Source organism: Methylobacterium sp. AC433 (genome assembly GCF_979253015.1).
This window is the reverse complement of the sequence record NZ_CEEDBN010000004.1, coordinates 115,344-228,308: the sequence shown is the minus strand read 5'-3', so window position 1 is coordinate 228,308 and position 112,965 is coordinate 115,344. Positions and strand designations below refer to the sequence as shown.

Here is a 112,965-nt window from a genome sequence, read left to right as displayed (position 1 = left end):
CGTGCTGTTCGCAGCCGATGCCCTGCTCCCGATCCGAGGCGTTCCGCACAGAATCGTGCATCGGGAGCGACGCAGCGGTATCACCCGGCTCGAGGTCCTGGCGGACGAGCCCGTTCTGTCGGTCGCCTGCGACGCACCGCACATCGCCCGACGGGTGACAGAGTTCCTTCAGCGCGAGGCGCGACGCGATCTGACCGAGGCGGTAGCCCGCTACACTGAGAAGATGGGCCAGGGGCCGACCCGCATCACTTTACGCGACACCCGGAGTCGCTGGGGCTCCTGCACGGTTCGTGGCGAGCTGAACTTCTCCTGGCGGCTGATCCTCGCCCCATCCCCGGTGCTCGACTACCTCGTCGCCCACGAGATGGGCCATCTTCGCGAGATGAACCACTCGTCACGGTTCTGGTCCCTCGTCGGCTCGCTCTGCCCGCACGTGGACGAGGCCGAGCGGTGGCTGAAACGCAACGGCGCCAGCCTACACCGGTACGGCTGACGGTTCCTTAGCCGCGGACGCGAAGAGCCCGGCTGCGCTCGACCTGCTCCGCCGGCCAAGTCGGACGCGGGTCGACGTCGCCTGGGTTCAGGGTGCGCGGCGCGACACTGTCACAGATCTCGCGCTGGCGCAGGATCACAGGTTGGCCGAACTCGTCGCGGCGGCGAATGATGCCGCCGTCGCGGCAGAAGCCTGCGAGTTCGGCGGAGCTTCCGCCACGGCGGCCGCCGGGTGCGCGCGCTATGGGTCGATGCTCGACAACGAGGGAACCGTCCCGGTTAAGGGAGCGCTCGATGTAGGTCGTCTCGCCCACCGGCAGGGGTTCGGCGACAACCGGTCCCGTGATGACGAGGGTGGCGATGAGGAGTGGGGCGCGCAGTCGCATGGATCGGTCCGTTGGCGGGCAAGCGTGGCGGTCAGCACTAGAGGCTGTACGCGCGGCGCGATAGTCGGTTCCCGAAGGCCGGCCTTCGCTTGACATTCGATGGCCCAGCATGGTCGGAACACCCGAGTTTTCCGTTAACGGTTCGCGGGGCGGCGAGCCATGCGAAAGGGTCGTCGCGTGGGGTTTCGAGGAATGGTGCAGCGTGCACGCGGCCTGGTCGCCCGGGGTGTCGCGGCGAGCCTGCTCGGTGGAGCGATCCTGGTCGCCGGCCTGGGTCCCGACGATGCAGCGGCTCAGGGCATGGTTCGCAACACCTTTGGCGACTGGCAGCTCCGCTGCGAGACCCCGGCGGGTGCCAAGGCCGAGCAGTGCGCCCTGGTGCAGTACCTCGCGGCCGAGGACCGGCCGAACCTCACCCTGGTCGTCATCGTGCTGAAGACGGCCGACAACCGCGGCTTTCTCCTGCGCGTGGTCGCGCCCCTCGGCGTCCTGCTGCCCTCGGGCCTCGGCCTGAAGATCGACAAGACCGATGTCGGCCGGGCTGGCTTCGTCCGCTGCCTCACGACGGGCTGCGTCGCCGAGGTCGTGATGGATGAGGGGCTCATCAAGCAGTTCAGCGGCGGAGCGCAAGCGACCTTCATCGTCTTCCAGACACCGGAGGAAGGCGTCGGCATTCCGCTGTCGATGAAGGGATTCGGACAGGGATTCGACAGCCTGAAGTGATGGGCGCCGCAGGATGCGGATGGGACCGATGATGCGAAGAGAGCGGGATCTCGGCATGAATCTGGGCAGGGTGAAGGGGCGGCGGCGGTTCGGATTGGTGCTGGCGACGGCCCTCGCGGCGAGCGCTCTCAGGACCGGCGGCACCTCTGCGGAAGAGGGCAACTTCTTCACGAACATGCTGAAATACGGCGGCACCACTGTGCCGCCCTCGCAGGCCGCCGACACCGATCCGCCCTATTGCCCGACCGTGGCGGTGCCCGAAGGCGGCGCGGCGATCCAGTCCTATGCGGGCCGGGCCGGCGACAGTACCAGCCTCCGCCATCAGGTCACCATCGGGCGCCTCGCCAGGGAATGCGTCAAGGTTCAGGACGGCTCCGTGTCGGTGAAGGTCGGCGTCGAAGGACAGGTTCTGCTCGGGCCGGCCGGCAAGCCTGGCCGCTTCGATGCGCCGGTCACGATCAGCATCAAGGCGGGAGACAAGGTCGTGGTGTCGCGCGTTCACCGGGTGTCGGTCGCGGTGACGCCGGGAGCGGCCCAGGGTCTGTTCTCCTTCGTCGAGGACAATCTCCTCGTCCCGGCGGCAATGACCCGAGACTACGACATCGAGGTCCGGCTCGGGGGGGCGCCACAGAAGGCCGCGCCGCGCAAGAAGAAGCCCGCACTGGCCAACACCTCGGAGGACCGCGTCGCGGCACCGGCCACGGATGCGGCCGAGTGAACGTTGAGCCTGCGCGGGTGACGTCCTGACCGCATCCGGACGCGCCGTCGCCTTCTCCCTCGAAGCGACCGACGATCCTCTGTTCGACCGGCGGCTGCGGCTGGTCGAGACCGCACGGGGATGCTGGATTGTCCTGATCTACCAAGGAGATCCGGTGACTAATCCGCTGCGGCCGCTGCTGCGGCTGGCCCGCGACGACGGCCGGCGCGAGGTCTTCGTCCTGCCGGGGGCGGGGCAGGGGACGGCGACCTGGCTCGGCTACCTGCCGCCCGATACCGCCGCGATCGATCTCGCCGTCGCGGAACGCGGCGGATTCGTGCTGGAGCGGGTCGGCGTTCGGTCGGAGGCGAGCGTCTTCGCGGAGTGTCTGCGCAAGCGGCCCCTTCGCGCGATCTCCGCGGGATATCAGAGGCTTAGGGGCAACGAACGGCGGATGCGCGACATCCTCCGGGGGACCTGCGCCGTGACGCCGATGGCGAAGGCCGAGGCCTGGATGGCCGCGCGCGCCCGCCGCGATCGCGCTCCGATACCGTCGGGGCCGTCAGTCCGGCTGGTGATGCCGGCGCGGGTGGAGGCGGCGGAGCGGGTCGCGGCGACGATCCGCGGCCTGGAGGCGCAGAGCTTTACGGCCTGGAGCCTCGTCGTCGGCTGGTCGGAACCGGGATGCGCCGTCGCCTCGGACGATGCGCGGATCGTACAGACCACTTGGCAGGCCTTCGGTTGCGTCGGCGATTTCCTGAACGGCGACAACGCTTTGGCGCTGCTCACACCGGGTGACGGCCTCGATCCGGATGCCCTGGCGATCCTGGTGCGGACGTTGGCGGAGCCGGGCCGGCCGCAGATGGTCTACGGGGATGCCTGGGTGGAGGGCGCCGGAGCGAAGGCGGCCCTGAAGCCGGACTGGAGCCCCGATCTGGCGCTCGTCACGGCCTATCCCGGCACGCCGACCCTCTATGCCGGAGGCCTGCTCGAGCGCCTCCGGACTACGCCGCTCGGGGAGCCGGATACGCTCGCGACCCGCCTCGCGCTCGCGTCGGTATACCATGTGGGTCGCGACGAGGTCGCGCATGTGCCCCGCCTTCTCGCCCGCACGGCGCCCCCGTCGCCGGATTCGGCCGAGCGTCACGCCGCGATTCTCCAGGCTCACCTCGCCGAGACCCGCATCCCGGCCCGGGTCGAGGCGCACCCGTCCGGCTCCGACCTGCTCTGGGACCTGCCGGAGCCACCGCCCCTGGTCAGCGTCGTCATCCCGTCCCGGGATCGCCTGGAGCTCATCCAGGTGGCCGCCGACGGGGTCCTCAACGGAACGGCCTATGCGGCGATCGAACTCGTCATCGTCGACAACGGCTCGACCGATCCGGCGGTGCTGGCCCATTACGAGGGTCTGCGGCGGGATCCACGGGTCCGCATCCTGTCCTATCCGGGGCCGTTCAACTTCTCGGCGATGATCAATGCGGGGGTCGCCGGCTCCCGGGGCGACGTGGTGGTCCTCCTGAACAACGACGTCGCGGTGCTGCGCGAGGATTGGCTGGAGGCGCTGGTGCGCCAGGCCTGCCGGCCGGAGATCGGAGCGGTCGGGGCGAAGCTCCTCTACGCCGACGGGACCCTGCAGCATGCCGGCGTGGTGGTCGGGCTCGGGGGACGGGCGGGCCACATCCTGCGCCGGCGACCGGCCGACACGCCCGGGATGCTCGGCCGGATGCGGGTCGCCCACGAGGTGTCGGCCGTCACTGCGGCGTGCCTCGCCGTCGGGCGGGCCAAGTTCGATTCGGTCGGGGGGCTCGACGCGGAGACCTTCGCCGTCGACTTCAACGACGTCGACTTCTGCCTACGGCTCTCGGCGGCCGGCTACCGGACGATCTGGACGCCGCGGGCGGTGATGGCCCATCTCGAATCGACCAGCCGCGGGCCGGCGGTCGGCGCGGCGCGGCAGCGCTTCGAGCAGGAGGCCGACCACTTCGTGGAACGCTGGCGCGACACCATCCGGCACGATCCCTACTACCATCCGGCCCTGACCCTGACGACGTTCGGGGAAGACCTTGAATAGGAAGGGCGACCCGGCGCTCGTCTTCGCGGGCGCGGCGGGAAGCCCGGCCCGGACGCGCTGGCGGCGGGCCGCCGTGCTCCTGCTCCGCTATCCGGGGGAGGGGATGGCGATCTTGCGGGCGCGGCTGGCGGGCAAGCGCGTCCGGGCCGCCCAGGCCGGCGCCGCCCTGTTCGGCCTCGACCATGCGGGTCTCCTTTGCGGCCCGGCGGCGCGAGGCCGGCTCCTGCGGGCGACCGCCGTCGCGGGCGAGGCGGGTCCGGGCGAGAGCGTCCTGGTCCCGTCGATCGCGGAGCTGGCGGCGAATCGGACGGGCGGCGCCGACCTCCTCGTCCTCACGGCGCCGGGGCATGCCGTGGTGCCGGGCGCGACCGCGCGCCTCGCCGAGGCCTTCGCGCGGAACCCGGCGCACCAGCTCGTCTACGGCGACGCGCTGCTGGAGCTTGAGAGCGGGATGGCGATGCCCCTGCTGCGCCCGGCCTTCGATCCGGACTATGCGCGGGCGGTGGATTACATCGGCCCGGTGCTGGCGGTCCGGACCTCGGCCCTTGCCGCGATCACCGCGACGGAGGGGCCGGTCACCGATGCCCTCGACCTGACCCTGCGGGTCGCCGGGCATTTCGGGCGCGGGGCGATCGGGCACCTGCCGCGCGTCCTGTCGCGCAGCGCGGCGGCCTCGCCGGACACGCCGGAGCGACGCGCCGCCACCCTGCGCCGGAGTCTCGACCGCAGCGGCGACGGCGCCGTCGCGATCCGGGTCGAGCCGGACGGCGTACTGAATCTGGCGCATCCGCTCCCCGACGGACGCCCCCGCGTCAGCCTCATCGTGCCGACCCGGGACCGGGTCGATCTCCTGCGGACCTGCATCGCCAGCCTCGTCGAGCGGACGGACTGGCCGGATCGCGAGATCCTGATCTGCGACAACGACAGTCGCGAACCCGAGACCCTGGCGTATTTTCGGGACCTGGCGGCACGCGGCCTCGCGCGGATCGTGCCCTGTCCCGGCCCCTTCGACTTTGCCGGCATGAACAACCGGGCCGCCGCGGAGGCGCAGGGGCAGGTCCTGGCCTTCGTCAACAACGACGTCGCGGCCCTGCATCCGGACTGGCTGGAGCGCCTGGTGCGCGAGGCCCTGCGGCCGGACGTGGGAGCGGTCGGGGCCAAGCTCCTCGACGGGCGCGGCCGCATCCAGCACGGCGGCGTGCTGCTCGGGCCGGGCGGGCTCGTCACCCATGCGCACCGATTCTTTCCCGGGGACGCACCGGGCTACCTCGCCGGCCTGCGGGCGACCCGCGAGGTCGCGGCGGTCACGGCGGCCTGCCTCGTGGTGGAGGCGCGCAAGTTCGCGGCGGTGGCGGGCTTCGATGCGGGGGCCTTCGCGGTCGACTTCAACGACGTCGACCTGTGCCTGCGCCTCGGGGCGGCGGGATACCGCACCCTGTTCGTTCCGGGGGCGGTGCTGCGCCACGACGAGGCCGCGAGCCGGCGCTGGACGCCCGCCGCGCGGGAGCGCCACGGGCGCGAGGTCGCGGCCTTCAAAGAGCGATGGGGGCCGCTGCTGGCGCAGGACTCCCATTATCACCCGGGGTTCGACCCCCATCTCGGCACCTATGCGCGGCTGCGTCCCGGCTGGCCCGAGGAAGGCCCGGTCGAGCTGCGCTGAGCCACGCCGTCCCGCCTCACCGCGACCGAGCTTGGCCCGCGACCACCCTCACCCGGAATCAGGAAGTCGGTCAGAGTGCCGAGATCCCGCGAGCCGCGCAGCGGAGCTCGGGATCAAGACACGCAGGTGGTGCAGGACTTTACGGCGTCGTCGGCTCTGTATTGCCCGCCGCCGGCGCGCCCCTTCGGGTCCGGGCTCGCCTGCGGCGTCCCGGAATGACGGTGCGGTGACACAGGCAAGCCGCCGCCCCTTCGAGTGCCGGCACGCGCAATCCGGGCTTCATCGAAACATCTTTGCGAGGTCATTCGCACGGCAGGTCGAGCCGGACCGGCCCGCCCCCTCAGCCCGCCATCGCCCGCTCGAACAGCGCCCGGATCTCGGTGCGCGTCTCGTCCAGCTGGGCGATGAGGCGGTTCGAATCCGGGGCGCCCATGGCGACGGCGAGGCGGGACAGGGCCACCGGCGAGGCCTCGGCCGGATCGCCCTCCACCATCAGGCGCTGCCAGTGCAGCACGTCGTCGAACTGGCGATAGGCTTCGACCAGGCGCTCCGCGTCAGGCCGGGCGAGGTCGCCGTGCTCGGCGGCCTCGGCGAACACCGCGCAGGCGCCGAGGCCGACGAGGCCGGGCCGGCGATGGGCCTGACCGAGCACCAGGGCCTGGGCCAGGAAGTCGAGGTCGAGGAGGCCGCCGGGGGCGAGCTTGAGGTCGAGGGGGCCGCGATGGCCCTTCTCCCGCTCCACGAGGCTGCGCATCTCCCGCACCGCGCGCCGGACCTCGGCGGGCGGGCGCGCGCGACCCACCACTGCGCGGATCTCGGCCGCGAGCTCGGCGCCGAGGCCGGGATCGCCGGCGATCACCCGGGCGCGGGTCAGGGCCATGTGCTCCCAGAGCTCGGCCTCCTCCGCGTGGTAGCTGCGGAAGCTGCGCCACTGCACGGCCACCGGTCCCTGGCCGCCGCCGGGGCGCAGGCGCAGGTCGACCTCGTAGAGGTGCCCGCGCCGGGTCGGCACCGTCAGGGCGGCGACGATGCGCTGGGCGAGCCGGTTGTAGGCCACCGCCGCGTCGAGGGTTTTCGGGCCGGCGCTGGTGCGGTCCTCCGGGTCGAAATCGTAGACCAGCACGAGGTCGAGGTCGGAATCCGCGGTGAGCTGGCGCGAGCCGAGCCGGCCGAGGCCGAGCACCGCGAGGCGCCCCTTCGGCACCGCCCCGTGCTCGGCGAAGAAGCTCTCCGAGACCCGCTCGACGGTGACCGCGATCACCGCGTCGGCGATGCCCGCGAAGGCGCGGCCGGCCTCCTCGGGCGAGAGGATGCCGGAGAGGAGGCGGGCGCCCATGAGGAAGCGTAGCTGGCGGGCGGCGTCGCGCGCGCGGTCGAGGAAGTCCTCGTGGTCGTTCGCCTGGCCGAGGCGGGCACGGAACTGCTGCGCCAGGGTCTCGGCGTCGGTGCTGGGATCGGCGAAATCCCGGTCGATCACCGCGTCGAGGACGTGCGGGCTGAAGGCGACCGTCTCGGCGAGCCGCGGCGCGGTGCCCAGGAGGTCGGCGAAGAGCAGGCGCAGGCGCTCGTTCGAGCGCAGGATCGTCAGGAGTTCCAGGGCCGCCGGCATCCGGGCGAAGGCCCGGTCCAGGGTGTCGAGGGCGGCGTCCGGGTGGGCGGTACCGCCCAGCGCCTGCATCAGTACCGGCACCAGCTCGGTCAGGACCTCGCGGGCGCGGGGCGTCCGCACCGCGGGGCGCCGGCCGAAATGCCAGCCGCGCACGGTCTCCACCGCCCGCTCGGGCTCGCGGAAGCCGAGCTTGGCCAGGGTCGCCAGGGTGCCCGGGTCGTCGCCGGTGCCGCTGAACACGAGGTCGCCGACATCCGACGACAGGTCCGGCTCGGCCTCGAACAGCAGGGCGTAGTGGCCCTGCACCCGGCGGGCGTGGTGGAACAGGGCCGCCTCGAAGGCCGCCAGCGTCGGAAAGCCCGCGAAGCGCGCGAAGCGGTCGAGCTCTTCGGCCTCGCTCGGCAGGCGCTGGGTCTGCTCGTCGCGCAGCATCTGGAGGCGGTGCTCGATGGTGCGCAGGAAGCCGTAGGCCGCCGTGAGGTCGTCGCGGGCCGTCGCGTCGATCCAGCCGTCGCGGGTCAGGCCGTCGAGCATCGGCACGGTGCCGCGCCCGCGCAGCTCCGGCCGGCGCCCGCCGAAGACGAGCTGCTGGGTCTGGACGAAGAACTCGATCTCGCGGATGCCGCCGCGCCCGAGCTTGATGTCGTGGCCCGCCACCGCGATCGTGTCGTGGCCGCGCACGGCGTGGATCTGACGCTTCATCGCGTGCACGTCGGCGATGGAGGCGAAGTCGAAGTATTTCCGCCAGACGAAGGGGCGCAGATTCGCCAGGAAGGCCTCCCCGGCCGGGATGTCGCCGGCGATCGCCCGCGCCTTGATGTAGGCCGCCCGCTCCCAGTTCTGGCCCAGGTTCTCGTAGTAGAGGTAGGCCGCGTTCAGCGAGAGCGCCGCCGGGGTCGAGCCCGGGTCCGGGCGCAGGCGGTAATCGACCCGGTGGACGTAGCCGTCGGCGGTGCGCTCCTGCAGCAGCTTGGCCATGCCCTGCGCCAGCTTGGTGAAGAACGGCGTCGCCGGCAGGTCGGGCTTCAGGGGCGCGGTCTCGGGATCGAAGAAGACCACCAGGTCGATGTCGCTGGAATAGTTCAGCTCGCCGGCCCCGTGCTTGCCCAGCGCCAGCACGATCAGGCCCGAGCCGGCCTGCGGCGCGTTCGCGTCGCGGGGCAGGAAGCGCCCCGCCGCGGCGGCCTGCAGCAGCATGGCGTCGGCGGCCGCCCGCACCGAGGCGTCGGCGAAGTCGGAGAGCGCCCGGGTCACCGTGGCGAGCGGCCAGAGCCCGCCGATATCGGCCAGGGCCACCAGGAGCGCGTGCTCCGCCCGGTTCTGCCGGAGGTGCCGCGCCGCGGCGTCGAGATCGGGCTCGCGCCCCGCCGCGAGCTGCCGGGCGATCAGCGCCGCCAGCGCCGCTTCCGGCTCGGCCTCGGCGAGGGCGACGAGGCGCTCGGGCGCCCGCGCGACCAGCTGCCAAAGGAACGGCGAATGGTCGGCGAGGCCGAGGAGCAGCGCCCGCAGGGGTTCGTCGAGGAAGCCGGAGGGCAGCGCGGGCTCGATCTCGGCGAGGCGCGCCGCGGCGGCCGCGGGATCGGACAGGACGGGCGCGGCGGACAGGCGCGCGCGAAGGCTGCGGCGCGGCGCGTCGTCGGCGGCCTGGTTCATGCCCTACCCTCCCGTCGGATCTCCGGCCGGCAGGGTTATCACGACGGCGAGCCCGGGGGCATGGTCTTCCAGTGCCAGCGTACCCTGGTGCAGGCGCACCACCGCGTTGACGAGGCTGAGGCCGAGGCCGAAGCCGGGCCGCGAGCGCGCCTCCTCCAGTCGGACGAAGCGGTCGAGCACGCGGCCCCGCGCCTCGCTGGGGATGCCGGGGCCGGAATCGGCGACGCAGAGGCGCAGGGCCTCGCCCACCCGCGCGGCGCTGAGCCGGATCTCGCCGCTCGGCCCGCCGTACTTCACCGCGTTGTCCACGAGGTTCGCCAGCGCCTGCCCGATCAGCTCGCGGCTGCCGCGCAGGGTCAGCGGCGCGCCCTCCGTCTGGACGTGCAGCGCCAGGCCCTGCTCGGAGGCCAGGGGTTCGTAGAGCTCGGCCACGGCCTGGACCACGGCGGCGACGTCGAAGGTCTGGAAGTCCTCGCGGGCGTTCACGCCCTCCAGCCGGGCGATCATCAGGAGCGCGTTGAAGATCCGGATCAGCCCGTCGCTCTCCTCGATCACCCCCTCCATGGCCGTGCGCAGGGCGTCCGGCGTCTCGGCGGTACGCAGGGCCTCCTCGGCCCGGTTGCGCAGGCGGGTCAGGGGCGTCTTGAGGTCGTGGGCGATGTTGTCGGAGACGTCGCGCAGGCCGCGCATCAGCTCGCCGATCCGCTCCAGCATGGCGTTCAGGTTGCGCGCCAGCCGGTCGAGCTCGTCGCCGGTCCCCGCCACCGCGAGGCGTCCGTCGAGGTCGCCGGCCATGATCCGGCGGGTGGTCTCGGTCATGGCGTCGACGCGCTTGAGCACCCGGCTGGCGATGAACCAGGCGCCGAACACGCCGAGGAGCACCACGAGCCCCACCGACGAGCCGAAGGTCCGCACGATCACCGCGCGCAGCCGGTCGCGCTCGGCCACGTCCCGCCCGACGAGGAGCCGGAAGCCCCCGGGCAGGACGAAGATCTGCATGATCGCCCGGTGCTCGAGGTTCTGGGTCCCGCCGATGCGGGCGTAGTTCGCCTCGGTCTGGCCCGGGTCGACGATGAGGCCGGTGGGCAGGGCGTCGATGTTGCCGACGATGCGCTCCCCGGCCGCGTTGGTGACGAGGTAGAGCGAGGCCCCCGGCTCGCCGGCGCGCCGCTCCACCGCCGAGATCAGCCGCCGCAGGCCGCCGAGCTTGTACTGCTCGGACAGGCCGTTGATCTCGGCCTCGATGGTGGAGACCATCTGGTCGTCGAGCGCCCGGCTGGCGTTCCAGGCGACGTAGCCCAGCGCCAGCAGCGCGAAGGTCGCGAACACCACCAGATAGGCGAAGGACAGCTTGAAGGCCGTCGTGCGGAACAGGTTGCCGAGGCGCCCGGCCGGGGCGTCGTCGAGGGACGTCACGAGGCCGTGCCGGGGCCGCGCGCCTCGTCGACCCGCAGCACGTAGCCGGTGCCGCGCACGGTGTGGATGATCGGGTGCTCGAAATCCTTGTCCACCTTGGCTCGCAGGCGCGAGACGTGGACGTCGATGACGTTGGTCTGCGGATCGAAATGGTAGTCCCAGACATGCTCCAGCAGCATCGTCCGGGTCACGACTTGGCCGGCGTGGCGCATCAGGTACTCGAGCAGGCGGAATTCGCGCGGCTGCAGCACGATCTCGTGGCCGGCGCGGGTGACGCGGTGGGACAGGCGGTCGAGTTCGAGGTCGCCGACCCGGTAGGCCGTGGCCTCCACGGCAGCCCCCGGCCCGGCCCGGCGGCGGGCCAGCACCTCGGCCCGGGCCAGCAGCTCGGAGAAGGCGTAGGGTTTGGGCAGGTAGTCGTCGCCCCCGGCCCGCAGGCCCTTCACCCGGTCGTCCACCTGGCCCAGCGCCGAGAGGATGAGCACCGGCGTGGTCACGCCCTGCTCGCGCAGCGAGCGGATCAGCGACAGCCCGTCGAGCTTGGGCAGCATGCGGTCGACGATGAGCACGTCGTAATCGCCCTCCTGCGCCAGGGCGTAGCCGTCGAGGCCGTCCGAGGCCTGGTCCGGCACGTGACCGGCCTCGCGGAAGGCCTTGACCAGATACGCGACCGCCTCGCGGTCGTCCTCGATGATGAGCAGACGCATGGGACGGAGTGATAGGGTCTCGCCCGTCCGCGGGAAACCGCCTTGTCCGGCAACGCCCATGCCGCATCCCTCCGCGCTGGATCGATGGCCGGAAGAGTGGGGCGCCGCGCCTTGCACGACGCTGGCGGAAACATGACGCTTTGGTCATGTCTCGGGTCGCCGGAGGCAGGTCCGGAGAAGCAAGTCCGGAGAGGCAGGCCTAGTCCGGGCGCGGCCCCGCGCCGCCGGCCCGGGCGGAGAGCCGGGTGCGGGCCCAGTCGCGCAGCAGGGCCTCCTCGTAGCCGAAGCTCCCGCTGGCGGCCGCGGCGCGGGCGCCGAACAGGAAGTTGATGTCGGTCAGGCGGTCCTCGCCCGCGGCGAGGCGGCGGCCCCCGCGCCGCAGATCGTAGCGCAGGCGGATCGCCGGCGGGGTGGCGTCGCCGACGATGCGCAGGCCCGAGGGGATGTTCAGGTCCGGGCGCACGAAGCCGGCCCGGTCGATGTCGAGGACGTCCACCGAGAGGGTCTCGTCCGGTCCCATCACGCGCAGGGCGGAGGCCTCGATGATCCGCCGGATCTCGGCCAGCGTTCCGCGCAGGCCGGGACCCGCGCCGAATCGGTCGTCGGCATCGGTGTAGCGCTCGGGTGCCACGAAGCGGACGGTGACCCGTGCGGGTGCCGCCGCGCCGTCCCGCGCCGAAGCGGCATTCCCCAGCCCCGCGCCGATCAGCAGCGCGAGCCCCGCGCGGCGGAGCCGGCTCACCTCAATAGCCCTTCTTCACCTGGGCCAGGGCGCGGGTGAGGCCGTCGGCGATGACCTCGCGCTCGGGCGGCGAGGCGTCGCGGGCGACCACCACGAATTGCCGCCGGGATTCGAGGGTCAGCGTCTGCATGCCGTACTCGTCGTCCTCGACCCGGGTGAGCTTGGTCCAGAGCGGGTTGAAGCGCCATTCCCGGCGCTCGCCGCGATGGGTCACCCGGGCGAGCATCACCTCGATCGGGGTGATCACCACCTCCTCGAAGGAGCGCCCGCGCCGAAAGCTCGCCTTCAGGGCGACGTAGAGGGCGATCATGTCGAGGCCGAAGAAACCCGCCACCGGCCAGAACCCGGCCCGGACGCAGGCGACCGAGGTGACGAGGGAGACGACGCAGCACCCGATCATCACGTTGCGGAAGCCGTCGGGGCTCAGGGATTGGTGCGGCCGGATGGTGGCCTGGAACACAGGCCGGTCCATGCTGTCGGGATCCAGGCCGTCCGGATGCCGGCCGATCGGAGGGACGTGGTCATTGCCGCTCGCCATGCGAGGAATATAACGCAGGGATGCCCAGCCGACAGCCGACCAGACCACGGAAATCGCCGATCTCCGCGCGGCTCGCCGCGCCGATCGTCGCAGCGGCGCCCGCCACGCCCGAGCCCGTCGGCCCGGAGGCCGTGGCGGAGATCTTCGCGCGGCTCAGCGCGGCCAACCCGGAGCCGCGCGCCGAGCTCGAATTCCAGAACCCCTTCACCCTGCTGGTGGCGGTGGTTCTGTCGGCCCAGGCCACGGACCGCAGCGTCAACCTCGCCACGGCCCCGCTCTTCGCCATCGCGGACACGCCGGCGGCGATGCTGGCCCTCGGGGAGGAGCGGGTGCGCGACTTCATCCGCACCATCGGGCTGTTCAACACCAAGGCGAAGAACGTCGTCGCCCTGTCGCGGATCCTGGTCGAGCAGCACGGCGGCGAGGTGCCCCGCGCCCGCGAGGCCCTGGAGGTGCTGCCCGGCGTCGGCACCAAGACCGCGAGCGTGGTCCGCAACGTCGCCTTCGGCGAGGAGACCATCGCGGTCGACACCCACATCTTCCGGGTCTCCAACCGGATTCCCCTCGTGGTCGCCCCCACCACCGACAAGGTCCAGGCCGGGCTCGAGGCCATCGTGCCCGCCCCCTACCGGCTCAACGCCCATCACTGGCTGATCCTGTTCGGCCGCTACATCTGCAAGGCCCGCAAGCCCGAATGCTACCGCTGCCCGATCGCCGACCTGTGCCGCTTCCCGGCCAAGACTTCTGCCCCATGAGCGAGACTCCTGCTCCGTGACGTCGGCGCCTGCTCCGTGAGCGAGACGCCGGCCCCATGAGGACGACCCGTCCTTCGTGAGCGCGTCACGCGCCCGCCGAGCCGGACGGCGCGGCCTGAACCGGCCCCGTCGCCCTTGCGTCCGGAGCCGGCTCCGAATTATCACCCGGCTTCCCTCAGGGCGGCATGGGTCCCATCCGGCCAGCGCGTTGTGCTGCCAGCCGCCTTCGGGTAGTTTGCGCCAGGGTCGGGGAGGCTTTCGACGTACGACGTGTCTCTCGGCCCGGCCCCAAAGATGGGCCGCCACGCCGCGGATTCCGCATCGTTCGCTCGCAAGGAGTCACGGCCCATGGACTTCCTCAAACCACGGTACACGCCTATGAACCGCCGCCGTCGCATCTACGAGGGCAAGGCGAAGGTCCTCTACGAGGGTCCGGAGCCGGGAACGCTCATCCAGCACTTCAAGGATGATGCCACCGCCTTCAACGCGCAGAAGCATGATGTCATCGACGGCAAGGGCGTGCTGAACAACCGGATCTCCGAGTTCGTTTTCCAGCACCTCAACGACATCGGCGTGCCCACGCACTTCATCCGCCGCCTCAACATGCGCGAGCAGCTGATCCGCGAAGTCGAGATCATTCCGCTCGAAGTGGTGGTGCGCAACGTCGCCGCCGGCTCGCTCGCCACCCGCCTCGGTCTCGAGGAAGGCACGCAGCTGCCGCGCTCGATCATCGAGTTCTACTACAAGAACGACGCGCTCAACGACCCGATGGTGTCGGAAGAGCACATCACCGCCTTCGGCTGGGCGACGCCGCAGGAGATCGACGACATCATGGCCCTGGCCATCCGGGTCAACGACTTCCTGTCCGGGCTCTTCCTCGGCGTCGGCATCCGCCTCGTCGACTTCAAGATCGAGACCGGCCGCCTCTGGGAAGGCGACATGATGCGCATCGTCGTCGCCGACGAGATCTCCCCGGATTCCTGCCGCCTGTGGGACATCAAGTCGTCGGACAAGCTCGACAAGGACCGCTTCCGCAAGGATCTCGGCGGCCTGATCGAGGCCTATACCGAGGTCGCCAAGCGCCTCGGCATCATGTCCGAGAACGAGAAGGTCCAGACGGGCGGTCCGCGCCTCGTCCAGTAAGGGGCCGGCCGGTCCCGCGGGTTTCGATCGCGCGGGCCGGCTGACCTTTCGAGATCCTGCAGGCCAGCCCGGACCCGAAGGGATGCCGCCGGCGGCGCGCGATCCAGAGCCGCCGACAGTTTCAAGTCCGCCACCCCCTGCGCGTGAGGATCCCGGGTTCCGCTGCGCGGCTCCGCGATGACGTGGTGCTGCGTGGGGATTTTCGGCGCGCAGAGCGGCATCTGCCCTCGCCCGACTGAGGGAGTGGGGCAGGGCGGTGGGGTCACCTCTCAGGATATGACGCCCGCTGCAACCGACCCTGTTCTTTCGGCAGTTCCGTCCCGCCCCTCGATCTCAGACCGTCTCCGCCACCGCCTCCGGCGGGCGCGGCGTGGCGCCGGCGGCGTCGCGGAGGGAGGCGACGGTCTCCTGGGCGGCGTCGGGCACCAGGTTGCGGCGGTTCTCCGCGGTCGGGATCGGCAGGCGCACCATCACGATGGTGCCGAGGCCCTCCTGGGAGCGGATCCGCAGGCCCCCGCCGTGGAGCTCGGCCATCGAGCGCGCGATGGCGAGGCCGAGGCCGGAGCCCTTGTGGCTGCGGGTGAGGTTGGTCTCGACCTGCTGGAAGGGGGCGCCGAGGCGGCGCAGGGCCGATTTCGGGATGCCGATGCCGGTATCCTCGACGAAGATGTGGACGTGGTCGCCGGCCGGGCGCGCCTTGATGATGATCCGGCCATCGCCGGGCGGCGTGAACTTCACCGAGTTCTGGACGAGGTTGGTCAGGATCTGGTGCAGGGCGCGCTCGTCGGCCAGCACCGTCAGCGCCTCGACGACGTCCACGTTGACGGTGAGGGACTTCGCGCGCGCCGATTCGCCGACGAGCTTCAGGGTGCCCTCGATGGCGGCGGCGACCGCGAGTTCGCGCGGCGCCAGCTTCACCGTCTGGGCCTCGATGCGCGACATGTTGAGGATGTCGTCGATGACCGAGAGCAGGTAGTCGCCGCTGGAGCGGATGTCCCGGCAATAATCCGTGTAGCGGGGCGAGCCGAGGGTGCCGTAGACCTCGCTCTCCATCAGTTCCGCGAAGCCCATGATCGCGTTGAGCGGCGTGCGCAGCTCGTGGCTCATGTTGGCGAGGAACTCGGACTTGGCCTGGTTGGCGCCCTCGGCCTGCGCCTTCTGGTCGAGGTAGCGCTCGGCCAGGTCGGCGAGCTGCTGGGTCTGGAGCTCCAGGGTGCGGCGGGAGCGCTTGAGGTCGCGCACCGTCTCGATCAGCTCGCGCTCGGACTGGACCAGCTGCTCCTGGTGGCGCTTCAGGCTGGTGATGTCGGTGCCCACCGAGACGTAGCCGCCGTCCTTGGTGCGCCGCTCGCTGATCTGGAGCCAGCGCCCATCGGTGAGCTCGGCCTCGAAGGTGCGGGCGGTGGCCCCGCTCGGCTCGATGTCGCGCAGCTCGCGCCGGACCGGCGGCAGCACGCCCCGGCCCATGATCTCGGCGTAGCGCCGGCCCGGGATCGCGTCCTCGGGGCTGAGGGCGTGGAGGTGACGGAACTTCGAGTTGCACAGGACCAGGCGGTTGCCGGTGTCCCAGAGGACGAAGGCCTCGGAGATGGCCTCGACCGCGTCGCGCAGGCGCATGTCGGCGGTGGCGTTGAGCTCGGCCAGATTGCGTTGCTCGGTGACGTCGAGGGCGATGCCGACGAGGTGGCGCCCGCCGTCGATCGTGTCGGGCACGATCTCGGCGCGCATGCGCATCCAGACCCAGTTGCCGGTGGCGCCCCGCACCCGGAACTCGTGGTCGACGGTGGACTGGCTGGCGGCGAGGTGGCGGGCCAGGCTGTAGAGGTCGCCGTCGTCGGGATGCACGAGGGCGTTGACGTCGCCGAAGGACAGGAACTCGCGCTCGCGGTGATAGCCGAGGAGCGCGTACATCGAATCCGACCAGTAGATCCGGCCGCGCGGGATGTCCCAGTCCCAGAGGCCGCAGCGCCCGCGGCCGAGGGCGGTGTCGAGGCGCTGCTTGATCTCCTCGCAGACGCGGTCGACCGCGTAGGCCCGGCGGGTCTGGAGGGCATAGGCGATGCCGGTGCCGATGATCACGAGGGCGGCGGCCCCGAGGAGGATGGCCTGGTTGCGCATCCGCGTGGTCCAGGCGGCGGTGATGTCGACGAGCGGCTGGAGCACCGCGACCTGGCCCCGCCCGCCGGGCAGGTTCCGCAGGGCCGCGATCACCACGGAGCCGTCCGCCAGGGTCACGGTCATCACGCCCGCGCTCTCGCCGAGGGTGGAGAGCGCCTGCATCTCCCCGAGATGCTGGGTCAGGGTACGGCGGGGACCGGGGAGCGGCGGATTGGCCGCCACGATGACGTCGTTGGGTGAGATCAGCAGGATCTGCCGTCCGGCATGGAGCAGGCCCGGCGGCAGCAGGGCGCCGAGATTGCGGTGGGCGGCCTCGCCCCTGGCCTCGCCGTCGATGTCGATCCCGGTGAAGGCGGCCGCGGCGAGGCGGGTGACGGCCTCCACGTCGGTGGTCGCCGCCCGGATCACCTCCTCGCGCTGGGCCTGCAGCAGCATCGCCGCCACGGCCCCGAGGCAGATCAGGAACGTCGCGAACAGCGCCGGCAGGGCGAAGCGCAACCAGGTCTCGGCGCGCACGAAACGGACATGAGCGGCGTGTTGGGGCCGGTGGATGCCAAGAATCGTATCCGCGCGCGCGGAGAGGGAAGCGGAATCCGCCTCCAGCATGGACTTACTCCGCCGTTGGGATTTTGGCACCGGGAACGCGGGCCGATCCGCGTTTCGAATCGTATACGATTCAACATTTCCGCCGGGGTTTTGTCCACGCGTTTTTTCCGGCCACGCTTGACTCCCGGCGCGAATCTGAGGCCCGGATTCGACGCCTCGGGCCGGTGAAAAGCCGATTCTCTTCAGGGACTTGCTAGCCGGCAAGTGTCCGGTCGAGGATGTCGCCGACGTCCCGTGACAGTCCGGCAACAGCGCGAATTTTCAGCAATGTGGACTCGGCCGCGCCGCGGCGCACCGGCTCCATCATCCGCCACGATCCGAAGGCCGTGAGCAGGCGTGCGGCCACCTGCGGGTTGGTCCTGTCGAGGGCCAGAACCGCCTCCGCCACAAGGGCATAGCCGGCACCGTCCGGCCGGTTGAACTGGGTCGGATTGCCCAGGCTGAAGCTACCGATCAGCGCCCGGACCCGGTTGGGATTGGTCATCGAGAAGGCGGGGTGATTCTGGAGGGCGCGGATGCGGTCCGGCGTTCCGGCCTCGGGAATCCCGGCCTGGATCGCCAGCCACTTGTCGAGGACGAGGGGTTCGGCCCGGTAGGCCTCGGCGAATCGCGCGAGCGCCGATTCGCGCTCGGCGCCGGGCACCTGGGACAGGACCGCGAGGGCGGCGAGCCGGTCGGTCATCGTCGTCGCCGTCTCCATCTGGTGGAGGGCGAGCCGCGTCGCGGCGGCCGGATCGGCCGCCGCCACGAGGTCGAGGGCCGCGTTGCGGAAGGCGCGCCGGCCGGCGGCGGCGGCATCGGGGCTGAACGGCGTGCCCGGGGCCTCCGCGAGGGCGTCGCGCAGGCCGAGGAGCTGCGGCTCCAGGTGGGTGCCGAGGGTGCTGCGCAGGGCGTGCCGGGCGCGGTGGATCGCGTCCGGGTCGATCCCGGTGGCGATCTCGTTGGCCGCGTCGGCCTCGCTCGGCAGGGCGAGGATCAGGGCGGCGAAGGCCGGGTCGGCGAGGGCCTCGGCCTCCAGGAACCCGGCGAGCGCCCGGCCGAAGCCGGAGGCGCCGGTCTCCGGCAGGGTGCCGGAGCGCGTCCCCTGCACGAGCAGGCGCATGGCGACGCTCTGGGCCGCCTGCCAGCGGTTGAACGGGTCGGTGTCGTGGCGCAGCAGCGTCAGCGTGTCGGCATCCGTCATCTCGATCTCGACCCGCACCGGGGCGGAGAAGCCGCGGAACAGCGAGGGCACGGGCCGGACGGGGACGTCGGTGAATGTGAGGCCGTCGCTCGCCCGGTCGAGCACGAACACGCCGTCCCGGACCCGGTCGTTCGCCGGCGTATCGAGGGGGCCGTCCGGACCGACGAGGCCGAGGCGGACGGGGATCACCAGGGGCGGGGCGTCGGGGGCGCCGGGCAGGCTCTGGCGGAGGGCGAGGCGGTAGGTCCGCGCCTCCGGATCGTAGCTGCCCTGCACCGCGACCCGCGGCGTGCCCGGGCGCTCGTACCAGCGCGCGAAGGCGGCGAGGTCGCGGCCCGAACTGGCCGCGAAGGCGGCGAGGAAATCCTCCACCGTGGCGGCGCGGCCGTCATTGTCGGCGAAGTATCGGTCCATCCCGGCCCGGAAGGCCTCCGCGCCGAGGAGTGTGCGCAGCATCCGCACGATCTCGGCGCCCTTCTCGTAGACGGTGGCCGTGTAGAAGTTGTTGATCTCGGTGTATTGGCGCGGCCGCACCGGGTGGGCCAGCGGCCCGGCATCCTCGGGGAATTGCCGCGCCCGCAGGGTGCGGACCTCGCCGATGCGGTGTACGGCGCGCGAGCGCATGTCCGAAGAGAATTCCTGGTCGCGAAAGACCGTCAGGCCTTCCTTGAGGCAGAGCTGGAACCAGTCGCGGCAGGTGATGCGGTTGCCGGTCCAGTTGTGGAAGTACTCGTGCGCGACGATCGCCTCGATGGCGGCGTAGTCCGCGTCGGTCGCGGTCTCGGGCGAGGCGAGGACGTAGCGGTCGTTGAAGATGTTGAGGCCCTTGTTCTCCATCGCGCCCATGTTGAAGTCGGAGACCGCGACCACGTTGAAGACGTCGAGGTCGTAGGCGCGGCCGAAGGCGGTCTCGTCCCAGGCCATCGAGCGCGCCACCGCGTCGAGGGCGTAGTCGGCCCGCGCGGCCTTGCCCGGCTCGACGTAGACGGCGAGCTCCACCGTGCGGCCCTCGCTGGTGGTGAAGGGGCGCCGGACGGAATCGAGGCGCCCGCCCACCAGGGCGAAGAGGTAGGCGGGCTTCGGGTGGGGGTCGTGCCAGATCGCGTAGTGGCGCCCGGGGCCGGCCTCGCCGGATTCCACGAGGTTGCCGTTGCCGAGCAGCACCGGCGCCGCGTCGCGATCGGCCTCGATCCGCGTGGTGTAGACCGCCATCACGTCCGGCCGGTCGAGGAAATAGGTGATCCGCCGGAAGCCGTCGGCCTCGCACTGGGTGCAGTAGACCCCGTTCGAGCGGTAGAGCCCCATCAGCTTGGTGTTGGCGCTGGGGTCGATCCGGGTCTCGATCTCCAGGCTGAAGGGTCCCGCCGGCGGCCGGTGCAGGGTCAGGCCGGACGGGGAAAGGCCGTAGGCCTCCGCCGCGAGGACGGCGCCGTCGAGGCTGAGGCGCTCCAGCACGAGGTCCTCGCCGTCGAGGACGAGGGGCGCGCCTGGGCGCCCGGCCGGATTCGGCGCCAGGCTCAGGGTGGCCCGAACCCGGGTGGCGGTGGGATGGAGCGCGACGTCGAGGGCCACCGTGCCGATCCGGTAGTCGCTGGGGCGGTAATCCTCCAGGCGGATCGCGATCGGGGTTTCGGTGCGCATGCGGGCTCCTCGAGGTCAGGGCGTCACTGTGCGGGGTGCGCGGCGGCGGCGCAACGCGCGCGACGCCAGGCTCGTTGACGCGTGGCCGCGCCGGACCAAATAGGCGCTGATCCCTCGGAGAGCCCCAACCCATGCGCTTCCTTCACACCATGGTCCGCGTCGCGGATCTCGACCGTGCCCTCGACTTCTACGTGAACACCTTCGGCCTGCAGGAGGTGCGCCGCACCGACAACGAGAAGGGCCGCTTCACCCTGGTGTTCCTGGCCGCCCCCGACGATGCCGGCACCGCCCGGGAGACCCAGGCCCCGGTGATCGAGCTGACCCACAACTGGGACCCGGAGACCTATTCGGGCGGGCGCAACTTCGGCCATCTCGCCTACGAGGTCGACGACATCTACGCCTTCTGCGCGAAGCTCCAGGCGGCCGGAATCACGATCAACCGCCCGCCGCGCGACGGCAACATGGCCTTCGTGAAGTCCCCCGACGGCATCTCGATCGAGCTGCTGCAGAAGGGTCCGGCCAAGCCGCCGCAGGAGCCCTGGTCCTCGATGGAGAACACCGGCTCCTGGTAGGCGAACCGACGGGCCGCCCCGGGGCGGCCCGTCCCGTCCTCAGGCGGCGGTTTCGGGCGCGGGCGTGATGCCGAGCTGGCTCAGCTTGGCCGTCACGATCTCGATCGGCCGGCGCAGCTTGAGGCTCATGACCGAGACCGGGATGCCCTCGCGGGCCATCTCGGTGAGTTGCTGGACGGATTCGAGCGTCCAGGCCGTGTCGTTCGTCGCCATCGCGTCCTCCTGATCCTTCGCAGACGGTGACGCCGGGCTCGCCCGGCGCCAGCCTGGAAGACGTGGCGCGAGGCGTGACGCCCGCAAGGCGCGAGGCCAAAATCTCGCCATGCCGCTCCGGAGGGCACGCCGCGCGGCGAATGGGCCTTGACCCCCGGCCCGCGCGCGGCGCACATCCGCGCCGGATCAGTCGGCCGGGCGGCCGCTCCGGGCGTCATGCCCGGGGAGGAAAGTCCGGGCTCCATGGAGAGACGGTGCCGGATAACGTCCGGCGGGGGCGACCCCAGGGACAGTGCCACAGAGAGCAGACCGCCACGGACCGGCTTCGGCCGCTCCGCGGTAAGGGTGAAAGGGTGCGGTAAGAGCGCACCGCGGACGCGGCAACGCGGACGGCACGGCAAACCCCACCGGGAGCAAAACCGAATAGGGGCGACACGGCGGGCCTTCGGTCCGTCAGGCCCTCTCTCCAGGCCCGTCGCCCGGGTTGGTTGCTCGAGGCGGTCGGCAACGATCGTCCCAGAGGAATGGCCGCCACGTCAGGGGGCCGCAAGGTCCCCGGGCCCTACAGAACCCGGCTTACAGGCCGACTGATCCTCCACGGCTCCACCGCGGGCGCCGCGTCCCCGACCGGGCCGCCCGCCCCCGCGGCGGCGGCGCATCGCAGGCGCCGGAGCGCCTCCGCGGACCCGTCGGTTTCGGAGAGTATTGGGGCGCCGTCGCGCATCGGGAAACCGCTTTGAGAGCGAAAACTTACGCTCGGTTAACCTTGCTGAGGTCTGATCTTCGGGAGCCGCTCCCCCTCGGCCAGGTTCGTTGACGGCGCTCAGAGGCCCATGGTACCCCGATTCATCCCGTCAACGGCGATTTTCGGATCGACGGACGCAGCCTGTCCCAGGCAGGCCGTTGTCCGCATGCGCGGTCGCGTCACGCGTCGACCCGGAGACGCCCCGTCTCTCCGAGCCGCGCTCGCGTGCTCCAGCCCCGTGGAAGGGACGCATGCGCCGCTTCGATCCGGTCGAGCCCTCGCTCATTCCCGCCGCTCCCTCGGCCGCGCGACCGCCGCGCGCCGGGATCGCCCGATGACGCGCGTCCCCCGCGAGGCGCGGGTGAGCCGATCCGTCGACGGGGCACCGCACGTTCCCGTCCTCCTCGCGGAGGTCCTCGACGCCCTCGACCTGCCGGGCCGGGCGCTCGCCGTCGACGGTACCTTCGGGGCCGGCGGCTACACCCGGGCGATGCTCGGCGCCGACCCGGCCGTTCACGTTCTGGCGATCGACCGCGACCCCGGCGCCATCGCGGGCGGCGCGCCCCTGGTGGCCGAGGCCGGCGGCCGTCTGACCCTGGTGCCGGGTCGGTTCGGCGGCCTCGACGCCTGCGTCCGCGCGGCGGGTCACGCTTCGGCCGACGCGGTCGTGCTCGATATCGGCGTCTCGTCGATGCAGATCGACCAGCCCGAGCGCGGCTTCTCCTTCCGCAACGACGGCCCCCTCGACATGCGCATGGAGCGCGCCGGGCCGAGTGCCGCCGACCTCGTCAACGACTCCGAGGAAGCCGACCTCGCCGACATCATCTTCCACTACGGCGAGGAGCGCCGCTCCCGCGCCGTCGCCCGGGCGATCATCGAGGCGCGCCGGAAAGGCCGCATCGAGACCACCGCGGCCCTCGCCGAGATCGTCGCCGGCGTGGTCTGGGCCGATCCGGCCAGCGGCATCCATCCGGCGACCCGGACCTTCCAGGGCCTTCGCATCGCGGTGAACGACGAACTCGGCGAGCTCGTGCAGGCGCTCCACGCCGCCGAGCACATCCTCAAGCCCGGCGGCCGCCTCGCGGTGGTCACCTTCCACTCGCTGGAGGACCGGATCGTGAAGCAGTTCTTCTCGGCCCGCAGCGGCCGGGCGGCCCAGGCCTCCCGCCACCTGCCGAGCCTGGAAGCGCCGGCGCCGCGCAGCTTCGCGGCCGTGACCAAGGGTCCGGTGCTGCCGACCGAGGCCGAGACCGCCGCCAATCCCCGCGCCCGCTCGGCCAAGCTGCGCGCGGTGGAACGCACGGACGCCCCCGTGCCCGCCCCCCTGGCCGCCATCGAGACCCTGGCCGCGCTGCCGGCGCGGACAGGTCGGAGCGGAGGAGCGCGCCGGTGATCCGTTTGCTCAACCTGATCGCAGTGCTCGGCCTGATCGGCTCGGCGATCTACGCCTACTCGATCAAGTACGACACGCTCTACCAGGCCGGGCAGGTCTCGAAGGCCCAGACCCAGCTCAAGAAGGAGCGCCAGGCCATCGCGGTGCTGCGCGCCGAGTGGCAGCTCCTGACCCGGCCGGACCGGCTCCAGGCGGCGGTGGAGCGCTACCTCGCCCTGGAGCCCATCGGCACCGCCCATCTCGGGCGCCTCGCCGACCTGCCGGCGCGCCCGGACCGCGGCGACGAGATCGGCCGGCTCCTGGCCGCCACCGCGACGCCGAAGGAGAAGCCGACGGCGGGCCGCGGCGGCGACGAGCCGCGCACCACCGGCAGCGTCACGCCGCGCACCACCACGACCAGAACCCCGACCACGACTTCGAGGTAGTGCCCGTGTCCGAAGTCCCGCCGCCCGGCCAGGGCTCGATCCAGTCCGCCGATTCCCATCCTCCGGCCGAGCCGGCCCACGCCGCCGACCCGGCCGCCGAGGCCGGCGCGCCGCACGAGGCCGTGTCCGCAGAGGCCGCGACGCCCGAGGCGATCCGGGTCGAGCGGACGAGGCTGGAGCCGTCGGTCGAGGGCCTCGCGCCGCCGCCGCCGTCGAAGCGCCAGTGGATCGTCCGCAACGTCCGGGCGATGTTCCACCTCGCCATCGAGCGCTCCTATACCCGCGTCGGCCTCGTGGGCCTCGCCTTCACGCTGGTCTTCGCCACCATTGGCGGGCGCCTGATCCTGGGCGCCGCCTTTCCGGAGGCGGATAACGGCGACCGCCGGATCGCGGCCGCCGCCACCACGGCGATCCGCCCGGACATCGTCGATCGCAACGGCGAGATCCTGGCCACCGACATCCGCACGGTCTCGATCTTCGCCGAGCCGCGCAACATCTACGACAAGGACGAGGCGGTCGAACTCCTCACCGCCGTGCTGCCGCAGATCAATGCCACCGAACTGCGCGCCAAGCTCTCCACCAAGAAGGGCTTCGTCTGGGTCAAGCGCGAGATCACCCCGAAGCAGCAGGCCGAGGTCCATCGCCTCGGCATCCCGGGCGTCGGCTTCCTGCCCGACCACAAGCGCGTCTACCCGAACGGGGTCGCGGCCGCGCACATCCTCGGCGTGACCAACCTCGACAACATCGGCATCGCCGGCATCGAGAAGTACATCGACAACCAGGGCAACAAGGCGCTCAACGATTTCGGCCTCGTGGCCAAGCAGACCGACCTGAAGCCGATCCAGCTCTCCATCGACCTGCGGGCGCAGTTCGCCGTGCGGGACGAGCTCGCCTGGGGCCTCGACCACTTCAAGGCCAAGGCCGCCGCCGGCATGATCCTCGACGTCCAGACCGGCGAGGTGATCGCGCTCGCCTCGCTGCCGGACTTCGACCCGAACGATCCGGCCGACGCGCTCAACCCCGACCGCATCAACCGCATGAACGTCGGCGTCTACGAGATGGGCTCGACCTTCAAGGCGATGACCCTCGCGATGGCCCTCGATTCCGGCAAGTTCAACGTCAACTCGACCTTCGACACCCGCGGCGGCGTGCTGAACTGGGGCCGGCAGAAGATCCACGAGTACCACGGCACCAACCGCGTCATCACCATGCCGGAGGTGTTCACCCACTCGTCGAACATCGGCTCGGCCAAGATGGCCCTCGGCATCGGCGTGCCGGGCCACAAGGCCTTCCTCAAGAAGATGGGCCTGACCGACCGGATGCGCACGGAGCTTCCCGAGAGCGCCGAGCCCATCGTCCCGGCGCGCTGGACCGAGATCAACACCATCACCATCGCGTTCGGCCACGGCCTCGCGGTGGCGCCGATCCAGGCGACGGCGGCGGTGGCGGCCATCGCCAATGGCGGCTTCCTGATGACGCCCACCTTCCTCAAGACCACCGCCGAGGAGGCGATGGCCAAGGCCACCCGCGTGCTCAAGACCGAGACCAGCGAGGCGATGCGCTTCATCATGCGCCTCAACGCCGTCGAGGGTTCGGCCAAGAAGGCCGCGATCCCGTACTACTACGTCGGCGGCAAGACCGGCACCGCCGAGAAGGTGATCCACGGGCGCTACGTGAAGAACCGCCTGTTCACGACCTTCATGGCCGCGGCCCCCATGAACAACCCGAAATACCTCTTCGTCACCATCATGGACGAGCCCCAGGGCCTGCCGGAATCCGGCGGCTACGCCACCGCGGCCTGGAATTCCGGCGTCGTCACCGGCCGGGTGATCGAGCGCGTCGCCCCCGTCCTCGGCCTGCCGCCGCAATTCGATCCGCCGGTGAAGCCCTTCCCCCTGATGGTGAAGCTCGGCGCCTACCACGCCACGCAGGTGGACGGGCGATGAGCGGGCCGACCCTCGGCGGACTCTTCCCCGAGGCGGAGGCCGGGAGCGCCGGCCTGCCGGTCTCGGGCCTCACGGCGGATTCGCGAACCGTCGCTCCGGGCTTCGTCTTCGTCGCCGTGCCGGGCACCGCCGCCGACGGCCGCCGCTTCGCCGGCAAGGCCGCGGCGGCCGGCGCCGTCGCGGTGGTGAGCGAGGGCGAGCGGCCGGCGGGGCTCGACGCGACCGTGCCCTACATCGCCGTGGCGGATGTGCGCCGCAGCCTCGCCCTCGCGGCGCGGGCCTTCTCGGGCCGGCAGCCGGCCGAGGTCGTGGCGGTGACGGGGACGAGCGGGAAGAGCTCCGTCACGGATTTCGTGCGCCAGATCCTGGCGCGCCTCGGCGCCGAGGCGGCGAGCCTCGGCACGGTGGGCATCGTCACCAACCGGGGCGCCAGCTACGGCTCCCTGACCACTCCCGACCCCGTGACCCTGCACGCCACCCTGGCGCGGCTCGCCGAGGACGGCATCGACTACCTGGCGATGGAGGCCTCCTCCCACGGGATCGAGCAGCGCCGCCTCGACGGGGTGGCCCTCGCCGCGGTGGGCTACACCAATCTCGGGCGCGACCATCTCGACTACCACGCCACCATGGACGACTACCTGGCGGCCAAGCTGCGGCTGTTCACGACCCTGGCGCAGCCCGGCATCCCGGCGGTGGTCAACCTCGACGGCGCCTATGCCGACATCGTCGTGGCGGCGGCCTCGGCCCGCGGCCTCGACGTCCACACCACGGGGTCGAAGGGCGACACGGTTCGGCTGATCTCGGCGCGGACCGAGAGCTTCCACCAGCACCTCGCGCTCCAGGCGCCCGGTCCATCGGGCCGGCTGCAGGACTACACCGTGCGCCTGCCGCTGGTCGGCGGCTTCCAGGTCGAGAACGCGCTGCTGGCCGCCGGCCTCGTGCTGGCGACGCCCGCCGGCCGGGCCGACCGCTCGGGCGTGATCGCCGCCCTCGAACACCTCACCGGGGTTCCGGGCCGGATGGAGCGCATCGGCGAGGCCAATGGCGGCCTCTGCCTCGTCGACTACGCCCACAAGCCGGAGGCCCTCGACGGCGTGCTGACGGCCCTGCGCCCCTTCGCGACGGGCCGCCTGCGCCTCGTCTTCGGCTGCGGCGGCGACCGCGACACGGGCAAGCGCCCAATCATGGGCGCCATCGCGGCCGGGAAGGCCGACGCCGTCATCGTCACCGACGACAATCCCCGCAGCGAGGATCCCGCCGCGATCCGGGCCGCGATCCTGGCCGCCGCGCCGGGCGCCGTGGAGATCGGCGACCGGGCCGAGGCGATCCGCACCGCCGTGCGGGCCCTGGAACCCGGCGACGTGCTGGTGGTGGCCGGCAAGGGCCATGAAACCGGCCAGATCGTGGGGTCACAGGTCCTGCCCTTCTCGGACCACGACGTCCTCCGGGCTGCGATCGCGGAACGCTCAGCATGACCGACAACACCCCGCCCGGCACGACCCCGCTCTGGACGCCCGACGCCCTGGAGGCCGCCACCGGCGGCAGGCTGCTGGGCGCGGCCAGGCCGATCGCCGGCGCCTCGATCGACACGCGCACGCTGGAGCCGGGCGACCTGTTCTTCGCCATTCGCGGCGAGGCCCGGGACGGGCACGACTTCGTCGCCGCCGCCCTGGAGCGCGGGGCCGGCGCGGCCGTCGTCGCGGCCGACCGGGCACGGGACTTCGCGGGCGCCGGGCCGGTCCTGGCCGTCTCGGGTGCGGGCGAGGATCCGGTCCTCGACGCCATGCGGGCGCTCGGCGCCGCGGCCCGGGCGCGCACGGAGGCCGGCATCGTCGCGGTGACGGGCTCGGTCGGCAAGACCGGGACCAAGGAGGCCCTGCGCCACGTGCTCTCGGCGCAGGGGGCGACCCACGCCTCCATCGCCTCCTACAACAACCATTGGGGCGTGCCCCTGACCCTGGCGCGCATGCCGGCCGGGACGCAGTTCGGCGTGTTCGAGATCGGCATGAACCACCCGCGCGAGATCGTGCCGCTCACCGCGATGGTGCGGCCCGACATCGCCCTGATCACCACCGTCGAGCCCGTGCACATCGAGCACTTCGCCTCGCTCTCGGCCATCGCCGACGCCAAGGGCGAGATCTTCGCGGGGGTGAAGGTGGGCGGAACCGCGATCATCAACCGCGACAACCCGAACTACGCGCGCCTCCTCGCCCACGCCCAGGCCTCGCGCGCCGGCCGGGTCGTCACCTTCGGCGAGCATCCGGAGGCGGATGTCCGCGCCCAGCGCATCGTGCTGCGCCCCGACCTCTCGGTGGTCGATTCCGTGGTGATGGGCATTCCGGTGACCTACCAGCTCGGCACGCCGGGCCGGCACACGGCCATGAACTCGCTCGGCGTGATGGCGGTGGTGCATGCCCTCGGGGCGGACCTCGCCCGCGCGGCCCTGTCGCTGGCGGCCCTGCGGCCTCCGGTCGGCCGCGGCGAGCGCACGGCCCTGGCGGTCGGGGAGGGCGAGGCCTTCCTCGTCGACGAGAGCTACAACGCCAACCCGGCCTCGATCCGCGCCGCCCTGGCGACCCTGGCCGGCATCGAGACCGGCCCGCGCGGGCGCCGCATCGCGGTGCTGGGCGACATGCTGGAGCTCGGACCCGAGGGCGAGGCCCACCACCGCGACCTCGCCGGGCCGGTGGAGGCCGCCAAGGTCGACCTCGTCTTCACGGCCGGCCCGCTGATGCGCAACCTCTTCGAGGCCCTTCCGGTGAGCCGGCGCGGCGCCTCGGCGGCGACCTCCGCCGATCTGCTCGAACCCGTGCTCTCGGTCCTGCGTCCCGGGGACGCCGTGATGGTGAAGGGTTCGAACAGCATCCGCATGGGCCGGATTGTCGAAGCGCTGAAAGCCCGTTACGCGAACGCCCAAGCCGAACCGCCGCACGCCGCCGCGCGCTGAGGCGACCTTCATCACGGCCGGGGAGGGGCGACGCGCGCCCCTGAGCCTCCGGCCGAGTTCCGAACTGAACCACGGCCGGGTGCTGGATGCTGTATCTCCTGTCGGACTTGAGCGGCACCGTCTCCGCCCTCAACGTCTTCCGCTACATCACCTTCCGCACCGGCGGCGCGCTGTTCACGGCGGGCCTGTTCGTGTTCTGGTTCGGGCCGCTGATCATCTCCCTGCTGCGCCTGCGCCAGGGCAAGGGCCAGCCGATCCGCGAGGACGGCCCGCAATCGCACCTGCTGACGAAGCGCGGCACCCCGACCATGGGCGGCCTGATGATCCTCGCCGGCTGCGTGGTGGCGATCCTGCTCTGGGCCAACCCGCGCAACCACTACGTCTGGGTGACGCTCGCGGTGACGCTCGGCTTCGGCGCGATCGGCTTCTACGACGACTACCTCAAGGTGACGAAGCAGTCGCACAAGGGCTTCTCGGGCAAGTTCCGCCTGGTGCTCGAGGCCTGCATCGCCATCGCGGCCTGCGTGCTGATCTCGGTCTACTCGGCGCCCACCCTGCAGAACCAGCTCGCCTTCCCGATCTTCAAGGACGCGCTCCTGAACCTCGGCTGGTTCTACGTGCTGTTCGCCGCCTTCGTGATCGTCGGCGCCGGCAACTCGGTGAACATGACCGACGGCCTCGACGGCCTCGCCATCGTGCCGGTGATGATCGCCTGCGGCACCTTCGGCGTCATCGCCTACCTCGTCGGCAACGTCTTCACGGCGGGCTACCTGCAGGTGAACTACGTCCGCGACACGGGCGAGCTCGCGGTGGTCTGCGGCGCGGTGATCGGGGCGGGGCTCGGCTTCCTCTGGTTCAACGCGCCGCCCGCCCAGGTCTTCATGGGCGATACCGGGTCCCTCGCGCTCGGCGGCCTCCTCGGCACCATCGCGGTGGCGACCAAGCACGAGATCGTTCTCGCGATCGTGGGCGGCCTGTTCGTGCTGGAGATGATGTCGGTGATCATTCAGGTCGCCTCGTTCAAGCTGACGGGCAAGCGGGTCTTCCGCATGGCGCCGATCCACCACCATTTCGAGCAGAAGGGCTGGAAGGAGCCGCAGGTCGTGATCCGGTTCTGGATCATCGCCGTGATCCTGGCGCTGGCCGGCCTCGCCACCCTGAAGCTGCGCTGAGCCCGTCCCCATGACGCCCGTCACCAGCTTCGCCGGCCAGAAGGTCGCCCTGTTCGGCCTCGGCGGCTCCGGCCTCGCCACCGTCCGCGCCCTGATCGCCGGCGGCGCCGACGTGCTCGCCTGGGACGACAGCCCGGAGAGCACCGGCCGTGCCCGCGATCAGGGCATCACCGTCTTCGACCTGCGCGAGGCCGACTGGACCGGGTTCTCGGCCCTCGTCCTCGCCCCCGGCGTGCCCCTGACGCACCCCGCTCCGCACTGGACCGTGGAGAAGGCCGGAGAGGCCGGCATCCCGGTCATCGGCGATATCGAACTGTTCTGCCGGGAACGCCGCGCGCTGGCGCCGGGCGCGCCCTTCGTCGCCATCACGGGCACCAACGGCAAGTCGACCACCACGGCCCTGATCGCCCACATCCTGGCCTCGGCGGGCCGCGACGTGCAGATGGGCGGCAACATCGGCACCGCGATCCTGTCCCTGGCGCCGCCCGCGCCGGACCGGATCCACGTGATCGAGATGTCCTCGTTCCAGATCGACCTGACGCCGAGCCTCGACCCCAGCCTCGGCATCCTCCTCAACATCACGCCGGACCATCTCGATCGCCACGGCACCCTGGCCGACTACGCCGCCATCAAGCAGCGGCTGGTGGCGGGCGCGGACCGCGCCATCGTCGGCGTCGACGACGCGCTCAGCCGGACCATCGCCGATGCGCGGACGGGGCCGACCGTGCGCATTCATGTCGGGACGCCGGAGACGGGCTTCGACGGCCTGTCGGCCCGCGACGGAACGGTGTTCGACGTCGACGGCACGCCGATCGTGGATCTGACCGGGATCGGCTCCCTGCGGGGCGCGCATAACTGGCAGAACGCGGCCGTGGCCGCCGCCTGCGTCCGGGCCTTGGGGATCGGCGACGCCGAACTCGTCGCCGGCCTGCGCAGCTTCCCCGGCCTGCCCCACCGCATGGAGGAGGTCGGCCGGCGCGGGCGCGTGCTCTTCGTCAACGACTCGAAGGCCACCAACGCGGATTCCACCGAGAAGGCGCTGACCGCCTTCCACGACATCCACTGGATCCTCGGCGGCAAGGCCAAGGAGGGCGGCATCGCGCCCCTGGCGCCGCTCTTCGGTCGGGTCGCCCATGCCTACCTCATCGGTGCGGCGAGCGAGGCCTTCGCCGCCACCCTCGAGGGCCGGGTGCCCTACACGGCCTGCGGGACGCTCGCGCTCGCCACCGCGAAGGCCGCCGCGGCGGCCGCCGCGTCGGGGGCGCAGGAGCCCGTGGTCCTGCTCTCGCCGGCCTGCGCCTCCTACGACCAGTTCCGGAGCTTCGAGGATCGTGGGGATCAATTCCGGAATCTGGTGCGCGCGCTGCCCTGAAGCCCTGCGCCACGCGAATCGCGATCCAAATTCTCAATCATTCTCGCCTCCCATCGATCGCGTGTAGCGCGGTCCCGCCCTGTCGGCGGCGCGGTGATGGGTTGAGTGCATGGCGTTCACGATGGCACCCGGCGCCGCGCGCTGGCAGGCGGGAGCCTGGGCCCAGATCCCCGTCCTGCACGTGCTCCGGCGCCTCGCGACGCTGCTCCTCGTCGCCTTCATCTTCTTCGCCTGCTTCGCCTTCTCGGACACCTCGCCCTACGACGTGGTGGCGATCCCCACCATCGTGCTCTGGCTCTGTCTCGGCCTGCGCCTGCACCGGGGCATGGTGCCGCTGCTCTGGCTGCTGATCCTCTACGTCGGTGCGATCACGGTGGCACTGCTGCCCTATGTCGACCAGCCGCTGCCGGTGACCTGGACGATCCAGCTCGCCTACCTCGCGATCACCGGCGTGTTCTTCGCGATGCTGTTCTCCGACGAGACGCAGGCGCGGATGGAGCTCGCCCTCAAGACCTTCGTGGCGAGCTGTCTCCTGTCGAGCGCCTTCGGCATCGTCGGCTATTTCGGCTACATCCCGACGGAGGACCTGTTCTACAAGTACGGCCGCGCCTCGGGCACCTTCCAGGACCCGAACGTCTTCGGCTCGTTCCTGACGCTGGGCGCCCTCTACCTCATGCACGGCCTGCTCCTCGGCACGAGCCGGCGGCCGATTCTCGCCTCGGCGATCCTGATGGTGATCGTGGCAGGCATCTTCCTCTCGTTCTCGCGCGGCTCCTGGGCGGGCACGCTGATCGCCGTCGCCGTGATGGTCGGCAGCGTCTACGCCACGACGCCCTCGGCGCGCCTGCGCCGGCGCATCGTCACCCTGACGGTGCTGGCGGTCGTCGCCACCGCGGTCGCCATCGTCGGCCTGCTGTCGATCGGCGACACCGCGGAGATGTTCTCCAAGCGCGCCGCGGTCACGCAGGACTACGACACCGGCGAGACCGGCCGGTTCGGCAACCAGATGCGCGGCCTCGGCATGCTGGTCGACGAGCCCCTCGGGATGGGCCCCCTGCGCTGGCGCCTGATCTTCGCCCTGGAGCCGCACAACACCTTCATCGGCAGCTTCGCCAATGGCGGCTGGCTGGCCGGCGTCACCTTCATCGGCCTCGTCCTGATGACGAGCGTCGTCGGCTTCCGCCTGATGCGCCGCGACACGCCCTATCGCCGGCACGCCCAGATCGTCTTTCCGGCCCTGCTGATGTTCTTCCTGCAGGCCTTCCAGATCGACATCGAGAAGTGGCGCCACGTCTACATGATGCTGGGCATGATCTGGGGCCTGGAGGCGGCACGGCTGCGCTGGCTGACGGCCGGGCGAGGGTCGCACGGACATTCGTATCCTTGAGGCGTGCCCCTCCGGTGCGCGGGTCTCCCGGCCCGCCTGGGGGGAGGGGCGCCGCACGCACCGGGCGATGCCTGATCCGGGGCGATGCCTAATCCGGCATTGGTTCGGCCGCGGCCGCCTCCTCCGGCTCCGGATCGGCCGTCCAGGTCGTGGCGAAGGCGGCCAGGTGGCGGGCATCCGCGAAGGCCAGGACGGTGACGGCCCGGTCCGCCGGCATTCCGCCGGGATAGGGCGACAGCAGGACCTTCTCCTCGGACAGTTTCGCCCCCGGCGCGTGCTCGGCGAGCCAGGCCTCCGCCTCGGCCGTGAGGCGGCTCGGATCGGCCGCGTCGCGCGCCCGGGAGTCGCCGCGCAGGACGAGGACGTAGGAGCCGAGCGCCGGATTGCGCTGCTGCACCGCTTTTACGATGTCGAGAAACATGCCGAACGGTTCCCAGCTGTGCTCAGTGCAGCTTCACGCGTGACTCGGTGCGCCGGGTCAGCGCCCGGGCGACCGCGTCGAGGGTGGTCTTCACCGTGCCGTGCAGGGCCTGCTCGTGCATCTTGTAGAGCGAACGGTACATCATCCGGGCGAACAGCCCGGCGATGAACATGTTCTTGCCCTTGATGAATCCCATCAGGCTGCCGACGGTGGAGTATTCGCCCAGCGAGACCAGCGAGCCGAAGTCGCGGTACTTGAAGGCCTTCAGGGGCCTGCCGGCCATCTTGTCGGGGATGATCTTGATGAGGTGCGAGGCCTGCTGGTGCGCGGCCTGGGCGCGGGGCGGGATCGGCGTGTCGGAGCCCTTCTCGACCAGGTAGGCGCAGTCGCCCATCGCGAAGATGTCCGGGTCGCGGGTGGTCTGCAGGGTCGGCGTCACAACGAGCTGGTTGTTGCGCGTGGTCTCGAGGCCGCCGATCTCGTGCAGGAACTGCGGCGCCTTCACGCCGGCCGCCCAGACCACCAGCTCGGAAGGGATGAAGCCGCCATCGGCGAGCTGGACGCCGTCGGGCCGGACTTCCGTGACCCGCGCCCCGGTGCGGACCTCGACGCCGATCTTGTCGAGCAGCACCATGACGTCCCGGGACATCCGCTCCGGCACCGCCGGCAGGATGCGGCTCGCCGCCTCGACCAGGGTGATCTTCAGATCCTTGGCCGGGTCGATGCGGTCGAGGCCGGTGGCGGCCACGTCGCGGGTGGTGCGGTGGAGCTCGGCGGCGAGCTCGGTGCCGGTCGCGCCGGCGCCGATCACCGTGACGTGGAGCTGGCCCGGCCGCACCGGACCCGGCTGGGTGTGGGCGCGCAGCATGCCGTTGATCAGGCGCTGGTGGAAGCGCACCGCCTGGCCCTGGGTGTCGAGGGCGATGGCGTTCTGCTGCACGCCGGGCGTGCCGAAGTCGTTGGTGGTGGAGCCCACCGCCATCACCAGCGTGTCGTAGGGGATCTCGCGCACGGGCGTGACCTCGCGCCCCTCGGTGTCGTGGCTGGCCGCGAGGTGGATCACGCGCTTGGCGCGGTCGAGGCCGGTCATCTCGCCGATGCGGTAGCGGAAATGGTGCCGGTGGGCATGGTGCAGGTAGTCGACCGCGTGGTGTCCGACATCGAGGCTGCCGGCGGCGACCTCGTGCAGCAGCGGCTTCCAGATGTGGGTCCGCGCCCGGTCGACCAGGGTGACGTGGGCCTTCTGCGTGCGACCGAGCTTGTCTCCCAGCTTCGTGGCGAGCTGCAGGCCCGCCGCGCCGCCGCCAACGACCACGATGCGGTGTAATGTGTCCTCGGTTTCGCCCGGTACCATGTCTCTGAGGTCCTCGTGTGCCGCGGATACGTGCCCCCACGACGGGCGACGCATGTTCATCCCGCGTTGGAGCTTAGAAGGATTACAAAGCGACCGCTATTCCCGTCACGCCGGTGCGCCCGGCTGGCGCAGGGGATGCGCCCGGGCGAAAGCGTCCTGGGCGAGGCAATCCTCGGCGATCCGGCGCACGGTCGGGAACGGCGCGGTGTCGACGCCGAAGATGCCGGTGCCGACCCAGAGGCTGACCAGGCAGAGATCGGCGTGGCTGACGGCGTCCCCTTGCGCGTAGCGCCCGGTGCCGGGCTCGCCGGTGAGGCGGGTCTCCAGGGTCTTCAGACCGCTCGCCATCCAGTGGCGCACGAAGCCGAGCATGCGCTCGCGCGGCAGGTCGTAGGTCTCCATCAGGAAGTTGCGCACCCGCGGCACGTAGAGCGGATGGGTGTCGCAGGCCACGACCTGGGCCAGGGAGCGCGCGCGGGCGCGTTCGCGGGGCTGGCTCGGCAGGAGCGGCGTGGCCGGATGGATGTCCTCGAGATAGTCGAGGATCGCCAGCGACTGGATCAGCGGCGGACCGTCGCCATCGAAGAAGGCCGGCACCGCGCCCTGCGGGTTGATCGCGAGGAAGTCCGGGTTGAACTGCTCGCCGGCGTCGAGGTCGAGGAAGACTTCCTCGTAGGCGATGCCCTTGAGATTGAGCGCGACCCGGACCCGGAAGGCCGCGGCCGAGCGCCAATTGCCGTACATCTTCATGCGCGCAACGTTTCCTCTTCGCGGAATCTTATCCGTCTCTTATCGTCCGGCGACCACACCCGACATCGCGCCGGCCCGCAAGCCCGTTCTGCCGGCGAATGCCGGCGGATTGCACGATTTGGCAGCGCCGTGATCATCGCGCATAGGAGGAGGCGAGGGGTCCATCCTCGGCCGATGAGTGACGCGATGCAGATCGAGACGCCCTACCTGATGTTCCTCGGCGACGTGCCCGATCGCCTCGCCGCCAAGACGGCCTACGGCATCAAGGACTGGCGTCCCGAATGGTGCGTCGGCCAGCTGCGCCTGCCGGGCTGCGCCGCCGATCTCGGGATCCCGGACCTCACCCTGGCCGAGGCCGTCGCGAAGGGCTGCCGCACGATGGTGATCGGCGTCGCCAATGCCGGCGGCGTCCTGCCGGAGCACTGGATCGCCGAGGTCGTCTCGGCCCTGGAGGCGGGACTCGACATCGCCAGCGGGCTGCATGCGCGCCTCGGGGCGGTGCCGGCGATCGCCGAGGCCGCCGAGCGCAACGGCCGCCGGCTGCACGACGTGCGCCACACCTCCGAGACCTTCGCCACCGGCAAGGGCAGCCGGCGGCCCGGCCGCCGCCTGCTCAGCGTCGGCACCGACTGCTCGGTGGGCAAGAAGTACACCGTGCTCGCCCTGGAGCGCGGCATGCGCGAGCGCGGGCTCGACGCGGATTTCCGCGCCACCGGCCAGACCGGCGTCTTCATCTCGGGGCGCGGCGTCGCCATCGACGCGGTGGTGGCCGACTTCATCTCCGGCGCCGTCGAGTGGATCGCGCCCGCGGCCGCCCCGGAGCACTGGGACCTCCTCGAGGGCCAGGGTTCGCTCTTCCACCCCTCCTTCGCCGGCGTCAGCCTCGGGCTGCTGCACGGGGCGCAGGCCGATGCCTTCGTGGTCTGCCACGAGCCGACCCGGACGACCATGCGCGGCGTCCAGCACCCGCTGCCCACCATCCGGCAGGTGGTCGACCTCACGGTCCAGCTCGGACGCCTGACCAACCCGGACATCCGTCCGGTGGGCATCGCCGTCAACACCCAGGACCTGGAGGAGGGAGCGGCCCGGACGCTCCTCGCCGACCTCGCCCGCGCGCACGACCTGCCGGCCACCGACCCGGTCCGCTTCGGCGTGGAGGAGATCGTCGACCGGATCGTCGCCGAATTCCCGCCCGCGACCACGGGGGCGAGCGCGTGACCCGGCGCCTCGACGTCGCGGTCGAGCGCTTCCCGATCGCGGGCGCCTTCACCATCGCGCGGGGCAGCCGCACCGAGGCGGTGGTGGTCGTCGCCACCGTCACCGACGCGGAGGGCCGGGCCGGGCGCGGCGAGTGCGTGCCCTATGCCCGCTACGGCGAGACCGTGGAGAGCGTCGTCGCACTGATCAAGGATCATGCCGAGGCCATCGCCATGGGGGCGACCCGGGCCGACCTGCAGGTCGGGATGAAGGCCGGGGCCGCGCGCAACGCCCTCGACTGCGCCCTGTTCGACCTGGAGGCCAAGCAGCTCGGGCGCCCCGCCTTCGCCATCGCCGGCCTGTCCGCGCCGCAGGTGGCCACCACCGCCTACACCCTCAGCCTCGGCGATCCCGAGAGCATGGAGGAGGCCGCGCGCAAGGCCGCCCACCGGCCGCTGCTCAAGGTGAAGCTCGGTGGCGCCGGCGACCCCGAGCGGATCGCCGCCGTGCGGCGCGGCGCGCCCGAGTCCCGTCTCATCGTGGATGCCAACGAGGCCTGGCGCCCGGACACGATCGAGGCCAACCTCGCGGCCTGCGTCGCCGCCGATGTCCGGCTGATCGAGCAGCCCCTGCCCGCCGGGGAGGACGCGCTCCTCGCCGAGATCGGCCGGCCGATCCCGATCTGCGCCGACGAGAGCCTGCACGACCGCGCCGGCCTCGACGCCCTCAGCCGGCGCTACGACGCCATCAACATCAAGCTCGACAAGGCCGGCGGCCTGACCGAGGCGGTGATGCTGGCCCACGAGGCGCGGGCGCGCGGCTTCTCCCTGATGATCGGATGCATGGTCGGCACGTCCCTCGCCATGGCGCCCGCCATGCTGCTCGCCCACCACGCGGAGTACGTCGACCTCGACGGCCCGCTCCTGCTGGCCCGCGACCGGGAGCCGGCCCTGCGCTTCGAGGGCAGCCTGATCCACCCGCCCGAGCCCGAATTGTGGGGGTGAGCCCACAGGCCTCACCCCATTCCGCGCCTCCCGGGATGGCGCGTCCGGGCGGCGACCTCACGGGGAACCGGGGAGCCGGTCACCCCTTCACGACGGCGCGCAGGAAGTAGACCAGCGCCGTGAAGGTCACGAGGCTGGCGGCATAGAACGCGACGAACCAGAGCAGCCGGCGGCCCTTGGCGGCGGACGAGCGCCCGCTCAATGCCCGTAGCCCCCGGATTCGATGTCCTCCGCCACCTTACCCCGGAAGACCCAGTAGGCGTAGCCGGTATAGGCGAGGGTCAGGGGCATCACCACGGCGTAGCCGACGAGGGCGAATTGCAGGGCGCTGACCGCGTTGGCCGCCTGCCAGATCGTGTAGTGCGGCGGCACGATGTAGGGGAACAGGCTGATGGCGAGGCCGAGGAAGCCCAGCAGGAACAGCGCGATGGTGAGGAGGAACGGCGCCACGTGGCGACCGTCGCGGATGCCCTGGTAGATGCCCCAGGCGACGAGGGCCGTCACCACCGGCACGGGCGCCACGTAGAGGATGTTCGGCCAGGAGATCCAGCGCCACTGGATGTCGAGGCCGAGGAACGGCACCCAGGCGCTCACCACCGCCATCGACACGATGGTGGCGGCCAGGAACTGCAGGCTCTTGCGCCGGGCCCAGATCTCGAGCTCGCCCGAGGTCTTCATCACGCACCAGGTCGCGCCGAGGAGGCCGTAGCCGCAGACGAGGCCGATTCCGGTCAGCACGCTGAAGGGGGTGAGCCAGTCCATGGTGCCGCCGGAGAAGCCGCGACCCTCGACCTTGAAGCCCTGGACGAAGGCCCCGAGCACCATGCCCTGCGCGAAGGTCGCCACCAGGGAGCCGTAATGGAAGGCGTAGTCCCAGATGAACTGCGAGCGGTCGGCCTTGAATCGGAACTCGAAGGCGACGCCGCGGAAGATCAGGGCGATCAGCATCAGGATGATCGGGATGTAGAGGGCCGGCAGCAGGATGGCGTAGGCGACGGTGAACACCGCGAACAGCCCGCCGCCGCCGAGGACCAGCCAGGTCTCGTTGCCGTCCCAGATCGGGGCGACCGAGAGCATCATGCGGTCGCGCCAGTTGCCCTTCCGCGCCGCCGTGAACAGGATTCCGACCCCGAGGTCGAACCCGTCGATGACGACGTACATCGCCACCGCGACCGCGAGCAGAGCGGCCCAGACGAGTGGCAGCCAGAAGGCCGCGCCCTCGTATTCCATTCCGAAGCCGAACATCCGCTACGTCCCTCGTCCGCGTTGCGAATCGCCTACCGCATCACGGGGCCGTGCGGTCCCCGCGCTCCGCATGCCTAGCGCGATCAGCGGAGGTTTGCGCGCCCCGCCAGGGAACTTTCCTGTCACTCTCCGACAAGGTGTCACGGGAAATCGCGGACGCGGCGAGCGTCTGGCCGGCCCGCCGCCCGATCTCGGCGGCGCCCTCGCGCAGAGCCGCGTCGCGCATTTCGGCCGGCAGAGCGTCCCAGGCCGCCGCGGCCGCGCCGGCGGCGGCCGGACCCGAGGGCAGAGTCTCGCCCTGGCGCTGGAGTGCCAGCCAGGACAGGGCGCCGATCACCAGGCCGGCACGGATGAGGAATGACATGGGTCTGGCCCGGACGCGCCCCTGCGGGAGGCGCGCCGACCGTCGCGGGCGACCGGTAAAGACCGCCTGACCCGCCGCCCGCAAAGCGCCGGAATGGTGAACACAAGCTTAGCGCGATGCATTTCGAGGCTTTTTCGTGTCATGCCCCGAAAAGGTCTGTCTCGGCGACCGGTCACGGTTACGTCCCGGAAAGCATGCGGAGACAATCGGACTGTCTAGCGCAAGACTCGCTTAAGTCGGCTCTGCGACGTTCGCCTCAGTCGAGTGTTCGTCGAGCCAAGGGGCGTCGGGGTGGCCGTCGGGTCATCGTCCGCGCTGTGCGTGTCGGTATTGCGTATCTACGGTGCCCTGGCTTCCCTCATCGATGTCCGCCTCGCCGGGCTCGTCCATGAGTCGGTGAAAGAGGATGGCGGCGTGCGCTTCCGGCACGAGCGCTTCCTCGTCTCCCGCCTCGCCACCGGCCTGATGATGATGCTGGGGCTGCCGCCCTACCTCGTGCTGCGCGGGGTGCCGACCGGCGTCGAGGCCCTGGCGATCGCCAGCCTGATGCTGCCGGTCTTCGCCGCCGTCCTCCTCTCCCGCACCGGCATCCTCTGGCTCGCCCACGCCATCTCCTCGGCCGGCCTCACCGGCGTCGTGGTCTGCCTCGCGATGATGACCGGAGGCGCCAATTCCGCCGCCGCGATCTGGCTGGTGGCGATTCCCCTGGAGGCCGTGGTCTCGGGCTCGCGGCGCGCCACCCTGGCGGCCGCCATCGTCGCGGCCCTGGGCGCGCTGGCCGTGGCCGTGCTGCCGCCCCTCACCGAGGGCACGCCCCTGCCCGAATGGTCGCGGGCCCTGGCCATGCCGGTCTTCGCGATCACGGCGATCGGGCACATCGCGGCCCAGGCCCTCGAACATTTCCGGCACGAGGGCCGCTGGCTCGCCCGCCTGCGCGACAACGAGCGCCGCGACCGCATGCTGCTCTCGGCGATCGACGACCTCGTGACGTGGCACGACCACAACGGCCGCGTCCTCGACGCCAGCGCCTCGGCCAGCCGCTTCCTCGGCGCCGAGCCGACGGCCCTGCACGGCCACGGCCTGCTCGAACGGGTCCATGTCGGTGACCGTCCCCTCCTGCTGCAGGCGCTGAGCGACGTCGCCGCCCACGGCCGTCCGGCGCGGGTGCAGTTCCGCCTGCACCTCGACTTCGCGGCCGCCCGCGCCGAAGGCGCGTCGCGGGTGATCTTCGCCGAGATGCGCATCCACCGGATCGACGAGCAGGCGGCGGAGACGGCCGTGCCCGGCCGCCTGCAGTCGAGCGTCGTCGCGGTGACGCGCGACGTGACCGAGCATCGCCGCCACGCGGAGGAGTTGGAGCAGGCCCGCGCCGAGGCCGAGCGCGCCGACGAGGTGAAGAGCCGCTTCCTCGCCAATGTCAGCCACGAGCTGCGCACGCCGCTGAACGCCATCATCGGGTTCTCCGAGGTGCTGTCGGGGGAGGGCGGCATCGCCACCGACCCCGAGCGCACCCGCGAATATGCCGGCATCATCCGCAATTCCGGCCAGCACCTGCTGGAAGTGGTGAACACCCTCCTCGACATGTCGCGCATCCAGAGCGGCCACTTCGACTACGCCCCGGAGCCCTTCGACCTCTCGGCCCTGGTCCAGACCTGCTGCAACCTCATGCAGCTCAAGTTCGACCAGGCCGGCATCACCCTGGTGCGCGACGCCAGCGCCGCCCCGGTGGAGATCACCGCCGACATGCGCGCCTGCCGGCAGATGTTCATCAACCTCCTGTCGAACGCGCTGAAGTTCACCCCGCGCGGCGGGCGGGTGGAGGTCGGCCTGCGCGGCTCGGGCAAGCACCTCGACCTCATCGTCGCCGATACGGGCATCGGCATCAGCGAGGCCGACCTGCCCCGCGTCGGAAGCCCCTTCTATCAATGTGCCGGCGGCTACGAGCGCACCCACGAGGGGACCGGCCTCGGTCTCTCCGTGGTGCAGGGCCTCGTCGGCCTGCATGGCGGCGCCATCCTCATCGAGAGCACCCGCGGCGAGGGCACCACGATCACCGTCACCCTCCCGCGCGAGTGCCGGGCCACCACCGGTGCCATCCCGGCGGCGGCCATCCGCACCCGCCTGCGCTCGCCGATCGCCGACGGCAGCCTCGTCGCCGCCGCCAAGGACGGTCCCGTGCCGATGCGCCGGCCGATGGGCCTGTTCGAATCGAGCCCCGAGCCGGTGCGCGAGAGCTACGTTCCCCTGCGGCGCGCCGGATGAGCGCGCCGGAATCCTGCCAGCACCGGGCGGCCCGGGCCTCGCATCGCGCGAGGCCCGAACGCCGTTGCGACCAGCCCTGAGGAGATCCGATGCGCGAGCCGCACGCACGCCGCGACCAGCGAGAGATCGTGGTTCCGACCCGCACCCGCGAGGCGCGGCCCGTGGCCCGGCGCCGCGCGGCCCCCGGCCGCCTGGCGGGACTGAGCGCGCTGGCCGGAGGCGCCGGCCGTGCCGTCCTGCGCCATCCGGGCGAGGTGCTCGGGGTCGCCGCCGTCCTCGGCGCCGTATCGATGATCTGCCTGAACGCGCTGGGCTATCAGATGGGCCGCCACCCCGCGCCGATCTTCCCGAAGCTTCCTCCGAAGGCGACGGTCTCCCGCGCGGCCGAAGGGCCGAAGGCGTCGGCTTCCGCCGGCGCCAAGGGGGAGGTGGCCAAGGCGGAGGCGACCAAGTCCGAAGTGGCCAGGTCCGAGGCGAGGGACGAGCCTGCCAAACCCGAGGTCGCGGCCAAGGCGCCGCGCGACGGCATCGGCGAGCTCATCAGGTCCGGCGAGTCGGCGGGCGCGGAGACCACGGCCTCGGTCACGAGCCTCGGCGGATTGTCGATCGCCCAGGCGCAGCGCGCCCTGGTCAAGCTCGGCTACGGGCCGCTCAAGGCCGACGGCCTGATGGGGGCGAGCACCCGGGCGGCGATCGAGAAGTTCGAGCGGGACCGCAAGCTGCCGGTGAAGGGCGAGCCCTCGCAGCGGACCTTCCGCGAGCTGGCCACCCGGGCGGGGGTGACGCGGGGCTGATCCGGCGGGGCGGCGTGCTATAGACCCGCGCATGGCACGCCTGCGCTCGGATTTCTGGGTCTCCGCCCATCTTCGCCGCCTCGACATCGAGGGCATCGCCGCGGTCCAGCGCCGGCGCGGCTCCCCCGAGGCGGGGGCGATCTTCGTGAAGGTGGATCGCCTCGACGGCCGCGCCGATCTCTACGGGCCGGCCCCGCAATCGCTGGTCGATTCCGAAGGCGACGGCGACCGCCGCTTCGTGGCCCTCCTCAGCGAGGCCTCGCCCGCCGACGTGGAGATCCGGCTCGGCAAGGAGCTGCGCTTCGACGACGATCTCTGGATCGTCGAGATCGACGACCGCGCCGGGCGCCACCGCCTCGACCTCGCCGAATAGGCCGTCCCGGCCGGATGCCGGCCGGCGCCGCCTTCAGCTGGTCTGGCGCTGCCGGCTCGGCAGGGGCGTCCGCAGGGGCGGGCGCTCGGTCGCCGAAGCCTGGACGCGCGGACGCGGCGCGTCGGGGGCGTGATAAGGCTGGTGGGCCGTGGCGGCGGCGCGATCTTGCGGGGTCCAGTCGAGGATCGCCGCCAGTAGGTCGCGCGCGGCGGCCCGCGGCAGGGTCCGGAACAGCTTGACCAGGTCGAAGACCCGGTCGACCGAGCGGGCGACGGCCTCGTTCAGGGTCAGATAGATGTAGACCGCCTCCTCCTCGTGCAGGCCGGCGGCGCGCAGGGCGACGGTGAGCAGTTCGTAGCGCAGGGACGGATCGGGCGTCGCGGCGAGGAATCCCTTGGGCAGGCCGAGCATCTCGGTCAGCGCGGCCACGAAGCCGGCGACATCGCCCCGGGCCGAGAACCCGGTGAGAACCGCCCCGGCCTCGCGCGGCGCGGGCGGGCTCGGTCTCAGGGCCGCCGTCGCCATCATCGCATGGCCGATGGCCTCGCGGCGGGTCTCGTCGGCCAGGAGGAAGAGCGGCGCCACGTCGGAATGGGCGAGGTCTTGGCGGGCGAGGAGCGTGCGGGCGAGATCGGGCGTCCTTCGGGCGCGGGCGACGAGGCGCGCCAGCATCTCGCCCTGGAGGTTGACGGCGGGATTGGCGGCGAGGGACCGGTCGATGGTGGCGTCCTCGCGCGCGATCAGGTCCGCGAGGGTGGAGCGGCTGAGATCGTGCCGGCTGGCGATGGCGGGGCCGAGCTCGGAATCCTCCGTCAGCGCGGCCTGGATCATCGACGGGGTGAGGATCGGCGCCTGCGCGATCACGGCGTCCCGGGCGCCGCCGCCACGCTCCACCAGGGCGGCCAGCAGGGCGGGCGGCGTGTCGGGAAAGGGCGCGAGCTTGCGGGCGACGATCTCGGCGGTCTCGTCGTCGACGATCGGGATCAGTCCGCCGGCCAGGGAGGCGAAGGCCGACACGGTCTTGCGGTCCCGGACCGTGGCCGAGAGGAAGAGATCCGTCTGCACCCGGAGGATGACGGGTTTCAGGTCGAGATTGTCGAGACGCGACAATTCGATCAGGCCGGAGAGGTCCGGCGCATCGTCGAATGATGGGGACATGGCACTTCGGTTACGCAGAACTCGCTGATCGCAGGGATTAGCGGAATTGCGTGAACCGACCTTTAAGGACGGTCCGACCGGACCGTCCCTGCTTGCGCCATGCCGGTCATGATCGTCGGCCCGACGACTTCAGATCAGGACGGCGATCTCCCTTCAGCCCGCGCGGCGCGGCTTGGCGTCCTCGCCGGATTTCGGCGGGGGGAAGACCACCGGGGTGGGGGCGTTGGCGGCCATGGGGCCGGGCGCCGCGGCCGGTCCCGAGACCGGAGCCGGGGCGGGGTTCGCCGCGGCCGCGGCCATGCCGGCGGCCACCGGAGCCGTGCCGGCGTGCGCCAGATTCTTGGTCGCCCGATCCTCGGTCACGGCGTCCTTGGATCCTGTGCCGTTGCCGCCGGAGGGAAACAGCACCGTGGTGGCCTTGGTCTCGGTCGGCGCGTTCCCCTTCGGCGCGGCGGCGGGGGCCGGCGCGGATTGCGGCATCGGGGCCGGGAGCACGCCCTCGGGCGCCGTCTCGTCCTCGGCATGCGCCTCCTCGGGACCGGCGATGAGCTCGGTCGGGGTCTTCCAGACGAAGGCGTCGAGGCGGCCGCTCACCGGTGAAACCGGCGCCCAGTGCTCGGAGGCGATGCCGTCGGCCACCCACAGCGGGTCGCGCGGCGCGTGGGCGGCCCGCGACAGCCACTCGCGGGTGCGGCCCGAGCCGGAACCGTGCTCGGCCTCCTCGATGCGGGCCATGGTCAGGCAGGCGCGCACGGTGGGACGGTCGGCGAGGAGCGGTGCCAGGGCCTCGCGGGCCTGGCCGAACTCGCGCGCCTCGTAGGCCGCCTGCGCCATGGCGAGGCGTGCCTCGGGATGCCAGGACGAGATCTTGGCCAGGGTCTCGGCCCGGGTCATGCGGTCGCGCACGGAATCGCCGGTGCGCAGGTTGAGGTAGGTCTTGGCGAGATCGGGATGCGGCCCGGCGCGCCAGGCGGCCTCGATGATCTTGGCGCCCTTCCGCAGGTCGCCCCGGCGCACCATCAGGCGCGCGCCGAGCACCGCCGCCGGAACGAGGTCGGGGGCGAGCTTGACGGCCTTGAGGACGCGCTCGGTGGCGGCCTCCGGCTCGCCGGCCTCGCGCTCCTGCGCGGCGGCGGTGAGCAGGACGGCGCGCTGGCGCCGGGCCGAGGACTTGTCGATGAGGCCGAGGGAGGCGCGGCGCTCCACGGTCTCGTTGGCGCCGCTCCAGTCGCCGTCGGCGCATTGCGCCTCGAGCACGGCCTCGTTGGCCCAGGTGACGCTGGGCGCCAGACGGGCGGCCTCGGCGGCGTAGGCGCGGGCGGAGGCATCGTCCTCGCGTCGGCGGGCCTCGACGAACAGGCCGCGCAGGCCGAGCACGCGGGTCTCGGGGTCGTTGACCATGCGCTGGAAGGCCTGCTCGGCGGCCTCGCGGTCACCGGAGATCTGCGCGGCCTGGGCCTTGAGCAGCAGCGTCAGCGGCTCGGCGCCGAGCAGGCGCTCGGCATCGTTGGCGTGGCGGCGGGCGGCGAGCGGATCGCCCGACCCGACCGCGACCATGCCGCGGGACAGGGCGGAGAAGCCCTTGGCCCGGCGCCGGTCGCGCGAGCCGCGCACCAGGGTCTCCGGCAGGGTGATGAAGCCCCGCACGATGGCCCAGATGAAGCCGACCAGGATGGCGGCGATCAGGACGCCGATCAGCCCGATGGCGAGGCTGGTGGCCACCTCGTAGCCGTTCCACACGATGGTGACGGTGCCGGGATGGTCGGCGACCCAGGTCGCGCCGTAGGCGGCGACCGCGAGAAGGGCCAGGAAGGCGAGGGCGCGCCACATGAGATCAGAAACTCCTGGGAGTGGCGTCGGCCGGTCCGGCGACACCGAGAGTCGGGGGCGGAAGCACTCGGTGCTCCCGCGCGAAATCCGGGGCGCCGCGCATCCCGTCCGAGGCTAGGGTACGCGGCCGCGCGCTCAACGGGAGGCGCCGGTGGCGGGCAGGCCCTTGAACGCGTCCGCGAGCAGGCCCTGGGCCGCGTCGCCGGCGGCGGCGCGGGAGGCCAGCTTGGTGCCGAACTCGCCCGCCTCGGCCCGTGCCGCCTCGGGCAAGGCCGCGAAAGCCTCGGCCGCCTCCTTGATCGCACCGCGGTCGAGGGCATCCTGCACCTTCGGCGCCGTATCGGGGGCCGGTGCGCTGGCGCCGCCCCCACCGGCCGGGGCCTCGACGCGGCGGACCTGGACGATCGACTCGGCCATGCTCATCAGCTTGGTGCCGATGTCGCCGGTCTCGGCCACGGCCTTGCTCTGGGCGGACCGGCGCTTGGCCGCGATCTTCTCGGCGATGGGCCGGAACTCGGCCGCGAGGGACCGGGCCGTCGGCGCGCCCTTGTCGGCGAAGGCCGCGACTGCGCTGAGGCGTGCCGGGTCGCCCGGCTCCAGCCCGCGAAGGGCCGAGAGGGCGTCGGCGTAGGGCGCCCCGGTGTTGAGGGCGGTGACGATCCGGTCGGCCGAGACGACGCGCAGGGCCGCCTGCAGCGTCGAGGTCTCGGCGCGCTCCGACACGGCCTTGTCGAGGCCGGCGATCTTGTCGGCCTGGGCCTGGAGCTGGCGCTCCACGGCCTTCGCCGCCTCGGCCGCCTGAACCTTGCTCGCGTCGGCGACCTTCTCGCTCGCCTGCGTCGCGCTCTGGACCGCCTCGGTGGCGGCCTGGACGCGCGCCTCCAGCGATTGCTGGAGGGCGGCCACCTTCTGGCTCAGCGCCTGGGCCGCCTCGGCATTCGCCTTGGTCCTGGCCTCGACGTCACCCTGGAGGGCGGCGATCTTCGGGGCGAGGTCGGGCTGCGCGGCGGGCTTCGGTGCGGAATCGACCCTGCCCTCGATCGCCTTCAGGCGCCGATCGAACTCGGTGAGCTGCGGCGCGGGAGCCTGCGACACCGCCATGCGGGCATCGCCGCCCTGGTCACGCCCGGGCTCCTCCTGCAGGGCCGAGACGCGCTGGTCGAGGGCGTCGAGGCGCGCGACAAGATCCGCCGGTACGGCGGGCGCCGCCGCGGCGGCCGGTGCGCCCTCGGCGGGGGCCGGAGCACCGCCCTGGGCCGCATTCGCCTTCTCGAGGGCCTGACGCGCGGTCGAGACCGCCTCGGGCACGGCCTTGAGGGCTGCCTCGTTGGCGGCGACCCGCTTGTCGAGGCCCGCCAGCGCATCCTTGGGGGCGAGCGCCGCGATCCGCTGGTCGAGGGCCGTGATGCGCGCATTCTCGCCCGGCGCCATCAGGCCGCTGCGGGCGACGCCGAACAGCAACCCGGCGCCGACCACGCCGCCGAGGAGGCCGGCCGTGACGAGAGAGCCGAAGCCGGCCCCGGACGAAGCGGCGGGGGCCGTCGCGGCAGCCGGGGTGATGCGCGGCGTCGTCGGACCACCGGCCTTGGGCGGCTCCGAGGCACCCTTCGGATCGGAGGGCTTGCTGTCCGGACTCTTGCCGTCCGGAATCTTGCCGTCGGGCGTCTTGCCGTCCACCGGCTTGCCCGACATCCCCGCGGCAGCACCGGCAGCACCGGCAGCACCGGCCGGCTTCGCCGGTGGCACCGGGTCCGGCATGCGCTTGGCCTTGAGGTCGATGATCGGACCATCGGTCACGGACTGAGCCGGACGAGCGCCGGGCTGCGTGCCACTGAAACCGCCGGAGCGGGGCGGCTCGGATTTCGCGGCATCCGCCTTGTACGGCTCGGCCTTCGGTGCGTCTGTCTTCAGCGGATCGGGCTTGAGGCCATCCGGCTTCGGCGCGTCGGCCTTGATCGCATCGGTCTTCGCCGACCCGACGGCCAGCGGATCGGGCTTGGTCAGGTCCGGCTTGGAGGCATCCGGCTTCACGGCGTCGGAGTTGATGGTGTCGGCTTTGGCGGCATCGGGCGTGAGGATCGCGGCCTTTGCGGCTTCCGTCTTCACGGCGTCCGTCCTCGTGCCTTCCTTGACCGGCTCAGCGGTGCCCGGCGTGCCGCCGGGCTGACCCGGCTTGGCCGATGCCTCGACCTTCGGCGGAACGGAGCCGCCCTGCGGGGCGGGCTTGCCGGGCTCGGGCGGCCGGCCACCCGTGGGAGAGCCCGGGCGGTTGGCGTCGCTGTTGGGTGGTTTCACGGTTCAAGGCTCCCTTCCCGTCTCCCGCAGCCCGGCCCGTTCGGCGCATCCGGCGCCCGGTGGGTCGAGGCTGGCGGCGCAGCTTCTTGCGCTCGTCCTAGCACCAGGGCCGCCGCCGGAGCGAGGCCCTTATCGCAATCCTGTTGGCCCGGGGGCCGGCAATCCCGCGAGGAGCGCGTCCTCCCCGGGGCGTTCGGCCACGAAATGGACCGCGACCCCGGCGGCGACCAGGGGCACGGCGACATCGGCCGACAAGCAGTAATGCATCAGTGCCGCGAAGGCTCCGCCGAGCCCTTCCGCGCTGGCGAGATCGTGTGCGACCTGAGCGCTGCGCCGCGAGTAGTGCAGCACCGCGTCGAGGCCGCCATCCCCGAGACCTTCGGCCACGGCGCCGGGCAGGCGCGCCGCAGCCCGTGCGGCGTAGACGTCCTCCACCGTGAGCCGGAATCCGGCCGCGACCAGGGAGGCGGCCGGCTCCGCCTTGCGCTCGGCCCCGGCGGCGTGGAGGAGGCGGGCGCCCCGGGGCAGCGAGGTCGCGACCAGCCGCGCCAGGGACGTCGCCTCGCCCGCCGCTTCGCGGACATCCGCGAAGCCGGCCGCCCGCGCCAGGGCGGCCGTGCGGCTCCCGACCGCGAAGGTCGGAACATTGCGCAAGCGCGCGCGGTCTTCCGGTTCCAGGGCCGTCACCGCGTTGGCGCTGGTGACGATCAGCCCCGCGAAGGCATCCCCCGGCAGGCGCGCGCCGGTGGGCCGCACGGTCAGGACGGGTGCGACGAGGGGGCGGTGCCCGAGGGTGGCCAGGCGCGCGCCCGTGCGCGTCGCTCCCGGTTCCGGCCGTGCGACCCAGATCCGCATTCCGTCCCGCACTCCCCGACCCCGACCCCTATCCATGCCCGTCCCGCCGCCGGTGGCAACCCGTCGTTGCCGCCGGGGGAGGCGGACGATAGGGTGCCGCGCATCCCACGGGCCACCCCGCACGCCTCCGCGGAGGCCCCCTTCGAGATGATCCGCCGTCCATGAACGTCCTCGGCATCGAAACGACCTGCGACGAGACCGCCGCCTCCGTGGTCGCGCCCGGCGAGAACGGGCGCGGGCGAATCCTCTCCAACGAGGTGCTGAGCCAGATCGCCGAGCACGCGGCCTATGGCGGCGTCGTCCCCGAGATCGCGGCCCGCGCCCATGTCGAGGTGCTCGACCGGCTGATCGATCGGGCGCTGAGCGGCGCCGGACTGACCCTGGCCCAGGTCGACGGAATCGCGGTGGCGGCGGGGCCGGGCCTGATCGGCGGCGTTCTCATCGGCCTCGTCACCGCCAAGACCCTGGCGCTGGTCGCGCGCAAGCCCCTGATCGCGGTCAACCACCTGGAGGCGCACGCGCTGACGGCGCGGCTCACCGACGGCATCGGCTTCCCCTACCTCCTCCTCCTCGCCTCCGGCGGGCATACCCAGCTCGTGGCGGTGAAGGGGGTGGGCGACTACGTCCGCCTCGGCACCACCATCGACGACGCCATCGGCGAGGCCTTCGACAAGGTCGCCAAGCTCCTCGGCCTCGGCTACCCGGGCGGCCCCGAGGTCGAGCGCATGGCCGAGACCGGCGATCCGGAGCGCTTCGCCCTGCCGCGGCCGATGCTCGGCCGGCGCGAGGCCAACTTCTCCCTGTCCGGCCTGAAGACCGCCCTGCGGATCGAGGCCGAGAAGCTGGCGCCGCTCTCCTCCGTCGACGTCGCCGATCTCTGCGCCAGCTTCCAGGCGGCGGTGGTCGACGTGGTGGTCGACCGCCTGCGGGTGGCGATGCGCGACTTCGCGGCCGTCGCCGGCCATCCCACCGCCCTGGTGGCGGCGGGCGGGGTCGCGGCCAACGGCGCGATCCGGCGGGCGCTGACCACCCAGGCCGGCGAGGCGGGCCTCGCCTTCGTGGCACCGCCCCTGTCCCTGTGCGGCGACAACGGTGCGATGATCGCCTGGGCCGGGATCGAGCGCCTGCGCCTCGGCCTCGTCGACGACCTCACCGCGCCGGCCCGCGCCCGCTGGCCCTTCGCGGAGCCGAAGGCGGTTGCCTGAGGCCGCGCGGCTGCGCTGGCGCGCCCTGGTGGAGCGCCGCCTGCCCGAGGCCGCCCGCCCGGACTGGCCCGTGCAGCGCGACCATTGCTTCGCGCGCATCCTCCTCGACAACACCTGCGGCGGACCCTGGCGCGAGAGCGTGCCGGTCCCCGCCTGGGCGAACCTGCCCCTCGACCAGCTCGCGGCGGCCACCGAACTCGGCGAGGCCGTCCTGACCGGCCGCGCCGACCTCTTCGCGCTGAACCGGCGCTCCCTGGCCCTGCGCGGCAAGCTGCGGAACGTGGAGGCCGCGACCTCGCCGGAAAGCCTTCGCGACGGTGACGTCGTGCTGCGCGCCTGGCGGGCGGAGGACGAGGCGCCCTTCGCGGCCCTCAATGCCGATCCCGAGGTCATGCGCCACTTCCCCGCTCCGAAGGACGCGGCCGCCAGCCGGACCGAGGCACGGACCTGCACGCGGCGCTTCGCGGTGGACGGCTTCGGTCCCTGGGCCGTCGAAATGGAGGGACGGGGGTTCGTCGGGATGATCGGCGGCGCGCGCCTCCTGCGCCCGATGCCCTTTCCCGGCGGCGACCGCCCCGGTCTGATCGTCGAGATCGGCTGGCGCCTCGCGCGGAGCGCCTGGGGGCTCGGCATCGCCACGCGGGGCGCCCGCCTCGCCCTCTCCGACCTGTTCGGGCGCTGCGGCCTCCACGAGATCGTCGCCTTCACCGCCGAGGCGAACACGCCCTCGCGCCGGGTGATGGAGCGCTTGGGCATGCGTCCGGCAGGGGGCTTTCCCCATCCGGCCCTGCCGTCGGGGCATCCTCTGCGCCCACATCTCCTGTATCGTCTGCAGGCAGGCGCCTTCGAAGCTCGGGCTCCATTCCAGATGCAGGAGACGCGCGCATGAGACGGATCGGAGTCGTCGGCGGCGGCGCCTGGGGCACGGCCCTGGCCAACGCGGCCGCTGCGGCGGGGCACGACGTCACCCTGTGGCTGCGCGATCCGGAGGCGGCCGCACGGCTGGAGGACACCCGCGAGAACGCCCGCTACCTGCCGGGCGTGCCCCTCCATGCGCGCATCGCGGTCACGGCCGGAGCGTCGGCGCTGGCCACGGCCGGGACCGTCCTGATGGTGACGCCGGCCCAGACCCTGCGCGGGGTGCTGGCCGACCTGGCGCCCGCCTTCGCGCCGGAGGCCGCCATCGTGCTCTGCGCCAAGGGGATCGAGCGCGGCACCGACGCCTTCATGAGCGAGGTGGCGGCCGGGCAGCTGGGCGCTTCGGCCCAAGTGGCGGTCCTGTCCGGCCCGAGTTTCGCCGCGGACGTCGCCCGCAACCTGCCCACCGCGGTCACGCTCGCGGCGGCGGACGCGGCTCTCGCCGCCCGCCTCGCCGGCACGCTCTCGGGGCCGGCGCTCCGGGTCTACCACACCGACGACGTGCGCGGCGTCGAGATCGGCGGCGCCGGCAAGAACGTCCTCGCCATCGCGTCGGGCATCGTCGCCGGGCGCGGCCTCGGCGAGAGCGCCCGGGCGGCCCTGATCGCCCGGGCCTTCGCCGAGCTCATGCGCTTCGCCCGCGCCTATGGCGGCCGGCCCGAGACCCTGATGGGCCTCTCCGGCCTCGGCGACCTCGTGCTCACCGCCTCCTCGCCGCAATCGCGCAACTTCGCCTTCGGCGAGCGCCTCGGCGCCGGGGCCTCGCCGGAGGCGGCCGCCGGCGGCAAGCTCGCGGAAGGCGCCTTCACGGCCGCGGCCCTCGTCGACCTCGCGCGCAAGCGGGGCATCGAGATGCCGGTGGCCGAGGCGGTCGCCGCCATCGTCTCGGGCGGGGCCAGCGTCGACGGCGTCATCGCCGCCCTGCTGGCGCGGCCGCTGCGAGGAGAAGCCGAGTGAGCCAGCATCCCGTCCGCGACTTCCTGGCCGGCAGCGGCCGCGACGGGGCCGGCCGGCGCCTCGCGGACGTCCTCGCCTTCGACGATGCCCATATCGAGGGCGTCCACGACTACATCCAGTGGTGCTTTCCCCTGCACGAGGCCAGCCTCGCGGTGCCGGGCGCGCCGGTGCTGAGCCGGGCCGAGGCCGAGGCGATCCGCAACGATCCGGCCGCTCTTTCGGGCCTGCGCTCCGCCCTCGGCCGGATGACCCGGTTCTATGCCGAGACCGAGGGCTGGCTGCGCTCGCACGACCACAATCACCTGCGCATCACCCGCATCCTCTCGGCGGTCTCGGATCTCCTCGGCTCCGAAGCGGCGGCCGAGTTCCACGCCTTCGTGACCGCCCGCAACGGAAAGGCCGGCGCGCCGGTCAACGCCACGAGCCTCCGCTACTGGGACTCCGCGCTCCGAGGGGCCTGACGGCCACGCTTGGCCGGTGCTATGGAGCCGGCGTCTCTGGAGAAGCGCATGGCCTACTGGCTCTACAAGTCCGAGCCCTCGACCTGGTCCTGGGAGCAGCAGGTCGCCGCGGGCGCCGCCGGCACCCACTGGAACGGCGTGCGCAACCACGTCGCCAAGAAGCACCTCATGGCCATGGAGGTGGGCGAGCGCGGGTTCTTCTACCACTCCAACGAGGGCAAGGCGGTGGTGGGGATCGTCGCGGTGATCCGGCCCTACTACCCGGATGATTCCGACGAGACCGGCCGCTTCGGCATGGTCGACCTGCGCGCCGTGGAGCCGCTGCCGCGCCCCGTCACCCTGGAAGCCGTCAAGGCCGAGCCGCGGCTCGCCGCCATGGTGCTCGCCAACAATTCGCGCCTCTCGGTCCAGCCGGTCACCGAGGCGGAGTGGGCGGTGGTGCGCGAGATGGGCGGACTCGGCTGACTCCCGGCGGGGCTCAGCCCTGGCGCTGCGCCTGCGTCACCGCGACGTGGATCAGCTCCGCCAGGGTGCGCAGGCCGAGCTTCTGGCGCATCATCGAGCAGGCATTGGTGATGGTCTTGTAGCTGACCGAGAGGTCGCTCGCGATGGCGCCGTAGGACTTGCCCTGCGCCAGGCGCTGCAGGATCTGCAACTCGCGCGGCGTCAGCTGGGTCTCTGGCGTGCGCCTCGGATCGCTGCGCAGCATCGCGACCTCGGTGGCCAGCCGCGGATCGAGGTAGGGCCGGCCGGACCGGACCCGATCGAAGGCCTCGAACAGCTCGCCCGAGGCGTGATCCTTGAGCACGTAACCGAGGGCGCCGGCCTCCAGCGCCCGCGAGACGATGACCGGATCGTTGTGCATGCTGAAGACGAGGATGCGGACCGCCGGGCTGGCCCTGCGCATCCGCCGGATCAGCTCGAGGCCGGCCAGCCCGCTGCCCTGGAAGGTGAGGTCGCAGATCACCGTGGCGGGCCGCCGGCGCAGGAAGCGGCGATAGCCCGCGACCACGCTGGTGGCCTCGAGGATCCGCTCGATCCCCGCATCCTCGAGCACCCGCCGGCACCCCTGGAGCACGATCGGATGATCGTCGATGACGAGGGTCTGGGCCTCGGTGGCGGTGGCGATCGCGGTCATGCGCTGGGAATCGGACTCGTGTCTGCGTCGCGCTCATCATCGAGCGGAATCATGATCCGGACAACCGCGCCGGGCTGTGCATTGTCAAGCCGGAACGTGCCGCCGAGGGCCTCCACGCGCTCGCGCATCCCCGACAGGCCGAGCCCGAGGCCGTGCTCGGGCGCGATGCCGCTGCCGTCGTCGCGGATGGTGAGGTGGAGCGCCCGGCCGCCCGGACCGCCCGGCGGCGCCGCGTCGAGGGCCTGTACGGTGACGTTCGAGGCGCGGCCATGGCGCACCGCGTTGGTCATGCTCTCCTGAATGCAGCGGAAGACCGTGAGATCGGTGACGTCGCCGTAGCCGCGGGCGAGCCCGTCGAAGCTGCCGGCGAAGCGCGTGCCGGCGTGGCGCCGGCGGAAGTCCCGCAGCAGCAGGTCGAGGCATTCCGGAAGCGGCACCTGCCCGAGGGCGTGCGGGCGCAGGCGGTTGAGGAGGTCGCGGTTCTGGGTCTGGACCTGCCCGACGATGCTGGCGATGTCCTGCGCGCGCTGCTTCAGGCGGGCCCGGTCGGGGGGCGCGTCGGCCTCGGCCATGCGGACGACCGAGGCGGCGGTCGCCTCCAGGGCGAAGAGGCAGGGACCGAACTCGTCGTGAAGCTCCAGGGCCGTGCGCCGGCGCTCGTCGTCCTGGGCCGAGAGCAGCTGGCGATTCAGGCGCCCGTTGGCCGCGCGGGTGTCCGACAGGGCCTCCGCCACGCGGTTGAAGCGGGTGGCGATGGCGGCGAGCTCCCGCGAGGCCGGCGGTTCGAGGCGCACGGTGTAGTCCTGCTGCTCTAGCTGGATCAGGCCGTCGGAGAGTTGCGTCAGGGGCGCCAGCACCCGGCCGAAGGCCACTGTCAGCGCGGCGAGGAGGCCGAGGCTGAGGCAGAGGCTCGCGAGGGACAGCGACAGGGCATAGCCCCAGACCTCGTCGATCTCGTCGTTGGGCTGGGTGGTGATGCGGGCGGTGCCGATGCGCAGGCCCTGGGCCACGATGGGCAGGTCGTGCTCCCGGATCGGCGGGGCGATCAGCGCCGCGAACCAGGCCGGCGCCGCGTGCTGGTCGCGCCGGACCCGGCCGAGGCCTCCGGTGACGACCTTGCCGTCGGAATCGAGCACGGTGACGCGGACGTGGCGCAGGTCGTGGATGCGCAGGTTCAGGGTCTGGAGAATGCCGGCGGGCGGGCCGGCCTGGGCGAGGTCGATGGTGTCGGAGACCAGAAGCTCGACATTCGTCATCGCCGCCTGCATCTCGACCTCGACGGCGGAGCGGGCGTTCAGCACGATGACGGCGCAGGAGACCAGGGCGGCCAGGAGGTCGATGGCGAGGACCAGGACGATCATCCGGGTGCGCGTCGACCACGAGGCCCAGTGCGGCCAGCGGCCGACCCGCCCGGACGGCGCCGGGTGGACTCCCGTCCGGGCAGGCAGGTCCGACCGGAGGCGGGAAGCGGAGGCGGCGTCGTGAGTCATGGCGATTGGGGAGAGGCCCGTCGAGGACATCGTGAACGGTCGTCGCCCCGTGTGTAGCGGACCCGGGGCCGGATGGCAGCCTTCCGATCCGGGGACAGGGTTGATCGCCACGGCGCTGGCCGACCCGGAGACCGCCTGGACGATGGGCGGGTTCGGGGCACTCGCGAGTTTTCGCCGAGATCCCGACGCGGGGGCGGGCGCTCCGGCGGGCGGGCGCCTCGGGCTGGTCACCCCGCGCGGCGGGATCGCCCTCGATCCGGCCGACGCGATTCCCGTCGCCTACGAGACGGCCTTCGCCGGGGGCTGGAGCCACGCCGTCGCCCTGTGCCTGCCGGCGGCGCGCTGCCCCCGAATCGGACCCGGATCGATCCGCGCGGCGGGCCGCGACGCAGCGGCGCTTCACCCGCGAAATCTTGGGGACAAGTGGTTCGACCTCGGCCTGGCCCTGCCGCAGGGCCGGATGTTCCTGCGTTCGGCCGATCCGGACACGCTGGCGCGCCTCGCGAAGCTGGCCGGACACGCCTGGACCGACGATCCGGTCGGCATCCTCGACCTTCTCGCCGTCGCGGACGTCGTGGTGACCACGCCGCTCGGCCGCATCGAGGTCCTTGCGGGGACCGGAACCGAGCCGGGCAGCCCGCGCGCCTTCCTCGATCCGAAGATCCTCGCCCTCGGCCGCACCCATCCGGCCACCGCTCCGATCCCGCGCGGGCTCGTCCCCGTGGCGCAGTTCGCGCCGCCCCATCCCTGCCGGGATCGCGAGGGCCGCGCCCGCCCCTTCGATCCCGCGGCGCATGCCGCCTTCCAGACCGTGCTCGCCCGCTGGGGCGATCCCGCCCTCGTCCGCCTCAAGGCGCAGCACGTCGCAGGGGCGCCGCCTTCGGCAAAGGGGGCGACCCGGTTCACGCGCGGGATCGGCCGAGTCGTCCAGCTCCAGGCCGAGGCGCGGGCGAATCAGGACAGTCCGAAGTCGTCTCCAGACACCCCTCGTTAAACCTGTCGGGCTTATTCAGATTCGCGCTGCGTCTGATCCGAGCCTGTTCAAGGCTTGGGTCGAGGACATCTTCATGCCCCATTGCGGCGCCTCTGTCGTTACACGCAGGTGGCGCCGCTCCGGCGTCGCCGCGCCGGTCGTGCCCCGCCGGCGCCGCGTGATCGACCGGCAACGGTCAATCCGAACCTCCAGAAGCGTGCGAGATGTCTGAGACCATGATGTCCGTGACGATCGATCCCTCCGAGACCCGGCGCCCGGCGGTGCCGGCTCCGCGCCCGTCCCGGGTGAACCTCCGGGTCGTGCTGCTCTCCGGCCTCGGCGTGCTGGGGCTCGCCGGCTTTGCCGCCATCGCCTCCACGACCCTCGGCAGCCTCGCGGGTCCGCAGTTCACCCGGCCGACCCTGGCCAAGGCGACGGCCGCCAGCCCCGGGCTCGGGAACAGCGCCTCCGACTGGCCGGACCTGCGGGACGGTGTCCCGGCCCTGGCACCCGCGGCTCCGAAGCCCGTCGCGGCTCCGAAGACCGTCGCGGCGGCGCCCGAGGGGGCGGCGGTGCCGGTTGCCGCCGCGAAGGCGGAGCTGCTGCCGGCCGCGATTGCCCCGCCGGTGGTCCAGGTGGCCCAAGGGGTCGCCGCCAAGCCGACCGACGTGAAGGTGCCCGAGGCGAAGCCCGCCGAGACACTCGCCGAGACACCGGCCCAGAAACCCGCCGTTCTGGCGGCTGCGCCGAAGCCGCCCCGCCTGCCGCAGATCGAGAACGCTTCCGTGCTGCCGCCCGCCCGTCCGGCCTCGCTGGTTCCGGCGACCCGGACCGCGGCGCTGATCGCCCCTCTGCCCAACGAGACCACCCGATCTCGGGCCACCGGCGGCACCTTCACCGCCCTGACGCCGGAGCGCGAGCCCGAGAAGCGCAAGCCCGTGGTGTCCGCGGCCCATGCCAAGCCCGCTTTGGCCAAGCCCACTTTGGCCAAACCGGCTGCCAAGCCCCCGGGGGCGGCGGCGCAGGTCGCGCAGGCCGAGCCCGAGCCGGAGCAGACCGAGTTCCTCGGTGTGAAGGTGCCGTCCTTCGCACCTGCCGGGCGCAAGATCGCGGAGAGCGTCGAGGCGCTCGGCAACGCGGTGAAGAGCCTGCCCGACCACTTCTGAGAGAGGAGCGCCCGCTCAGGGCGCCCCCTCGGTTCAGCGCGCCCTGCTGGCGCGCGGCTTCTTGGCGATCTCGCGCTCGTGCCGGGCGCCGCGCGGGCTCTTCAGGGCCTTCGGGCCCTTCTCCTCGCGCGCCGGCTCCCCGTCCAGGAGCGGCTCGACCTGAATCTCGGGCGAGCCGTTCTTGGCGAAGGTCTGGGCAAAGCGCGAAGCCGCGCCGCCGCGGACCTCGAACTTGGTCTCACGATCGAAGATGCGGATCGCGCCGATCTCCTGGCGGCCGATATTGCCGCGCCGGGTCAGCATCGGCAGCAGGCGACGCGGGTCGGCGTTGTCGCGCCGGCCGAGATTGAGCCGGAACCACACGGCCGGACCCTGGGCGTCGATCCGATCCATGTCGGCGGGATCGTAGACCGGGCGCGTCTTCCGCTCGGGACCGGCGCCCGGATCGGTGACGTCCTCCGGCGCGGGCAGGCGGGAGCGGTAGATCCGGGCCAGGGCCGCGGCGAGTTCCTGGGGCGTCCGCTGCGCCATCAGGGTCTCGGCCATGGCCACGTCTTCCTCGGCCGGCTCCTCGGTGAAGATCGGGTCCTGCCACATGCGCTCGCCGTCGAGGCGGCGGATCTCGTCGGCGGTGGGCGGGCCGGCCCATTCGAAGGAGACCTTGGCGATCATCAGCATCTGCTCGGCCCGGCGCCGCTTCGAGGCCGGGATCAGTAGGAGGCTGGTGCCCTTGCGCCCGGCGCGGCCGGTGCGGCCGGAGCGGTGCTGCAGCACCTCGGCATCGTGCGGCAGGTCGGCATGGATGACGAGGCTGACCGTGGGCAGGTCGATGCCGCGGGCGGCGACGTCGGTGGCCACGCAGACCTTGGCCCGGCCGTCGCGGAGCGCCTGGAGGGCGGCGTTGCGCTCGCCCTGGCCGAGCTCGCCCGAGAGCGCCACGGCCGAGAAGCCGCGCTCGGTGAGCACCGCCTGGAGGTGGCGCACCGCGTTGCGGGTGTTGCAGAAGATGATCGCCGTCGGCGCATCCATGAAGCGCAGGGTGTTGACCACCACGTGCTCCAGCTCGCGCGGCACCACGCGGATGGCTTTGTAGGTGATGTCGGCGTGGCCGCGCTCCTGGCCCTTCACGGCGATGCGCAGGGCGTCATTCTGGTAGCGCTCGGCCAGCGTCGCGATGGCCTTCGGCAGGGTCGCGGAGAACAGGAGCGTGCGCCGCTCCTTCGGGGTCACCGACAGGATGAATTCGAGGTCGTCCCGGAAGCCGAGATCGAGCATCTCGTCGGCCTCGTCGAGGACGACGGCGCGCAGGTCCTGGGTGGCGAGGTTGCGCCGCTCCAGGTGATCGCGCAGGCGGCCCGGGGTCCCGACGACGATGTGGGCGCCGTCGTTGAGCTGGCGGCTCTCGCGGCGCGGGTCCATGCCGCCGACGCAGGAGATCACGCGGGCGCCGGTCTCCGCGTAGAGCCAGGTCAGTTCGCGCTCGACCTGCAGCGCGAGCTCGCGCGTCGGGGCGATGACGAGGGCCAGCGGCGCGCCGGCGGGGCCGAAGCGCTCGGCGTCGCCGAGCAGGGTCTCGGCGAAGGCGAGGCCGTAGGCCACGGTCTTGCCCGAGCCGGTCTGGGCCGAGACGAGCAGGTCGCGGCCCTGGGCGGCCGCCTCGATGACGGCGCTCTGGACGGGCGTCGGGTCTTCGTAGTCGCGCGCGGTCAGAGCTCGGGCGAGCGGGGCCGGCAGGGTGGGGAAGGGCACTGTGACGGAAGCCTTAGCGGGCAAGCAGGCGGAAGACCCGCCGGGGAGGGTGTCGCGCGGGACGCGACGAACTCCAAACCGACGTGATTCCGGCCTCGAACGGTTACGGATGGTGTCTCTTGTAGCCGGAACTGCGGCGCAGCGCCATGACTGCAGATGCATGCCCGTCCACCGATGGGCGCCCGACCCCGATCTCGCCGGCTCCCACAGCTAAGTTCCGCTCCTGGACTGTGCGGGCGAACGGGCTGTGCCACTTAGGAGCGAAGGTGGCCGAGGCTGTGACCCTCGGGCCGGAACCAGGGTGACCGATGGCGGCGATCTTACGTCTTGTGGTAGCCTGGGCGAGCGTCGCCGCCTTCGCCGTCTACGGTCCGTCCTGGCTCGGAAGTCTCGATTCGCCGCTCTGGGCCACCGCGCTGTTCCTGTGGCTGTTCTCCGTCATCCTGTGGGCGGCCTTCGGCGTGGTCCACGAGGCGGAGGAACTGGCGCACATGCTCGGCGAGCCGCTGGGCACGCTGGTGCTGACCCTGTCGATCGTGCTCATCGAGGTCGCCCTGGTCTCGGCCGTGATGCTCTCGCCGAAATCGGTGCCGACCCTCGGGCGCGACACGATGTTCGCCGTCCTGATGATCGTCCTCAACGGGATCGTGGGCCTCGGCCTGCTGATCGGCGGGCTGCGGCACCACCAGCAATCCTACAACCTGCAGGGCACCTCGGCCTTCCTGTCGGTGATCATCCCCCTGGCCACCATCGCGCTGATCATCCCGAACTTCACCACCTCGACCACCGGAGGCACGCTGACCACCCTCCAGGCCGTGGCGTTCTCGGTGTTCACGGTGGCGCTCTACGGGATCTTCCTGATGATCCAGACGGGCCGGCACAGCAGCTTCTTCATCCACGACGGTGGCCAGATGGTGCGGTCGAATGCCGACGTGCCCGCCGGACCCGAGGCCGGGGGAGCGGGCGGCGTGCGCGGCCTCACGGTGCTCAAGCACATCGGCCTCCTCATCGCCAATATCCTGCCGATCGTGCTCCTGTCGAAGAGCCTCGCGTCGATCCTCGATCACGGCATCGAGGCGCTGGGGGCGCCGAGCGCGCTGGGCGGCGTCCTGATCGCCGCCATCGTGTTCACCCCCGAGGGCATCAGCGCCCTGAAGGCCATCGCCCGCAACGAGCTGCAGCGGGCCATCAACCTCTGCCTCGGCGCGGCGACCTCGACCATCGGCCTCACGGTGCCGGCCGTGCTCGCCGTCGGGCTGATCTCGGGGCAGACCGTCGTGCTCGGCCTCGCTCCGACCGAGATGACGCTCCTGGTCGTCACGCTGATCCTCAGCACCCTGACCTTCTCGGGCCTGCGGACGACCGTGCTGGAGGGGGCCGTCCACCTGGTTGTCTTCTTAGTCTATCTCGTGCTGATCTTCAGTCCGTGATGGACATCCTCGTCGTCGGTGCCGGAATCGTCGGTCTCGCGGTGGCCCGGTCGCTCGCGCGCCGTGGCCACGCGGTCGTCGTGGCCGAGGCCGAGGACGCCATCGGCACGGGAATCTCGGCGCGCAATTCCGAGGTGATCCACGGCGGGATGTACTATCCCGCCGGCTCCCTGCGTGCCCGGCACTGCGTCGCGGGGGCTGCGATGCTCGCCGCGTTTTGCGACAGCCACGGCGTCGCCTATCGCCGCTGCGGCAAGCTCATCGTCGCCACCGACGAAACCGAGCGCGAGGCCATCGCGGCGCTCAAGGCGCGCGGCGACGCCAACGGCGTTCCGGGCCTGATGCTCCTCGAGGGAGCCGAAGCCCACGCCCTCGAGCCCCATCTCGCCTGCGTCGCGGCCCTGCACGCGCCCGGCACCGGCATCGTCGACAGCCATGCCCTGATGCTGGCCCTCCAGGGCGACCTGGAGGATGCCGGCGGCGCCGTCGCCTTCGACAGCCGGATCACGGACATCGCGCGGACCGGGGAGGGCTGGAGCGTCACGGTGAACGGCGAGGCCCTGCCCTTCGACGGCATCGTCAACGCCGCCGGCCTCGGAGCCCAGGCCATCGCCGCTGCCGTGGAGGGCTATCCCGCCGCGCGCATTCCGCGCCAGGTCCTGGCCAAGGGCAGCTATTTCGGCTGCACCGGCCGGCCGGCCTTCTCGCGCCTGATCTATCCGGCGCCGGTCGAGGGCGGACTCGGTATCCACCTCACCCTCGATCTCGCCGGCCGGATGCGCTTCGGGCCGGACGTCGAATGGGTCGATACCCTGGACTATCGGGTCGATCCCGCCCGCGCCGATCATTTCGCCCGCGCGATCCGGCGCTACTGGCCGGGCCTGCCCGACGGGGTGCTGACGCCGGATTATGCCGGCATCCGTCCGAAGCTGACGGGGCCGGGCGAGCTCGCCGCCGACTTCCGGATCGACGGCCCGGCCGAGCACGGGCTTTCCGGCCTGATCCATCTCTTCGGGATCGAGAGCCCGGGCCTGACCTCCAGCCTGTCCCTCGCCGAGGATGTCGCCGACCGCCTGGTCGGGGCCTGAGGAATGCGGCCGCCCCTAGCCTTCGGCGACGAAGCGCAGGGTACCGGCGAGCCGGCTCGATCCGCCCGTATCGTTCGGGTGGTTGACGCCGTCGACCACCGGGACCTCGGCGAAATCGAACGGGCTGAGGCCGTCGAGGCAGGCGATGTTGACGCCGTACTGGTTCGGGTTCGAGCGGCGCGTGTGGTGGGTGTAGATCCCGCAGCGCGAGCAGAAGAAGTGCTGCGCCACGCCGGTATTGAAGCGATAGCTGGTCAACAGGTCCGCGCCCTGCAGGATCTCGACGCCGCCGGTCACGGCCGAGACGACGACGGCGCCGCGCATCCGGCAATAGGAGCAGGTGCAGCGGCGCGCCGTGTCGAGGCCGTCGACCAGCGTCGCCCGGAAGCGGACGCCGCCGCAATGGCATTGCCCGGAATGCTGGTTGGACTTCGCTTCCATCGCTCTCGACCTCCGCTGGCGCGGGCCATCTAGGCCCGACGGCGATGCCGGGACAAGGACGGGACGGCTCAGCCGCCGAAGCGCTCCGTGTGGATGCGGGCGGGATCGAGCCCGGCATCGACGAGCAGGTCCGCCACCGCGCCGACGAAGGGGTTGCCGCCGCACAGATAGGCATTGCGGGGCGGCCCGAGGCGCTCCAGCGCCTCCGCGACCATCGCCGCATCGACCCGGCGACCGCCGGCGCGGGTGAAGTTCAGCATCAGCTGAAAGTTCGGCTCGTCGCGGGCGCGCACGGCCAGCTCCTCGGCGGCGATGGTCTCGCCGGGATCGCGCACCGAGTAGAGCAGGAGGGCCGGCACCCCGGGCGCTGCCGCCGCGCGGTGACGCAGCATCGCCAGGAGGGGCACTACGCCCGAGCCGCCGCCGGCCAGGAGCAGGGGACCGCCATCCTCAGGACGCCAGACGAAGGCGCCCCCGATCGGCCCACGCAGTTCGATCGTGTCGCCGACCTCCGCCACCGCGTCGAAGAAGCCCGAGACCTCCCCGTCCGGCAGGCCCTCGATCATCAGCTCGATGGTGCCGTCGCCGTCCGGCGCCGAGGCGATGGAGTAGCTGCGCTGGGCCTGATACCCGTCGGGAGCCGTGAGCCGGACGTCGACGTGCTGCCCGGCCAGGACCGGGCGGTCGAAGCCGACCCGAAAGCGGTAGCTCTTGACCCGCTTCGTCACCGGCCGGATCGCCGTGAGGGTGGCCGTCTGCCAGGGGAGGGGCCGTGTGGCCGGATCAATCACCGGTGAAGCGCTGCTCGCGCCAGGGGTCGCCGTACATATGATAGCCGCGCAGTTCCCAGAACCCGCCCTCGTCGCGCCGGGTGAAGCGCAGACCCTTCACCCACTTGGCGCTCTTCCAGAAATACAGGTGCGGTACGAGGAGACGGGCCGGGCCGCCATGGTCCGGCGGGATCGGCTCGCCGTCGTAATGGGTCGCGACCATGCCCTTGCCGCCGGCGAGGTCGGCGACCGGCACGTTGGTGGTGTAGTCGTCGTAGCCCTCGGCGAGGAGGAACGCGGTCGGCGCCGCGAGGCCGGCATCGGCGAGCAGGTCGTCGAAGCTGACGCCCTCCCAGGCCGTGTCGAACTTCGACCACTTCGTCACGCAGTGGATGTCCCCGCCCCAGCGGGTACGGGGCAGCGCGCTGAAGGCGTCCCAGGTCCAGCTCTTCAGGGGGCGCGAGCCCTCCCGCAGGGTGAAGGACCACGTCGCGAGGTCGACCCGCGGGTTCGGGCCGATCTGGAGGACGGGAAAGTCCTCGGTGAGGTACTGGCCCGGGGGCAGGCGCTCGCGGGTCGCCTCGGGAGGCTTGCGCCCCGTGAAACCTCGTGTGCTCATCGTGGCCTCGCGCCCGTCCGTCCGCTCGCGGCGATCATGGAATGAACGATCGACCCGCGCGGCAGGCTATCATCCCCTCAGCGATCGCGCAGCACCAGCCAGAGGGCATGGATGGTGCCCGGGAGAACGCCCATCAGGGTCAGTAGGATGTTGAGGAGGAACTGCAGCCCGATCCCGGTGGTCAGGAGCACCGCGATCGGCGGCAGGAAGATCGCGAGGATGATGCGGACGAGGTTCGACACGGCGGCTCCGGGCAGATTGCGGTCGCGGGGTTGCGGTCGCAACGGCCCAACCGCAACGGGATCGCCGCGGCCGAGTTCCCGGAGTTCGGTCGGCGGATTGCTTTTTCTTAAACTCTGCCGCCCCAGAGTATCCTGGAGCATCGATACAGGCCGCTTCGTGCAGGACCCCTCGCGGATGATCGAAAGTCTCGTTCGCGAGATCGAGCAGGGGGCGCAGCGCGGCGGGTCCGGGCCGGGGGGCCGCATGCTCCGGCGCCTCTCGATGCTGTTCAGCGAGCGCGCCGTGGTGCGGGATCTGGCCCTCGACGCGGACATCGCCGTGGCCGGGCCGGTGCTGCAGCGCTCCCCGCGCCTCGCCGAATCCGATCTCGTCACCGTCGCGCGGTCGCGTGGGCAGGGCCACCTCAGGGCGGTCGCACGGCGCCCGTCATTGAGCGAGCGCGTCACCGACGTGCTGGTGGCGCGCGGCGATACGGAGACGGTGCAGGTCGTCGCCGGCAATGCCGGGGCATCCTTCTCCGGCCTCGGCTACGCCGCCCTCGCCGAGCGGGCACGGATCGATGCGGTGCTGCGGGTGATGCTCGAAGCGCGTGCCGCGCCCGTGGGGAGAACCTCCGCCCTTGTGGCCTCTCCGACACGCGCGACGGGGCTACCGCGCCCGACCGAGGATGACGAGCGCCGGATCAAGGGCTTGGTCAGGGCCGGCGAGATCGATGCGGCGCTCGCGGAGGTCGCGCGCCTCGCCTACGGGGCCGCGGATCACGATCCGCTCCTGTTCCTGCTGCGCGCGATCCGCTTCGGCTTCGGAACCCTGAAGCTCTTCCTGGAGACGAAGCCCGGATCCGCGCGCCCGCCCAAAACGTGGGCCGGCATCCAGAACGCCTTCCAGGCCCTGTCCGTCACCACGGCGCAGCGGGTGATGCGCCTGTCGGCGCAGCCGGGGGGCGAGCCGAACCCGCCTCGACGCTGAGTCCGGAGCCCGCATGCTCGTCGAACTCCTGCACCTCCTCATCACGCCGGTCCCCTTCGCGCATCGCCGCCGCGGCCACCTGCGCGAGAGCGTGCTGCTGATGTCCCGGGGACGGCGCTGCCGCGCCGCCTGGGCGCCGCATCTGGCGGCCGCCCGCGCGGCGATCCTGGCCGCCTGCGAGGGACTGGAGCGGCGGCGGGTCGCGGTCGTCCTCGGCTCCGGGCTCCTCCAGGACGTCCCGCTCGCCGCGCTCGCGGCGCGCTTCGAAGCCGTTCATCTCGTGGATGTGGTCCATCTCTGGCCGGCTCGGCTCCAGGCCCGGGCGCATGCCAACGTCCGGCTGATCACCGCGGACCTCTCGGCCGCGACGGACCGGCGCGATCCGCTCTCCGTCGTGTGCGGCGGCGAGGGGGTCGACCTCGTGGTCTCGGCCAACCTCCTGTCGCAACTGCCCATCCTGCCCCTCGACCGGCCCGGTTTCGTTCCGCCGGATCTCGGAAGCCGGATCGTGCAGGCCCATCTCGACGGCCTCGCGCGCCTGCGCGCCCGCGTCTGTCTCCTCACCGACGTGGAGCAGATCGAGGAAGATCGGAGCGGGCAGGTGATCGACCGGCTCGATCTCCTGCACGGGGTCCGCCCCGGGCGGCCCGACCGGTGCTGGACCTGGGAGCTGGCGCCCTTCGGCGAGGCCGCGCGCCACCGCCGGCTCGTTCACCGCGTCGAGGCCTTCCTCGACTGGCGCGGACCCTGAAACGCGAAGAAGCCGCCCTTTGGGGGCGGCTTCCGGAGGTTTCGCAAGGAGAACCCGAACTCACTCGGTGACGGGCGTCGGATCATCGGCGCCGACGGCACCTTCCGGACCCTCGAACCGGGCGCGGCGGCGGCGACGGGGCTTGGGCGCCGGTGCATCGTCCTGGGCCGCGGACGCCGTCTCGCCCTGAGGCTCCGACGAAATGGCCGGCTCGGCCGCCGGGACCGGCCGCGGCGGCGTCATCAGGAAGGCCGGCAGAGCGGCCACGTCCTCGGCCGGGGCGGCTTCCCGCTCGTCGCGGCGACGGCTGCGCCGGGGGGGGGCGTCGTTCCCGCGGGTGGACCGGGGTGCGTCCTGGCGGCCGGCTTCCTGACCGCCGAACTCGGACCGCGGCGCCTCGTTCACCGGACCTTCCGCGCGTCCGTTCTCGTACCGGGGAGCGTCGGAGCGGACCGGAGCCGGACGGAAGTCCTGCCGGGGCTGATCCTGCCGAGGCTGATCCTGCCGGCTGTAGTCCTGGCGCGAGTTTTCCTGGCGCGGGTTGTCCTGGCGATTCTGATCCGCCCGGAAATCCTGCCGATTGCCGTCCTGGCGGTTCGCATCCTGCCGATTGTAGTCCTGGCGCGGCGCGTCCTGGCGATTTCCGTCCTGGCGGTTCCCGTCCTGGCGACCGAAGTCGTCGCGACGGTTCTCCTGACGGTTGTTGGTGTAGTCGGGACGATTGCCGTCGCGCGGGTTGTCGAAGCGCTGCGGGCGGTCGCCACGATTGGCGAAGCGGTCGCGGCGGTTCTGGCGGTTGTTGTCCGAGCCGGAATCCTGCCGGTTCGAATCCTGCCGGTTGGCGTCCTGGCGATTGTAATCCTGACGGTATCCCTCGGGACGGCCCTCCGGGCGCGCGTCCTGCCGGGGCTCGTAGGCCGGTGGCTGGGGCTGCTGGCCCGGATCGCCATAATCCTCGTTGTAGGAATTCGCGCCGTAGCTGGAGGCGGCGTAGCCCTGCGGCGCGTTCTGACCCTCGTCGCCGTCGTCGTCACCTTCGTCGTCGAAGCCGCGGGCGTAACCACCGACCTGCTGACGGGTCTGTTCCTGGGCGCCGGAGATGATCCGGAAATAATGCTCGCCGTGTTGGAAGTAGTTCTCGGCCGCGACCGGGTCGCCACTGGCCTGCGCATCGCGCGCGAGCTGGGCATACTTGTCGGCGATGTGCTGAGCGGTGCCGCGAATCTTGACGTCCGGTCCGTTGGATTCGTAGGAACGCGTGAGCGGATTAGGACCTTTGGGGCGGTTGCGACCGCGCATCCGTCTATTCTGGTTTGGTCTCATCGGTCTCGATTGACCCTCGTTCGTCTCGGAGCGTCTGATGATGCGGCGGGTTCCAGGCGGCCACGACGCAGCCTCAAGTCAGGCTCGTCGCTGGCGCCGCGTGATCCGGGTCCGGTGTGTCCGTGATCGATTTCGCCGTGCTTGCCGTCTCTGTCCGTTGACCAAGGCGCGCTCTGAGCGTCCAGGCGTCCTTCGGTTTTCAGGCACGAAGTTGACCAAGCTCCTGCGCCTCTGCCCGCGCGCGCCAGCCTGATCGTGGGGAGATCGTCTAAGAGCGTCGCGGACCAAAGCCGCCACCCGTCTTACCACGATCCATCTTAATGGATCGTTCGCGATCTGCCTGCGACACTAGCGGGTCGACGAGGGGGCAACAAGCGCTTTTTTGTCCGCGTGCATCCGATGCGCGCAGTTTTTTCCGGTTTCCCGCGGGATTTTCGCCTCCATCCGCTCTCAGGGCGGGCCGAAGCGCACCACACGGGCATGGCCGGCGAGGTCGTGGTGGATGGCGGCGGAGCCGAGGCCGGCCCACGACCCGAGCTGCGCCACGGCCTCGGCCTGATCGAACCCGACCTCGAAGGCGAGGGCGCCGCCCGGCGCGAGACGAAAGGACCCGTCCGCCAGGGCCTCGACGATCCGCCGATAGGCATCGAGCCCGTCCACGCCGCCGTCGAGGGCCGCCATCGGGTCATGGGCTCGCACCTCGACGTCGAGACCCTGGATCGTCGCGCTGGCGATGTAGGGCGGGTTCGAGACCACGAGGTCGAAGTCCCCGGAGAGACCCGCGGTCCAGTCCGCACAGACGAAGGAAGCCCGCGGCCCGACGCCGTTGCGCGATGCGTTGGCGCGGGCCTGAACGAGGGCGCCGTGCGAGCGGTCCAGGCCGATGCCGAAGGCGTTCGGCAATTCGGTCAGCAGCGCCACGAGGATGCAGCCGGAGCCGGTGCCGAGATCGAGCACCCGCAGCGGGCGCTGCCGGTCGGGATGGAGGGCGAGGACGGCCTCCACCAGGGTCTCCGTGTCCGCGCGCGGGACAAGGGTCTCGGGTGCGAGCGCGAAGGGCAGGCCCCAGAACTCCCAGGCCCTGACGATTCGGGCCACCGGCTCGCCGGCGACGCGCCGCGCGACCGCGCCTTCGAGCATGGCCGCCCCGGCCGGTCCGAGGGGTGTGCTTCCGCGCAGGATCAGGTCCGTCGTGCTGAGCCCCAGGAGGTCGAGCACGAGGAAGCGGGCATCGGTCGCGGGAATGCCGTTGGTGGCGAGCGCTTCCGTGATGCGCCGCAGGGCATCGGTGCGGCTGAGCGCCGGGTCGAGACGCATCGGCTCCTGCCCGTCCGCCGGGCTCAGGCCATGCCCTCGGCGGCCAGCAGCTCCGCCTGATGCTCGGTGACGAGGGCGTCGACGAGTTCGTCCAGAGCCTCGCCGGCCAGGACCTCCTCGAGCTTGTACAGGGTGAGGTTGATGCGGTGGTCGGTGACGCGGGCCTGCGGGAAGTTGTAGGTGCGAATTCGCTCGGAGCGGTCGCCGGAGCCGACCTGCGACTTGCGGTCGGCGGCCCGGACCGCGTCCTTGGCGGTGCGCTCGGCGTCGTAGAGCTTGGAGCGCAGCAGCGACATCGCCCGGGCGCGGTTCTTGTGCTGCGAGCGCTCCTCCTGGACGAAGATCACGATCCCGCTCGGCATGTGGGTGATGCGGATCGCCGATTCCGTCTTGTTGACGTGCTGCCCGCCGGCGCCCTGCGAGCGCATGGTGTCGATCTTCAGGTCGGCGTCGTTGATCACGATGTCGACCTCCTCCGCCTCCGGCAGCACCGCCACGGTGGCGGCGGAGGTGTGGATGCGCCCCTGGGTCTCGGTGTCCGGCACGCGCTGCACCCGGTGGGCGCCGCTCTCGAACTTGAGGCGGGCGAACACGCCCTTGCCCTTCACCTCGGCGATGACCTCGCGGTAGCCGCCGACGGTGCCCTCGCTCTCGGAGATCACCTCGACCTTCCACCCCTTGGCGTCGGCATACCGGCCGTACATGCGGAAGAGGTCGCCGGCGAAGAGGGCGGCCTCGTCGCCGCCGGTGCCGGCGCGGATTTCGAGGATGGCGCTCTTCTCGTCGGCGGAATCCTTGGGCAGCAGGATGAGCTGGAGCGCGCGGTGCGCCGCCTCCAGCCCGGCCTCTGCCTCCGGCTTCTCGTCGGCGGCGAGCGCCCGCATCTCGGAATCGCTGCCCGGCTCGTCGATCAGCGCCTCGATGTCGGCGAGGTTTCGCGCCGCCGCGCGGTAGGCGTGGATCGCGGCGACCACCCCCTCCAGCTCCGACAATTCGCGCGACAGTTGCACGAAGGTGTCGGAATCGGCCGAGCCGGCGCTCAGCGTCGCGGTGACGATGTCGTGGCGCGTCAGGATCGCGTCGAGACGTTCTGCAGGAATTGGGGTCATCGCCCGTGGAAAACTCTCATCAGAACAAGGGCTCGTCGGGCCGGAGGCCTGATCGACGACGGGGCCGCGGCACGACCCATTCAGATAGGCATGCCGAATCTAGATTGGCACACCCTGGGCCTTCGCGAAGGCCGCGAGGGCCGGGCGGAGGGTGGCGCCGTCGCCGGCGCGGGCCAGTTCGGTGTCGATCAGCGCCGCCACCGCCCCGGCGTCAAGGCCGAGCACCATGGCCTTCACGGGGCCGATGGCGGCCGGCGACATCGAGAGGTGGCGGAATCCGATGCCGATCAGCGCCATGGCCTCCAATGGGCGCCCGCCGATCTCGCCGCAGACGGTGGCGGGGCAGCCGGCGGCGGCGGCCCGCTCGGCGATGACGCGGAAGGCGCGCAGGGCCGGCACGCTCAGGGTGTCGAAGCGGTCGGCGACGCGGCGGTTCTCGCGGTCGACGGCGAACAGGAACTGCATCAGGTCGTTGGAGCCCACCGACAGGAAGTCCGCCGCCTTCGCGATCTCGTCGATCTGGAACAGGAGCGAGGGCACCTCCACCATCACGCCGAGCTTGCAGTCGCTCGGCAGGGCGTGGCCGTGCCGGCGCAGATGCGCCTTCTCGCGCTCGACGATGGCCTTGGCGCGGGTGAACTCGTCCACCGTCGCCACCATCGGGAACATGATCTTCAAAGGGCGCCCGCCGGCCGCCTTGAGCAGCGCGCGCAGCTGCACGCGCAGGAGTGCGGGCCGGTCGAGGCCGATCCGGATCGCCCGCCAGCCCAGGGCCGGGTTCTCCTCCTCGAGGGCCGGCATGTAGGGCAGGATCTTGTCGCCGCCGATGTCGAGGGTGCGGATCGTGACGGGCAGGTCGCCGGTGGCCGCGAACACGGCCTCGTAGAGCGCCTGCTGCTCGGCGGCCGAGGGCATGCGCTGGGCCACCATGAACTGCAGCTCGGTGCGGAACAGGCCGATGCCGTCCGCCCCGGTCTCGTGCAGGTGGGTCAGGTCGATGAGGAGGCCGGCATTGAGCTGGAGGCCGATCGCCGTGCCGTCGAGGGTGACGGCGGGCACGTCGCGCAGCGCCCGGTACTGCTCCTGCCGCCGGGCGCGCAGGCGCACCATCTCGGCATAGGCCGCCTCGATCTCCGGGCCGGGCCGGACCTGGATCTCGCCGGTGGCGCCGTCGACGATGATCGCGTCCCCGGCGTCGCAGAGCGCGGTGGCGTTGGCGATCTCGCCCACGGCCGGGATGCCCAGCGCGCGCGCCACGATGGCGATGTGGCTCGTCGGGCCGCCTTCCTCCAGCACGACGCCGCGGAGCGCCGTGCGGTCGTAATCGAGGAGCGCGGCCGGGCCCATGGAGCGCGCGACCAGGATCGCGTTCTCCGGCAGGACGCGCTGCGCACCGTTGCCCTCGGCCCCGATCAGCGTCCGCAGGAGGCGATTCGCGAGGTCGTCGAGGTCGTGCAGGCGATCGCGCAGATACGGGTCGCTCTGGCGCATCATCCGGGCGCGGTTGTCCGACTGGACGCGCTCGACGGCGGCCTCGGCGGTCAGGCCCGAATGCACGGCCTCGCGCATCCGGCGCAGCCAGCCCTTGTCGTGCGCGAACATGCGCACGGTCTCCAGCACCTCGCGGGATTCGCCCGTGCCGATGCTGTCGCCCCGCTCGACGAGGTCGTCGATGGCCGAGCGGACCTCGCCGATGGCCTGCTCCAGGCGCTCGACCTCGCGGTCGACGTTCTCGGCGATCAGCTGCTTGATGACGATGCGCGGCTCGTGCAGCACCACGTGCCCGAGGCCGATGCCGTCGGCCAGGGCCACGCCGCGCTGGCTCACGGCCCGGCGGGCGGCCGAGCCGGCCCCCGGCGCCAGCGCCTGCAGCTCGCCCGAGGCGATCATCTCCGACAGCACCATGGCGGTGGTCTGGAGCGCCTCGATCTCCTCCTCGGAATAGACCCGGTAGGTCTTGTTCTGGACGACGAGCACGCCGAGGGTGTTGCCCGCGCGCAGGAGCGGCACGCCGAGGAACGCGTGATAGGCCTCCTCGCCCGTCTCCGGGCGGTAGGAGAAGGCCGGATGGGACTGCGCGTCGGAGAGCGACAGCGGCTCGGCGGTCTTGGCGATGAGACCGACGAGGCCCTCGTCCGCCCGCAGCCGGGTCAGGTGGACGGCCTCGCGGTTCAGACCCTCGGTTGCAAACAGTTCAAGGATGTTGTCATCGCTGAGCACGTAGACCGAGCACACCTCGGCGATCACGTTGGCGGCGATCAACGTGACGATGCGGTCGAGACGGGCCTGTGGGCTGACCGGCTCCGCCATCGCTTCGCGGAGGCGGCGCAGAAGCAGGCGCGGGCCTCCGGGCGCAGCGGGCATGGTCTCCTCGATCCGGCTTCGGCCTCGTGTCCGGTTCGCGCGCAGGCGTTCGCGCGCTCCGGGTCTTCAGGCCTGGTCGAGGCCGTATAGCGAGTGGAGCGTACGAACGGCAAGCTCCGTGTAGGCGGCATCGATCAGGACGGAGAACTTGATCTCCGACGTGGTGATGGCGCGGATGTTGATGCCCTTCTGCGCCAGGGCCCGGAAGGCCTTGGCGGCGACGCCCGCGTGGCTGCGCATGCCGACGCCGATGGCCGAGACCTTCACCACGTCGGTGGCGCCCTCGATCTGGGCGAACTCGATCGCGCCGCTCTGCGCGTCGAGGATCTTGCGCGCCCGGTCGTAATCGGCCGACGGGACCGTGAAGGTCATGTCGGTCGTCGACTGGTCGCCCGACACGGTCTGGATGATCATGTCGACGTTGATGTTGGCGTCCGCCAGGGGGCCGAAGATGGCGGCGGCGATGCCGGGGCTGTCCTTCACGCGACGAAGCGTGATCTGCGCCTCGTCCCGGGAGAAGGCGATCCCGGTGATGATCTGCTGTTCCACGATGTCGTCCTCGTCGCAGATGAGGGTGCCGGGCCGGGCATTGTCCGGCGGATCGAAGGAGGAGCGCACCGTGGTCGGCACGCGATGGACCATGGCGAGCTCGACCGAGCGGACCTGCAGGACCTTGGCGCCCAGGGACGCCATCTCCAGCATTTCCTCGAAGGTCACGCGCTCCATGCGCTTGGCCTTCTGAACCACGCGCGGATCGGTGGTGTAGACGCCGTCGACGTCGGTGTAGATGTCGCAGCGCTCGGCGCCGATGGCGGCCGCGATCGCCACGGCGCTGGTGTCCGAGCCGCCGCGGCCCAGGGTGGTGACCCGGCCGGTGGCCTCGTGCATGCCCTGGAACCCGGCGATGACCGCGACCTCGCCGCACCGGAAGCCGGCATCGAGGCGGGCGCCGTCGATGCCCTCGATGCGGGCGGAGCCGTGGGCGTCCGACGTCAGGATCGGGATCTGCCAGCCCTGCCAGGAGCGGGCTTTGATCCCGTTCTTCTGGAGCGCGATGGCCAGCAGCCCGGCGGTGACGAGTTCGCCCGAGGCGACCACGGCGTCGTACTCGGCCTCGTCGTAGATCGGGTTCGCATCCTTGACCCAGGCGACGAGTTCGTTGGTCTTGCCGGACATGGCCGAGACCACGACGGCCACCTCGTAGCCGGCCGCGACCTCGCGCGCCACGTGGGCCGCCACGTTGCGGATGCGCTCGACATTGGCGACGGACGTACCGCCAAACTTCATCACCAGACGGGGCATGTTCTCACCAGACGGAGCCTGTCGCGTCCGCGACACATCGCGTTTGCCAGGGATTCGGCGGGCTGCGGACGGATTTCCCCCGCCCGCACTGCCGTCCGCGTCGCTTGGCTGCTGTACCGGACAGGGCTTCGGCGGGTACAAGGGCCGCCCGGGCGTGTCAACAATGGGGCGCGCCCACTTCGCACGAGACATGCCGAGACGATGACCGGACCCACAGGCGCCTCCATCGACCGCGACGAGGTCGCCCGCTTCGAGGCCATCGCGGCGACGTGGTGGGACGAGGCCGGGCCGATGCGGGTGCTGCACCGCTTCAATCCTGTCCGCCTCGCCTATATCCGTGACGCGGCCTGCCGGCATTTCGGGCGGGACGCCCGCGCGCCCTTCGCCCTGGAGGGCCTGACCCTGGTGGATATCGGCTGCGGCGGCGGCGTCCTGTCCGAGCCGCTGGCGCGCCTCGGCGCCCGGGTGACCGGACTCGACCCGGCGCCGACCAACATCAAGGTCGCCCAGGCCCATGCCGATGCCGAGGGCGTGCCGGTGGATTACCGTGCCCGCACCATCGAGGACGTCGTGGCCGGCGGCGAGCGCTTCGACATCGTGCTCGCCATGGAGGTGGTGGAGCACGTGGTCGACATGCCGGCCTTCGTCGCCCAGGCGGCGCGGGCGGTGAAGCCCGGCGGCCTCCTCTTCGCCGCCACCCTCAACCGGACGCTGCGCTCCTTCGCGCTGGCGATCGTCGGGGCCGAATACGTCCTCGGCTGGCTGCCCAAGGGCACCCATGACTGGGAGAAGTTCGTGCGGCCCGACGAACTCGGCCGCGCGGTGAGTGCCGGGGGCCTCACCGTCACCGACACGACCGGGGTGGTGCTCAACCCCCTGGACGGGTCCTGGCGAGCGAGCCGCGACACCGCGGTGAACTACATGATCACGGCGCAGCGCCCGGCCGGCGACGGGCGGCCGGCCTGAACCTTCGGGGTCGCCCGCGGTTGGTCGGCGTACCCCGTGGGAGACCGACCTTGCTCGAAAAGATTCCGCACGCCGTGGGCGCCGCCCTGTCCAGCCTGAAGGCCGGGCTGGACAAGACCGCCTACAGGACCGGCTTCGCCGAGGTGCCCGACGGCCTCTCGCTCAGCAGCCTCGCTTTCACCGACGGCACGCCCATGCCGGCGCGCTTCACGGCCGACGGGACCGGCGCATCGCCGCCCCTGGCCTGGACCGGCCTGCCGCCCGGCACGGCGCGGGTCGTGATCCTCTGCGAGGATGCGGGCAGCCCGACGCCGAGCCCGCTCGTCCACCTCATCGCCTGGAATCTCGATCCCTGCGCTCCGCTGGCCGAAGGGGCTGCCAGCCAAGCCGATTCGGGGCTCGACCTCGGCAAGAACAGCTTCCTGAAGCCGGGCTGGCTGCCCCCCGACCCGCCGACCGGTCACGGTCCGCACGCCTACCTGTTCCAGGTCTATGCCCTCGACCGGGCGCTGGAACTGCCCGAGCATCCCGGACGGGGCGCGCTCCTGAAGGCGATGTCAGGCCGCGTGCGCGCCAAGGGCTGCCTCGCCGGCCTCTACGAGCGTCCCTGACGCCGCGGCGCTTGCGCGGGCGCCCGGGCCGGTGCAAGCGCCGATACCAGGATCAGGCGGAGGTTTGGGCATGAAGGCGCTGCAGTGTACCCGGCTCGGGGGACCGGAGGATCTCGAACTCGCGGATCTGCCCGATCCCGTGCCCGGTCCGGGCGAGGCCCTGGTCCGCGTCACGCTCGCGGCGCTCAACTTCTTCGACACCCTGATCATCGCCGGTCGCTACCAAGTGAAGCCCGAGCTGCCGTTCTCGCCGGGCGGCGAGGCCTGCGGCGTGGTCGAGTCCCTGGGCGAGGGGTCCGAGGGCTTCGCGGTCGGAGACCGCGTCATCGTCCACCAGAAGTTCGGCACCTGCCGCGAGCGGATCGCCGTCGCCACCCGCCACCTGACCCGCGTGCCGAAGGGCGTCTCGGACGAGCAGGCCGCCGGGCTCACGATCACCTACGGCACCTCGCTGCACGCCCTGCGCGACCGGGCCCGGCTGCAGCCCGGCGAGACCCTGGCGGTGCTCGGCGCTTCGGGTGGCGTCGGTCTCGCGGCCGTGGAACTCGGCGCCATCATGGGGGCCCGCGTGATCGCCTGCGCGTCCTCACCCGAGAAGCTGGCGACGGCGCAGGCCCATGGCGCCACGATGACGGTGGACTACGCCGCGGAGAATCTGCGCGAGGCCCTGCGCACGCTCACAGAGGGCGAGGGCGTCGACGTGATCTACGATCCGATCGGCGGCGACTATGCCGAGCCGGCCCTGCGGTCCCTGGGCTGGAAGGGGCGCTACCTCGTCATCGGTTTCGCGGCGGGCGACATCCCGCGCATTCCGCTCAACCTGGCGCTGCTGAAGGGCATCGACATTCAGGGCGTCCACTGGGGCGTCTTCGTCGAGCGCGAGCCGGAGGCGCACCGGGCCAACCAGGAGCGGCTTCTCGCCTGGGTGGCCGAGGGCCGCCTGACCGCGAAGGTGCACGGCGTCCATCTGCTCGCCGATTACGAGGCCGCGCTCGGCATCCTGAAGCGGCGCGAGGCCGTCGGAAAGGTGCTGCTGCGCCTGTGATCGCCGGTCCGTGCGCGGGACGGATCCCGGGGACGTCCGGGATCCGCCGACCGCACGGCCGCCGCTCTGGGCGACGGGGTCAGAGCAGGCCCTGCGCCTTGGCGAGGGCCACTAGATCGTGCTGCGGTCGGGCGCCGATGTGCTGGATCACCTCGGCGGCGGCGAGAGCTCCCAGGCGGGCGCTGGCCGTGTGGTCGAGGCCGCGGGCATGTCCGGCCAGGAAACCCGCCGCGAAGAGGTCGCCCGCTCCCGTGGTGTCGACGAGTTCGTGAACCGGAGAGGCGGCCACAGCCTGCACGTCGCCGCCCTGGATCACGAGGGCGCCGTCCGCCGAGCGGGTGACGAGGGCGAGGAGGTCCTTGCCGCGGGACGCGCTCTCGTCGCGCAGCGCCTTGACGGCGGCCTCGGCATCGTCCGTCTCGTAGAGGCTCTGCAACTCGGCCATGTTGGCGAACAGGATGTCGATGCTGCCATCGCGGATCAAGCCGAGGAACTCGTCCCGGTAGCGCCCGACGCAGAACGCGTCCGACAGGGTCAGCGCCGCGGCGTTGCCGGCCTCGTGGGCGATGGTCACGGCCTTGCGGAATGCGTCCTTGGCGGCCGGCGGGTCCCAGAGGTAGCCTTCGAGGTAGACCACGCGGGCGCTCGCCACGATGGCCGCGTCGACATCGGCCGGGGACAGGCCCTGGCAGGCGCCGAGATAGGTGTTCATGGTGCGCTCGCCGTCCGGCGTCACCAGGATGAAGCAGCGGGCGGTGGCCGGTCCGTCGACCGCGGCGGCGACCGGGAAGCGGACGCCGGTGGCCTTCAGATCGTGGGCGAAGAGGCCGCCGAGCTCGTCGTCGCGGACCTTGCCGACGAAGCCGGTCTTCGCGCCGAGCATCGCCGCGCCCACGGCCGTGTTGGCACCGGAGCCGCCCGACACAATGGTGGCCGGCCCCATGGCGGCGAAGAGCGACTCGGCCCGCGCCTCGTCGATCAGCTGCATCGCCCCCTTCGGCACGCCCTGCGCCGCCAGGAATTCTTCCTCGGTGCGGGCGATGAGGTCGACGATGGCGTTGCCGAGAACGAGGAGGTCGAGGGATTCGGGCATCGGGCCGTCCAGTCTGGCGATGTGGGGAAAACTGCGCCGGGCTGTGGCATCGCTCCTGGCAGGGGTCAAGCGAACCCGGCCGCCCCCCCCTGCCTATTGCAGCGTCTTCACCTCGCATTGCGCGTAGTCGCTGCTCGCCTTCACGTAGGCATTCAGTGCCTTGACGTAGGCCTCCGCCAGGGGACGGAACGCGGCGGCCTTCTCGTTGTAGGCCTTGATGGCGTCGTTGTAGCTGTAGGCCTCCCAGCCCGGGCAGCCGCCCTTGGCGTCGAGGCAGGCGGGCTTGGCCGGGAGCGGCGGCTTGGTTGGACGGGACGCGGCCGGGGGCGGCTCGGGCAGCGTGCAGGCGGCGCGGGCCGCGCCGGCCGAAACCAGGGTGCCGAGGCCGAGGGCTGCCACCGTCAAGATCCGTGTCCGCATGCGGGCTTTCCCCTCCGTGACGCCGGCCGCTTCATGCGCGTGCCGGCGGCCCGGAGCAAGTCCCGCATGCGCCGGCCTTCACCGCGCCGCCACGGCCTCCCGCGCCGTTGCCGGGGCGGGGCGCGATGCCGGCGCGGCCTTCGGCTTGCCGCGCCCGCTCCGGTCCATCCGGGCCCGGACGGCATTGAGCACCGGAACGGAAAGGCCGAGGGCCAGAACCCACCAGGCCGGCCGGATGGTCTCCGGAAAATCGAGGTTGGCCGACAGGACGAGGCTCGCCGGGATGCCGCTCGCGACGCCGTACCAGGCCGCTTCCAGAAGCGCGGTCAGGAGGGTGGCGGCCAGCGCGAGGCCCAGGAGGGTGAGCGGGTTGGTCGGCCAGCCGAAGCGCTGCATCGCGCGGTGGCCCATCAGAAGCAGGAAGGCGCCGGTCCAGAACACCGGGTCGGACACGTCGATCTTGGCCTGCAGGTAATAGTGGATCAGGCCCAGGATCGCGATGACGTAGACCGTCTTGTGCAGGCGCGGCCAGGCCTTGCCGAGGCGCCGGATCATCCCGTCCGTGGAGGTGACGCCGAGCACGACGAGGCCGAGCAGAGCCACGAAGCCGATGGTGAGATAGATCCGGGACACGATCTCGGTGACCACCTTGGTCAGCACGAAGTTCTGGTCGACGACGTAGAGCATCAGGTGGATGAGCCCGTAGGCCAGCACCGTCAGGCCGAGCATGCGCCGCACCAGGATGAGCTTCGGCGCATGGGCGACCCGGCGCAGGGGCGTCACCGCCAGCGAGAGCATCAGGAATCGCACCGCCCACTCACCGGTGCCGTGCAGCAGCGCCGTGATCGGCTTCGCCCCGAGGGCATCCGCCGCGTAGGCCCCGGCGAGCCAGAGGCCCGGAGCGAGGGCGAACAGGAAGGTCGCGAGCTTCAGGCCGGAGACGCGTCCGGCGCGGTCGCGCCAGGGCGCGGAGAAGGCGGGCAGGGCTGGCATGGCGATCCGGGATTGTGGGACGATTGTCGCGAAAGATAGGGGCCGGAGAGGATCCGTGAGGCGGCGCGGGGTCGCAGCCGGACTCGCGGGGCCTTCGCGGCCCCGTGGTGTCGGGGTGTATTCGCTTGGCGGGCGCGCGGGTTACAGGTTCGTGCAGAGCCGCGGGCGGCCCGAAACCTTGGCCGGTGCCGCAACGGTTCTCGATTGCTATAAGCCGACGCCGCGCCCGCCCCCGATCACGAAGCATCCCCATGCCCGACGAGACCGCCGACAGCCTCGAGACGATGACCGCCGAGACGGCGCGGGCCGAGCACGCGGACCTCTCCGAACGGATCGCCGAGGCAGACCGGCTCTATCACCAGGAGGACGCGCCCGAGATCACGGATGCGGCGTACGATTCCCTGCGCCGGCGCCTGGAGCAGATCGAGGCGCGATTTCCGGACCTTGCCGGGACTGGGGCCGCCAGCGCTTCGGTGGGGGCCAAACCCTCCGAGAAGTTCGCCAAGGTGCGCCACGCGGTGCCGATGCTCTCGCTGGGCAACGCCTTCGCGGACGACGAGGTGGCGGAGTTCGTCGCCCGCGTCCGGCGGTTCCTGAACCGGCCCGAAGCCGAGCCCCTGGCCTTCACCGCCGAGCCCAAGATCGACGGCCTCTCCCTGGCCCTGCGCTACGAGGATGGGCGCCTCGTCACGGCGGCGACCCGCGGTGACGGCGAGGTCGGCGAGGACGTCACCGCCAATGCCCGTACGGTGTCCGACATCCCGCAGCGGCTCGCCGGGACGGACGTGCCTCGGGTCTGCGAGGTCCGCGGCGAGGTCTACCTCGGCCACGCGGATTTCGCCGCGATCAATGCCCGCCAGGAGGCGGCCGGCAAGGCGCTGTTCGCCAATCCCCGCAACGCGGCGGCCGGCTCCCTGCGCCAGCTCGATCCCGAGATCACCCGCTCGCGGCCGCTCAAGTTCTTCGCCTATGCCTGGGGCGAGGTGGTGCCGGCCTTCGAGGGGACGCAGCACGGGGTGCTGGAGCGGTTTTCCGAATGGGGCCTTCCGGTCAACGACCGCACCCGGCTCTGCACCGACGCCGAGGCGATGATCGCGCATTATCGTAGCATCGAGGCCGAGCGCGCCGACCTCGGCTACGACATCGACGGCGTCGTCTACAAGGTCGACGACTTGGCGCTGCAGCGCCGCCTCGGCTTCGTCTCGCGCTCGCCGCGCTGGGCGCTGGCCCACAAGTTCGCCGCCCAGAAGGCGCTGACGGTCGTCGAGGACATCGAGATCAATGTCGGGCGCACCGGCTCCCTGAACCCGCTGGCCAAGCTCCGTCCGGTCACGGTGGGCGGCGTCGTGGTGTCGAACGCGACCCTGCACAACGAGGGCTACGTCCAGGGTGTCGGCGCCGACGGCGAGCCGATCCGCGACGGGCGCGACATCCGGATCGGCGACACCGTCGTGGTGCAGCGGGCCGGCGACGTCATCCCGAAGGTGATGGACGTGGTGCTGGAGAAGCGCCCGGCCGATTCGAAGCCGTACGCCTTTCCGACCCACTGCCCCGCCTGCGGCAGCCGCGCCGTGCGCGAGATCAATCCCCGCACCGGCACGCCCGACGCCGTGCGCCGCTGCACCGGCGGCCTGATCTGTCCCGCGCAGGGAGTCGAGCGGCTGAAGCACTTCGTCTCGCGCAACGGCTTCGACCTCGAGGGCTTCGGCCAGACCTATATCGAGGTGCTGTTCGAGGCCGGGCTGGTGCGCCAGCCCGCCGACCTGTTCCGCCTCGCGTTCGAGCCCCTGAAGGCCGCCATCGTGGCGCGGCGCGAGGCGCTCTCCGCCGAGCGGCGGGCCGAGGGCGTGCCCGCCCCGAAGAAGCCGACGAAGAAGAAGGGCGACGAGGAGGACAAGGCGATCAAGAACCTCCTTGCCTCGGTGGAGGATCGTCGCAGCCTGCCGCTGAACCGCTTCCTCTTCGCCCTCGGCATCCCGGAGATCGGCGAATCCACGGCCAAGGCCCTCGCCAAGCGCTTCCCCGACATGCCCGCCTTGATGGCGGGCGTCGCCGCCGCGGCCTGCGACCAGGCCGGGCCGGACTGGATCGAACTCTCCGCGCTGTCCCGCATCGGTCCGACCACCCGCGATCGTCTGCTGGAGGTCGGTTATCCCCGCGCGGGCGGCGAGCCGGAGGCCGGCGACGAGGAGGAGGCCGAGACCCAGCCGCAGGGGCGGGCGCGCCTGTCGGCGCCCCAGCGCGCCAGCCTGCTCGCCCATTACGGCGACGAGGACGCCGTCGCGGCGGGTCTCGCGCGGGCGGCCGAGCAGCGGCCGGGCGACGCCTATCGCCACTTCGCCGATGACGGCGAGATCGGTCCGGTGGCGACCGACTCGCTGATCGCCTTCTTCGCCGAGCCGCACAACGACGCGGCGGTCCGGGCGCTGCTCGCCGAAGTGAAGACCGAGCCGATGGCGGCCCCGGCCTCGGCCACGGCCTTCGCGGGAAAGACCGTGGTGTTCACCGGCAGCCTCGAACAGATGACTCGGTCCGAGGCCAAGGCCACGGCCGAGCGCCTGGGCGCCAAGGTCTCCGGCTCGGTCTCGGCCAAGACCGACCTCGTCGTGGCCGGTCCGGGCGCGGGCTCGAAGCTGAAGGACGCGGAGAAGCACGGCGTCGAGGTCATCAGCGAGGAGGCATGGCTGGCGCTCGTCGCCAGCGCTTGAGCCCGGATTCGCGGACGCCTAGAGTCCGGTTTCTGCACCCGCAGGAGCTTGGCCGCGTCCGGCCGGGACAGGGCCCATAATTCCCGCATGACCGTCATCGCCCTCGATTTCGAGACCGCCAACGAGCGGCGCGACAGCGCCTGTGCCGTCGGGCTCGCTTGGATCGCCGGGGGCCGGGTGGTCCGGCGGGAATCCCGGCTGATCCGGCCGCCGGAGCTGCGCTTCTCGCCGGGCAACATCCGGGTCCACGGCATCCTCCCGGCGGACGTGCGCAATCAGCCGGACTTCCCCGCCGTGATGGCGGAGTTCCTGCCCGAGCTCGCCTTCGGGCTGATCCTGGCCCACAATGCCGGCTTCGACCTCGGCGTGCTGCGCGCCTCCCTGGCTGCGTACGGGGTTCGACCCCCGGCCTTTTCCTATCTCTGCACGCTGCAGATCGCCCGGCGGGTGTTTCCGGCGGAGGAGGGCTGCGGCCTCGGCAAGGTCGCGGCGCGGCTCGGGATCCGCTTCGAGCACCACGATGCGGGCGAGGACGCCTATGCCTGCGCGGAGATCGCTCTCGCGGCCGTCCGGGAGACCGGCGCGCCGGACCTGCCGGCCCTGTCGCGGGCGCTTCACCTGCCGATCACCACGGTCCCGGCGGGGCCCGACCTCGCCATGCCTCCGCGCAGCCGCCCGGGCTCCCTCACGGAGCGGGCCCGCCTCGCCGCGGGCGCACGGCCGGCGTCCTCAGCGGGCCTGCACTTCGCGGTGCGCGGCAGCAGCGGCAACCGCTACGCCGTGACCCTGGAGGATCGCACCAACGGTCCGCACCTGCGCTGCACCTGCATGGCCGGCCGCTACGGCACCCTCTGCCGCCACGTCAAGGCGCTGCTGGCCGGCGACATCACCGACCTGCTGTCGAGCAACCACGACGATGTCGAGGTCCTGCGCGTCCGGATGACTGCGGTATCGGTGGGGTGAGGCGGTCGCCGCCTCACCCGTCACGGGATCCGCCCGGGGAAAGCCGGGCGGTGCCCTTGCGCTACGCCGCCTTCTTCACCGCTGCGTCGCCGTAGAACGTGCCGCCGCGGGCGGCCATGTCGAGGAGGTTCTGCGGTACGGCGAAGCGCGGGCCGTGCTTGGCTTCCAGGCCCTGCGCCAGCGTCACGAACGCCTGGACGCCCATGAAGTCGATGTAGGACAGGGCGCCGCCGGTGAAGGGCGCGAAGCCGAAGCCGAGGATCGAGCCGACATCCGCCTCGCGCGGATCGGTGACGACGCCCTCGCCGACGGTCCGCGCGGCTTCCAGTGCCTGCACCACCAGGAGACGCTGCTTCAGCTCCGCGAAGTCCACTTCGTCCGGCTCGACCTTGGTCGCCTGGAGGCCGGCGAGGCCGGGCCAGAGGCGCTTGGGTGCACCCTCGGGATAGTCGTAGAAGCCGCGCTTGTTCTTGCGGCCGAGCCGGCCCTCGCCCTCGACGAGGGTGGAGAGGAGCGCCTTCTGAGCCGGGTCGATGCTCTCGGCCCCGAGCTGTGCCTCCGTCGCCTTGACGATCTTCAGGGCGAGATCGACGGCGACCTCGTCGGTCAGCGAGAGGGGGCCGACCGGCATGCCCGCCTGACGGCCGGCATTCTCGATCATCGCTGCCGGGATGCCCTCGTTGAGCATCTTGTGGCCCTCGAGCAGGTAGGCGCCGACGCAGCGGTTGGCGAAGAAGCCGCGCGCATCGTTGACGACGATCGGGGTCTTCTTGATCGCCCGGACATAGTCGAGGGCGGTGGCCAGCGCCGCGTCGCCGGTCTGGTCGCCCTTGATGATCTCGACGAGCATCATCTTCTCGACCGGCGAGAAGAAGTGGATGCCGACGAACTGCTCCGGCCGGGCCGAGGTCTTGGCGAGGCCCGTGATCGGCAGGGTCGAGGTGTTGGAGGCGAAGATCGTCTCCGGCCGGATCACGGCCTCGACCTTGGCGATGACCTCGGCCTTGACCTTCGGATCCTCGAACACCGCCTCGATGACGAGGTCGCAGGTGGCGAGGTCGGCGTAGTCGGCACTCGCGCTGATGCGGCCGAGCAGCGCGTCGCGGTCGGCGGTCTTCGCGCGACCCTTGTTGATCTGGTCGGTGACGAGCTTGTGGGCGTAGGCCTTGCCCTTCTCGGCCGCCTCGACCGACTGGTCGACGAGCACGACCTCCATGCCCGCATTGGCCGTGACGTAGGCGACGCCCGCGCCCATGAAGCCGGCGCCGACGACGCCGACCCGCTGGACCTTGGTGGCCGGCACGTCCTTCGGACGGCGCGCGCCCTTGTTGAGTTCGCCCATGGAGAGGAACAGCGTGCGGATCATCGCCGCCGCCTCCTTGGTCCGCAGGATGTGCGCGAAGTACCGGCTCTCGACCCGAAGGGCCTGGTCCATCGGCAGCTGCAGGCCCTCGTAGACGGAGGCCAGGATCGCCTTGGCGGCCGGGTAGTTGTCGTGCGTCTCGCGCCGGTAGATGGCATTGGCCGGCGGCCAGATCATCATGCCGGCCGGCGAGTAGACCTTGCCGGACGGCGCCTTGAATTTCGGCTGGTCCCACGGCGCCACGGCCGAGCCGCCGCCCGCGATCCAGGCCTTGGCCTTGGCGACGATCTCGTCCTTGGCCGCGACCTCCTGGGCGAGCCCCATGTTCCTGGCCATCAGCGGACGGATCTGCTCGCCCTTGAACAGCATCTGCAGGGCGTCGCCGGTCTGCATCAGGCGGGAGACGCGCTGGGTGCCGCCGCCGCCCGGGAACAGGCCGACCTTGATCTCGGGCAGGCCGACGCGGGTCTTCGGATCGTCGGAGAGCACCCGGTAGTGGCAGGAGAGGGCGAGCTCGAACGCCCCGCCGAGGCAGATGCCGTTCACCGCCGCCGCGAAGGGCTTGCCGCAGGTCTCGAGCTTGCGGAAGACGAGGCTGAGCTTGCGCGACTCCTCGAAGAAGTGGCGCATCGCTTCCTCCTCGCCGCGCTCGGCTTTGAGGGCCTCGAACGCGCGGCCGAGACCCTGGAGCATGGTCAGGTCGGCGCCGCCCGAGAAGTTGTCCTTGCCCGAGACAATGACGCAGCCCTTGATGGCGGGGTCCGCCACCACGGCGTCGACCACCTGGCTCAGTTCGTCCATCACCGCATCGGTGAAGACGTTCATGGAGCGGCCGGGCATGTCCCAGGTCGCCAGCGCAATCCCGTCGGCGTCGGTTTCGAGTCGGAAGTTGGTGAGATTCATCGCTGATCCTCGAATAAGCGGCGGGTGGGCGGCTTCGGCTGGCGTGGTTAAGCCAATCTCAAACCTTGCGAATGCATCAAGGCATGCCGGGGGGCACCTTGCTGCGACAGGACACGACCATGACCGCACGGACCGGCTGCCAGGGTTGCCGCGATGGAGCCGAACTCGACTTCACCTTCACCATGGCGTTCCAGCCGATTCTCGACCTCGCGGCGAACCGTGTCTGGGGCTACGAGGCGCTGGTGCGCGGCACGGGTGGCGAATCGGCCGCCTCGATCCTCGGCCGCGTGACGCCGGAAACCGTCTACCGCTTCGACCAGGCCGCGCGGGTGAAGGCGATCGAACTCGCCGGACGCCTGTTTCCCACGGACGACGCGACCCGCCTGTCGATCAACTTCATGCCGAACGCCGTCTACGAGCCGGCGGCCTGCATCCGCTCGTCCCTGGAGGCGGCCCGCAAGGCCGGTTTCGCCCACGACCGGATCATGTTCGAATTCACCGAGAACGAGAAGTTCCGCGACACCGCCCACGTCTCGCGCATCGTCGCCGAGTACCGGCGCCAGGGCTTCCTGACCGCCCTCGACGATTTTGGCGCGGGCTTCGCAGGCCTGAGCCTGCTGGCGAACTTCCAGCCCGACCTCATCAAGATCGACATGGACCTGCTGCGCGGCATCGACACCGACCGGCGCCGCCAGATCATCGTCGCGGGCATCATCGGCATCGCCCGCTCCCTGGACATCGCGATCATCGCCGAGGGCGTGGAGACGGCGTCCGAGCTCGACACCCTGCGCAGCCTCGGTGCGAGCCTGTTCCAGGGCTACCACTTCGCCAAGCCCCATCTGGAGGCGCTGCCCCCGGTCCGCGGCTTCCCGGTGGCCGGCTCTCCGGCGGGTGGGTATGCCCGCGCGCATGTGGCTTGAGCCGGCCATCGAGATCTCCGTCGGTCCGCCTCAGCGCGCCGGCATCGGCATGGGGGCGCCCGGGGCCGCGTTGGCCGCCGAGTCGCCGGCCGAGGCGATGGCCAGCATGTTCAGGAGCTTGGTCACGGAGGCCTGCGAGATCGTGGTCACGGTGGAGGCCGGGTCGGCATTGACCGCCTGGAACTTCTGGTAGGTCTTGTCGCCGTAGATCTCGGAGAGGTGCTTCAGCTCGTCGAGGCTGAACTTTTCGGCATAGGCCTTCGACAGGCCGTCGAGCATGGTCTCGCGCTGCTTGTCGAATTCGGCGCGGATCTCCTTGCGCACGGCCTCGGCCTTGTCCTCCTTCATCGGCGCCACGGTCTTCTCGAGGGCGCCCGTGAAGCCGACCTCCAGGTTCTTGATCGTGGTCTTCTGCACCAGGTCCTTGGCGACGGCGATGCGCTCGGCGGCATCGTCGGCGCGGGCGGCGATGGGCAGGCACAGGGCGGTGGTCAGGCAGAGGGTGGCGAGCAGGCGCGTCATCGTGGCGTGTCCTCGGAGATTCTTGTTGTGAGCCCGGCGCCGGGCGGCGGCGGGCGCCGCCCTCTACCCCACTTGCGCGGGGTTTGGGAGGCGGCGCAGGCTCACACCCGCTCGATGATGGTGGCGGTGCCCATGCCGGCACCGATGCAGAGGGTGACCAGGGCGCGCTCCTTGCCGGTGCGCTCCAGTTCGTCGAGCACCGTGCCGAGGATCATCGCGCCGGTGGCGCCCAGCGGATGGCCCATGGCGATGGCGCCGCCGCAGACGTTGATCTTGGCCGGGTCGACGTCGAAGGCCTGCTGGAACCGCAGCACCACCGCGGCGAAGGCCTCGTTGACCTCGAAGAGGTCGATGTCGGCCAGGCTCATGCCGGCCCGCGCCAGGACCTTCTTCGTCACGTCCACCGGGCCGGTGAGCATGAGGGCCGGGTCCGAGCCGATATTCGCGAAGGCGCGGATGCGGGCGCGGGGCCTCAGGCCCGCGGCGCTGCCGGCCTCGGCCGAGCCGATCAGCACGGCGGCGGCGCCGTCGACGATGCCCGACGAGTTGCCGGCATGGTGGACGTGGTTGACGGTCTCCACGTCCGGATGGGCGTCGATGGCCACCGCGTCGAACCCGCCCATCTGGCCCATCTGGACGAAGGAGGCCTTGAGCTGTCCCAGCGACTGCATGTCGGTGGACGGCCGCATGTGCTCGTCGTTGGCCAGCAGCGTGATGCCGTTGATGTCCCGCACCGGCACGACCGCGTTGGCGAAGCGGCCCTCGGCCCAGGAGGCGGCCGAGCGCTTCTGCGACTCGACGGCGTAGGCGTCGCAATCGTCGCGGCTGAAGCCGTATTTCGAGGCGATGAGGTCGGCCGACACGCCCTGGGGCATGAAGTAGGACTTGATCGCGATGGCCGGATCCACCGGCCAGGCGCCGCCCGAGGCGCCGAGGCCGACGCGGCTCATGGACTCGACGCCGCCGCCCACCGTCAGGTCGTGCTGGCCGGCCATCACCTGCGCGGCGGCGAAGTTCACCGCGTCGAGGCCCGAGGCGCAGAAGCGGTTGATCTGCACGCCCGGCACGTGCGTGCCGTAATCGGCCACCAGGGCCGCCGCGCGGGCGATGTCGCCGCCGGCCTCGCCCACCGGATCGACGCAGCCGAGCACCACGTCGTCGACGCGGCGCGTGTCGAGGTCGTTGCGCTCCTTGAGGGCGCGGAGCGCCACCTCGGCGAGGCGCAGGGCCGTCACCTCGTGGAGCGAGCCATCGGGCTTGCCGCGGCCCCGCGGGGTGCGGACATGGTCGTAGATGAAGGCCTCGGGCATGCGTGTCCTCGTTCTCTTGACCCTGGCGGCGCAGGCAGTCCCCCTCCCCCTTGCGGGGAGGGGTTAGGGGTGGGGGTGGCGCCGCCAGCCTCGGCCGACGGAGGGTCGCCCAACCACCCCCACCTCCGGCTCCTCCCCGCAAGGGGGAGGAGGGGGCGTCGCGACGGTCTAAAACGCCTCGGGGCTGAGCGCCATCGTGGTTTCCGATCCGGCCTTGATCCGCACCAGCCGGGTCGCGGTCTCGGGCAGGAGGCGCTCCATGTAGAAGCGGCCCACCACCAGCTTGGCGGCCATCGCCTCGGACGGGCTTTCCGCCTGCCGCGCCAGGGCGGCCTTGGCGATGCGCGCCCACATGTAGCCCATGGCCACGAGTCCGAGCAGGTGCATGTAGTCGGTGGCACCGGCGCCGGCATTGTCGGGCTTCGTGAAGGCGTTCTGCATGAACCACATGGTGGCGCCCTGCAGGTCGTTGAGGCCGGCCTGGAGGGGCGCGACGTAGGGCTTCATCGCCGCGTCCTCGCCGTGGTCCTTGATGAAGGTCTGCACTTCGCCGAGGAAGGTCATCATCGCCCGCCCGCCGTCCTTGGGCAGCTTGCGGCCGATGAGGTCCATGGCCTGGATGCCGTTGGCGCCCTCGTAGATCATCGCGATGCGGGCATCGCGCACGAACTGCGACATGCCCCATTCCTCGATGTAGCCGTGGCCGCCGAACATCTGCTGGGCCTCGACCGCATTGGCGAACCCCCGGTCGGTCAGCACGCCCTTCACCACCGGGGTCATCAGGCCCATGTGGTCCTCGGCGTTCTGCCGTTCGGTCGCATCGTCGGACCGGTGTCCGATATCGGCCTGGAGCGCGGTCCAGAGCACGAGGGCGCGGGCGGCCTCGTTGAAGGCGCGGATGCCCATCAGGGTCCGGCGCACGTCGGGATGGACGATGATCGGGTCGGCAGCCTTCTCGGGCGCCTTGGCGCCGGTCAGGGCACGGCCCTGGAGCCGGTCCTTGGCATAGGCGACCGCGTTCTGGTAGGCGACCTCGGACTGGCCGAGACCCTGAACGCCGACCGCGAGGCGGGCCTCGTTCATCATCACGAACATCGCGTTCAGGCCGCGATTCTCCTGCCCGACGAGCCAGCCCTTCGCCCCGTCGTAGTTCATGACGCAGGTCGAGTTGCCGTGGATGCCCATCTTGTGCTCGAGGGAGCCGCAGGAGACCGGGTTGCGTTCGCCGACCGAGCCGTCCGCGTTCACCAGGAACTTCGGCACCACGAAGAGCGAGATGCCCTTGGTGCCGGCCGGCGCGCCCTCGATGCGGGCGATCACCAGATGGATGATGTTCTCCGACAGGTCGTGCTCGCCGGCCGAGATGAAGATCTTGGTGCCGGTGAGGCTGTAGGAGCCGTCGCCGTTCGGCACGGCCTTCGTCTTGAGGAGCCCGAGATCCGTGCCGCAATGCGGCTCGGTGAGGTTCATGGTGCCGGTCCAGGCACCCTCCACCATCTTCGGCAGGTAAAGGGCCTTCTGCTCGTCCGACCCATGCACCACGAGGGCCGCCATCGCCCCCTGGGTCAGGCCCGGATACATGCCGAGCGCGAGGTTGGCCCCGGAGGCGAATTCCTGGATCGCCGTGTTCAGGGTGTGGGGCAGGGCCTGGCCGCCATATTCCTCAGGCATCGAAAGCCCCATCCAGCCGCCGCCCGCATAGGCGTCGTAGGCGGCCTTGAAGCCCTTCGGGGTGGTGACGCTGCCATCGGGATGCCGGGTGCAGCCTTCCCGATCGCCGACCGGGTTGAGCGGCGCGAGCACGGTCTCGGCGAGCTTGGCGCCCTCGTTGAGAACCGCCTCCATCACGTCCGGCGACGCATCCGAGAAACCGCGCAAATTGTCGTAGCGGTGGAAACCGAGCACGTCGTTCAGCAGGAACAGGACGTCCTCGACCGGTGCCTTGTAGCTTGGCATCGCGCATCATCTCCCGGAAACGGCTGCGTTCCTGGACGGCCTTCCGACCGCCGGCGCACCTGATGGTTCACATATAAACTATTTTTCGAGGGGCGAAAGGGGGTCGCGGCGCGCCTCGCGAGAATCATGCACGAGACATCAATCGGTGGCGCCTTAACTGCCTGTTTACCAAGACTACCAAATGTCGGGGAGCACGGGTCCGTCGTTAACCCCTCCCTCGTTTTCGCGTGGCGGGGCCACGCGCGGATCGAGCCATGGACTTCGCCGAGTCAGGTTTGACGATGACACGCAACGCGACCCTCGACCTCGAAGGCTTCGATCCCGACGTGCTCGAAGCGGCGCGGGACATGGCGCGCCGCGCCGGAATTCCGGTCGAGACCTGGATCGCGTCGATCGTCGAGCCCGACACCCGCGGAGACAAGGCCCCCACCGCGACGGCGCCCTCGCGGCCGCCGGCAGCCGAGGCAGCCCAGACCGCCGCGCCGTCGAGCCCGGTCGAGGTCAGGTCCACCACGCCGACCGCCGGAATCCGCCCCGGCAAGAACGCCGCCCTCACCGAGATGATGCGCCGGCTGGACGGGATCGACCAGCGCATCGGGTCCGAGGCGCCCATCCCGGCGGCGCCCGCGCTCCCGCAGGCCGAATCGGCCTCCGAGATGGCGCAGCGCCTCGCCGAAATCGAGCGCCGCATGACGGAGATCGGCGAGCAGCTCGCCACGCCGCGTCCCCTCGGCCGCCGCGGCCGGCCCGCCGTCACCGAGATCCGCGACGCGGTCACCGAGATCCGCCAGCGCCAGCGCGAGCTGGCCGGTGCTCCGGCGGCCTCCGCACCGGCTCAGGCTGCTTCGCCGGCGCCCGGCGTCGATGCGCCCGCCATCGCCGAACTCCAGAGCGAGACGACACGCCTGCGCGAATCGATCGGCAGCCTCGCCAGCGGCCGCGACGTCGGCGCGCTGGAGAAAGCGATGCAGACCCTCGCGGCCGGCGTCCAGAAGGCGCAGGCCCCGGCCGACCTCGCGGCCATCGCCGCCCCGATCGAGGCCATCCGCGCCCAGGTGGAGCGCCTGGCCGAGGATGTCGCCGAGAACGTGCATGCCCGCGTCGCCGCCGATGTCGAATGCCTCGCCGCCAGGATGAACGGCACGCTCCAGGGCGTGCCCTCCGGCCTCGCCGAGCAGGACGTCGTGGCCGGCCTGTTCCGGGAACTCGACGAGATCCGTCGCCTGATCGGTGCGCTCGCCGGACCGGAGCGGATCCAGAGCCTCGCCGCCGGCATCCAGGCCATCAGCAATCAGGTCTCTCAGATCCAGGCCGGTATGCCCGGCGAGGGCATGGCGGAGCTGCGCCCCTTGCTTGAGGAGATCCGGATCGGATTGCGGTCGGGCACCGATGCTGGCATCGGCGAGCAGATCCAGCAGATGGACGCCAAGCTCGACGCCCTTCGCGGGGTGGGGCCGATGGCCGCCCACCAGGATTCCGACATCATCCTCCACCGGATCGACGCCCTGTCCGAGAAGGTCGACCGGGTCAGCATCAATCCCGTCGGAGACCTGATCGGACGCCTCGAGGATATCGGCGCGACCCTGCGCCGGCCGGCGCAGCCGGACGAGAATCTCGCCTCCATTCACGGCATGCTCCACGAGCTGACGGTCAAGCTCGACCGGATCGGCACGGGCGAGGGTCCGCGCGACGAAGGTCTCGACGCCCTGGAGCAACAGGTGCTGGCCCTGGCCGAGCGCATCGACACCCGCGATGCCGATCCGGCGCTGGCCGGGCTCGAGCGCACCATGACCGACCTCCTCGACCAGGTCTCTGCCCTGCGGGCGGAGGCGCCGATGGAAGCCGCCGTCGAGCGCGCGGCCCGCAACGCGGTCGCGGAGACCATGGGTGCGGCCGTCGAGACCGGCGAAGTCGCGCTTCTTCGGGCGAGCCTCGCGGACCTGCGCGCCCATCAGGTCGCCTCCGAGCAGCGGATGCAGTCGACGCTGACGGGCGTCTATTCCGCCCTCGAGCGGCTGGTGGGACGCATCGGCCCGACCGATCCGGATGCTCCGCTCGCCCTCACGCCCCGGATGCAACGGGATGTCGCCAAGGACCTCGTCCGGGAGCTGTCCAAGGAGCCGGGTGCCGAGCATCCCGCCGGAACAGCACCGTCGCGCCGTCCGGACGCGATGCGGGCCGAGCGCCCCCAGGTCTCGGGTCCCGACCTGCCGCTGGAGCCGGGCGCCGGGCGACCGGGCCGTGATCGCGCCGCGGGTCGGATCGAGCCGAGCGACGCCGGCGCAGCCGACAGCGACATCAAGACCAGCTTCATCGCTGCCGCCCGGCGCGCGGCCCAGGCGGCCCAGGCCGAGGCCGCGGGCCAGACCGGCGCCTCCGACGCCGAGGGCAACCGCGACGGCGCCGATGCCGGCCTGCGCGGAGGTCGCCTCGCGCGCTTCCGGAGCGGCGTCGATCGCCGCCGGAAGCCGCTCCTCCTCGGCCTCGCCGCGGTGGTCCTCCTCCTCGGCGCGCTGCAGGCCCTGAACGCCCGCCGGAGCGCCGGCACCGAGACGCCTGCGGCCGAGCCGGTCGCCGCCGTCTCGACCCCCGCTGGCCCTGTCGCCGCCGGGACCGATGCCGCGAGCAAGTCCCAGGAGAGCAAGTCAGAGGACGGAAAGGCCGCGGCCCCGCCCGTCGCCGATCCGCAGACGACGCAGAGCCTCGCCGAGAGCGCGCCCGCCAAGGCGGCGGGATCTCCTGCGTCCCGCTCCGCGGTGCCGCGGGTGACCACGATGGCCGGCATCTCCGCCGACCTCGCGGTGGTGCCGCCCGCCCTGGTCAAGCTGCGCCAAGCCGCCCTCGACGGCGACGGTGCGGCCGCCTACGACCTCGGCATGCGGGCCGCCGAAGGCCGCGGAATGGCACGTGATCCCGCGCTGGCGGTGAGGATCTTCGAGCAGATCGCGGCGAGCGGCTTCGCGCCGGCGCAGTACAAGCTCGGCAGCCTCTACGAGAAGGGCGTCGGCGTCGCCCGCGACCTGAACCAGGCCAAGCTCTGGTACGGGCGCGCCGCCGAGCTCGGCAACGCCCGGGCCATGCACAACCTCGCGGTGATCTACGCCGAGAATCCGGCTGCCGGCGGCAAGCCCGATTTCGCCACCGCCTCGCTCTGGTTCAAGCGCGCCGCCGAATTCGGCCTCCGCGACAGCCAGTACAATCTCGCGGTGCTCTACGCCCGCGGCATGGGCGTCCAGCAGGATCTCGCACAGTCCTTCCTTTGGTTCTCCGCCGCCGCGGCGCAGGGCGACGAGGACGCCGCGAAGAAGCGCGACGACGTGGCCGCCAAGCTCGATGTGAAGGCCCTGGCCGCCGCGCGCGCGCAGGTCGCGGCGTTCAAGCCCAAGGTGCCGGAGCCGGCATCCAACGAGATCCCGGCGCCCCTGCCGACCGAGAACACCATGAGCCTGCTCGGGGCACCGGCGCCCTCGGGCAACGTTCCGCCGGCGCGGCGGATCTGACAGACGCGCGGTCTCGGAGATGCGAGCTTCTGCCGCCGCTCCGCGGTGCAGCGAACCCGGTGCCCCGGCGTTGTCCGAGGAATGGTTCCCGGATCATACGGGTCGGGTAATCCATTCCGAAGCGAAGGCGGCCTCCGCGGGGCGGCCCTGAAGAGCGGTGAGCCGATGGCGCGCGTGACGACGGTTCCACCGGCCGCCCTGATCCTGGGCGTCGCCGGGCTGATTCCGTTCCTAGGCTTCGCCCTGCTCGCCTATAGCGGCTCCGATGGCGGTCTCGGCACCATCGGCCTCAGCCCACGCCTGGTGCTCTCGACCTACGGCGCCGTCATCGCATCGTTCCTCGGCGGGATCCGCTGGGGTGCGGCCGCCGCCCGCAATTCTGGGGGAGCCGACTACGCCATCGCGATCCTGCCCTCGTTGATCGCCTGGGCGGCGCTCGCCGCGCCGATGCCGTGGGATCTGCGCATCCTCGGCATTCTCGTGCTCGCCTGGGGCGTCGTCGACCAGGACCTGCCGCGGCGCGGGCTCGTCCCGGTCTGGCTCGGGCGCCTGCGGCTGGCCCTGTCCGGGGTCGCGGGGGCCTCGCTGCTGATCGCGGCCTGAGCCGGCTCCGCCTCAATCCTTGCTCAGCATCGTCTTTCCGATGGCGAAGACGCGGCCATCCCCGAGGAGATGGGCCGTGAAGCCGGCCGGAAACAGCGGCTCGAAGGCGGCGTTGCGGACATTGAGTCCTCCCGCATAGGCGCCGAAGGCCGGCATGATCAGGCGGCGCCCGTCGGTGACGAAGCAGCGCCGGCGCACCGCGCGGCCCCGCATGGCGACCTTGCCGCAGGGATGCAGGTGACCGGCGACCTCGCCGTCGGGAGCGTCGACGGTCGGCTCGTGCCGCAGGGTCAGGCCGCCGACCATCAGGGTCTCGGCGTAGCGTCCGCCGACGCCTTCGCTCACCGCGTGGTCATGGTTGCCGGCGATCCAGACCCAGTCGCGCCCCTCCTGCAGGGCAGCCACCATGGCGCGGTCGCCGGGCTCCATTCGCTCGGGACCGCGCGAGTCGTGGAAGGAATCGCCCAGCGCGACCACGCAGGCCGGGTCCAGACGGGCGATCACCTCGTGCAGGCAGGCCAGGGTCTCGCGGGTGTCGTAGGGTGGCAGGAACTGGCCGGACCGGGCCGCAAAGGCCGAGCCCTTCTCCAGGTGGAGGTCGGACACGATCAGGGTGCGGTGCTGCGCGAGCCAGAGGCCACCGCAGAGGTCGAGGGCGAGGGTTTCGCCAGCAAGGGTCAGGCCGGGGGCCCGGGTGGTTTTCTCAAGTCTCTGGCCGAGCGCCAAAACCGCATCCTCTGCGTTCGGGGCAGGGCGTTTCACCACACGCTCAGGCCAGCGCTTCTTCGAGCAACTGGGCCTCGGCTTCGGCCAAAATCTCGTCGGCGCCCTCGCCGTAGACCCGTTCGCGCCCGATCTCGAGCATGACGGAGACGGAGAGCGGCGAGACGCGATCGAGCGCCTTGTGGATGATTCGCCCCTGGATGCGCCTCAACATCATACCGAGGCGCTTCACGTCGAGGAGTCCGGTTGCCGCATCCTGGCGCGCCGCCTTCAGGAGGAGGTGGTCGGGCTGGTGCTTGCGCAGCACGTCGTAGACCAGATCGGTCGAGATCGTGACCTGGCGCCCGGTCTTGGCCTGCCCGGGATAGCGCCGCTCGATCAGACCGGCGATCACGGCGCATTGTCGGAAGGTGCGCTTCATCATGGCGGATTCGTCGAGCCAGGCCTCGAGGTCGTCGCCGAGCATGTCCTCGGCGAACAGCGTCTCGAGGAAGTCCGGTTCGCGGCCGATCCGCTCGCCGACGTCCCGGTTGAGCCAGATGGCGATACCGTAATCGTTGGCGGCGAAGCCCAGGGGCCGCATCCGGGCCCGTTCGAGGCGTCGGGTGAGCAGCATGCCGAGGGTCTGATGCGCGAGCCGCCCCTCGAAGGGGAAGGCGGTGATGTAGTAGCGCCCCGCCCGCGGGAAGGTCTCGACCAGCAGGTCGCGCTCACCCGGCAGGAGCGAGCGGCTGCGCTGCTGCAGGAGGTAGGAGGCCACCTGCTTCGGCAGGCGGTCCCACTCGAACGGGTCGGCGATCAGCGCACGGACCCGCGCGGCGAGGAAGGTCGAGAGCGGGAACTTGGCGCCCGCATAGGAGGGAATCGCCGGGTCCGTGCCCGGCCCGGCCCGGGTCGCCAGCGCTTCGTCCTCGGACAGGCCCTCGAAGCGCAGGACCTCGCCGGCGAACAGGAAGGTGTCGCCGGGCGTCAGGGTATCGGCGAAATCCTCCTCGATCTCGCCGAGCACCCGCCCGCCCTTGGGCAGGATCGCACCGGGCTTGCCGCGCACGCCGCGGGCGAGGCGGACCTTCACCTTGGCGGATTCCACGATGGTGCCAACGTTCATCCGGTACTGCTGGGCGATGCGGGCGTCGCGCACCCGCCACAGGCCGTCCGGTCCGCGGAGAATCTTCGCGAAGCGTTCGTAGGCGCGCAGCGCGTAGCCGCCGGTGGCGACGTAATCAACCACCGCCTCGAAATCTTCCCAGGACAGCCCCGCGTAGGGCGCCGCCGAGACGATCTCCTCGTAGAGCTGAACCGGATCGAAGGCGTCGGCGCAGGCCATGCCGAGGACGTGCTGGGCCAGCACGTCGGGGGCGCCGAGGCGTGCATCGGGCGTGTCCTGAGCGGCGGCCTCGACGGCGTCAAGGGCGGCCTGACACTCGAGCATCTCGAACCGGTTGGCCGGGACCAGGTAGGCCTTCGACGGCTCGTCCATGCGGTGGTTGGCGCGGCCGATGCGCTGCATGATCCGGCTCGCCCCTTTCGGCGCCCCGATATTGACGACGAGGTCGACGTCGCCCCAGTCGATGCCGAGGTCGAGGGTGGCGGTGCAGACGATCGCCCGCAGCTGGCCCGCCGCCATGGCGGCCTCGACCCGGCGACGCTGCGTGGCATCGAGCGAGCCGTGATGCAGGGCGATGGGATAGTTGGCGTCGTTGATCCGCCAGAGCTCCTGGAAGGTGTACTCCGCCTGGAGGCGGGTGTTGACGAAGACCAGCACCGTGCGGTGCCGCCCGATCAGGTCGTAGATCGCCGGCATCGCCTGCCAGGCCGTGTGGCCGGCCAGCGGCAGGGTCAGCCCGGTATCGAGCATGTGGAGGTCGGGCGCCGCGCCGCCCTTGACCACGACGAGCTCCGCCATGGCGACCGGCGATCCCGTCGTGGATGGAGCCGGGTTCGCCCGCTGCGGCACCAGATACCGGCGCAACTCGTCCGGCTCGCGCACGGTGGCGGAGAGGCCGATCGCCGTGAGGCCTGGGCTGAGGCGGTGCAGGCGAGCGAGCGCCAGGGAGAGGAGGTCGCCGCGCTTCGACGTGACGAGGGCGTGCAACTCGTCGAGGACGACGCAGGACAGGTCGGCGAAGAGCTCCGCCGCCTCGCGATGGGCGATGAGCAGGGCGAGCTGTTCCGGCGTGGTCAGCAGGATGTCGGGCGGGCGCGCGATCTGCCGGGTGCGCTTGTGCGAGGGCGTATCGCCGGTGCGGGTCTCGACGCGCACGGTCAAGCCCATCTCGGCGATGGGCGCGTCGAGGTTGCGGGCGATGTCGACGGCGAGCGCCTTCAGGGGCGAAACGTAGAGCGTGTGCAGTCCGCGCGGCTTCGCCGAGGCCGGTCGCCCCGCCAGGGCGGTCAGGCTCGGCAGGAAGCCCGCCAGCGTCTTGCCGGCGCCCGTCGGCGCCACGAGGAGGGCCGAGCTTCCGCGTCCGACGATGTCGAGAAGCTCGAGCTGGTGGGGGCGGGGTGCCCAGCCGCGCGCGGAGAACCACGCGGCGAAGCGCTCGGGCAGCGGCGATGCGGTGGCGCGCTTGCTCAGGCCAGGGCCATCAGGAAGCGGTCGATGAGCTCCAGCGCCCGCTCGGACATCGCCCCGGGATAGCGCACGAAGATGTGGCAGCCGCCCGGATAGATCGCCGTGTGTCCACCATTTCCGGCCGCCGCCCAGCGGGCCGACATGTAGAGCGTGTCGTCGAGGAGCGGATCGTGGGTGCCCACCGTGAACAGGGCCGGGGGCAGGCCCTTGAGGTTGGCATAGACCGGCGAGACGTCGGGCCGGCGGCGATCGATGCCTTCGCGGACATAGACGTTGGCGAAATTGGTGAGGTCCTGGGTGTTCACCACCAGGCGGTCAGTGCCCCAGTTACGCACGCTCGGGGTCAGGCCGAGGTCGAAGAAGCCGGCATTGAGGTTGGCGCCCCGGAAGGCGCGGGACAGGGCGTGCCTGTCACGCAGGCGCAGCAGCACCATCACGGCGAGCTGCGCGCCGGCCGATTCGCCGCCGATGGTCAGGGCCGAGATGCCGAACTCGGCCCGACCGGCACCGGCGAGCCAGAGGGCCGCGGCCTCGCAATCCTCGAGGGCGGCCGGGTAGGGATGCTCGGGGGCCAGGCGGTACTCCACCGAAAGGCACACGAAGCCGCAGGCGTCGGCGATCCGCTCCAACCACGGGTCCTGCTCGTCGGCCGATCCCCAGACCCAGCCGCCGCGATGGATATGCAGGTAGGCGCCGCGCAGCTTGGCCCATTTCCGCGCGTCGGGCCGGATCACGCGCAACTGCAGAGGACCGCCGGGGCCGTCGATCGTGAGGGTTTCGGCGCGGGCGCTGCGTGGCATGGCCGGCGAGGCCTGCGTGCCCTGGCGGCGGCGCGCGCGAACCTCGGTCATCGGGATCGACCACGGGTCGACCTGCGCGGCGTGCGCGGCCACGATCTCGGCGTTCAGGCGCTTCGTGTCGGGATCGATCATCGCCGGATCGAACAGGGCGTGGTCGATCATGGAACGGTTCGTTTCATCAACGGGTCAGTCTGCGGGGCGCGAGTCGGTCCGGGGAAGGGATCGCGTCCCTAAGATGGGCCGGTCCAGGCAACGGGACCATCCGTCCGCTGGGTGAAAACGCCTAACGCTCCCGCATGTGTCGGCTTTCGTGCAAACTGTGTCGCTTGCGTCACGGTTCCGCCGGGTTCACGGGGTTGAGAGGCGAACATCGCACGACCTCAGGACACCCCCCGGGACACCCATGACGCTCGACCACGATCCGCGCCGCCCGCCGCCCTATGGGGGCCAGCCCTATGCCGGCGCGCCGTTCCCCGACCAGGGGCGGCGCTCGGCCCTGCGTCGCTTCCTCGGCGGCTCGCCCGCCACCGTGTTCATGAAGCTGCTGTTCCTGTCGGTGCTGGTCGGTGCCGTGATGGCGACCCTCGGCGTCACCCCTGGTCTGCTGTTCTGGCACGCCTACGACGCGGTGCGGACCCTGATCGACCTCGGCCTCGCCACCTTCCACGATTTCGGCCGCTGGATCCTGGCCGGCGCGGTCGTGGTGGTGCCGCTCTGGCTCCTGTCGCGCTTCTTCGCCGTATCGAAGTAACGGGATCCGATGTCATCGACGAAAAGGGGCCGGTGTTTCCACCGGCCCCTTGAGAACAGTCAGGACGCGTAGGGTGCGTTCAGCGCTGGACGATGACCTTCGCACCGACCTTGGCGCGGGTATAGAGATCGGCCACGTCGTCGTTGGTCATGCGGATGCAGCCCGAGGACACGGCGGTGCCGATCGTCTCCGGCTCGTTCGAGCCGTGGATGCGGTAGATCGAGTTGCCGAGGTACATGGCGCGGGCGCCGAGCGGGTTCTCGATGCCGCCCTTCATGAAGCGCGGCAGGTCGGGACGACGGCGCAGCATCTCGGCCGGCGGACGCCAATCGGGCCACTCGCGCTTCATGGTGATGGTCTGCACGCCACCCCAGGTGAAGCCGGGCCGGCCGACGCCGACGCCGTAGCGCAGGGCCTTGCCGTCGCCGAGCACGTAGTAGAGGCGCCGTTCGCCGGTGGAGACTACGATGGTGCCCGGGGCATAGCCGCCGGCATAGGCGACTTCCTCGCGCTGGATCGCGGACATCTGCGGCACGGCGGAGGACGGCGCCATCGGGTCGGCGGCGGGCAGGGAGGCGTTGGCGGTGGGGAGCGCGACGGGCTCGTTCTGCGGCCGCACCCGGATGACCAGGGCGTTATCGAGCGGCTGACGGGTCAGCGGGTCGATCTCGTAGGCGGCGGCGGGCGAAGCCCACGCGCCCAGCGCGCAGACGAGCCCGGTCAGGGCGGGGGCGAAACGGCGCATCGGAGCCTCTCAAAGGCGAACGTATTCTGTGGAAACGGCTTGGAAAACTTGACGCACGTTACGGTGCGAAGTGTGCCCAAGACGTAAACGCTCACGCTCCAAAGCCAAGCCGAATTCGCACCGCAACGACGCTTGCCGCAGCGTCGTGATTTCATGGCAACACCGTGTCACCTTGGCCGTTCGGGCGGCTCTCAGACCGCGTCGAGGCCGAGGTCGATGATCGGTGCGCTGTGGGTGATCCAGCCGCACGAGATCAGGTCGACGCCGGAGGCCGCCACGGCCCCCACGGTTTCGCGGTTGATCCGCCCCGATGCCTCCGCGATGGCCCGCCCGTCGATCATCGCCACGGCCTCGGCGAGCTGCTGCGGGGACATGTTGTCGAGGAGCACAGCGTCGGCGTTCACCGAGAGGGCCTGCTCGAGTTGGGCCAGGGTGTCGACCTCCACCTCGATCTTCACGAGGTGGCCGGCATAGGCCCGTGCCCGTTCGATCGCCGGCACGATACCGCCGGCCACGGCGACGTGGTTGTCCTTGATCAGCACGGCGTCGTCGAGACCGTAGCGGTGGTTGGAGCCGCCCCCGGCGCGGACCGCGTGCTTCTCCAGGGCGCGCAGGCCCGGCGTCGTCTTGCGCGTGCAGACGATGCGGGCCTTGCCGTGGGGCCGGGCCGCCTCGACGAGGGAAGCGGTCGCGGTGGCGACCCCGGACATGCGGCACAGGAGGTTGAGGGCGACGCGCTCGGCGGTGAGGATGGCCCGGGCCGGCCCGGCGAGGCGGATCACCACGTCGCCGGGCTTCACCCGGGTGCCGTCGCCGCGCTCGACCGTCACGACGACGCTCGGATCGATCAGCCCGAAGGCGATCACCGCCGTGTCGACCCCGGAGATCACCCCGTCCTGACGGGCGGCGATGACGCTCTCCAGGCGGGCGCGGGCCGGCACGATGGCGTCGGTGGTGATGTCGCCGGCCCGGCCGAGATCTTCCAGCAGAGCCGCGCGGACGATCGGTTCCACCATCAGGCGGGGCAGGGGAGGCAGCTCTGAGGGATCGGACATGGTCCAGCTTCCGGTACGGAGGACGAGGAGCCGGTGCCGCCCCTCGGGGCGGGACCGGAGACGCTAGGCTCAGGCGGCGGCGACGGCCTGGTCGGGTTCGACCGCCTCGGCCATCGCCCAGAGATCGGACAAAGCCACTTCCGTGTGTGCCGGTACGTCCTGGGCGGGATGGTCGCTGCGCCAGTGCGCACCGCGGCTCTCCCGTCGCGACAGCGCCGAGGCCGCGATGGCGAGGCCGGTGAGGGCGGCGTCGCAGCCGCCCCGCGCCGCCGGAGCGAGGTGGCGCACCGCCTCCGCGAGCCCCTCCGCCTCGCGGACCACGCCGACCTGACGCTCCATCACGGCCCGCAGGGTCTCCCGGTCGGCGTCGATGCGGGACGAAGCGGCCTCGGCCCGGGCATAGCCTGGAGCCGGCACCGCGGACATGGCCTCGGCGATCCACGGCGCGAAGGCCATGGCCTCCAGGAGCGAGTTGCTGGCGAGACGGTTGGCGCCGTGCAACCCGGTCGAGGCGACCTCGCCGCAGGCGAACAGCCCCGGCACCGTGCTGGCGCCGGTCCCGTCCACCTTCACGCCACCCATGTGATAGTGCGCCGCCGGCCGGACCGGGATCGCCTGGGTCCTCGGGTCTATGCCGCCGCCGGCGCAGAGGCCGGCCACGGTCGGAAACCGCGTGGCCATGCGGGCTCCGAGTTCGCCCCGGCAATCGAGGAACACCCGGGCGCCGCGCGCCTGCGCCTGGAAGATGCCGCGTGCCACCACGTCCCGCGGGGCGAGGTCACCGCCGGCGATTCCGGCCATCACCGGGGCACCGGTCTCGTCGATCAGCCGTGCCCCTTCGCCGCGCAGGGCCTCGGTGGCCAGGGGCATCGGATCGGCGCCCGTGGCGATGGCGGTGGGGTGGAACTGCACGAACTCCATGTCGCGCAGCACCGCGCCGGCTCGGGCGGCCAGGGCGAGGCCGCGCCCGGTCGCACCGCGCGGATTGGTGGTCGAGGCATAGAGCGCTCCGACCCCGCCGGTGGCGAGCACCACGGCCCGGCCCGGCAGGGCGAAGCGGGCTCCGTCGTGCTCGCAGACCACGCCGGCCACGGCACCGCGGGCGTCCCGCATCAGGTCGCGGGCCGAGGCGACGAGGACCGTGACGGAGGGCGTCCGCTCCACGACCCGGACCAGGGTCTCCAGCACCATCCGCCCGGTGGAATCCCCCCCGGCCCGGACGATCCGGCGGCGCGAGTGAGCCGCTTCGAGGCCGAGGGCGAGGGCACCGGCGGCATCCCGGTCGAAGGGCGCCGCGAGGCCGACGAGCCAGTCGATCAGGCCAGGTCCGGCCGCGGCGACGCGCAGGGCGACGTCGGCCTCGGTCAGGCCCGCGCCGGCCGCCACCGTGTCGGCGGCGTGCAGGGCCGGGGCGTCGTCGTGTGCCATGGCGGCGGCGATGCCCCCTTGCGCCCAGCCGGTCGCCGTGCCGACCCCGAGGGGGGAGGCCGTGACCAGGGTGACGGGGCGCGGCGCGAGGCGCAGGGCCGTGGCGAGGCCGGCGATGCCGGCGCCGATCACGATGATCCGGTCCGACCCCGGAAGCGTGAAGGAGAACGGAGCGTGCGCGTTCATCGGGTGCGCACCGCGAGCATGCGTTCCACCGCCATCCGGGCGCGCTCGGCGAGTTCCGGCTCCACCGTGACCTCCTGGGTCATGGTCTCCAGGGCGCGACGGATGTTCTTCAGGCTCATGCGCTTCATGTGCGGGCACAAGTTGCAGGGCTTGATGAACTCGATGTCGGGGTTGGCCGCCGCGATGTTGTCGCCCATGGAGCACTCGGTCACGAGCACCACCTGCTTGGGACGCTTCTCCAGGACGAAGTTCATCATCATCGCGGTCGAGCCCGAGAAATCGGCCTCGGCGACGACCTCGGGGGGGCATTCCGGGTGGGTGATGACGGTGACGCCCGGATAGCTCTCCCGGACCTCGCGAATGTCGGCGGGCGTGAACTGCTCGTGGACCTCGCAGTGCCCGGCCCAGGTGAGGATCTCGACCTCCGGCACCATCGCCTGGACGTTCTGAGCCAGGAACTCGTCCGGGATCATCAGCACGCGCGGTGCGTTCAGCGAGCGCACGACTTCGACGGCATTGCCGGAGGTGCAGCACAGGTCCGACTCCGCCTTCACTGCCGCGGAGGTGTTGACGTAGGTCACGATCGGAACGCCCGGATACTTCTCCCGCAGGCCGCGCACGTCCGCCGCGGTGATCGAGTCGGCGAGCGAGCACCCGGCGCGGCTGTCCGGGATCAGCACGGTCTTGCCGGGATTCAGGAGCTTGGCCGTCTCGGCCATGAAGTGGACGCCGGCGAGCACGATCACGTCGGCATCGACCGTCACGGCCTCGCGGGCCAGCGCGAGGCTGTCGCCCACGATGTCGGCCACCGTGTGGAAGATCTCCGGCGCCTGGTAATTGTGGGCCAGGATCACGGCATTGCGCGTCTTCTTCAGCTCGAGGATGGCAGCGACATCCTCAGCCAGGGCCGGCCACTCGATCGCCGGCACGTGACGGCTCACGCGCTCGTAGATCTCGGGAAGGGGAAAGCCCGTGGGAAGCCCCCGGAAAGCCGGGCCGATCGGGAGACTGGTCGCCGCCATTGACGCGTCCTCACTTATGCTCAATCTGAGCATTGTGCCGACTAACGTAGGCGGCCCGGATCGCCTTGTCCAGATATGCAGGGTTTGAGCATAACGTTTTTGCGATGCGAAAATGACGCTGCGGCGCAAACGTCATTCGCTCAGGCGGTGGCGTCAGGCCGGCCGGCGGGCGGGGCGCAGGCGGAAGCCCGGGGCGGGCCGCTCCAGCAGCACCTCCCGCCGGAAACGCACGAGGCGTGCGGGGCGGCCGGTCGCCCCGCTGGTCACGTCGTCGGTTTCCTCCACCAATCCCTGCTGCGCCACGAGGCGGCGGAAATTCTGCTTGTGAAGGTTGGTTCCGGACAGGGCTTCCACCGTGCGCTGGAGCTGGAACAGCGTGAAGGTCGGCGGCATCAGTTCGAAGACGACGGGACGGTACTTGATCTTGCCGCGGAGCCGACCGATCGCGGTGGCCAGAACCCGGCGATGATCGAGTGCCATGGGCTGGCCCGTGATCGCGAGATCCGATTCGCTGGCCTCGCCGCACTGGCCCTGCGCCTCCGGTATCAGGCCTGCCTCGAACAGCAATTCGTAGCGCTCCAGCACCCGTTCCTCGTTCCAGGCGCCGCCGCACAGCCCGAAGGTCAGGCCGAGGCGGTCCTCGCGCCGGCGGCGCAGCTTCGGATCGGTCGCCTGCTCGGCCCAGGCCAGGAGCTTCGTTTCGATCTCGCCGAGCGCTTCGGGACGGCCCTCCCGCCAATCCTCCCAGGGAAGGTAGCGGTACCAGTTGCGCCAGGAGGCTTCCGCGAGGCCGCCCGGGCGCACCTCGCGCACCAGGGCGAGGTAGGCCACCGACAGGGAGTGCAGGCCGCCGGCATCGTCGCCCTGCCGGTCGCGGTCGCCGAAGGTGTAGAGTTGCTCGACATAGCCCAGGCGCTGGTGGGTCTGGCGCTCCACCCAGGCGCGCAGGCCGCGCTCCAGGGTCGGGTGCTCGGGCACCAGGGGACCCGCTGGCAGGCCGTCCGAGCGGCCCTTGGCCTGGCTGCCGACCTGGACGGTCAGCGCCCGCGGCTCGCCGTCGGTGGCCGCGATGATCACGGCCACGAGTCCGACGGCGGACGGATTGGAGAGCGCACCCTCCGCATCCCGCTGGATCTCCTCCGCCGTGGTCACGCGCCCCGATCCCCGCCCGCTATCCGTTTCATCCGGTTCGACTGTCACCTGCTCATGGCACATCGCGACGGTGTGATGAACGCGGAAAAACCGTGCCGGCGAATTCGTCCCACATCCGGGTTCGGCTGGTGCCTCAAACCTGGCTGCGCGGGAGGGCGCGCGCCGGGTTGCCCACGACCGTGGTGCCTTCCGCGACATCGCGGGTGACGACGCTGCCGGCCCCGACGATGGCGTGATCGCCCACGGTGATGCCGGGCAGAAGGATCGCCCCGCCGCCGATCCAGACATTGCGGCCGATCCGGATCGCCCGGGCGAATTCCAGCCCGGCCTCGCGCGGGCCCGGCTCGCGCGGATGGTCGGGGGTGAGGATCTGGACTCCAGGCCCGATCTGGGTGCGGTCCCCGATGCTCACCGGGGCGCAATCGAGGATGACGCAGCCGAAGTTGAGGAAGACGTGGGCGCCGAGGCTGATGTGCAGCCCGTAGTCGCAGTGGAACGGCGGCCGGATCACCGCGCCCTCCCCGACGGCGGCGAGCCGCTCGCGCAGCAACTCACGCCGGACCGCCGGCGTCTCGGCCAGGGCCGCGTTGTAGCGCTGCATCCAGGCCTTGCAAGCATGGCTGTCGGCGTGAAGCTCCGGATCGTCGGGATTGTAGACCTCGCCGGCGAGCATCTTCTGCTTCTGCGTCAAGTTCATGCGAGGTGCGGCTCCTGCCCGTGAGGATTCGGATCCGGGGATGAACGCGAGGAACCTCCGAAGGCTCCGTCTGGCGCGACGGGCTTCCGATGACGGGAGCGCGGTCCTACACTGGGATCGAACGGTGACGAACCGGGGGGAAGTGCAGCGTGATCGGACGGGACGAAGCCATCGGCCGGGGGCGGCCCGTCGACCTGCGGCTCTACGGCCTCCTCGACACCGGGGTGTCCGGCTTCGATGGCGGGCGCCTCGCCGCGATGGCGGCGGAGGCGGTGCGGGGCGGGTGCACGCTGCTGCAGTACCGGGAAAAGTCCATCGCGGATGCCCGCGCGGCCCTGGCGCGGATCCGGGCGATCCAGGCCGCGCTCGCGGGCACCGGCGTGCCGCTCCTCATCAACGATCGGGTCGACTTGGCCCTGGCAGCCGGCGTCGAGGGGGTGCATCTCGGCCAGAGCGACCTCCACCCCGTCGACGCGCGCCGTCTCCTCGGCCGTGAAGCGATCATCGGCCTGACCCTCAAGACCGGCACCCAGGCCGACGAGCTCTACCGCCTGCCGGTCGATTACGCCTGTATCGGCGGCGTGTTCGCGACGAACAGCAAGGACAATCCCGACCCGCCGGTCGGCCTCGACGGCCTCGCACGCATCATCTTCCGCGGACGCCTCGCCCGCGGCGCCGCCTTCCCCCTCGGGGCGATCGCCGGCATCGACGCCAGCAACGCGGCGGCCGTCATCAAGGTCGGAGCGGACGGAATCGCGGTGATCTCGTCGCTGTTCGCCGGCGAGTCGGTGGAAGGCCGCGCCCGCGACCTGCGTTTCCGCGTCGATTCCGCCCTCGCCGCGCGGGGTGTCGCGGCCTAAGCTTCCCCCAAGACCGAGGAAGCGACAGGACCGCCACGCCATGACCCCCATCGCCGTCACCATCGCGGGATCCGATTCGAGCGGCGGGGCCGGCATCCAGGCCGACCTGAAGACGTTCGCGGCCCTCCGGGTCTACGGGGCGAGCGTCATCACCGCCCTGACCGCGCAGAACACCCGCGGGGTTCAGGCCATCCACGACGTGCCCGCCGACTTCGTGGCGGCGCAGATCGACAGCGTGTTCTCCGATCTCGCCGTCGGCGCGGTGAAGATCGGGATGCTGTCGCAGGTCGCCACCATCGAGGCGGTGGCGGCGGGTCTGGCGCGCCATGCGGGCTCGATCCCCATCGTGCTCGATCCCGTGATGGTCGCCACGTCCGGCGATCGGCTGATCTCGGAGGCGGCGGTGGACGCCCTGCGCCGCCACCTCCTGCCGCTCGCCGACCTCGTCACGCCGAACCTGCCCGAGACCGCGACCCTGATCGGCGAACCCACCGCCGAGACGGAGAATGCCGCCGTGGCGCAGGGCCGACGTCTCCTGGCCATCGGCGCCAGGGCCGTTCTGGTGAAGGGCGGGCACGGTGAGGGCGAGGAGAGCGTCGACCACCTGATGGGCAGCGACGGAACACTCCGGCGCTTCGCCGCCCCGCGCACCCGCACGCGCAACACGCACGGCACCGGCTGCACCCTCTCGGCGGCGGTGGCGGCTGGCCTCGCCCGGGGTCTGCCGATGGTCGAGGCGGTGGCGCAGGCCAAGCGCTACGTCTCCGCCGCGATCGCGGGTGCCGACGGCGTCACGGTCGGGCAGGGGCATGGCCCGGTGCACCATTTCCATGCCCTCTGGGTCTGACCGCGCCTTGCGCCGATCCGCCGTTTGCGTTTGAAGTAACGCACAAGCGTCCGGTTAATGGAACGGATGCGTGGATGTCGGATCAGATGGACGACCAGTTGACGACGCCCGATCGCGGGCGGCAGCGGGACATACTCACCGGGGCGCAGGTGCTTTCCGGACAGCTCGGCAAGACGATCCAGCGCCTGCGCAAGGCCTACAACCTGTCGCTGTCGGAGCTCGCCGAGCAGTCGGGGGTAGCCAAGTCGATCATCAGCCAGATCGAGCGCAACGAGACGAATCCGACCCTGGCCACGATCTGGCGCCTGAGCCAGGCCCTCGACGTCTCGATCGAGCGGGTGCTCGCCACCAGCGACGAAGAGCCGTTCATCGAGAAGACTTCGCGCGCAGACACGCCGATCCTGGTCTCGGACGATGGAAAGGTCCGGCTCGCCATCATCGGCTGGATCAAGACGGTTGAGTGGCTGCAATGGTACGACCTGACCGCCGATCCCGGCGGCCTGCTCGATTCCGATCCGCATCAGCGCGGCTCCGTCGAGTCGCTCACCGTCACATCCGGTCTGCTCGAGGTCGAGGTGGCGGGCACCGTCCAGAGAGCGCGGGCCGGCGAGACCCTGCGCTACCGCTGCGACAGGCCGCACACGGTGCGCTGCATCGGGCCCGAGCCGGCCAAGGCCATCATGGTGGTGATCATGAAGGCGGCCGTGATGGAATGAGGCCGGCGATGGGGCCGAGGCTCCGGCGGCTCAGCGGCCGGAATTCACCCAGGCGACCATCTCGCCGAGCACCCGCGCCAGGGCGGCGTCGAGCCCCACCGCGGCGCTGCCGGCATCGACCTTCGGCACCGGCACGCGCGCGGTGAAGATCCGGGCGGCGACGATCTTCCCGGTACCCTCGGTGATGATCTTGGCGGAGATGTCGACCACCGCCTCGCCGGTACCGGCCGCGATGTCGAAGGCCCGGATCTCGCTGATCAGCTGGTAGTCCGAAACGATCTTGTCCCCGGGTCGGCTCACCGACTTCAGGCGGCCCGAATTCTCGAGACTCTGGATCAGCCGCGTCTGGATCAGGCGCGGCAGGCGGTCGGCCCACTGGCCGCCGCCGAGAAAGGACAGGGCGCCCCCCGGCTCGCGCACGATGATGCGGTCGGCCTCGAAGGGCTGGATGCCCACCGGTTCGGCCACGGTGAACGAGCGCGCCGCGCCGACGGCCCGCCCGGTGGACGGCAGAGCTGCGAGATCGAAGGTGAGCGGCACCGCACCGCCGCCGCAGCCGCCGAGGCTGGTGGCGAGGAGCATCGCGACGAGCGCGGGGGCCGTCCGGTGGAAAGTCATACGCATTTTGGAAACCCGTCGCCGCACTGACGCGCAGCGTGGCGGTAAACTAACGCAAGTCCGGATTGTTGCCGTGCGCCGCGGCACCCTGGCCCGGACGGCGGTCGCTTCAGCGACCACCGTTGTATTCCGGCAACGATGGCTTGCCGCCGAAGATGACCTGCGAGGGGTCGCGCTCCAGGCTCTTCACCGTGCGGTTCAGGGTGTTCAGCGTGCGCTGGCCATCGGTCGACAGGGCTTCGACCTCCCGGCGTCCGGTGCCGCTCAGGCGGTTGAAGCTGGTGGCGATGTTCGAGGTGCGCTTGTCGAGATTCTCGGAGAGGGTCCGGAAGGCCCGTCCGGCGTCGCGGACGGAGATCGCCGCCTCGCGCACCTCGGTGAAGGTGCTGGTGCCCGCAGAGCCGGAGGCCGAGCCGAGGAAGCCCTCGGCCCCCTTCAGGACGGCATCGACGCGGTCGGCGGAGGCGTTGAGCTTGGCCGCCAGGGAGCGCGCGTCCTTGAGGGCGCCCTCAATGTCGGGGCTCCCGGCGGCGAGGGCACCGGAGAACCTCTCGGCATTGTCGATGACGCGGTTCAGCTTCTCGCCATCGATCGCCCTCACGAGCCCGCTCACCGCCGGGCCAGCCTCCGCGAGCGTCTTCGAGAAGGCTTCCACGTTGGCCAGGGTGCGGGTGATCGCGCCCTCGTTGCCGGCCACCACCTTGTCGAGGCGCTGGAGGACGTCGTCGGCCCGCTGGGCGATCTGCTTGGCCGCCGCCATCATGTCCTGGATGTCGGAGCTGTCGGCGAAGATCGTCGGCATCTGGTCGCCCGAGCCGGGCGTCAGGGCCGGGGCATCGGCGTTGCCGCCCGACAGCGAGATCGTCGAGACGCCGGTCAGCATCGCCGAATCGAGGCGGGCCCGGGTATCGGCGCGCAGAGGGGTGGTGCGCTCGACCTCCACGATGGCGACGACGCGGCGCGGGTCCTGCGGCAGCAGGCGAACGTCCATGACCTCGCCGACCTTGATGCCGTTGAAGGCCACGGTCGACCCCTTGGCGAGGCCGCCGACGGTGCCGGAGAACACGATGCGCACGGCCTGCCGGACCTGGCTGCGGGAACCGCCCTGGAGCCAGAACACGAAGCCGAAGGCCGCCACCACGACCGCGAGGGTGAAGGCGCCGATCAGGGCGTAGTTCGCACGAGTCTCCATCGGATCAGCAATACCTTGACGGGGTGGGGCGCGGGCGGTGCGCGGCGGCACGCTGGGGGCGGCGGGGGTCAGGCCGGCGCATGATGCCTGCCTGGCGAGACGACCGCGCGTCCGCGCTTGCCGTGGAAGTAGGAGCGGAGCCAGGGATGGTCGCTCTCCAGCATCTCCTCGATGGTTCCCTGCGCGATGATCTGGCCGTCGCCGAGGGCGGCGATGCGGTCGCAGGCGGTGTAGAGGCTGTCGAGGTCGTGGGTGACCATGAAGACGGTCAGGCCGAGCGTCTGCTTCAGGGTCGCGACGAGTTCGTCGAACTCGCCGGCGCCGATCGGGTCGAGGCCCGAGGTCGGCTCGTCGAGGAACAGGATCTCGGGGTCGAGGGCGAGGGAGCGGGCGAGGGCCGCGCGCTTGATCATGCCGCCCGACAATTCGGAAGGCAGCTTGTCGGCCGCATCCGGCTTCAGGCCGACCATCTCGATCTTCAGGCGGGCGAACTCGTCGAGGAGGCGCTCGGACAGGTTGAGATGCTCACGCATCGGCATCTGGATGTTCTGCTTGACGGTGAGCGCCGAGAACAGCGCGCCCTGCTGGAAGAGAACGCCCCAGCGCTGCTCGATCTGGCGCCGCCGGGCCACGGTGAGGCCGTCCACGTCCTCGCCGAACACCTCGATCGTGCCGGCCCGCTTCGGGACGAGGCCGAGGATCGTCCGGGTGAGCACCGATTTGCCCTGGCCGGAGGGTCCGACGAAGCCGAGGATCTCGCCGCGGCGGATGTCGAGGTTCAGCCCCTTCATCACGATCTTGCTGCCGAAGCCGACCACGAGGTCGCGCACGCGGATGATCGCCTCCGGGGCGGCGGAGGGCGCCGTGTGTTCGAAACGCGTCTGAAGGTTCGGGACGGACACGGTCTGGCGACCCTCAGAAGTCGATCGCGGCGAAGAAGACGGCGAACAATCCGTCGAGGACGATCACCATGAAGATAGACTTGACGACTGAGGCCGTGACGTGGCGGCCCAGGGACTCGGCCGAGCCCTCCACGGCGAATCCCTCGATCGTCGCGATGATGCCGATGATCAGCGCCATGAACGGCGCCTTGATCAATCCGACGGCCACGTGGTGCAGGGAGACGGCGGCTTGAAGCCGGGCCAGGAACGCGTCGACCGTCATGCCGCCGTAGAGCGCGGCGGTGAGGCCGCCGCCGGCCAGGGCCGCGAGCGAGGCGAGGAAGGTCAGGATCGGCAGGCCGATCACCAGGGCGAGGATGCGCGGGACGATCAGGATCTCGATCGGATCGAGGCCCATGACCCGCAGGGCGTCGACCTCCTCGCGCATCCGCATCGAGCCGATCTCGGCGGTGAAGGCAGAGCCCGAGCGACCCGCCACCATGATCGAGGTGAGCAGCACGCCGAGCTCGCGCAGGATGAGGAGCCCGATGAGATTCACGACGAAGCTCTGGGCGCCGAAGCGCTGGAGCTGGAAGATTCCCTGCTGGGCGACGATTCCGCCCACGAGGAACGAGATCAGCACGATGATCGGGACGCCCCGGAAGGCGACCTGTTCGATCTGATTGACGAGGGCCGTGCCCCGAAAGGTGCCGGGCCGGGCCGCGACGCGGATGCAGGCGGTCACGACCTCCCCGAAGAAGGCGAGGCCCGTGACGAGGTCGGACTTGGCGCCCACGACCCTCCGGCCGAGATCGTCGAGGAAGCCGAAGACGCGTCCGCGCCGTGGCGGCGGCGGTTCGGCGGCGCGCAGCTTCACCTCGCTCAGGAGGATCCGGTGCTCGGGCGTCGCGCCCGCATAGGCCAGTCGGCCACCCGCAGCCTCGATCTCGGCACGGGTTCGCTCCAGCACCCAGGCGCCGAGGGTGTCGAGGCGGGCGATCCGGCTCAGGTCGACCAGGAGGGACGTGCCCGCGGCGCTGTCGGCGATGCGCGCGGCGGCGACCTCCACGGATGCGCCCTGGTCGGCGGTCCAGCGTCCGGACAGGCCGACGCGCCCGCCCTCGAGGATCGCGGCGTCGGCAGCTTCCGGGTTGGTCCTGATCTCGGCTCTAGCCAATGACGCCGCACTCCATGCCGCGCTCACGTAACACCGATCACGGTTACCGGACGGTCAAGGTTAATCGGGTTGTCCTGCCCCCTGACCCACAATCGTGGTGCTGTGAAGGCTGAAAGCGCGGGCGGCCTGCGCGGCGCGTGCCACGAGGCACAGGCCGAGAGCGGCCAGCGGCGCCATCAGCACGAAGGCGAGGGGCCCGCCACCGGCCTGATAGGCGGCGCCCGTCATCAGCGTCGCGCTGGCCGAAGCGAGGGCACCCGCCGAGCTGACGGTACCCTGCGCCCGGCCACGGGCGCCGTCGGGCGCGAAGCGCGACACCGCCGCCATGGCGCCGAGCTGCGTCGCCCCGAAGGTGAGGCCGTGCAGCACCTGCAAGGCGATCACCGGCGCGAGGCGGTCCCCGAAGGAGGCCATTCCGACGGCCCGCAGGAGAGCGGCACCCCCGCCGAGGCCGAGCAGCACGAACGGGTTTCGCCAGCGCGCGGGCAGGCGGCCGATAAGTGCGAACAGCAGGATTTCGGAGGCGACGCCGATGGCCCAGAGCGTGCCGATCCACGACGTCGCGATCCCGTGGGTGCTCCAGTGGATGCTGCCGAAGGCGTAGATCGCCGCGTGGCTCGACTGGATCAGGGCCGCCGCCGCGATCGAGAGCCACAGGACGGCGGGCAGGCGCGGCCGACCCTCCTCGGGACGGCGCGGCGGGGCCGGTGGCGCGTCGACCCGGGCCATCAGCACCACGGCGGCGGCGATCAGCGCCAGCACGGTGAGCAGGAGGGGAACGGCGAGCCGCTCACCCAGGGCGCCGAGGGCGGCTCCGCCGGCAAAGTTCGCCAGGAGGAAGCCGACGGAACCCGCCATCCGGATGCGCGCATAATCGAGGCGCCGGCTTCGCCGTACGGCGCTCAGCGTCAGGTAGTCGATGCTCGGGACCAGGGGCGCGGCCGCGACGGCGTTCAGTGCGATGAGGAGGGCGAGCAGCGGCCATCCGAGGGCGGCGCCCGTCGGCATCAGCAGATAGGTCCCGGCCAGGACGAGGCTTCCGACGAGCAGGATGCGACGGGCGTCGACGCCCCGATCGATCAGCCCGACCAACGGCGCGGTGGCCACGATGCGGATCGCGATCGGCAGGGCGAGCAGGGCACCGATGACCGTGGCGTCGAGGCCGAGAGCGTTGAGCCAGACCGGCATGAACGGCATCGCGATGCCGATCTCGACGAAGACCACGGCATAGAGCACCGATAGCCGAAACGCGTTCGGCTCCGGAACGGCGGGAAGCGGGTCAGACACAAGGACCGGACTGGGACGAGGAGAGCCTGTGAGAACGTCGCGTCAGGCGGAAGCTGCGTAAAGCCGGCGTTAAAACGATCCTGTCAACCTGAGAGAGCTCGGACCCGGCTACCGTATGCCGGCCCCTGTACGGCCAAGGACACGTGCTTGATGTCGAGTTCCCATTCGCTGACGTCGGTCGACATCTCGGAATACGACCGCATCGAAGCGGCGATGACCGAGAGCGAGCGTGGCCGCTGGTTCCTCGATGCCTATCTGCGCCGCAACCGCACCAGCGATACCGGAATCCTCCTCGATGCGATCGCGCGGCTGGAGAGCGTGGTCACCAATGACCGCGAGAGCAGCCAGATCGGGCGGGTTCGCGGCGACGTGATGGACATGGCGCACGCCATCGCCCGGACCAAGGCCGAGATCGCGGCCATCAATGCACCCGACCAGGACCAGAGCCGGCTCGGCGGGGCCTCCGCCGCCCTCGACGCCATCGTGCGTTCGACCGAGCGCGCCACCTCCGAGATCCTCAGCGCCGCCGAGAGCGTGCAGGAAGCCGCCTGGACACTGCGCGAGTCCGGCTCCGATGCCGCGATCTGCGACGAGCTCGATCGCCGCGCCACCGCCATCTACACCGCCTGCTCCTTCCAGGACCTCACCGCCCAGCGGACGGCGCGCATCATCCATACCCTGCGCTACCTCGAGGAGCGCCTCGCCGCCATGATGGCGATCTGGGGCGATGCCCTCGACCCGGTCCCGGCGGGACCCGGCGGCCCGGGCACGCCCGAGGTTCCGGCCGATCTCTGCCAGAGCGACGTCGATCGCTACATCGACATGGACTCCTCGTCCGCCGAGCCGGTGCCGCCGCTGTCGCCGACCCTGCGCCCCGTGCCGAACGATCCGTCCGCCGAGGACGACATCGTCTTTCTCGAAGCGACCGACGCCGTCGGGATTGTCGCTGCCGAGTCGAGCCCTGAGTTCTCGGACGAAGCCGAGCCGGAGGTCGCAGCGCTGGACGTCGACGTGCCGTCCGCTGCGCCCGCCGCCGCGGAATCCACGCCTGCGGATGACCCGGATCTCGCCGATATGGCGGCCCTCGCGGATGCCGGGATGCAGACCGAAGCCGACCCCGAAACAGCTTTCGAGGCGGCCGCGCCCGAGGAAACCGATCCGGTCAACGATCGTCCGGCTATGCCGACGGCGACCACCCTGCAGGTCTCGGAGCACGCGCAGACCGATATCGCGACGGCCTTCGCGGAGATCGACGCCCTCTCCGACGACGAGAAGCGCGCCCTGTTTTCCTGACATGCCGGGCCATGAGCGGCGCGGGGTCGCGCCGCCGATCGCGGGCGCGCATGGTCGCGGCGCGGCTGCTACAACGCTGCCATGCCCGCCGCCCAAACCCTGCATCTCCTGAAACTCTGTGTCGGCCCCGCCAGCATCGGCGAGCTGGAGGAGCGCATCGCCCGCAACCGCGATGCCGCCTTGCGTGAGGGCCGCGACCCCGCGCCGGTCCACACCACCCGCATGGTGCCGACCCGCGCTGGCGACATCGCCGGCCGCGGTTCGATCTACTGGGTGATCAAGGGCACGCTGCTGTGCCGCCAATCCATCGCCGCCATCACGCCCTTCACCGACACGGATGGAATCGGGCGCTGCCGGCTCGTCCTGAGACCCGACGTGACCGCCGTCTCACCGCGCCCGTGCCGCCCGTTCCAGGGCTGGCGCTACCTGAAGGCGGAGGATGCGCCGGCCGACCTCGACGCCCGCACCGCCGGCGGGCTCGCCGAGATGCCCGAGGCCCTGCGCCGCGAACTCGCCGGCCTCGGCTTGATCTGAGCGGACAGCGCACAGACGAGGAACCCCCGCCGTCCGGGGGGAGGGCGGGGGTCCGTTCGTTTCGCCGGTCTCCTCCGGGGCCTAGGCTCCGTCGAAGCGCCCGCTGGCATGGGCCAGCATGGTGTAGACCTTGCCGGTTTCCGAGGTGAGGTAGGCATCCGCCCGCGAGGAGTCGCGGTCGTTCTTCGAGACATCGCCGAGCAGGCGCTCGAATTCGCCCACGTAGCGATCCACCGTGCGGCGGAAGTCGGCATCGGCGCCGTAGCGGCGGCGAACCTCCTCGAAGGTCTGCCGGCCCTGCGCCGTGTAGATGCGGCGGTCGAACAGGTTCGGCTCGCCCCGGCGGTAACGCTCCCACAGCTCCACAGCGGTCTGATGATCGATCATCTTGGCGATGTCGCTGGAGATCGTCTCGAGTGCGGTGCGGCCGCGCTCGGCGGCGTTCTTCTGTGCCTCCGCCTGCTGCTTCGTCGCCGGAGCCGCGGTGCTCGGTGCCGGCTCCGCATCGTCGTCGATGGAAGCCCGCGTCAGCAGGTCCGAGAGCCAGCCGCGGCCT

99 protein-coding genes and 1 other RNA gene (2 of these 100 running past the window's edge) are annotated in these 112,965 nt (G+C 71.4%); 47 read left to right on the top strand and 53 right to left on the bottom strand.

Annotated features, from left to right (window positions below; all coding sequences use genetic code 11):
* On the top strand, positions 1-493 hold the 3' portion of the coding sequence (locus AC0IWM_RS09055) for a M48 family metallopeptidase (RefSeq protein WP_471754449.1). 242 nt of this gene lie to the left of the window's left edge; 493 of the gene's 735 nt are visible here — the last part of the coding sequence; its start codon lies beyond the left edge, outside the window; it ends in the stop codon at positions 491-493.
* Positions 494-500: 7 nt separating this feature from the next.
* Here the strand turns inward: AC0IWM_RS09055 and AC0IWM_RS09050 are convergent, their stop codons facing one another.
* A complete protein-coding gene (locus AC0IWM_RS09050) occupies positions 501-878 on the bottom strand; it encodes a hypothetical protein (RefSeq protein ID WP_471754447.1) in 378 nt (125 codons plus the stop codon).
* Positions 879-1,070: 192 nt separating this feature from the next.
* Here AC0IWM_RS09050 and AC0IWM_RS09045 point away from each other — a divergent pair, with 192 nt between their 5' ends.
* The 4 genes from AC0IWM_RS09045 (at position 1,071) to AC0IWM_RS09030 (ending at position 6,026) form a co-directional block, all read left to right on the top strand.
* A complete protein-coding gene (locus tag AC0IWM_RS09045; protein ID WP_471754445.1) occupies positions 1,071-1,601 on the top strand; it encodes an invasion associated locus B family protein in 531 nt (176 codons plus the stop codon).
* A 55-nt stretch (positions 1,602-1,656) separates the two neighbouring features.
* The gene (locus AC0IWM_RS09040) at positions 1,657-2,319 is read left to right on the top strand and encodes a hypothetical protein (protein ID WP_471754443.1); all 663 of its coding nucleotides are present in this window, start codon (positions 1,657-1,659) and stop codon (positions 2,317-2,319) included.
* A gap of 154 nt (positions 2,320-2,473) precedes the next feature.
* Positions 2,474-4,366: a glycosyltransferase family 2 protein gene (locus AC0IWM_RS09035; RefSeq protein WP_471754441.1), complete on the top strand. Its 1,893-nt coding sequence runs from the start codon at positions 2,474-2,476 to the stop codon at positions 4,364-4,366.
* A complete protein-coding gene (locus AC0IWM_RS09030; protein WP_471754439.1) occupies positions 4,359-6,026 on the top strand; it encodes a glycosyltransferase in 1,668 nt (555 codons plus the stop codon). Before AC0IWM_RS09035 ends, AC0IWM_RS09030 begins: the two co-directional genes overlap by 8 nt.
* 340 nt (positions 6,027-6,366) lie before the next feature.
* Here the strand turns inward: AC0IWM_RS09030 and AC0IWM_RS09025 are convergent, their stop codons facing one another.
* From AC0IWM_RS09025 to AC0IWM_RS09005, 5 genes are all read right to left on the bottom strand, one after another.
* Positions 6,367-9,288, bottom strand: coding sequence for a bifunctional [glutamine synthetase] adenylyltransferase/[glutamine synthetase]-adenylyl-L-tyrosine phosphorylase (locus AC0IWM_RS09025; RefSeq protein ID WP_471754437.1), 2,922 nt, complete (start codon positions 9,286-9,288; stop codon positions 6,367-6,369).
* Positions 9,289-9,291: 3 nt separating this feature from the next.
* Positions 9,292-10,704, bottom strand: coding sequence for a sensor histidine kinase (locus AC0IWM_RS09020; protein ID WP_471754435.1), 1,413 nt, complete (start codon positions 10,702-10,704; stop codon positions 9,292-9,294).
* On the bottom strand, positions 10,701-11,411 hold the full coding sequence (locus AC0IWM_RS09015; protein WP_471754433.1) for a winged helix-turn-helix domain-containing protein: 711 nt from the start codon (positions 11,409-11,411) through the stop codon (positions 10,701-10,703). The genes AC0IWM_RS09020 and AC0IWM_RS09015 overlap by 4 nt, the downstream gene beginning before the upstream one ends.
* A gap of 199 nt (positions 11,412-11,610) precedes the next feature.
* Complete coding sequence (locus AC0IWM_RS09010) at positions 11,611-12,153, bottom strand: DUF3016 domain-containing protein (protein WP_471754431.1); 543 nt, start codon at positions 12,151-12,153, stop codon at positions 11,611-11,613.
* Position 12,154: 1 nt separating this feature from the next.
* Positions 12,155-12,691, bottom strand: coding sequence for a DUF2244 domain-containing protein (locus AC0IWM_RS09005; protein ID WP_056476099.1), 537 nt, complete (start codon positions 12,689-12,691; stop codon positions 12,155-12,157).
* Between the two features lie 20 nt (positions 12,692-12,711).
* Here AC0IWM_RS09005 and nth point away from each other — a divergent pair, with 20 nt between their 5' ends.
* Both nth and purC read left to right on the top strand, forming a co-directional pair.
* A complete protein-coding gene (gene nth / locus AC0IWM_RS09000; protein WP_471754429.1) occupies positions 12,712-13,446 on the top strand; it encodes an endonuclease III in 735 nt (244 codons plus the stop codon).
* Positions 13,447-13,794: 348 nt separating this feature from the next.
* Positions 13,795-14,589, top strand: a complete 795-nt coding sequence (purC, locus tag AC0IWM_RS08995; protein ID WP_055955211.1) for a phosphoribosylaminoimidazolesuccinocarboxamide synthase — start codon at positions 13,795-13,797, stop codon at positions 14,587-14,589.
* A 333-nt stretch (positions 14,590-14,922) separates the two neighbouring features.
* Here the strand turns inward: purC and AC0IWM_RS08990 are convergent, their stop codons facing one another.
* On the bottom strand, positions 14,923-17,313 hold the full coding sequence (locus tag AC0IWM_RS08990) for a PAS domain-containing sensor histidine kinase (RefSeq protein ID WP_471754427.1): 2,391 nt from the start codon (positions 17,311-17,313) through the stop codon (positions 14,923-14,925).
* A 193-nt stretch (positions 17,314-17,506) separates the two neighbouring features.
* On the bottom strand, positions 17,507-20,137 hold the full coding sequence (gene pepN / locus AC0IWM_RS08985; RefSeq protein ID WP_471754425.1) for an aminopeptidase N: 2,631 nt from the start codon (positions 20,135-20,137) through the stop codon (positions 17,507-17,509).
* 131 nt (positions 20,138-20,268) lie between these two features.
* Between pepN and gloA the strand changes: the two genes are divergently transcribed.
* Complete coding sequence (gloA, locus tag AC0IWM_RS08980) at positions 20,269-20,709, top strand: lactoylglutathione lyase (RefSeq protein WP_056476082.1); 441 nt, start codon at positions 20,269-20,271, stop codon at positions 20,707-20,709.
* A gap of 39 nt (positions 20,710-20,748) precedes the next feature.
* Here the strand turns inward: gloA and AC0IWM_RS08975 are convergent, their stop codons facing one another.
* Positions 20,749-20,922 (bottom strand): hypothetical protein, encoded by a 174-nt coding sequence (locus AC0IWM_RS08975; RefSeq protein ID WP_471754423.1) that lies wholly within the window; start codon positions 20,920-20,922, stop codon positions 20,749-20,751.
* A 186-nt stretch (positions 20,923-21,108) separates the two neighbouring features.
* On the opposite strand from AC0IWM_RS08975, the gene rnpB reads away from it, so the two are divergent.
* The 9 genes from rnpB to AC0IWM_RS08930 all read left to right on the top strand — a co-directional run bounded on the left by rnpB (position 21,109) and on the right by AC0IWM_RS08930 (position 32,309).
* An RNA gene (gene rnpB, locus AC0IWM_RS08970) (RNase P RNA component class A) lies at positions 21,109-21,517 on the top strand.
* 484 nt (positions 21,518-22,001) lie between these two features.
* On the top strand, positions 22,002-23,060 hold the full coding sequence (gene rsmH, locus AC0IWM_RS08965) for a 16S rRNA (cytosine(1402)-N(4))-methyltransferase RsmH (protein WP_471754421.1): 1,059 nt from the start codon (positions 22,002-22,004) through the stop codon (positions 23,058-23,060).
* Positions 23,057-23,485: a cell division protein FtsL gene (gene ftsL, locus AC0IWM_RS08960; RefSeq protein WP_056476075.1), complete on the top strand. Its 429-nt coding sequence runs from the start codon at positions 23,057-23,059 to the stop codon at positions 23,483-23,485. Before rsmH ends, ftsL begins: the two co-directional genes overlap by 4 nt.
* Before the next feature lie 38 nt (positions 23,486-23,523).
* Positions 23,524-25,431, top strand: coding sequence for a peptidoglycan D,D-transpeptidase FtsI family protein (locus AC0IWM_RS08955; RefSeq protein ID WP_471754614.1), 1,908 nt, complete (start codon positions 23,524-23,526; stop codon positions 25,429-25,431).
* A complete protein-coding gene (locus AC0IWM_RS08950) occupies positions 25,428-26,906 on the top strand; it encodes a UDP-N-acetylmuramoyl-L-alanyl-D-glutamate--2,6-diaminopimelate ligase (protein ID WP_471754419.1) in 1,479 nt (492 codons plus the stop codon). Before AC0IWM_RS08955 ends, AC0IWM_RS08950 begins: the two co-directional genes overlap by 4 nt.
* Positions 26,903-28,378, top strand: coding sequence for a UDP-N-acetylmuramoylalanyl-D-glutamyl-2,6-diaminopimelate--D-alanyl-D-alanine ligase (locus tag AC0IWM_RS08945; RefSeq protein WP_471754417.1), 1,476 nt, complete (start codon positions 26,903-26,905; stop codon positions 28,376-28,378). Before AC0IWM_RS08950 ends, AC0IWM_RS08945 begins: the two co-directional genes overlap by 4 nt.
* An 86-nt stretch (positions 28,379-28,464) precedes the next feature.
* Positions 28,465-29,550: a phospho-N-acetylmuramoyl-pentapeptide-transferase gene (gene mraY, locus AC0IWM_RS08940; protein WP_056476067.1), complete on the top strand. Its 1,086-nt coding sequence runs from the start codon at positions 28,465-28,467 to the stop codon at positions 29,548-29,550.
* 10 nt (positions 29,551-29,560) lie between these two features.
* Positions 29,561-30,922 carry a UDP-N-acetylmuramoyl-L-alanine--D-glutamate ligase gene (gene murD / locus AC0IWM_RS08935; RefSeq protein ID WP_471754415.1) on the top strand — a complete coding sequence of 454 codons (1,362 nt, stop codon included), beginning with the start codon at positions 29,561-29,563 and terminating at the stop codon, positions 30,920-30,922.
* 109 nt (positions 30,923-31,031) lie between these two features.
* Entirely contained in the window at positions 31,032-32,309 is a 1,278-nt protein-coding gene (locus AC0IWM_RS08930; RefSeq protein ID WP_471754413.1) for an O-antigen ligase family protein, read from the top strand.
* A gap of 88 nt (positions 32,310-32,397) precedes the next feature.
* Here the strand turns inward: AC0IWM_RS08930 and AC0IWM_RS08925 are convergent, their stop codons facing one another.
* The 3 genes from AC0IWM_RS08925 to maiA all read right to left on the bottom strand — a co-directional run bounded on the left by AC0IWM_RS08925 (position 32,398) and on the right by maiA (position 34,834).
* Complete coding sequence (locus AC0IWM_RS08925; protein WP_471754411.1) at positions 32,398-32,730, bottom strand: hypothetical protein; 333 nt, start codon at positions 32,728-32,730, stop codon at positions 32,398-32,400.
* 22 nt (positions 32,731-32,752) lie between these two features.
* Complete coding sequence (locus tag AC0IWM_RS08920) at positions 32,753-34,084, bottom strand: NAD(P)/FAD-dependent oxidoreductase (RefSeq protein ID WP_471754409.1); 1,332 nt, start codon at positions 34,082-34,084, stop codon at positions 32,753-32,755.
* 105 nt (positions 34,085-34,189) lie between these two features.
* Complete coding sequence (maiA, locus tag AC0IWM_RS08915; RefSeq protein WP_056476049.1) at positions 34,190-34,834, bottom strand: maleylacetoacetate isomerase; 645 nt, start codon at positions 34,832-34,834, stop codon at positions 34,190-34,192.
* A gap of 186 nt (positions 34,835-35,020) precedes the next feature.
* Here maiA and dgcN point away from each other — a divergent pair, with 186 nt between their 5' ends.
* Together dgcN and dgcA are read left to right on the top strand one after the other, a co-directional pair.
* The gene (gene dgcN / locus AC0IWM_RS08910; RefSeq protein ID WP_471754612.1) at positions 35,021-36,052 is read left to right on the top strand and encodes an N-acetyltransferase DgcN; all 1,032 of its coding nucleotides are present in this window, start codon (positions 35,021-35,023) and stop codon (positions 36,050-36,052) included.
* Complete coding sequence (gene dgcA, locus AC0IWM_RS08905; protein ID WP_471754407.1) at positions 36,049-37,035, top strand: N-acetyl-D-Glu racemase DgcA; 987 nt, start codon at positions 36,049-36,051, stop codon at positions 37,033-37,035. The genes dgcN and dgcA overlap by 4 nt, the downstream gene beginning before the upstream one ends.
* A gap of 79 nt (positions 37,036-37,114) precedes the next feature.
* Here dgcA and AC0IWM_RS08900 read toward each other — a convergent pair whose 3' ends face one another.
* Genes AC0IWM_RS08900 through AC0IWM_RS08890 form a run of 3 tightly spaced genes read right to left on the bottom strand, consistent with a single transcriptional unit; the run spans position 37,115 to position 38,644 of the window.
* Positions 37,115-37,237 carry a hypothetical protein gene (locus AC0IWM_RS08900; protein ID WP_471754405.1) on the bottom strand — a complete coding sequence of 41 codons (123 nt, stop codon included), beginning with the start codon at positions 37,235-37,237 and terminating at the stop codon, positions 37,115-37,117.
* Positions 37,234-38,280, bottom strand: coding sequence for a cytochrome d ubiquinol oxidase subunit II (gene cydB, locus AC0IWM_RS08895; RefSeq protein ID WP_471754403.1), 1,047 nt, complete (start codon positions 38,278-38,280; stop codon positions 37,234-37,236). The genes AC0IWM_RS08900 and cydB overlap by 4 nt, the downstream gene beginning before the upstream one ends.
* A 40-nt stretch (positions 38,281-38,320) precedes the next feature.
* A complete protein-coding gene (locus AC0IWM_RS08890) occupies positions 38,321-38,644 on the bottom strand; it encodes a hypothetical protein (RefSeq protein ID WP_471754401.1) in 324 nt (107 codons plus the stop codon).
* A gap of 321 nt (positions 38,645-38,965) precedes the next feature.
* On the opposite strand from AC0IWM_RS08890, the gene AC0IWM_RS08885 reads away from it, so the two are divergent.
* From AC0IWM_RS08885 to AC0IWM_RS08875, 3 genes are all read left to right on the top strand, one after another.
* Positions 38,966-40,906 carry a sensor histidine kinase gene (locus AC0IWM_RS08885; protein ID WP_471754399.1) on the top strand — a complete coding sequence of 647 codons (1,941 nt, stop codon included), beginning with the start codon at positions 38,966-38,968 and terminating at the stop codon, positions 40,904-40,906.
* Between the two features lie 89 nt (positions 40,907-40,995).
* Entirely contained in the window at positions 40,996-41,700 is a 705-nt protein-coding gene (locus AC0IWM_RS08880) for a peptidoglycan-binding domain-containing protein (protein WP_471754397.1), read from the top strand.
* A gap of 31 nt (positions 41,701-41,731) precedes the next feature.
* Positions 41,732-42,073 (top strand): DUF1491 family protein, encoded by a 342-nt coding sequence (locus tag AC0IWM_RS08875; RefSeq protein ID WP_056476025.1) that lies wholly within the window; start codon positions 41,732-41,734, stop codon positions 42,071-42,073.
* A gap of 33 nt (positions 42,074-42,106) precedes the next feature.
* On the opposite strand, the gene AC0IWM_RS08870 is transcribed toward AC0IWM_RS08875, so the two are convergent.
* The 4 genes from AC0IWM_RS08870 to AC0IWM_RS08855 all read right to left on the bottom strand — a co-directional run bounded on the left by AC0IWM_RS08870 (position 42,107) and on the right by AC0IWM_RS08855 (position 48,211).
* Positions 42,107-43,231, bottom strand: coding sequence for a DUF2336 domain-containing protein (locus tag AC0IWM_RS08870; RefSeq protein WP_471754395.1), 1,125 nt, complete (start codon positions 43,229-43,231; stop codon positions 42,107-42,109).
* 153 nt (positions 43,232-43,384) lie between these two features.
* A complete protein-coding gene (locus AC0IWM_RS08865; RefSeq protein ID WP_471754393.1) occupies positions 43,385-45,061 on the bottom strand; it encodes a heme biosynthesis HemY N-terminal domain-containing protein in 1,677 nt (558 codons plus the stop codon).
* 135 nt (positions 45,062-45,196) lie between these two features.
* The gene (locus tag AC0IWM_RS08860) at positions 45,197-47,356 is read right to left on the bottom strand and encodes a COG4223 family protein (protein ID WP_471754391.1); all 2,160 of its coding nucleotides are present in this window, start codon (positions 47,354-47,356) and stop codon (positions 45,197-45,199) included.
* A 129-nt stretch (positions 47,357-47,485) separates the two neighbouring features.
* Positions 47,486-48,211, bottom strand: a complete 726-nt coding sequence (locus tag AC0IWM_RS08855; protein ID WP_471754389.1) for a uroporphyrinogen-III synthase — start codon at positions 48,209-48,211, stop codon at positions 47,486-47,488.
* Positions 48,212-48,372: 161 nt separating this feature from the next.
* Between AC0IWM_RS08855 and tsaD the strand changes: the two genes are divergently transcribed.
* The 5 genes from tsaD to AC0IWM_RS08830 are packed head-to-tail and all read left to right on the top strand — an operon-like array spanning position 48,373 to position 52,217.
* Complete coding sequence (tsaD, locus tag AC0IWM_RS08850; protein WP_471754387.1) at positions 48,373-49,416, top strand: tRNA (adenosine(37)-N6)-threonylcarbamoyltransferase complex transferase subunit TsaD; 1,044 nt, start codon at positions 48,373-48,375, stop codon at positions 49,414-49,416.
* Positions 49,409-50,305 (top strand): GNAT family N-acetyltransferase, encoded by an 897-nt coding sequence (locus AC0IWM_RS08845; protein ID WP_471754385.1) that lies wholly within the window; start codon positions 49,409-49,411, stop codon positions 50,303-50,305. The genes tsaD and AC0IWM_RS08845 overlap by 8 nt, the downstream gene beginning before the upstream one ends.
* Positions 50,302-51,291, top strand: a complete 990-nt coding sequence (locus tag AC0IWM_RS08840; RefSeq protein ID WP_471754383.1) for an NAD(P)H-dependent glycerol-3-phosphate dehydrogenase — start codon at positions 50,302-50,304, stop codon at positions 51,289-51,291. Before AC0IWM_RS08845 ends, AC0IWM_RS08840 begins: the two co-directional genes overlap by 4 nt.
* Positions 51,288-51,752, top strand: a complete 465-nt coding sequence (locus AC0IWM_RS08835) for an opioid growth factor receptor-related protein (protein ID WP_471754381.1) — start codon at positions 51,288-51,290, stop codon at positions 51,750-51,752. The genes AC0IWM_RS08840 and AC0IWM_RS08835 overlap by 4 nt, the downstream gene beginning before the upstream one ends.
* 48 nt (positions 51,753-51,800) lie before the next feature.
* Positions 51,801-52,217, top strand: a complete 417-nt coding sequence (locus AC0IWM_RS08830) for an EVE domain-containing protein (protein ID WP_471754379.1) — start codon at positions 51,801-51,803, stop codon at positions 52,215-52,217.
* Positions 52,218-52,230: 13 nt separating this feature from the next.
* Here the strand turns inward: AC0IWM_RS08830 and AC0IWM_RS08825 are convergent, their stop codons facing one another.
* Both AC0IWM_RS08825 and AC0IWM_RS08820 read right to left on the bottom strand, forming a co-directional pair.
* The gene (locus AC0IWM_RS08825) at positions 52,231-52,890 is read right to left on the bottom strand and encodes a response regulator (RefSeq protein WP_056475998.1); all 660 of its coding nucleotides are present in this window, start codon (positions 52,888-52,890) and stop codon (positions 52,231-52,233) included.
* Complete coding sequence (locus AC0IWM_RS08820; RefSeq protein ID WP_471754377.1) at positions 52,887-54,410, bottom strand: ATP-binding protein; 1,524 nt, start codon at positions 54,408-54,410, stop codon at positions 52,887-52,889. The genes AC0IWM_RS08825 and AC0IWM_RS08820 overlap by 4 nt, the downstream gene beginning before the upstream one ends.
* A 70-nt stretch (positions 54,411-54,480) precedes the next feature.
* Here AC0IWM_RS08820 and AC0IWM_RS08815 point away from each other — a divergent pair, with 70 nt between their 5' ends.
* Positions 54,481-55,374: a DUF6925 family protein gene (locus AC0IWM_RS08815; protein ID WP_471754375.1), complete on the top strand. Its 894-nt coding sequence runs from the start codon at positions 54,481-54,483 to the stop codon at positions 55,372-55,374.
* Positions 55,375-55,577: 203 nt separating this feature from the next.
* Entirely contained in the window at positions 55,578-56,519 is a 942-nt protein-coding gene (locus tag AC0IWM_RS08810; protein ID WP_471754373.1) for a hypothetical protein, read from the top strand.
* Between the two features lie 33 nt (positions 56,520-56,552).
* Here AC0IWM_RS08810 and AC0IWM_RS08805 read toward each other — a convergent pair whose 3' ends face one another.
* Positions 56,553-58,268: a DEAD/DEAH box helicase gene (locus tag AC0IWM_RS08805; RefSeq protein ID WP_471754371.1), complete on the bottom strand. Its 1,716-nt coding sequence runs from the start codon at positions 58,266-58,268 to the stop codon at positions 56,553-56,555.
* A gap of 308 nt (positions 58,269-58,576) precedes the next feature.
* On the opposite strand from AC0IWM_RS08805, the gene AC0IWM_RS08800 reads away from it, so the two are divergent.
* Together AC0IWM_RS08800 and AC0IWM_RS08795 are read left to right on the top strand one after the other, a co-directional pair.
* Complete coding sequence (locus AC0IWM_RS08800) at positions 58,577-59,698, top strand: calcium:cation antiporter (RefSeq protein ID WP_471754369.1); 1,122 nt, start codon at positions 58,577-58,579, stop codon at positions 59,696-59,698.
* Positions 59,698-60,786 (top strand): NAD(P)/FAD-dependent oxidoreductase, encoded by a 1,089-nt coding sequence (locus AC0IWM_RS08795; RefSeq protein ID WP_471754367.1) that lies wholly within the window; start codon positions 59,698-59,700, stop codon positions 60,784-60,786. Before AC0IWM_RS08800 ends, AC0IWM_RS08795 begins: the two co-directional genes overlap by 1 nt.
* Before the next feature lie 15 nt (positions 60,787-60,801).
* Here AC0IWM_RS08795 and AC0IWM_RS08790 read toward each other — a convergent pair whose 3' ends face one another.
* The 4 genes from AC0IWM_RS08790 to AC0IWM_RS08775 form a co-directional block, all read right to left on the bottom strand.
* Entirely contained in the window at positions 60,802-61,227 is a 426-nt protein-coding gene (locus AC0IWM_RS08790) for a GFA family protein (RefSeq protein ID WP_471754365.1), read from the bottom strand.
* A gap of 68 nt (positions 61,228-61,295) precedes the next feature.
* Complete coding sequence (locus tag AC0IWM_RS08785; RefSeq protein ID WP_471754363.1) at positions 61,296-62,018, bottom strand: FAD-binding oxidoreductase; 723 nt, start codon at positions 62,016-62,018, stop codon at positions 61,296-61,298.
* Entirely contained in the window at positions 62,011-62,616 is a 606-nt protein-coding gene (locus AC0IWM_RS08780; protein ID WP_471754361.1) for a sulfite oxidase-like oxidoreductase, read from the bottom strand. Before AC0IWM_RS08780 ends, AC0IWM_RS08785 begins: the two co-directional genes overlap by 8 nt.
* 77 nt (positions 62,617-62,693) lie before the next feature.
* Complete coding sequence (locus tag AC0IWM_RS08775) at positions 62,694-62,858, bottom strand: YqaE/Pmp3 family membrane protein (protein ID WP_082511389.1); 165 nt, start codon at positions 62,856-62,858, stop codon at positions 62,694-62,696.
* A 175-nt stretch (positions 62,859-63,033) separates the two neighbouring features.
* Between AC0IWM_RS08775 and AC0IWM_RS08770 the strand changes: the two genes are divergently transcribed.
* Together AC0IWM_RS08770 and AC0IWM_RS08765 are read left to right on the top strand one after the other, a co-directional pair.
* The gene (locus AC0IWM_RS08770; protein ID WP_471754359.1) at positions 63,034-63,828 is read left to right on the top strand and encodes a DUF2336 domain-containing protein; all 795 of its coding nucleotides are present in this window, start codon (positions 63,034-63,036) and stop codon (positions 63,826-63,828) included.
* A gap of 13 nt (positions 63,829-63,841) precedes the next feature.
* Positions 63,842-64,579 (top strand): hypothetical protein, encoded by a 738-nt coding sequence (locus AC0IWM_RS08765; RefSeq protein WP_471754357.1) that lies wholly within the window; start codon positions 63,842-63,844, stop codon positions 64,577-64,579.
* A 60-nt stretch (positions 64,580-64,639) separates the two neighbouring features.
* Here AC0IWM_RS08765 and AC0IWM_RS08760 read toward each other — a convergent pair whose 3' ends face one another.
* From AC0IWM_RS08760 to AC0IWM_RS08740, 5 genes are all read right to left on the bottom strand, one after another.
* Complete coding sequence (locus AC0IWM_RS08760) at positions 64,640-65,878, bottom strand: DUF4167 domain-containing protein (protein ID WP_471754355.1); 1,239 nt, start codon at positions 65,876-65,878, stop codon at positions 64,640-64,642.
* A 474-nt stretch (positions 65,879-66,352) separates the two neighbouring features.
* Positions 66,353-67,219: a peptide chain release factor N(5)-glutamine methyltransferase gene (prmC, locus tag AC0IWM_RS08755; RefSeq protein WP_471754353.1), complete on the bottom strand. Its 867-nt coding sequence runs from the start codon at positions 67,217-67,219 to the stop codon at positions 66,353-66,355.
* Between the two features lie 23 nt (positions 67,220-67,242).
* Entirely contained in the window at positions 67,243-68,328 is a 1,086-nt protein-coding gene (gene prfA / locus AC0IWM_RS08750) for a peptide chain release factor 1 (protein WP_471754351.1), read from the bottom strand.
* Positions 68,329-68,427: 99 nt separating this feature from the next.
* Positions 68,428-70,692 (bottom strand): phosphoenolpyruvate--protein phosphotransferase, encoded by a 2,265-nt coding sequence (ptsP, locus tag AC0IWM_RS08745; RefSeq protein WP_471754349.1) that lies wholly within the window; start codon positions 70,690-70,692, stop codon positions 68,428-68,430.
* Positions 70,693-70,758: 66 nt separating this feature from the next.
* On the bottom strand, positions 70,759-71,994 hold the full coding sequence (locus tag AC0IWM_RS08740; RefSeq protein WP_471754347.1) for an aspartate kinase: 1,236 nt from the start codon (positions 71,992-71,994) through the stop codon (positions 70,759-70,761).
* Between the two features lie 201 nt (positions 71,995-72,195).
* On the opposite strand from AC0IWM_RS08740, the gene ubiG reads away from it, so the two are divergent.
* The 3 genes from ubiG (at position 72,196) to AC0IWM_RS08725 (ending at position 74,616) form a co-directional block, all read left to right on the top strand.
* Positions 72,196-72,960, top strand: coding sequence for a bifunctional 2-polyprenyl-6-hydroxyphenol methylase/3-demethylubiquinol 3-O-methyltransferase UbiG (gene ubiG / locus AC0IWM_RS08735; protein ID WP_471754345.1), 765 nt, complete (start codon positions 72,196-72,198; stop codon positions 72,958-72,960).
* Positions 72,961-73,010: 50 nt separating this feature from the next.
* Positions 73,011-73,571, top strand: a complete 561-nt coding sequence (locus tag AC0IWM_RS08730; RefSeq protein WP_471754343.1) for a YbhB/YbcL family Raf kinase inhibitor-like protein — start codon at positions 73,011-73,013, stop codon at positions 73,569-73,571.
* A gap of 70 nt (positions 73,572-73,641) precedes the next feature.
* Positions 73,642-74,616 (top strand): NADPH:quinone oxidoreductase family protein, encoded by a 975-nt coding sequence (locus AC0IWM_RS08725; protein ID WP_471754341.1) that lies wholly within the window; start codon positions 73,642-73,644, stop codon positions 74,614-74,616.
* A 79-nt stretch (positions 74,617-74,695) separates the two neighbouring features.
* Here the strand turns inward: AC0IWM_RS08725 and AC0IWM_RS08720 are convergent, their stop codons facing one another.
* The 3 genes from AC0IWM_RS08720 to AC0IWM_RS08710 form a co-directional block, all read right to left on the bottom strand.
* Positions 74,696-75,709 carry an adenosine kinase gene (locus AC0IWM_RS08720; RefSeq protein ID WP_471754339.1) on the bottom strand — a complete coding sequence of 338 codons (1,014 nt, stop codon included), beginning with the start codon at positions 75,707-75,709 and terminating at the stop codon, positions 74,696-74,698.
* Positions 75,710-75,802: 93 nt separating this feature from the next.
* Positions 75,803-76,129: a hypothetical protein gene (locus AC0IWM_RS08715; protein ID WP_471754337.1), complete on the bottom strand. Its 327-nt coding sequence runs from the start codon at positions 76,127-76,129 to the stop codon at positions 75,803-75,805.
* A gap of 78 nt (positions 76,130-76,207) precedes the next feature.
* Positions 76,208-77,122 (bottom strand): protein-methionine-sulfoxide reductase heme-binding subunit MsrQ, encoded by a 915-nt coding sequence (locus AC0IWM_RS08710; protein WP_471754336.1) that lies wholly within the window; start codon positions 77,120-77,122, stop codon positions 76,208-76,210.
* A 251-nt stretch (positions 77,123-77,373) separates the two neighbouring features.
* Here AC0IWM_RS08710 and ligA point away from each other — a divergent pair, with 251 nt between their 5' ends.
* Together ligA and AC0IWM_RS08700 are read left to right on the top strand one after the other, a co-directional pair.
* On the top strand, positions 77,374-79,830 hold the full coding sequence (gene ligA / locus AC0IWM_RS08705) for an NAD-dependent DNA ligase LigA (RefSeq protein ID WP_471754335.1): 2,457 nt from the start codon (positions 77,374-77,376) through the stop codon (positions 79,828-79,830).
* Between the two features lie 87 nt (positions 79,831-79,917).
* Complete coding sequence (locus tag AC0IWM_RS08700; RefSeq protein ID WP_471754333.1) at positions 79,918-80,793, top strand: 3'-5' exonuclease; 876 nt, start codon at positions 79,918-79,920, stop codon at positions 80,791-80,793.
* Between the two features lie 61 nt (positions 80,794-80,854).
* On the opposite strand, the gene AC0IWM_RS08695 is transcribed toward AC0IWM_RS08700, so the two are convergent.
* The gene (locus AC0IWM_RS08695; protein WP_471754331.1) at positions 80,855-83,059 is read right to left on the bottom strand and encodes a 3-hydroxyacyl-CoA dehydrogenase NAD-binding domain-containing protein; all 2,205 of its coding nucleotides are present in this window, start codon (positions 83,057-83,059) and stop codon (positions 80,855-80,857) included.
* Positions 83,060-83,178: 119 nt separating this feature from the next.
* Here AC0IWM_RS08695 and AC0IWM_RS08690 point away from each other — a divergent pair, with 119 nt between their 5' ends.
* On the top strand, positions 83,179-83,979 hold the full coding sequence (locus AC0IWM_RS08690; RefSeq protein WP_471754329.1) for an EAL domain-containing protein: 801 nt from the start codon (positions 83,179-83,181) through the stop codon (positions 83,977-83,979).
* 30 nt (positions 83,980-84,009) lie between these two features.
* Here AC0IWM_RS08690 and AC0IWM_RS08685 read toward each other — a convergent pair whose 3' ends face one another.
* The 3 genes from AC0IWM_RS08685 to AC0IWM_RS08675 all read right to left on the bottom strand — a co-directional run bounded on the left by AC0IWM_RS08685 (position 84,010) and on the right by AC0IWM_RS08675 (position 87,767).
* Complete coding sequence (locus AC0IWM_RS08685) at positions 84,010-84,501, bottom strand: DUF2059 domain-containing protein (RefSeq protein WP_471754327.1); 492 nt, start codon at positions 84,499-84,501, stop codon at positions 84,010-84,012.
* A 101-nt stretch (positions 84,502-84,602) separates the two neighbouring features.
* Positions 84,603-85,811 carry an acetyl-CoA C-acetyltransferase gene (locus AC0IWM_RS08680; protein WP_471754325.1) on the bottom strand — a complete coding sequence of 403 codons (1,209 nt, stop codon included), beginning with the start codon at positions 85,809-85,811 and terminating at the stop codon, positions 84,603-84,605.
* Positions 85,812-85,979: 168 nt separating this feature from the next.
* Positions 85,980-87,767 carry an acyl-CoA dehydrogenase C-terminal domain-containing protein gene (locus tag AC0IWM_RS08675; RefSeq protein WP_471754323.1) on the bottom strand — a complete coding sequence of 596 codons (1,788 nt, stop codon included), beginning with the start codon at positions 87,765-87,767 and terminating at the stop codon, positions 85,980-85,982.
* A gap of 281 nt (positions 87,768-88,048) precedes the next feature.
* Between AC0IWM_RS08675 and AC0IWM_RS08670 the strand changes: the two genes are divergently transcribed.
* Together AC0IWM_RS08670 and AC0IWM_RS08665 are read left to right on the top strand one after the other, a co-directional pair.
* Complete coding sequence (locus AC0IWM_RS08670) at positions 88,049-91,267, top strand: hypothetical protein (protein ID WP_471754321.1); 3,219 nt, start codon at positions 88,049-88,051, stop codon at positions 91,265-91,267.
* 165 nt (positions 91,268-91,432) lie between these two features.
* The gene (locus AC0IWM_RS08665) at positions 91,433-91,870 is read left to right on the top strand and encodes a DUF3429 domain-containing protein (RefSeq protein WP_471754319.1); all 438 of its coding nucleotides are present in this window, start codon (positions 91,433-91,435) and stop codon (positions 91,868-91,870) included.
* Between the two features lie 12 nt (positions 91,871-91,882).
* Here the strand turns inward: AC0IWM_RS08665 and pdeM are convergent, their stop codons facing one another.
* The 3 genes from pdeM to AC0IWM_RS08650 are packed head-to-tail and all read right to left on the bottom strand — an operon-like array spanning position 91,883 to position 96,130.
* A complete protein-coding gene (gene pdeM, locus AC0IWM_RS08660) occupies positions 91,883-92,596 on the bottom strand; it encodes a ligase-associated DNA damage response endonuclease PdeM (RefSeq protein ID WP_471754317.1) in 714 nt (237 codons plus the stop codon).
* 43 nt (positions 92,597-92,639) lie between these two features.
* Complete coding sequence (locus AC0IWM_RS08655) at positions 92,640-95,171, bottom strand: ligase-associated DNA damage response DEXH box helicase (protein ID WP_471754610.1); 2,532 nt, start codon at positions 95,169-95,171, stop codon at positions 92,640-92,642.
* Complete coding sequence (locus tag AC0IWM_RS08650; protein WP_471754315.1) at positions 95,168-96,130, bottom strand: alpha/beta hydrolase; 963 nt, start codon at positions 96,128-96,130, stop codon at positions 95,168-95,170. Before AC0IWM_RS08650 ends, AC0IWM_RS08655 begins: the two co-directional genes overlap by 4 nt.
* Before the next feature lie 241 nt (positions 96,131-96,371).
* Between AC0IWM_RS08650 and AC0IWM_RS08645 the strand changes: the two genes are divergently transcribed.
* The gene (locus AC0IWM_RS08645) at positions 96,372-96,719 is read left to right on the top strand and encodes a DUF6460 domain-containing protein (protein ID WP_471754313.1); all 348 of its coding nucleotides are present in this window, start codon (positions 96,372-96,374) and stop codon (positions 96,717-96,719) included.
* 79 nt (positions 96,720-96,798) lie between these two features.
* On the opposite strand, the gene AC0IWM_RS08640 is transcribed toward AC0IWM_RS08645, so the two are convergent.
* From AC0IWM_RS08640 to AC0IWM_RS08615, 6 genes are all read right to left on the bottom strand, one after another.
* Complete coding sequence (locus AC0IWM_RS08640; RefSeq protein ID WP_471754311.1) at positions 96,799-97,464, bottom strand: L,D-transpeptidase; 666 nt, start codon at positions 97,462-97,464, stop codon at positions 96,799-96,801.
* Positions 97,465-97,655: 191 nt separating this feature from the next.
* A complete protein-coding gene (nadC, locus tag AC0IWM_RS08635; protein ID WP_471754309.1) occupies positions 97,656-98,519 on the bottom strand; it encodes a carboxylating nicotinate-nucleotide diphosphorylase in 864 nt (287 codons plus the stop codon).
* Positions 98,520-98,588: 69 nt separating this feature from the next.
* Positions 98,589-100,133: an L-aspartate oxidase gene (locus AC0IWM_RS08630; RefSeq protein ID WP_471754307.1), complete on the bottom strand. Its 1,545-nt coding sequence runs from the start codon at positions 100,131-100,133 to the stop codon at positions 98,589-98,591.
* The gene (nadA, locus tag AC0IWM_RS08625; RefSeq protein WP_471754305.1) at positions 100,130-101,155 is read right to left on the bottom strand and encodes a quinolinate synthase NadA; all 1,026 of its coding nucleotides are present in this window, start codon (positions 101,153-101,155) and stop codon (positions 100,130-100,132) included. The genes AC0IWM_RS08630 and nadA overlap by 4 nt, the downstream gene beginning before the upstream one ends.
* Before the next feature lie 153 nt (positions 101,156-101,308).
* On the bottom strand, positions 101,309-102,370 hold the full coding sequence (locus AC0IWM_RS08620) for an NUDIX hydrolase (protein WP_471754303.1): 1,062 nt from the start codon (positions 102,368-102,370) through the stop codon (positions 101,309-101,311).
* A gap of 70 nt (positions 102,371-102,440) precedes the next feature.
* On the bottom strand, positions 102,441-103,004 hold the full coding sequence (locus tag AC0IWM_RS08615; RefSeq protein WP_471754301.1) for a sugar O-acetyltransferase: 564 nt from the start codon (positions 103,002-103,004) through the stop codon (positions 102,441-102,443).
* 149 nt (positions 103,005-103,153) lie between these two features.
* On the opposite strand from AC0IWM_RS08615, the gene thiE reads away from it, so the two are divergent.
* From thiE to AC0IWM_RS08600, 3 genes are all read left to right on the top strand, one after another.
* A complete protein-coding gene (thiE, locus tag AC0IWM_RS08610) occupies positions 103,154-103,864 on the top strand; it encodes a thiamine phosphate synthase (RefSeq protein WP_471754299.1) in 711 nt (236 codons plus the stop codon).
* A 40-nt stretch (positions 103,865-103,904) separates the two neighbouring features.
* Complete coding sequence (gene thiD / locus AC0IWM_RS08605) at positions 103,905-104,711, top strand: bifunctional hydroxymethylpyrimidine kinase/phosphomethylpyrimidine kinase (protein ID WP_471754297.1); 807 nt, start codon at positions 103,905-103,907, stop codon at positions 104,709-104,711.
* An 86-nt stretch (positions 104,712-104,797) separates the two neighbouring features.
* Positions 104,798-105,427 carry a helix-turn-helix domain-containing protein gene (locus AC0IWM_RS08600; RefSeq protein WP_056476384.1) on the top strand — a complete coding sequence of 210 codons (630 nt, stop codon included), beginning with the start codon at positions 104,798-104,800 and terminating at the stop codon, positions 105,425-105,427.
* 30 nt (positions 105,428-105,457) lie between these two features.
* Here the strand turns inward: AC0IWM_RS08600 and AC0IWM_RS08595 are convergent, their stop codons facing one another.
* The 5 genes from AC0IWM_RS08595 to AC0IWM_RS08575 all read right to left on the bottom strand — a co-directional run bounded on the left by AC0IWM_RS08595 (position 105,458) and on the right by AC0IWM_RS08575 (position 110,531).
* Positions 105,458-106,045, bottom strand: coding sequence for an ABC-type transport auxiliary lipoprotein family protein (locus AC0IWM_RS08595; RefSeq protein WP_471754608.1), 588 nt, complete (start codon positions 106,043-106,045; stop codon positions 105,458-105,460).
* A 109-nt stretch (positions 106,046-106,154) separates the two neighbouring features.
* A complete protein-coding gene (locus AC0IWM_RS08590; RefSeq protein ID WP_471754295.1) occupies positions 106,155-107,237 on the bottom strand; it encodes an MlaD family protein in 1,083 nt (360 codons plus the stop codon).
* A gap of 68 nt (positions 107,238-107,305) precedes the next feature.
* Positions 107,306-108,028 (bottom strand): ABC transporter ATP-binding protein, encoded by a 723-nt coding sequence (locus AC0IWM_RS08585; RefSeq protein WP_471754606.1) that lies wholly within the window; start codon positions 108,026-108,028, stop codon positions 107,306-107,308.
* A 124-nt stretch (positions 108,029-108,152) separates the two neighbouring features.
* Positions 108,153-109,295: an ABC transporter permease gene (locus AC0IWM_RS08580; protein ID WP_471754293.1), complete on the bottom strand. Its 1,143-nt coding sequence runs from the start codon at positions 109,293-109,295 to the stop codon at positions 108,153-108,155.
* 60 nt (positions 109,296-109,355) lie between these two features.
* Complete coding sequence (locus AC0IWM_RS08575) at positions 109,356-110,531, bottom strand: MFS transporter (protein WP_471754291.1); 1,176 nt, start codon at positions 110,529-110,531, stop codon at positions 109,356-109,358.
* 201 nt (positions 110,532-110,732) lie between these two features.
* On the opposite strand from AC0IWM_RS08575, the gene AC0IWM_RS08570 reads away from it, so the two are divergent.
* Positions 110,733-111,875 (top strand): hypothetical protein, encoded by a 1,143-nt coding sequence (locus AC0IWM_RS08570; RefSeq protein WP_471754289.1) that lies wholly within the window; start codon positions 110,733-110,735, stop codon positions 111,873-111,875.
* An 81-nt stretch (positions 111,876-111,956) separates the two neighbouring features.
* Complete coding sequence (locus AC0IWM_RS08565; protein ID WP_471754287.1) at positions 111,957-112,409, top strand: DUF1489 family protein; 453 nt, start codon at positions 111,957-111,959, stop codon at positions 112,407-112,409.
* 81 nt (positions 112,410-112,490) lie between these two features.
* Here the strand turns inward: AC0IWM_RS08565 and AC0IWM_RS08560 are convergent, their stop codons facing one another.
* On the bottom strand, positions 112,491-112,965 hold the final stretch of the coding sequence (locus tag AC0IWM_RS08560; RefSeq protein ID WP_471754285.1) for an apolipoprotein A-IV repeat region-like domain-containing protein. It continues 7,382 nt past the right edge of the window; only the last 475 of its 7,857 coding nucleotides appear in the window; its start codon lies off the right edge, out of view — the gene reads right to left on this strand; it ends in the stop codon at positions 112,491-112,493.

Coding starts and splice junctions, on each gene's coding strand:
- AC0IWM_RS09040 (WP_471754443.1), top strand. CDS start 1,657: ATGAATCTGGGCAGGGTGAAGGGGCGGCGGCGGTTCGGATTGGTGCTG.
- purC (WP_055955211.1), top strand. CDS start 13,795: ATGGACTTCCTCAAACCACGGTACACGCCTATGAACCGCCGCCGTCGC.
- AC0IWM_RS09025 (WP_471754437.1), bottom strand. CDS start 9,288: ATGAACCAGGCCGCCGACGACGCGCCGCGCCGCAGCCTTCGCGCGCGC.
- nth (WP_471754429.1), top strand. CDS start 12,712: ATGCCCAGCCGACAGCCGACCAGACCACGGAAATCGCCGATCTCCGCG.
- tsaD (WP_471754387.1), top strand. CDS start 48,373: ATGAACGTCCTCGGCATCGAAACGACCTGCGACGAGACCGCCGCCTCC.
- AC0IWM_RS08670 (WP_471754321.1), top strand. CDS start 88,049: ATGACACGCAACGCGACCCTCGACCTCGAAGGCTTCGATCCCGACGTG.
- ligA (WP_471754335.1), top strand. CDS start 77,374: ATGCCCGACGAGACCGCCGACAGCCTCGAGACGATGACCGCCGAGACG.
- AC0IWM_RS08990 (WP_471754427.1), bottom strand. CDS start 17,313: ATGCTGGAGGCGGATTCCGCTTCCCTCTCCGCGCGCGCGGATACGATT.
- nadA (WP_471754305.1), bottom strand. CDS start 101,155: ATGGCGGCGACCAGTCTCCCGATCGGCCCGGCTTTCCGGGGGCTTCCC.
- prfA (WP_471754351.1), bottom strand. CDS start 68,328: ATGACCCCAATTCCTGCAGAACGTCTCGACGCGATCCTGACGCGCCAC.
- pepN (WP_471754425.1), bottom strand. CDS start 20,137: ATGCGCACCGAAACCCCGATCGCGATCCGCCTGGAGGATTACCGCCCC.
- AC0IWM_RS08595 (WP_471754608.1), bottom strand. CDS start 106,045: ATGACTTTCCACCGGACGGCCCCCGCGCTCGTCGCGATGCTCCTCGCC.
- AC0IWM_RS08620 (WP_471754303.1), bottom strand. CDS start 102,370: ATGTGCCATGAGCAGGTGACAGTCGAACCGGATGAAACGGATAGCGGG.
- AC0IWM_RS08820 (WP_471754377.1), bottom strand. CDS start 54,410: ATGTCCTCGACGGGCCTCTCCCCAATCGCCATGACTCACGACGCCGCC.
- prmC (WP_471754353.1), bottom strand. CDS start 67,219: ATGCGTCTCGACCCGGCGCTCAGCCGCACCGATGCCCTGCGGCGCATC.
- AC0IWM_RS08685 (WP_471754327.1), bottom strand. CDS start 84,501: ATGACGCGCCTGCTCGCCACCCTCTGCCTGACCACCGCCCTGTGCCTG.
- AC0IWM_RS08665 (WP_471754319.1), top strand. CDS start 91,433: ATGGCGCGCGTGACGACGGTTCCACCGGCCGCCCTGATCCTGGGCGTC.
- AC0IWM_RS09050 (WP_471754447.1), bottom strand. CDS start 878: ATGCGACTGCGCGCCCCACTCCTCATCGCCACCCTCGTCATCACGGGA.
- AC0IWM_RS08710 (WP_471754336.1), bottom strand. CDS start 77,122: ATGCCAGCCCTGCCCGCCTTCTCCGCGCCCTGGCGCGACCGCGCCGGA.
- AC0IWM_RS08950 (WP_471754419.1), top strand. CDS start 25,428: ATGAGCGGGCCGACCCTCGGCGGACTCTTCCCCGAGGCGGAGGCCGGG.
- dgcN (WP_471754612.1), top strand. CDS start 35,021: ATGCAGATCGAGACGCCCTACCTGATGTTCCTCGGCGACGTGCCCGAT.
- AC0IWM_RS08810 (WP_471754373.1), top strand. CDS start 55,578: ATGTCTGAGACCATGATGTCCGTGACGATCGATCCCTCCGAGACCCGG.
- AC0IWM_RS09015 (WP_471754433.1), bottom strand. CDS start 11,411: ATGCGTCTGCTCATCATCGAGGACGACCGCGAGGCGGTCGCGTATCTG.
- mraY (WP_056476067.1), top strand. CDS start 28,465: ATGCTGTATCTCCTGTCGGACTTGAGCGGCACCGTCTCCGCCCTCAAC.
- AC0IWM_RS08695 (WP_471754331.1), bottom strand. CDS start 83,059: ATGAATCTCACCAACTTCCGACTCGAAACCGACGCCGACGGGATTGCG.
- AC0IWM_RS08645 (WP_471754313.1), top strand. CDS start 96,372: ATGACGCTCGACCACGATCCGCGCCGCCCGCCGCCCTATGGGGGCCAG.
- AC0IWM_RS08630 (WP_471754307.1), bottom strand. CDS start 100,133: ATGAACGCGCACGCTCCGTTCTCCTTCACGCTTCCGGGGTCGGACCGG.
- AC0IWM_RS08795 (WP_471754367.1), top strand. CDS start 59,698: ATGGACATCCTCGTCGTCGGTGCCGGAATCGTCGGTCTCGCGGTGGCC.
- AC0IWM_RS08740 (WP_471754347.1), bottom strand. CDS start 71,994: ATGCCCCGTCTGGTGATGAAGTTTGGCGGTACGTCCGTCGCCAATGTC.
- AC0IWM_RS09005 (WP_056476099.1), bottom strand. CDS start 12,691: ATGGCGAGCGGCAATGACCACGTCCCTCCGATCGGCCGGCATCCGGAC.
- AC0IWM_RS08600 (WP_056476384.1), top strand. CDS start 104,798: ATGGACGACCAGTTGACGACGCCCGATCGCGGGCGGCAGCGGGACATA.
- murD (WP_471754415.1), top strand. CDS start 29,561: ATGACGCCCGTCACCAGCTTCGCCGGCCAGAAGGTCGCCCTGTTCGGC.
- AC0IWM_RS08890 (WP_471754401.1), bottom strand. CDS start 38,644: ATGTCATTCCTCATCCGTGCCGGCCTGGTGATCGGCGCCCTGTCCTGG.
- AC0IWM_RS08870 (WP_471754395.1), bottom strand. CDS start 43,231: ATGTCCCCATCATTCGACGATGCGCCGGACCTCTCCGGCCTGATCGAA.
- AC0IWM_RS08615 (WP_471754301.1), bottom strand. CDS start 103,004: ATGAACTTGACGCAGAAGCAGAAGATGCTCGCCGGCGAGGTCTACAAT.
- AC0IWM_RS08765 (WP_471754357.1), top strand. CDS start 63,842: ATGCTCGTCGAACTCCTGCACCTCCTCATCACGCCGGTCCCCTTCGCG.
- AC0IWM_RS08690 (WP_471754329.1), top strand. CDS start 83,179: ATGACCGCACGGACCGGCTGCCAGGGTTGCCGCGATGGAGCCGAACTC.
- AC0IWM_RS08720 (WP_471754339.1), bottom strand. CDS start 75,709: ATGCCCGAATCCCTCGACCTCCTCGTTCTCGGCAACGCCATCGTCGAC.
- thiD (WP_471754297.1), top strand. CDS start 103,905: ATGACCCCCATCGCCGTCACCATCGCGGGATCCGATTCGAGCGGCGGG.
- ubiG (WP_471754345.1), top strand. CDS start 72,196: ATGACCGGACCCACAGGCGCCTCCATCGACCGCGACGAGGTCGCCCGC.
- AC0IWM_RS08760 (WP_471754355.1), bottom strand. CDS start 65,878: ATGCGCGGTCGCAACCGCCCCAAAGGTCCTAATCCGCTCACGCGTTCC.
- AC0IWM_RS08770 (WP_471754359.1), top strand. CDS start 63,034: ATGATCGAAAGTCTCGTTCGCGAGATCGAGCAGGGGGCGCAGCGCGGC.
- AC0IWM_RS08855 (WP_471754389.1), bottom strand. CDS start 48,211: ATGCGGATCTGGGTCGCACGGCCGGAACCGGGAGCGACGCGCACGGGC.
- ptsP (WP_471754349.1), bottom strand. CDS start 70,692: ATGCCCGCTGCGCCCGGAGGCCCGCGCCTGCTTCTGCGCCGCCTCCGC.
- AC0IWM_RS08930 (WP_471754413.1), top strand. CDS start 31,032: ATGGCGTTCACGATGGCACCCGGCGCCGCGCGCTGGCAGGCGGGAGCC.
- gloA (WP_056476082.1), top strand. CDS start 20,269: ATGCGCTTCCTTCACACCATGGTCCGCGTCGCGGATCTCGACCGTGCC.
- AC0IWM_RS08565 (WP_471754287.1), top strand. CDS start 111,957: ATGCCCGCCGCCCAAACCCTGCATCTCCTGAAACTCTGTGTCGGCCCC.
- AC0IWM_RS09045 (WP_471754445.1), top strand. CDS start 1,071: ATGGTGCAGCGTGCACGCGGCCTGGTCGCCCGGGGTGTCGCGGCGAGC.
- AC0IWM_RS08925 (WP_471754411.1), bottom strand. CDS start 32,730: ATGTTTCTCGACATCGTAAAAGCGGTGCAGCAGCGCAATCCGGCGCTC.
- cydB (WP_471754403.1), bottom strand. CDS start 38,280: ATGTTCGGCTTCGGAATGGAATACGAGGGCGCGGCCTTCTGGCTGCCA.
- AC0IWM_RS08825 (WP_056475998.1), bottom strand. CDS start 52,890: ATGACCGCGATCGCCACCGCCACCGAGGCCCAGACCCTCGTCATCGAC.
- AC0IWM_RS08780 (WP_471754361.1), bottom strand. CDS start 62,616: ATGAGCACACGAGGTTTCACGGGGCGCAAGCCTCCCGAGGCGACCCGC.
- AC0IWM_RS08800 (WP_471754369.1), top strand. CDS start 58,577: ATGGCGGCGATCTTACGTCTTGTGGTAGCCTGGGCGAGCGTCGCCGCC.
- AC0IWM_RS08875 (WP_056476025.1), top strand. CDS start 41,732: ATGGCACGCCTGCGCTCGGATTTCTGGGTCTCCGCCCATCTTCGCCGC.
- AC0IWM_RS08840 (WP_471754383.1), top strand. CDS start 50,302: ATGAGACGGATCGGAGTCGTCGGCGGCGGCGCCTGGGGCACGGCCCTG.
- AC0IWM_RS08680 (WP_471754325.1), bottom strand. CDS start 85,811: ATGCCCGAGGCCTTCATCTACGACCATGTCCGCACCCCGCGGGGCCGC.
- AC0IWM_RS08675 (WP_471754323.1), bottom strand. CDS start 87,767: ATGCCAAGCTACAAGGCACCGGTCGAGGACGTCCTGTTCCTGCTGAAC.
- nadC (WP_471754309.1), bottom strand. CDS start 98,519: ATGTCCGATCCCTCAGAGCTGCCTCCCCTGCCCCGCCTGATGGTGGAA.
- AC0IWM_RS08830 (WP_471754379.1), top strand. CDS start 51,801: ATGGCCTACTGGCTCTACAAGTCCGAGCCCTCGACCTGGTCCTGGGAG.
- AC0IWM_RS08570 (WP_471754289.1), top strand. CDS start 110,733: ATGTCGAGTTCCCATTCGCTGACGTCGGTCGACATCTCGGAATACGAC.
- rsmH (WP_471754421.1), top strand. CDS start 22,002: ATGACGCGCGTCCCCCGCGAGGCGCGGGTGAGCCGATCCGTCGACGGG.
- AC0IWM_RS08650 (WP_471754315.1), bottom strand. CDS start 96,130: ATGATCGACCACGCCCTGTTCGATCCGGCGATGATCGATCCCGACACG.
- AC0IWM_RS08725 (WP_471754341.1), top strand. CDS start 73,642: ATGAAGGCGCTGCAGTGTACCCGGCTCGGGGGACCGGAGGATCTCGAA.
- AC0IWM_RS08715 (WP_471754337.1), bottom strand. CDS start 76,129: ATGCGGACACGGATCTTGACGGTGGCAGCCCTCGGCCTCGGCACCCTG.
- AC0IWM_RS08640 (WP_471754311.1), bottom strand. CDS start 97,464: ATGCGCCGTTTCGCCCCCGCCCTGACCGGGCTCGTCTGCGCGCTGGGC.
- AC0IWM_RS08920 (WP_471754409.1), bottom strand. CDS start 34,084: ATGGTACCGGGCGAAACCGAGGACACATTACACCGCATCGTGGTCGTT.
- AC0IWM_RS08975 (WP_471754423.1), bottom strand. CDS start 20,922: ATGGCGACGAACGACACGGCCTGGACGCTCGAATCCGTCCAGCAACTC.
- maiA (WP_056476049.1), bottom strand. CDS start 34,834: ATGAAGATGTACGGCAATTGGCGCTCGGCCGCGGCCTTCCGGGTCCGG.
- AC0IWM_RS08590 (WP_471754295.1), bottom strand. CDS start 107,237: ATGGAGACTCGTGCGAACTACGCCCTGATCGGCGCCTTCACCCTCGCG.
- AC0IWM_RS08865 (WP_471754393.1), bottom strand. CDS start 45,061: ATGTGGCGCGCCCTCGCCTTCCTGGCCCTTCTCGCGGTCGCCGCCTAC.
- AC0IWM_RS08880 (WP_471754397.1), top strand. CDS start 40,996: ATGCGCGAGCCGCACGCACGCCGCGACCAGCGAGAGATCGTGGTTCCG.
- AC0IWM_RS08585 (WP_471754606.1), bottom strand. CDS start 108,028: ATGAAGGGGCTGAACCTCGACATCCGCCGCGGCGAGATCCTCGGCTTC.
- AC0IWM_RS08945 (WP_471754417.1), top strand. CDS start 26,903: ATGACCGACAACACCCCGCCCGGCACGACCCCGCTCTGGACGCCCGAC.
- AC0IWM_RS08790 (WP_471754365.1), bottom strand. CDS start 61,227: ATGGAAGCGAAGTCCAACCAGCATTCCGGGCAATGCCATTGCGGCGGC.
- AC0IWM_RS08700 (WP_471754333.1), top strand. CDS start 79,918: ATGACCGTCATCGCCCTCGATTTCGAGACCGCCAACGAGCGGCGCGAC.